Here is a 115,343-nt window from a genome sequence, read left to right as displayed (position 1 = left end):
TTGATCGCCTCGGAATTCCGTCGCCACGTCGCGCCGGGCCGGCCGGTGCCCCCCGCCTCGGTCGGCCCGGTGCGGGGCGGCGGCACGTCGAAAGCTGAGGGAGATGACGACGATGCACGATCTCGTGGGCGCGGTCTGGCGGACCAGCAGCCGCTCCAACGACCAGGGCCTCTGCGTGGAGGTGGCCGACAATCTGGCCCGTGTCCACGGCGTGGTGGGCGTACGCGACTCGAAGGACCAGGGCGGGCCGGTGCTGGAGATCAGCCCGCCGGGCTGGACCGCCTTCGTCGACGCGATCCGGGCGGGACACTTCGCGAACTGACGCCCGCAGGGGTCTCCGGCGGAGGATTCTCCGTCCGGGGGCCCCGAGCCGGGTAACGCCGCGTACCGTCGGTGCCACGGGAGGTGGCATGTCGACGGTGGCGGTCAACGGGTTGGTCGAGGCGCCTGCGGCCGACCTGTGGCGGGTGCTCACCGAACACCCCCGGCGCACGCCCGGTGGCGGTCCGGTCGAGATGCTCACCACGGGGGCGTTCGGGCCGGGCACGTCGTGGCGCGAGATCCGGGTCCGGCCGGACGGCGGCACGGTGGTCGAGGAGTTCGTCGTGCTGGTGGCCGAGCCGCCCCGGCGGCTGGTGCTCGGCTCGCCCGGTGACCGGGTCGACTACCGGATCACCTGGACGCTGCGTGACGTGCGCCGACGCCGACGCAGGTACACCGAGGTCCGGGTCACGGTGCAGGCGCAGCCCGCCGCGACCTCCGGACGTGCCGTCGCGCTGCTGCTCGGTGGCCTGGCCGTGCGGGCCGCGGAGAAGGCGTTGCGGCAGGACATCGCCGCGCTGGCCGCCGCCGCCGGCCGGCGGACCGAGGCGGCCTGACTCCGGGCCCGGTACCGGCCGCTGGGTAGGGTGCCGTGCGGAGGTGCGGCATGGGGCGGGTGACGGGTCAGCGGCGAATCGTGGCGGCGGTGACAGCGGTGGGTGTCGCCGCGGCGGTCGCGGTCGTCGCGTACCGCGTCCTGGCGCCGGCCGAGGTCAGCACCACCGCGCGGGGCGGCTACCCGGCGCTCGGCGCGCCGGAGGCCGGGGTGATTGGCCGCCTGCCGGTCGCCCCGTTGATCGTCGACGGCCGGCTCCGGGTGTACGCGGCATCGCGCCAGGTCTACGCCGACCAGCCGGTCGACGGCCGCCACCGTGGCACCCCGCACTGGTCCTACCGGCGGTGGCCGGCGACCCTGGACGCGGTGGTGGCGAGCGGGACGACGGTGGTGAGCCGGTGGTCCGACGGGCGTCTGGTGGCGCTCGACGCGCGGACCGGGCGGGTCGCCTGGCGAGCCGACGGACCGGAGCCGGAGCGGGAGCGCGCAACGCGGCGCACCGGCACGGCCACCGTCTGGCAGCCGAGCGGGCTCTCGGTGAGCAGGACGGTCGACGGCCGCGAGGCGGTGGTCACCTCCGGTGCCGGTGAGGTCCGGGCGGTCGACCTGGCCGACGGCGGGCAGCTGTGGCGGTCCCCGGTGGGCGCCGGCTGCCGCGAGCCGGTCGGCACGAGTACGGCTGGCCAGCTGCTCACGGTGGACCGCTGCGACGGGCCGGCGGTGGTGGAGTTCCGTGATGCGGCGACCGGTGCGGTGGGCCGCCAATGGCGACCACCGGGTGCCGGTGACGAGTTGACGGCGACGCCGATCGGCTGTGGGCCGGGCGGTGCCGGCTGCGCCGCGCTGCGGACCGCCGGGTCGGGGGACGTGGTCGCCCGGGCCTGGCTGCTCGGCTCCGGTGATCCGACCCCGGTGCGGCCCCTGGACGGCCCGGGTGCCGAGCTGGTCGACCAGACGGTGGTCAGCATGGTCGACGGGGTGCTCCTCGGCCGTGCCGTCTCCGGCGGCGTGCCACGCTGGCGGGCCGACGTCGGTCCCGGCCGGGTGATCGCCGTCCAGCCCGGCCGGGTCCACGTCCTGACGCAGGAGAACGAACTCGTCACGTTCGACCCGGCCACCGGCGCGCAGCTGTCCCGGTTCGTCCTCGACGTCGGGTCCGACGGCACCGGGTGGGCACCGGGCGCCGCGTACGCGGCCGACGGGTACGTGGTGGTGGAACGGCTGCGCCAACCGGTCGACCCCGACGGGGACGACCAGCGGTACTACTTCACCTCGGAACCGCTGATCGTCGCCGCGACGTGACCCGTCGGCCCAAACGCCGTCAGCCCAAACGCACGTCAGCCCAGCCCCGTCAGCCCAGCGCCGCCTCGGCCGCGGCCAGGAAGGCGTCGTTCTCGTCCGGCGTGCCGATGGTGACCCGAACCCCGTCCCCGGGGAACGGGCGGACGATCACGCCGCGCGACTCGCACGCCCGGCCGAACTCCACCGCCCGGTCGGCCAGCGGCAGCCAGACGAAGTTCGCCTGGCTCGCCGGCACGCCCGGGACGAGCTTGCTCAATGCCTCGCTGACCCGCTCGCGTTCGGCCACCACCAGCGCGCACCGCCGGCGCACCTCGTCCGCCTGGGCCAGCGCGGCCAGTGCCCCCGACTGGGCGGCCGCGTTGCTGGAGAACGGCGTGACGACCTTGCGTACCGCCGCTGCCACCGTGGGCTGCGCGATCAGGAAGCCGATCCGCAGGCCGGCGAGGCCCCACGCCTTGGACAGGGTGCGCAGCACCGCCACGTTCGGCCGGTCGGCGTAGCTCAGCCCGTCCGGCACCTCGGGATCGGTGACGAACTCCCGGTACGCCTCGTCGATCACCACCAGCACGTCGTCCGGCACGGCGTCGAGGAAGCGGTCCAACTCGGCCCGGCGTACGGCGGTGCCGGTCGGGTTGTTCGGGTTGCAGACCAGGACCATGCGCGTGCGGTCGGTCACCGCCGCCGCCATCGCCGTCAGGTCGTGCCCGTGCCCGGCGTCGTTGGGCACCTGCACGCTGGTCGCGCCGCTGGTCGCCGCGATGATGGGGTACGCCTCGAACGAGCGCCACGGGTAGACCAGCTCGTCCCCGGGCAGGCAGGTGGCCCGCACCAGGTGCTCGGCCAGCGCCACCGAGCCGCAGCCGGTCGCCACCCGGTCGGGGTCCACCCCGTACCGTTCGCCGATCGCCTGGCGGAGCGCGACGACGCCCATGTCCGGGTAGCGGTGCACCCCGGCGGCGGCCTCGGCGACGGCCTCCACGACGCCCGGCAGCGGGCCGTACGGCACCTCGTTGCTGGCCAGCTTGATGGCCTCGGGCAGGCCCAGTTCCCGGGCCAGGTCGGCCGGGCTGCGGCCGGGTACGTAGTTGGGCAGCGCGTCCAGGTCGGCGCGGGTCAGCCGCACTGACGGCTGGTCTCGTCGATCGGTCATGAGGTCTCTCCCGGGGGGTTGGCGCGGTCGTCGGGGGTGCGGGGAAGCTGGACCACCACGGTCTGCGCCCGCTTGTCGTGCAGCGCCTGCCGCAGCGGGTGGTCGAAGAGCGGGGAAAGCGCGTCGATGAGCTGGAGCAGCAGGCCGAGGCCGCAGCAGTACCAGAGCAGGGTGGGCAGGCCGAGGGTGTTCCACCGGCGCAGCGCCCGGCCGAAGCCCAGCGGTGCGTCCGCCTCGACCGGCACCGCCTTGACGCGCAGCACCCGCTTGCCGAAGGTCTGGCCGCTGGCGGCCATGGACGGCACCTCGTACGCCAGCCAGAGCGAGGTGGCGATCAGCAGGATCACCACGATCAGCGCGCCGGCCTGGTCGCCGGCGGCGGGCAGCGGATCGGTGGTGCGGTCCTGGGCCTGCACCCGGCGCCAGAACTCGTTCAGGGGCGGGGTGAGCTCCTGGACGTAGCGCCAGACGAACCAGCCGTTCACCAGCGCGTTGAGCGCGAAGACGACGACGAGGTCGATCAGCCGGGCGCTCAGCCGGGCACCGAACGAGGCCAGCGGCAGCCCGTGCGGCCGGGGCTCCGGCGGGCGCCCGGGCCAGGTCGGGTACGGCCAGCCCGGGGGCGGACCCTGCGCTGCGCCGGCCGGCCAGCCGGCTGGCGGACCCTGCTGCCAGGCGGCCTGCGGGGTGCCGCCGGTGGGGAGGTCGGTGGCGGGTGGCGCGGCGGCGGACGACGTGGCGGACCCGGCGGCCGGGGACGTGGGCGCGGCCTCAGGCGCCGGCTCGGGTTCGGGTGGCGGCGGTCCCTCGGGCGGTGTGGCGTCGACCGGGATGGGCGCGCCGATCCACCCTTCGCCGTCCCAGTACCTGCGGGTCTGCGGGTCGGCGGGATCGACGTACCAACCGGGTGCCACGCTCACGACGCGGCCTCGCTGCGCTCATTCACCTCGACACCTTAACGACGGCTGACGCTCGTCCGCGGCTGCCCGCCCTGCCCCCGCGTCGACGGGATGGGCCCGGCGGCGCAGCCGAGCGGGCGGCGCAACGCCGCCGGCCGTGGCACGGAGTCCCGCCGGCCGGCGGCGTCGGAGCTGCGGAGGGCGGGGTCACGCCCGACAGTGTTACAGGTTGCCGCGCCGCTCCTGCTCCCGCTCGATCGCCTCGAAGAGGGCCTTGAAGTTGCCCTTGCCGAACCCGAGCGAGCCGTGCCGTTCGATCAGCTCGAAGAAGACGGTCGGGCGGTCCTGCACCGGCTTGGTGAAGATCTGCAGCAGGTAGCCGTCCTCGTCCCGGTCGACCAGGATCTTGCGGGCCTTCAGCTCCTCGATGGGCACGCGTACCTGGCCGATGCGGGCGCGCAGTTCCGGGTCGTCGTAGTACGAGTCCGGGGTGTCCAGGAAGTCGACGCCGGCGGCCCGCATCGCGTCCACGCTGGCCAGGATGTCGTTGGTGGCCACCGCGATGTGCTGGGCGCCCGGCCCCTGGTAGAACTCCAGGTACTCGTCGATCTGCGACTTCTTCTTGGCGATGGCCGGCTCGTTCAGCGGGAACTTCACCTTGCGGGTGCCGTTCGCGACGACCTTGCTCATCAGGGCCGAGTAGTCGGTGGCGATGTCGTCGCCGATGAACTCCGCCATGTTGGTGAAGCCCATGACCCGGCGGTAGAACTCGACCCACTCGTCCATCCGGCCCAGCTCCACGTTGCCGACGATGTGGTCGACCGCCTGGAAGAAGCGCTTCGGCTGGACCCCGGCGTCGATCATCGGCTGCCGATCCACGATCGGGCCGCGGGTAGCGAAGCCGGGCAGGAACGGCCCCTGGTAGCGGGACCGGTCCACCAGGGTGTGCCGGGTGTCGCCGTAGGTGGCGATGGCGGCCAGGCGTACGGTGCCGTGCTCGTCGGTGACGTCGTGCGGCTCGACCAGACCGGTCGCGCCCTGCGCGGTGGCGTACGCGTACGCGGCGTCGACGTCCGGCACCTCCAGGGCGATGTCGGCGACCCCGTCGCTGTGCCGGGTGACGTGCTCGGCGCCGGCGGCGTCGGGCCGGACCGCGCCGGTGAGCACGAACCGCGCCGAACCGCTGGTCAGCACGTACTCGGCGTGGTCCCGGTAGCCCTGCTCCGGGCCCCGGTACGCGACGCAGGTCATGCCGAACGCGGTGGAGTAGTAGTGGGCGGCCTGCTTGGCGTTGCCCACCAGGAAACGCACGTGGTCGAGGCCCCGGACCGGGAACGGGTCACCGCTGGTGTCGTGGTCGACGGCGCCGACGAGGGCGTCGACGTCGACCTCCTCGGTCGGCTGGGGTCGGTCGATCGCCTGGGTCATGGTGCCCTCCCTCGCGTACCGGCCGGGCCTCGTGGGCCGACCGGATCGTGTGCTGCTGTGGCGAGCATCGCGGTGGCGGGCGCACTGGGCAAGGCTCTCCGCGTACGCTGGTCAGGTTGCACAAACGGTATGGTGTTCACGCATGAACACTGGTCAGATTGTCCAGCTCGACGAGCTGGATGCGAGACTCATCGAGCTGCTCGCGGAGGAACCCCGGATCGGGGTGCTGGAGTGTTCGCGTCGGCTCCAGGTGGCCCGGGGCACCGTCCAGGCGCGGCTCGACAAGCTGGTCGGCCGGGGCGTGATCGCCGGCTTCGGGCCGGATCTCGGCCCCGCCGCGCTCGGCTTCACGGTGACCAGCTTCGTCACCCTGGAGATCAGCCAGCGGCTCGGGCACGATCCGGTCACCCGCCACCTGGCGGCGATCCCCGAGGTGCTGGAGGCGCACACCATCACCGGCTCGGGTGATCTGCTCTGCCGGATCGTGGCCCGCTCGAACACCGATCTCCAGCGGGTGATCGACCAGATCGTGGCGTACGAGGGGATCACCCGCGCCTCCACGATCATCGCGCTCGCCGAACAGATTCCGTACCGCGTGCTCCCGCTGCTCCGCTCCGCCGTGACCGAAAGAAAGGCCTCCGGTTGACACCAAGGCGTCAACCCTCGGCGAGGGTGTCGCCGAGGGGTGTGCGCCGGTAGCGGACGGCCCGGCCGGATCGGACGCGGGTGACCAGACCCGCCTCGCGCAGCACGGTCAGGTGGTCGCCGACACCGCCCAGGCTCAGCCCGAGTTGGGCGACGAGCTGGCTGGTGGTGGCGGGCAGGGCGAGGGCGCGCAGCACCGCCGCCCGGGAGCGCCCGACCAGCCGGTCCAGCGCGTCGTCCGGGCGGGCGGGATCGGGCGGGCCGAGCAACTCGGCCACCCCGGAGGCCCGGTAGACGATCGCGTACGGCCAGGGCTGCTCGACGTACGTGATCAGCGTGCCGAAGACGGTGGGGACGAAGAGCAGCCCTCGGCCGGCCAGCGAGTGGGTCGCCGGGTCGCGGTCGGTGACCTCGATGGCGCCGACGTCGCCGCCCGGAACCCAGCGCAGCCGCGGGTCCAGGCCCGCTACCGCGGCACCCCAGCCGTAGGCGAGCAGCCGGCCGGCCCGGTGCAGCAGATCCCGTTCCAGCACCGCTCGCAGCCGGGGCCAGTCCGGTTCGACCAGCGTCGTCCAGGCTGCCTCGATCGCCTCCGCGATCAGGTCGACCACGTTCGCCGACCGGAAGATCCGGCGGGCGTACGCCGGTGGCGTGACCCGGGGCCCGGTGAGGTTGCGGGCCAGTTCGGCGCGGGCCTGGGCGAGCGGGGTGGCGCGTACCACGGCCAGTTCGCCCGCGAAGTCCCGGGCCGTGCCGTCCGGCGGCGGCTGGATGAAGTCGGCGTTGTAGCCGCCCCGGCGCAGCAGTGCCATCAGCGCGCCGATCGCCGGCAACTCCCGGCGCAGCCGCTCGTACGCCGGCCGGGTCCGGGCCACCCAGGGTGCGAGCCCGGGTACGGCGTGCTGGCCCGCGCAGAGTCGCAGCGCCCACACCGCCTCGCCCAGCGGCGAGATCGCGTACCTGCTGGCCGCCACGTCGGCCGGGGTGACCTCGATCCGCATCGCCCAACCTTTCGCCCTGGAGCGAAAGGATAGAGCGAATGCAGGTCTGGCCACCAGGCTGGCCGGCGTGAACAGCACCAGCATGCCCGCGTCGCCGGTGCTGGCCGATCGGCCAGCCACCTTCCGGGACGTCTTCGCCGTCGCCGAGTTCCGGGTCCTCTTCGCCAGCTTCGGGATCTTCATGATCGGCGAGACGGTGAAGATGCTCGCCCTGTCCGTGCTGGTCTACGAGCGCACCGGTTCCGGCCTGCTGGCCGCGCTGGCGTACGTCACCGGCTTCCTGCCCCATGCCCTGGGCGGGGTGTTCCTGCTGGCACTGGCCGACCGGTGGCCGCCCCGCGCGCTGATCGTCGGCTACGACCTGGTGCGGCTCGCCATGGTGGCGGTGCTCGCCACCGGCGTGCTGTCCCCGACGGCGATGCTCGGCCTGGTCGCCGTCGTGGCCCTCTTCGGTCCGGTCAGCAGCGCCTCGCGCACCGCCCTGCTGCCGGAGGTGCTGCACGGCGACGCGTACGTCCTGGGGCGCTCGCTGCTCACCGTCGCCGCCGGGGGAACCCAGGTGGCCGGGTTCGCCCTCGGTGGCCTCCTGCTCGGGCTGGTAGGCCCGTACGGCGCGCTCTGGCTGACCGCGACCACCTGCGGCCTCGCCGCGCTGATGGTGCGCCTCGGCCTCACCCGCCGCCCCGCCCGCTCGCAGAAACCGATCCCCGCTGGGCAGCCGGGTGCCGGTGCGGCACGGGCGGGGCGGGCCCGGCCGGGAGCGGTCCGGGAGACCCTGCGGGTCAACCGTGCCCTGCTCGCCGACCGGCGGATCCGGGGACTGCTGCTCGCCCAGTGGCTGCCCGGCTCGCTGCTGGTCGGTGCCGAGGGCGTGGCCGTGCCGTACGCGGCCGAACTGGGGCCGGGCGCCAGCGCGGGCGTGCTGCTGATGGCCGGCGCGGGGGGCATGCTCGTCGGCGACCTGCTGGTGGGGCGATTCGTGGCACCGGGCCGCCGGGAACGCCTGACCCCGTGGCTGGCGCTGCTGCTCGGCGTACCCATGCTGGCGTTCCTGGCCCGGCCGGCGCTGCTGCCTGCCGCGGCCCTGTTCGCGGTGGCCACCGCGGGTTTCGCCTACCAGCTCGGGTTGGCCCGGCGGTTCCTCGACGCGGTTCCCGAGGCGCGTCGGGGACAGGCGTTCGGGCTGGTCAGTACCGGCATGATGGCGGGGCAGGGGCTGGCCGCGGCCGGCGCCGGCGCGTTGAGCGAGGTGCTCGCGCCGGGGGTCGTGATGGCGGTCGCCGGCGCCGCGTCGGTCGTGGCGACGCTGGCCCTCTGGCCGATCCTGACCCCCCGCCGGAGGGGTTGATGACAGGCCCTTCCTTGCGCGACACGCGGCGCGGTGCGGGCGGGGAAGGGCGCGGGTGGCTACCGTGTCCCGGTGGCGAAGGGGAGCGGCCTCGGCGTACGTGGCTGGTTGCTGCTCGGCCTGACCACCGTGGTGGTGCTCGCCGCGACCGGAGTCTGGAACCCGTTCCCCACCATGTGGGACTGGGTCAACCGGCGCCAGTCGATGTCCCAGCCGGACCTGGTCTGGCAGCAGCGCATCGGCGGCACCCCGCGCAGCGTCACGATCGCCGGGGAGACCGTGGTGGTCGAGCAGCGCACCCGGGTCGAGGCCCGCAGCCTGGCCGCCGGCACCCAGCTCTGGGAGCGCAAGGCGGACTGGAGTGCGGTGGCCGGCGTCGGGCAGGAGGCCGTGGTCGTCGTGGGTCGGCTGCTCGTCAAGGGTTACGAGGTGCTCGACCCGGTCACCGGTGTGACCCGCCGCCGGGACGGCGACGCAGTCGCCGTCTGGACGTATCGCAACCTGCTGCTCGACGCGCGCTGCGTGGACGCCACCGACTGCACCCTGAGCGCCTGGGATCCGCGCGGTACCGCCCCGCTGTGGACCGCCTTCCTGCCCGGGGTCAGCAGCGGCCTGCTCGCCGACAACCCGAACCTGCTGGACACCCGCCGGCTCACCACCGCCCGGATCGACGGTGAGGTGGCCGGCCCGGAGGCGGTGACGCCGCTGCTCGGCTTCCCGGTCGACGGGCGGGTGCACGTGGTGGACACCGCGACCGGCCGGGTGCTCCAGAACGTCGAACCCGGCCGGGACGAGCGGCTCGCCGTGATCGGTGGTCGCCTGCTGCGCATCACGGCCCGCTCGCAGGACGGCAACTGCTACTTCGCGATCTCCGGCCGGGACTCGATCACCGGCCAGGAGGCGTGGCAGCAGTCGGGGATCAACCTGCGGACCGCCGACAGCGCCGGCTGCGTACAGCGGGAAGACCCGTACGGCGCCCGCAACGTGCTGGTCGGCGTCGCGCCCGACGGCCGGGAGGCCGTCATCGACGGGTACGACGGGCGGCTGCTGCTGGTTACCGCGAACGGGGAACGGGTGCTGGCCGTCGACGACCGGTACGCCGTGGTCCGGGCCGCCGACGGTGGCACGGTCTCGGCCCGCGAACTCGGCTCCGGCCGGGTCCGCTGGAACCGGCCGGCCGGGCAGAAGACGGGCGCCGCGCTCACCCCATACGCGGTGATCGTCACCGACGAGAAGCCCAACCGGCTGGCCGCGCTCGACCCGCGTACCGGACGGGAGCTGGCCGCGCTGCGGACCTCGGCGAACGCGCTCGCGGTCGGCCCCGCCGGGATGGTGATCGGGGAGGGGCGGGAGATCGGGTACGTCCGCTTCGGCGGGGCGGCCGGCGAACCACCGCGTGACGGCAACGGCCCGGTACCTGGGTCCACCGGCACCGGTGGCATCCCACAGCCGCAGGACAGCTGCGGCCCGAAGAACGAGCTGTGCGCCGCTCCCGACCTCGGCAAGTGACCGCCCACGGGGGCGGATGGGGGTGCGGGGCGGGCACCCCACCCGGCGGGTGGGACTGATCGACCCTTCTGCCCTAGGCTTTGCCGTCATGAGCGAGCGCCAGCGAGCGAATCATCAACGCAGTGCGGCGGTGCCTCATGGCGGCACGCAGCGAAGCGGAGTGCCGTCATGAGCGAGCGCGGCGAGCGAATCATCAGGCTCAGCGCATTGGTGCCTCATGGCGGCACGCAGCGAAGCGGAGTGCCGTCATGAGCGGCGCCGACTTCTCGTACGCCCCCCTGCTGCCGACCGGTCCCGACCAGACCGAGTATCGCCTGGTCACCGATGAGGGCGTCGACGTGGTCCACGGCCCGGGTGGTCGCCGTTTCCTCACCGTGGAGCCGGCCGCCCTGACCGCCCTGACCGCCGAGGCGATGCACGACATCGCGCACTTCCTGCGCCCCGCCCACCTGGCCCAGCTGCGGTCGATCATCGACGATCCGGCGGCCTCGCCGAACGACCGGTTCGTCGCGCTGGACCTGCTGCGCAACGCCAACATCGCCGCCGGTGGGGTGCTGCCGATGTGCCAGGACACCGGCACCGCGATCGTGATGGGCAAGCGTGGCCGGCACGTCCTCACCGACGGCGGCGACGCCGAGGCGATCTCGCGCGGAGTGTGGCAGGCGTACACCCGGCTGAACCTGCGCTACTCGCAGCTCGCGCCGCTGACGATGTGGGAGGAGCGCAACACGGGCAGCAACCTGCCCGCCCAGGTCGAGCTGTACGCGGAGGATCCGGACGGCCACCCGGACGCGTACAAGTTCCTCTTCATGGCCAAGGGGGGCGGCTCGGCCAACAAGTCGTACCTCTACCAGGAGACCAAGGCGCTGCTGAACCCGACGCGGATGATGCAGTTCCTGGAGGAGAAGCTGCGGCTGATCGGCACCTCGGCCTGCCCGCCGTACCACCTGGCCGTCGTGATCGGCGGCACCAGCGCCGAGTACGCCCTCAAGACCGCCAAGTACGCCAGCGCGAAGTATCTTGACGCGCTGCCCACCTCCGGTTCGATGACCGCGCACGGCTTCCGCGACCTGGAGCTTGAGGCCGAGGTGCTGGAGCTGACCCGCAACTTCGGCATCGGCGCGCAGTTCGGCGGGCGCTACTTCTGCCATGACGTACGGGTGGTGCGGCTGCCCCGACACGGCGCCTCCTGCCCGGTGGCGATCGCCGTCTCCTGCTCGGCGGACCGGCAGGCCGTCGCCAAGATCACCCCGTCGGGTGTGTGGCTGGAGCGCCTCGAAACCGACCCGGCCCGCTTCCTGCCCGAGGTCACCGAGGCGCACCTGGACGCGACCGAGGTGGTACGCGTCGACCTCAACCGGCCGATGGCCGAGATCCGCGCCGAGCTGTCGAAGTATCCGGTGAAGACCCGGCTGTCGCTCAGCGGTCCGCTGGTGGTGGCCCGGGACATCGCCCACGCCAAGATCGCGGAGCGGCTGGACGCGGGCGAGCCGATGCCGCAGTACCTGCGCGACCACGCCGTCTACTACGCCGGCCCGGCAAAGACCCCGGAGGGCTACGCCTCGGGCTCGTTCGGCCCGACGACCGCCGGCCGGATGGACGCCTACGTGGCGACGTTCCAGGCCGCCGGTGGGTCACTGGTGATGCTCGCCAAGGGCAACCGGTCGGCGCAGGTGACCCGCTCCTGCGAGCAGCACGGCGGTTTCTACCTGGGCTCGATCGGCGGCCCGGCGGCCCGGCTGGCCCAGGACTGCATCAAGCACGTGGAGGTCCTGGAATACCCGGAGCTGGGCATGGAGGCGGTCTGGAAGATCGAGGTGGAGGACTTCCCGGCCTTCATCGTCGTCGACGACAAGGGCGACGACTTCTTCGCCGAGGTGACCAAGCCCGTCCTCACCATCGGCCACCGCTGAGCGTTTGGAGTTTCTGGAGTTTTAGGAGTTTCTGAAGTTCGACGCCTTCTCGCTTGAGTGGTATGCTCTCCGTCGAGCGAGAGGAAAGTTGATGCCGTCCATCGACGATATTGATGATGACACCGACCAGTACCTCGCCTTCGCGGCAGAGGTTGCCGGGCTGACCAAAGGCCAGGTCGTCGCAAGGCTCGTGGTGGACGCGCGGAGGCGCGCGGGGGCGGGCAGGGAGGAACTCCGCCCCCGCGAGATTGAAGAGCCGCACGCCGTTCGGGTCTATGCCGACTACGCAGGACACCGCACCTATGCGTCCTTCGTGCCGGGTCCCGGGCGGATCGAGATCACCTCTGGGCCGCTCGCCGGGCAGATCCTCAGGACGCCGAGCCAGGCTGCTCGGAGGATCGTGGAGCACTACAAGCCTGGCGTGTCGTCGTCGAGAAATGGCTGGGCCTTCTTCGTCGTCGAGGAAAGCGGCTTACCCCTCCAAAGCCTGCGGCATCGCTGAGGCCCGGCATGCGTGTGCACACCTTCGTTGACGAGACCAAGGAGCGCGGCCTGATTATGGCCGCCGCGACGCTCGGCCCCGACTCCCTGTCCAGAGCGCGCCAGGCGATAGCCAGGCTGACGCTGCCGAACCAGCGCAGCATCCACTTTTGCAAAGAGCGCAACGACAGGCGCAGGTTGATAATCGCTGCTCTGCGCGTCTTGGATCCGATCATCGTGCTCTATGACGCGACCGGTCATCGTGATCTCCGGATCGGTCGGGAACTGTGCCTGCGGGCTCTGGTTGCAGACGCGGCAAAGATCGAGACCGAGCGACTTGTGTTGGAGCTCGACGACTCCCGTCGTGCCGCTGATGCTGCCGTGCTCAACCGGGAGATTCGGCTCGCGGGCATGATCGGGCAGATCCGTTATGACCATCTTCGTGCTTACGACGACCATCTGCTGGTGCTGCCCGACGCGATCGCATGGTCATGGGCCAGAGGCGGTGAGTGGCGCGCGATGGTGCGGCCCATGATCAGGGAAGTGCGCAATGTGTGAGAGGCCGGAGACGCGAAACCCGGCCCACCCACCGTCCGGAAGGCTGCCGGGTCCACTTCCAGGAGCTATTGCTCCTGACGATTGAAGCATAACCCCTCTCGCGGACAGCTTCAACGGAACAGCAGGCAGCTCACAGTGCAGAGCAGGAACGCCAGGCGGGCGGGCCGGGCTGGTGGGGTGGGATCCTACTGCGGCGATCATCTGCACGTCGCCGCCGGGCGCGGCAGGATGGTACGCGTGACGACTCCAGAGGCGACGGGCTACCGGATCGAACGCGACTCGATGGGCGAGGTGGAGGTGCCCGCCGAGGCGCTGTGGCGGGCGCAGACTCAGCGGGCGGTGCAGAACTTCCCGATCTCGGGCCGGGGGATCGAGCCGGCGCAGATCCGGGCACTGGCCCAGATCAAGGGCGCGGCGGCCGAGGTCAACGGTGACCTGGGCGTGATCGACGCGAACGTGGCCGCGGCGATCGCAGCCGCCGCCGCGCACGTGGCCGACGGCGGGTACGATGACCAGTTCCCGGTGGATGTGTTCCAGACCGGCTCCGGCACGTCGTCCAACATGAACACCAACGAGGTGATCGCCACGCTGGCCGGCCGGGAGCTGGGCCGGGACGTGCACCCGAACGACGACGTCAACGCCTCGCAGTCCAGCAACGACGTCTTCCCGTCCTCGATCCACCTCGCCGCCACCGAGGCCGTCGCGCGGGATCTGCTCCCGGCGCTGGCCCACCTGGCCGGTGCGCTGGAGGCCAAGGCCGAGGAGTTCGACACCGTCGTCAAGGCCGGGCGTACGCACCTGATGGATGCCACCCCGGTGACCCTCGGGCAGGAGTTCGGCGGGTACGCCGCCCAGGTCCGGTACGGCATCGAACGGCTGGCGGGGGCGCTGCCCCGACTGGCCGAGCTGCCGTTGGGCGGGACGGCGGTCGGCACCGGCATCAACACTCCGCTCGGTTTCGCCGCCCGGGTGATCGAGAAGCTGCGCGACTCGACCGGGCTGCCGCTGACCGAGGCGCGCAACCACTTCGAGGCGCAGGGCGCCCGGGACGCGCTGGTGGAGACCTCGGGGCAGCTGCGTACCGTGGCGGTCGGCCTCTACAAGATCGCGAATGACATCCGGTGGATGGGCTCGGGCCCCCGGGCCGGCCTGCGCGAGCTGCGCATACCTGATCTCCAACCGGGATCGTCGATCATGCCGGGCAAGGTCAACCCGGTGGTCTGCGAGGCCGTGCGGCAGGTCTGCGCGCAGGTGGTCGGCAACGACGCGACCGTGGCCTTCGCCGGTTCGCAGGGGGACTTCGAGCTGAACGTGATGCTGCCGGTGATGGGCCGCAACATCCTGGAGTCGATCCGGCTGGTCGCCGCGTCGAGCCGCCTGCTCGCCGACCGCTGCGTGGTCGGCCTGGTCGCGGACGCCGAGGTCTGCCTGTCGTACGCCGAGGGCTCGCCGTCGATCGTCACCCCGCTCAACCGCCACCTCGGCTACGACGAGGCCGCCTCGATCGCCAAGGAGGCGCTGGAGAAGCAGACCTCCATCAAGGAGGTGGTGATCTCCCGGGGCCATCTCGACTCCGGCAAGCTCACCGAGACCCAACTGGAGGAGGCGCTCGACCTGCTCCGGATGACCCACCCCTGAGCGGTCGATCGCCGGGGGCTGATCGACACGACATGCGGCATGTCGGGGCATCCGACCCCTCGGATAACCCCGACATGCCGCATCCAGTGTCGATCAAGGCCCGCCCATCGGCCGACGCCGAGGCACCCAGGCGAGGAAGCGGGCGAAGAGCGCCGTCGGTTCCGGACCGTCGTCCGGATGGAGCCGGTACAGGTCGGCGGTGGCCTCGTGCAGTACCGCGCAGAGATAGATACTCAGCGCGATCCGGTCGTCGGCGTACTCGGCGACGAGGGTGAGTCGCGCGGTGGCGCAGGGCCAGGGCGCGGCGCAGACCCGGCAGAGCCAGAGCGGGCGCAGCGGCAGATGCGGTCGGGCCGGCGCGGCCGGACCGGTCACCACCGGCCGCCATTGGCCCGCCAGGACTGCGCGACGGTGAGCCGCCCGACCCTGCCGAACTGCGGGTTCGCCATGGTCGCCGAGGCCCAGCGCGGCCGGTTCGGTGGCGGCGCGGGTGCGACCGGTGTGGTCGGCTCGGTCGGCACGGCCGCGTACCGATCCGGGCAGGTGCGCCAGCGCAGGCCACAGGAGCAGTACCGGCGCAGACCGCGCCAGACCCGGCGGTGCCGGGGTGCGAGGGGTACCGGGCGCTGGTTGCGGGCCAGCCGAGGGGTACGGGGGAACCAGGTCAGCCAGGCGGATCGGGACATGGCGCAGCCTTTCCTTCGAGCCGAATCGTGTGCGTCATCGCCCCGGCAGTGGGACCGCCCGGCCGGGGGAGCGGGCGGTCCCACCTGGACGCCGCGCTCGGGGGATGAGCGGCGAACGTCGCACTTCACAGTCTGCTGATGACACCGCTACGGTCGGAAGGGTTCGTCCACGCTGTCCGAGGTCCACTGCGGCGAAGCCGGGTTGCCGGTGGCGTGGCGCTGGAGTCGATCAACCGGTTCCTGGAGGGCGGCTGGAGATGGCGGGTGGGCAGACGACCGCGGCGGCGTTCCTGGTCGCGGAGCTACGCCGGGCGCGGATTCGGCGGGGCTGGAGTCAGGAGGAACTGGCCAGGGCGGTCAACTACTCACCGTCGATGGTCAGCGCGGTGGAACTCGGCCAGCAGCCGCCCACGCCGAAGTACCTGGAACTGTTCGACGGCGCCCTCGACACCGGCGGCCTCTACACCCGCATGCTCACCAACCTGGTACCCCTCGACCGTGCTCAGTCGTGGCGACGAGGGGCGAAGGCGCTTGTCGAGCAGGCGGCGAAACTGCGGTGGTATGAGCCGCTGTATGTGCCAGGTCTCCTGCAGACGCAGGACTATGCGCGAGCTGTCTTCGAGTCCGGTGGCCTGCTGGACCACACCGAAGTGGAGTGCCGCCTGGCGGAGCGGATCGATAATCAAGCGATCTTGTCCGGCGACCCGTCACCGTACCTGATGGCGATTATTGACGAGGCCGCGATTCGCCGATGTGTCGGAGGTCGGAAGGTAATCGCTGACCAGGTGTCACACCTCGTGCGCGTCGCCACCGAACATCCACGTGTCCGGCTACACGTGGTTCCTCAGACGGCGGCGGAATACCCCGGCCTGGGCGGTCCGTTCCTACTCGCCACCTCAAGGGAGGGCAACGATGTGGCCTTCCTGGCTAGCCACATCGGCGGGCAGGAACTGGACCGGCCAGCCGATCTCGATCTTCTGCGGCAGGTGTGGGAGGTTAGCCTCGGCGAGGCATACACGCCCACCCAGTCGATCGAGCTAATGAGGGAAGTGGCCGAGTCATGGAGCTGAGCGGCGCCCGGTGGCGTAAGAGCAGCCGGAGCGCACAGTCCAACGACTGTGTCGAGGTGGCGACGAATCTTCCTGGGGTGGTCGGGGTGCGGGACAGTAAGGATCCGACGGGGCCGGTGCTGACCTTCGAGCCGTACGCCTGGCGGGTTTTCGTGGCTGCCCAGCCGCGCTGACGTGATCAGCGCGGGGGTCCTGGCCCGGCTGGAGGGGGAGCGGGTCGGCTGGCTCTGCACGCTGCGGCCGGACGGCTCACCGCACCTGACACCGGTCTGGTTGCTCTATCTCGGCGGGGAGTGGTGACTGACTAGCCGGCCGCGCCCGCTAACCCGCCGAACCAACGTCGGCGGTGCGTTGCCCGAGGCTTGTGGGTGCACTTGTAGTTGCCATAACGACAACAGATGCACCCAAAGCCAATCGCCGCCTTCCCGCGAGGTGGTCGGCGCCAGGTCACGCGGGGAACGTCGCGTTCGGCGTCGGGTTCACGAGCGGGCGGCGGCCTTGCGGGCGCGGTAGGCGCTGACCGCGGCCCGGTTGCCGCAGCCGGCGTCGCAGAACCGGCGGGAACGGTTCTTCGAGAGGTCGACCAGCACGTTGTCGCAGTCGGGGTACTCGCAGATGCGCAGCCGCCGCAACTCGCCGCCGCGCACCACGTCCGCGATCGCCATCGCCGCCTCGACCGCGATCCGGGTGGCCAGCGGGGCGTCCCGGGGGACGGCGTGCAGATGGTACGGCTCGGTGTCGTGCGTGATGAGCTGGGGCAACGCGCGGTGCTCGCGGAGCAGCCCGTTGACGATCGAGACGATCTCGTCGATGTGGGCGTACCAGAGCCGGCGCAGCCGGGGACGCAATGCGCGTACCGCCCGAAGTTCGGCTTCGGTGTGTTCGTGGCGTCCGCTGTAGGCGTGGGTGGTGTAGAAGGCGTCCAGGGCGGCGACGTCGGCCAGTTCCTCGCCGTCCCGGCCGTCGGTGTTGACCAGCGCGGCGGCGGCGGTCAACGAGCATTCAGTGTCATGGGCGAACAGCAACTTGACTCCTGTCACGACCCCGGCTTAGCGTCATCGGCGTAACCTATTTTGCCCATGGTGGGCGGCCGTGCCAAGGAGAGTCCATGCGCCAACCGTCCGTCGCCGGTCCCGGTCTCGCCCTGGCGCTGCTCTCCGCGGTCACCTTCGCCACCTCGGGCACCTTCGCCCGCTCGCTGATCAATGACGGCTGGTCGGCCGAGGCGGTCGTCATCGTCCGGGTCGGCATCGCCGCCCTGGTGCTGGCGGCGCCTGCGGTGATCGTGCTGCGGGGCCGGTGGCCGGTGCTGCGCCGCAACCTCGCGTCGATCGGCATCTTCGGGTTGCTCGGGGTCGCGGTCGCCCAGGCGTGCTTCTTCAACGCCGTGCGCTACCTGCCGGTCGGCGTCGCGCTGCTGCTGGAGTACCTCGGCGTCATCCTCGTCGTCGGATGGACCTGGCTGATGCAGGGACAGCGTCCCCGGCGGCTGACCGTGGCCGGCTCGGTGACGGCTCTCGCCGGCCTGGTGTTCGTGCTCGACCTGGCCGGGGCCGGTCGGCTCGACCCGGTCGGCGTGCTCTGGGGGTTGGGCGCGGCGGTCGGGCTGGCCGGCTACTTCGTGCTGGCTGGCCGGGCCGACCCCGCGCTGCCGTCGGTGGTCATGGCCAGTGGCGGAATGGCCGCCGGTGCCGGCGCGCTGCTGCTGCTCGGCCTGGTCGGCGCGCTGCCGCTGCGGGCCACCTTCGACACCGTGGAGTTCGCCGGGCGACACACCAGTTGGCTGGTACCGATCGCCGGCCTCGCGCTGGTCGCGGCGGTGGTCGCGTACCTGGCCGGCATCGCTGCGGCGCGTGCCCTGGGCGCCCGACTGGCCTCCTTCGTCGGGCTGAGCGAGGTGCTGTTCGCGGTGCTGATCGCCTGGCTGGTGCTGGGTGAGCTACCGACGGTCGTGCAGCTGCTCGGCGGGCTGCTGATCGTCGCGGGCGTGGCGCTGGTCCGCCTCGACGAGCTGCGGATCCCCGCCGAACCGGCGCAACCCGAGGCGACGGAACCGGAGGCGACGGAACCCGCCCTCACGTGACACGCTGGGCGGCATGCTGACCACGGTGGTCTTCGATGCCGACGAGACCCTGATCGACCTCCGTCCGGCCGTCACCGGTGGGCTGACGGCCGTACTGGAGGAGATGCGGCGGCGGACTCCGGCGGCGGCCGGCGTCTGCCTGGCGGACCTGGAGTCGGACTGGGACGCGGTCTTCGGTGACCTGGCCGCGGCGCCGGTGGCCGAGATCCGGCGGGCCGCGCTGGCCCGCTCGCTGGGTCGGGCCGGTCTCGGCGCCCATCTGGACGAGTTGGCAGCGCTCTTCTTCGCCCGGCGGTTCGCGCTCACCCGGCCGTTCGCCGACGCGCTGCCCGCGCTGGCCGTCCTGCGTCAACGGTGGACGCTGGGCTTCGCCACCAACGGCAACAGCCGCGCCGAACGCTGCGGCCTCGCCAATGAGTTCGCCTTCGAGGTGTACGCGCACCACAACGGCCTTCCCAAGAAGCCGGCCCCGGAGTTCTACGCCGCGGTGTGCGAGGCGGCCGGTGTGCCGCCCGGGCAGGTGGTGCACGTCGGCGACAACCCGGCGTACGACGTTGTCGGGGCGCAGCGGGCCGGTCTGCGGGCCGTCTGGCTCGACCGGCGCGGCGAGCGGTTGCCGGCCGGTGTGGTGCCGGACGCCACCGTCTCCACGTTGGCCGAGTTGCCCGCCGCGCTGGCCGAGCTGGCCGGCGACGGTGACCCGTCGTCGCCGATCCGGCCCCGCGCCGGCCAAACACCACCCGCGGTCGTCTGACCACGCGGCCGTTGACGGTGCCCGTCGTGGCCGTCTCGTGCTCATCCGCGCCACCCCCGCTTGGCCAGGACGGACTTGATCTCGCGGACGATCCCCGGGAAGTCTCCGTACAGGCGGCGACTGGTCACGTGCAGGACCAGCCAGCCCGCCCCGACAAGTCGGTTGAGCCGCCGCCGGTCCCGGTGCAACTGCTCGCGATCCGAGTGCCAGTGCCCGTCGTACTCCACCGCGACCTTGAAGTCCGGCCAGGCGAGGTCGGGATGCAGGACCGGACCGCCGGGCGCCCGTACCGGGTGCTGCACGACCGGGCGGGGCAACCCGGCCAGCACCAGCCGGATCCGTAGATGCGACTCGGACGGTGACTGGGCCGCCGGTTCCGCGAGGTCAAACAACCAACGTGCCCGGCGTACGCCGGGGCGGGCGTCGTTCGCGGCGGCGATCTCGGCGAGCGCCGCCCGCGTGGTGAGACCTCGGCCGAGCAGGGTGTCGACGATGCCGATCGCGCGGATCGGCTCCAGCCAGGCGGCGCTCTCCCAGGCGGCCCGGGTCGGGTCGGTGCGTGGCAGCGTGCCCGGGCGGGCGAGCCCGGCCAACTCCGCCCCGGCGATCGTGTGCACCTGCAGGCTCCGTTGGCTGCGCAGCCCGGACTGCGCCGGCACCAGAACGTGGACGGCGTCGGCAAAGCCGGCGGCATGCTCGATCCCGTGCAGGTACGCCGCCGACGGGCCGGCGATGACCGCCCCGGCCGGCAACTGGAGCGCCACGGCACGGCAGGCCAACTCGTGGTCACGATCGAGCCGGGCATCGGCGTAGATGTCCCGCCGCAGTCGAACCCAGGCGGAGTTACGCAGCTGGTTGCCAGTGAGCAGGCCACCACGGACGGCGTCCGAGCCGCGGAAGACCTGCCAGGCCAGGGCGTCCGGTCGGTGTGCTTGAGCAGGCATGACCGAAGCCTGCTCGCCGTGCGGCCGTGCCGGCAGCCCCTGTGGATAACCTCGGACCTCCCCGTAGCCGTCGCCTGTGGATAGTGCCCACACCCACCGCTTCATGTGCTATGTGGCGCACCTCGATCCCGCTGGGCCGGGCCGGTCACGACGTGCGCCGAGCGCCGGTCGGAGGCGGGCCAGGGGTGGGGGATCAGGCGAGGGCGGCGGCGATGGCGGTGGCGGCGGCCAGCACCTGCGCGCCGACTGCCTCGGCGTCGAGTGGCGCCAGCGCGACCACCCCGACGCTCGCCTCCAGGCCGGGCACCCCGAGCACCGGCGCGGCCACTCCGTACGCGCCGGGTTGCAGCTCACCGGCGGTGCTCACCGGGCCGGCGGCGCCCGACCGGCCGGCGAGGATGGCCCGCCCGGCCGCTCCGCGCTCCAGCGGGTGCCGGGCCCCGGTCCGGTACGCCACGTGGAACGACGTCCAGCTCGGCTCGACCACCGCCAGCGCGACCCCCTCGCCGCCCTCGACCACGGTCAGGTGGGCGGTGGCCCCGGCCTGCTCGGCGAGCCGCCGCAGCGCGGGCAGCGCTCCCTCGGCGAGCAGCGGCTGGGCGCGCCGGGCCAGGTGCAGCACGCCCGCGCCGAGGCGCAGCCGGCCAGCGGCGTCGCGGCGTAGCATTCCGTGCGCGGTCAGGGGGCCGACCAGCCGGTAGACGGCGGCCCGACCGATGCCCAGCCGGTTCGCCGCCTCGGTGACGGTCAGCCCGCCCGGGGCGTCCGCGACCAGGTGCAGCAGTCGCAGCCCCCGGTCCAGGGTCTGCGACGCCTCGCCACCGGCCACGGCGGGTGGCGGATCGATGCCGGGCGTCGCTGAGGTGCTCACGATCAGCAGCGTACGACCCGGCTCCGGGGGACCGGGAAAACGACGGACCGTTACCCTTGTACGGTGACGCTACGCCTGTATGACACCGCCACCCGATCGGTGCGGGACTTCGTCCCGCGGGAAGCCGGCAAGGTGGGGGTCTACCTGTGTGGTCTCACCCTCCAGGCACCGCCACACATCGGCCATCTTCGCTCCGGCGTCAACTACGACGTGCTGCGCCGCTGGCTGCTGGCGGCCGGTTTCCAGGTCACCTTCATCCGCAACGTGACCGACATCGACGACAAGATCCTGGTCAAGGCGCAGGAGCAAAGGCGCCCATTCTGGTCGATCGCGTACGCCAACGAGCTGAAGCTCGCCGAGGCGTACCGGGCGTTGAACGTGTTGCCGCCCAGCTACGAGCCCCGGGCCACCGGGCACATCCCCGAGATGCACGAACTGATCGCGCAGTTGATCGACCGGGGGCACGCCTACCCGGCCACCGACGGCACTGGCGACGTGTACTTCGACGTGTGCTCGTGGCCGTCGTACGGTGCGTTGTCGAACCAGTCGCCGGACGACATGCAGTCCGCCGGTGACGCACCGGATCGCGGCAAGCGCGACCCACGGGACTTCGCCCTCTGGAAGGGCGCCAAACCGGACGAGCCGGCGGACGCCTACTGGCCGTCGCCGTGGGGGCGGGGGCGGCCCGGCTGGCACATCGAGTGCTCGGCGATGTGCTGGCGATACCTGGGCCCGGAGTTCGACATCCACGGCGGCGGGCTCGACCTGACCTTCCCGCACCACGAGAACGAGCTGGCCCAGTCCCAGGCCGCCGGCCTGCCCTTCGCCCGGTACTGGGTGCACCACGGCCTGCTCGGCATCGGCGGGGCGAAGATGGGCAAGTCGCTGGGCAACGCCCTCGACCTGGACTACGTCGCCGCGCTCGGGGTGCGCCCGGTGGAGCTGCGCTACTACTACGTCGCCGCGCACTACCGCTCCCGGATCGACTACTCCGAGGAGGCGCTGCGCGAGGCGGCCGTCGCGTACCGGCGGATCGAGGGTTTCGTGCAGCGGGCCGTCGAGCGGGTGGGTGCCGGCGGCCTCGGCGAGCTGCCCGCCGCGTTCGCCGCGGCGATGGACGACGACCTGAACACCTCGGCCGCCCTGGCCGCCCTGCACGAGGTGCTGCGCGACGGCAACAACGCGCTGGCCGGCGGGGACGATGTGACCGTCCGCACGACGCTGGCCGATGTCCGCGGGATGCTGGATATCCTCGGGGTCGACCCCCTCGATCCGGCGTGGACCGGTGGGGCCCGGGCGAGCGACCTCCGTGGTGTGGTGGACTCCCTGGTCGCCCTGGCCCTCGAACAGCGCGCGCAGGCCCGGGTCCGGAAGGACTGGGCGGCCGCCGACGCGCTGCGGGATCAACTCAAGCGGGCCGGAGTGGTTGTCGAGGACACCCCCCAGGGCCCGCGGTGGACTATTGGAGAGCATGACTGATGGCCGGCAATTCGCAGCGCCGTGGCCGGCGGGTGGCGTCGAAGACGAGCGCACCCAAGGGCTCCGGCGGCAAGAACAAGGACTCCCTCGCCGGCCGAGGGCGCACCCTGCCCGCCGACGAGCGGCCATGGCACAAGGCGTACTCCGGCACGGAGAAGTTGCCCCAGCGCACCGCCTGGAAGCAGGAGAAGGAGCGCCGGGCGGCGGCTGAGGAGGGGCGGGCGCCGAAGATCGGCAAGCCCGGCAGCAAGGACACCACCTGGGGCAAGGGCGGCGGCCGGGGCGCGGCCACCGCCCAGCCGGCCCGGGGCAGCAGGCAGCCCGCCGGGCGTGGTGGCCCCCGGGTCGCGCCGGGGCGCAAGTCCAACCCCGCGAAGGACGCGCCGGAGCTGCTGGTCGGCCGCAACCCGGTGCTGGAGGCGCTGCGTGCCCAGGTGCCGGCCACCGCGCTCTACACCGCGCAGGGCATCGACGTCGACGACCGGGTGAAGGAGATCATCCGTACCGCCGCCGACCGGGGCATCGCGATCCTGGAGGTCAGCCGCGCCGAGCTGGACCGGATGACCGGGGGAGTGCTGCACCAGGGGGTCGGCCTCCAGGTGCCGCCGTTCGCGTACGAGCCGTTCGAGGATCTGGTCGCGGCCGCGCTGGAGCAGCCGGCACCGCTGCTGGTGGCGCTGGACGGGGTCACCGATCCGCGCAACCTCGGCGCGGTGATCCGTTCGGCCGCCGCGTTCGGCGCGCAGGGTGTCTTCGTACCGGAGCGGCGGGCGGCCGGGATCACCGCGACCGCCTGGCGGACCAGTGCCGGCGCGGCGGCCCGGGTTCCGGTGGCCCAGGTCACCAACCTGACCCGGTCGTTGAAGGCCTGCCGGGACGCCGGCTTCGTGGTGGTCGGCCTGGACGCCGACGGCGAGACGGGTCTCTACGACCTGGAGGCCGCGGTCGGTCCGCTGGTCGTGGTGGTCGGCTCGGAGGGGCGCGGGCTGTCCCGGCTGGTCGGGCAGACCTGCGACCTCACCGTCAGCATTCCGATGATCTCCGAGGTGGAGTCGCTGAACGCGAGCGTCGCCGCCGCGGTCACCCTGGCCGAGGTGGCGCGCCGCCGGGCCGTCGAGGACTGAGAGCCCTCAGGAGAGTACGCGGAAGGGGCGGCCCGCCACCGGCGGGCCGCCCCTTCGTGGTCGCTACGTCAGATGCGCTGCCCGGTGGCGGCGTGGAAGACGTGGCTCTGGCCGGTACGCGGCTTCACGAAGATCGTGTCACCCATGTTCGGCATGGTCCGCCGGTCGGTACGCACCACGAACCGCTCGGAGGCGCCGTCCAGCGCGGCGTGCCCGTAGACGTTGGCGTCGGAGCCGAGGTCCTCGACCAGCTCGACCACGACCGGCATGCCGCCCTCGGTCGGGCTGACGATGTCGCAGTCCTCCGGGCGGAAGCCGACGGTCACCTTGCCGTTGCCGCCCTCGGCGTTGGCGGCCTCGGTCTGCTCCCGGCTCAGCGGCACGAACATCTCGGCGAACGCCGCGCCCTGCTCGGCGAGCTGGACGGTCTTGATGTTCATGGCGGGGGAGCCGATGAAGCCGGCAACGAAGACGTTGGCCGGGGTGTCGTAGAGCGCCCGCGGGGTGTCGACCTGCTGGAGCACGCCGTCGAGCATGACCGCCACCCGGTGACCCATGGTCATGGCCTCGACCTGGTCGTGGGTGACGTAGACGGTGGTGATGCCGAGGTTGGCCTGCAGCGAGGCGATCTGGGTACGGGTCTGGACCCGGAGCTTGGCGTCGAGGTTCGACAGCGGCTCGTCCATCAGGAAGACCTGCGGCTCCCGGACGATGGCCCGACCCATCGCGACCCGCTGGCGCTGACCACCGGAGAGCGCCTTGGGCTTGCGGTTGAGGTACTCCTCCAGCTGGAGCAGCGCCGCCGCCTCCTTGACCCGCCGGTCGATCTCCGACTTCGAGGTCTTGCGCAGCTTGAGCGCGAACGCCATGTTCTCGTACACCGACATGTGCGGGTAGAGGGCGTAGTTCTGGAAGACCATCGCGATGTCGCGGGCCTTCGGCGGCAGGTGCGTGACGTCCCGATCGTCGATGTAGATCGCGCCGTCGTCGACGTCCTCCAGGCCGGCGAGCATGCGCAGGCTGGTGGACTTACCGCAACCGGAGGGACCGACGAGGACGAGGAACTCGCCGTCGCCGATCTGAAGGTCGAGCTGGTTGACCGCGGGGCGTTCGGTGCCCGGGTAGATCCGGGACGCCTTCGCGTAGGTGACCGTAGCCATGAGGGGACGCTTCCTTTCACCGGCAGGAACGTGCCGGACGATCCGAGTGAAGGAGCGACCGGCACGGATGCCCGTACCGGCGCCACGACCGGCGCGGGGCGAGCCCGTGTCGTTCGTGTCACTGCACGGTAAACGGCTTTCGCCGTGATGCCAAGGTTCGCCGGTCTTTGATCGGTTCCGCAGCATTCGCATTCCGGTCACTCGGGCATGGTCGGACACGAATCGACGCCCACGCGTCGGGATGTTGACGTTTCCCATGCTCGGGAGGCCTGCCGAGCAGGAAAACCGGACGCCGGTCGCTATGCTGGCGACGACACAGCGCCCCTGTAGCTCAGCTGGCCAGAGCACCCGCCTTGTAAGCGGGATGTCGCCGGTTCGATCCCGGCCGGGGGCTCCATTCGCATCACACCCGGCGCACCGGGTCGACATCTTCGCGTGGCCGGGTGTTCAGGCGGGCCCGTTAGGCTCCGCCTCCACCCGTCACCACGACCAGGGACGCCCGCCACCGTGCACCACGCCAACCACTACTACGGGCACTCCCACGTGCTGGCCCGCTACTGCGGGCTCGACGACCGGGATCCACCGCGCATCCACGGCTACCTCCAGCACGGCTGGAACATCGGCGACGGCATGGCACCCGACCACGAGTTCGTGCCGGGGGTACCGCTGCTCCTCTGGTCCGAGCGGACCCGGCGGCGGGCCTGGTCGCTCGGGCACCGGCAGACGTACGTGGTCGGCTCCCCGTGGGCGTACCTGCTGGCCCTGGAGCCGGCGGGCCCGCAGCGGCGGGAGGGCACCATCTGGTACCCGTTCCACGGCTGGGAGGGTCAGCGGGTGGTCGGCGACCACGGCCGGCTGATGGACGAGATCCGGGCCGTGGAGTCGGGACCGGTGACGGTCTGCCTCTACTGGCAGGAGTACCGGTCGACGCGGGTACGGCGGCACTACGAACGGGCCGGCTTCCGGGTCGTCTGCCACGGCTACCGGGGTGGCCGGTGGAGCGACCTCGACCCGGGGTTCCTGCATCGGCAGCTGGCCGAGCTGCGCGGTCACCGGCGGGTCGCCTCGAACCGGCTCTGCAGCGCGGTCTTCTACGGCATCCTGGCCGGCTGCGAACCGGCCGTGTACGGAGATCCGATGCAGCTGGCCGGGGAGGCCCCGATCTGGGGTGGTCAGCCGCGGATCCGTCGGGAGTGGGCGCACCTGCACGGCCCGCGGGTCGACCCGGCCGTGGCCCGCGACGCCGCCGTGTCCGAGCTGGGCGCCGACCGGCTGCTCCCACCGGCCGAGTTGCGCCGGTTGTTCCGCTGGCCCGAGCCGGCCGTCGGCTCGTTCCGCCGGTCCGAGCCGCTCGTCAGCGCTGACCGGCACGGCACGGAGGTGGGCAGGTGAGGGACGCGGTGCCGGTGCAACTGCTCGGTGGGGAGATGCTGGCCTGGTCGGATCTTGACGGCGCGCACGGCCCAGGACCGGTACGTGGGCCGGGACTGGCGGCGCTGCTGTCCGCCGCGTCCGGCCGCATCCTGGTGGTGGGGCCGCACGATCCCGAACTGCTCGACGCGCTGCCCCCGGCAGACCTGACCGTGCTGGTCCGGGGACTGCCGGATGCCGAGGCGCTGGCCGCGCGGTACGCCGACCGGCCGGGGGTACGGGTGTGCTGCGGCGGCCCGGAGAAGCTCGCCACCACCCCGCCGTACGACACCGTGGTCGCCCTGGACGGGCTGGCCCGGCTCAGTTCGGTCGAGGGCACGCAGCTGTCCTGGGGTGCGGCGTTCGATCTGCTCGTCTCGGTGTTGCGGCCGGGCGGGCGGCTGCTGCTCGGCGTCGAGAACCACCTCGGGCTGCACCGGCTGTCCGCGTTGCCACCACCGATCGCCGATGGCGACTGGGCGGCGCTCGGCGAGTACGACGACACCCGCCCGGCCGGCCCGGCCCGCCTGCGGGACCGGCTCGCGGCGGCCGGGCTGCGGATCGACGGCACCTGGGCGGCCTTCCCGTCGCCCCTCGCGCCCGCCGCCCTGCTCGGCACGGAGCTGCTGGCCGACCCGGACCTGACCGGCTTCCTCCAGGCCACGCTGTCGGCCGCCGAGGCGGCCGCCGCCCAATCGTCCACGGCACCCGCCCCGCCGACCCTGACCGATCCGACTCGCTTGGCTGACCCGGCTGACCCGGCTGATCCGACCGGCCCGGCTGATCCGGCTTGCCTGGCCGATCCGGCTCGCCTGGCGGGGGCGGCGATCCGGAACGGGGCCGGCCTGGAGCTGGCTCCCGGCTGGGTCCTGCTGGCCGCACTCCCGCCGATGTCTCCCGCCGAGAGCGGCGACCACACCGCCCAGGGCGCCGGCACCGCCGCGGGAGTGCTCGTCGAGGGCGGCCGGATCCGGGAGGTTCGCCGTGACCCGGTTGAGGGCTGGCGGTTCGCCGACGGCGGGGCGGTTCCGTCGGGGCGTACCGTCGAGGATCTGGTGGTGGCCGCGTCGCTGGGGCGGGACCTGCCCGCGGTGCGCGCGCTGCTCACCGCCTGGCAGTCCGGCGCGGCGGCGGGCGTCCCGGCGGATCAGGTGGTCCTCACCCGGGCCGGCGCCTGGCCCGGTTCCGCCGACGCGACGGAGCCGGCGGTGGCGCTGCGGCGGCTGGCGTCCCGGCTGGTCGATGCCGGGCTGGCCCACCTCTGGCCGGCCGGTGAGCTGGCCGCCACCCTGGCCACGATGGCCGGTCAGCAGCCGGCGGGGTTTGCCGACGACGTCGGCGGCGCCGGTGCCGGGGGGTGGCGGGAGCTGCTGGTGGACCGGGACCGGCTGGCCCGCGAGCTGGCCGAGGCGCGCGCACTGCACCGGTGGTACGAGCGGACGCTGACCGAACGCGACGCCGAGCTGAAGCGCCTGCGCCAGATCGTCTCGCTGCTACGCGGCACCCCCACCGCCCGCGCCGCCCGCCTCCTGCTCGCCGGCGCCCGCACCGCTCGCACCGCCCTTCACCGCCTCCGCCCCCCTGACTAACCCACCCGCCCCCACCACCCCTGCCCATGTCGATCATGCAGTTGTGGCACCTCACGAACAGCATCAAAGGGCGCCTATCGGACGCCATAGCTGCATGATCGGTGTGTGCTGGGTCAGCGGGAGGTGCACAGGGCGGTGTAGAGGGATTCCAGGTGGCGGGTTTGGTGGCGGAGGTCGAAGTCGGTTTCGGCGCGCTGGCGGCCGGCCCGGCCGAGGCGGTCGCGCAGCGGGGCGTCGGTGAGCAGGCGGCGCAGGTTGGCGGCCAGCGCCGCGCGGTCCCCCTCCGCGCCGAGCAGGCCGTTCGCCTCGTGGGTGACCGCCTCGGGGATGCCGCTGTGGTACGTCGAGACGACCGGCACGCCGAGGCTGAACGCCTCCAGGATCGTGGTGGGCAGCCCTTCGGTGTCGCCGTCCGGCGCCGTCCGCGAGGGCGCCGCGAGGATCCGCGCCTCGGCGATGTGTCCCATCACCTCGGCCGGTGGCAGCGCGCCGGGGAAGGTGGCGTCCAGGCCGAGCCGTGCGGCGCGGGCGCGTACCCGCTCGCGTAGCGGCCCGGTGCCGACGAGCAGGACCCGTGGGCGCAGATCCGGCAGCGTCCCGAGCGCCTCGACGAGATCCTCGACCCCCTTCTTCTCGACGAAGCGGCCGACGAAGACGACATCCCAGCGCTTCGGCCCGACCGCCGGCTCCGGCGGCACCGGCACCCCGGTGTGGTGTACGCGGACCTTCGCCGGATCCGCCCCCAGCTCCACCGCCCGGTCCCGGATCGCCCCGGAGACGGCCAGGATCAGCGCGGCCCGGTCGAACATGGTGCGCAGGTTCCGCCGGTGCCGGGCGCCGCGCGGCCCGGGTGCCGCCGCCTGCTGAGTGACATCGAGGCCATGCAGGGTGACGACCAGCGGGATGCCGAGTTGCGTCGCGGTGCGGCTGACCAGCCAGCCGTCCCCGCCGAAATGGGCGTGCACCACCTCGGGGCGCAGCCGGGCCAGCAGGCGGCGCAGCCGGGGGGTGCCGCCGGTCAGCCGTAGTCGCAGCCACTCGCGGCGGCCACGGGGCGTGTCCGGGCACACCACGACGTCACTGTCCCGGGACAGCGACGAGGGAACCCGGATGGCGCCGAGGTAGACCGGACGCCAGGTGGAGAGGGCGTCGCCCTGGTTGCGGATGAACGTCTCCGATCCGGGCAGCAGGCAGCTACGCCAGATCACGGCGACCCTATCGCCGGACATCGGCCCCGATCTCCGCCGCCCCGGCCCGCCCCTCGGCGACGCCCTCGCCGGTCCCGGCCCGACCACGACCACGACCGAGGATCCGGTCCCGTACGCGGTGACGCAGGTGCGCAGGGAGCACCCAGATCTGCAGGAACGTCAGGTAGTCGACGGCACCGGGCCGGCCGTGCCGGCGCGCCTCGGTGAGCAGCAGGCGGAAGACCCGGAAGCTGCGGGTCGGCGCGGCCATCGAGCTGATGATGCTCATCGTGATCGCCGCGTACGCCCGGGGGGTGATCAGTGGCCGGATGCCGCGCAGCCACTCCAGCTGCGCCTCCCACGGCGAGCTGAGGCTGATCCGTGGCCGGTCCTCGTCCTGGTGCCACAGCACGAGCGGCTCGGCCGCGATGAGCAGCTCGACGTCGGGCTGGCTGGTCGCGCGTACGGTCCAGTCGAGTTCCTGCTGCCGACGCAGGCCGACGGTGAACGGCACCCGGCGCAGCAACTCGGTCGGCGCCATGATGGTCGAGGTCTGGATGAAACCGTCGCCGTGGAAGAGCCCGCGCCGCAGGGTGAGGTACTCGCAGACCGGCTCGCCCGGCTCCGGCAGCCGGCGGGGCATCACGAACTCCGCCCGGGGCGTCTTGTTGATCAGCCGGCTGGCGATGATCGGGCTGTCCACCGAGGCGTGGCCGGCCAGTTCCAGCTGGACGGCCAGCTTGGTCGGCAGCCACTCGTCGTCGTCATCGAGCAGGGCGGTCCACGTGGCAGCCGCCTCGCGTACGCCCACGTTGCGGGCGTTGGGCGCGCCACCCTGGTCGGCCAGCTCCACCACCCGTAGCCGGGGGTCGCCGATCTCGGCGAGGGCCTTGCCGGTCGCCTCGTCCGGGCCGTCGACCACGACGATGACCTCGATGTCGGTCACGGTCTGCGCGAGGGCGCTGCGGACCGCACGGGTCACCAACTCCGGCCGGGCGAAGGTGGGAACGACCACGCTGACCTCGGGTGTGGATGGCATGACCACCTGCTCACTGCTGCCGGTTACGACGTGCGCGCAGGGTGACGCTAGGGGTCGTGGGCGGCCCGCCGGTGAATGCCGGGCGGCGAGCAGGCGTACAGCGGCGGTCGTCGGGTGGGGCGGGCCGGGCCGGCGCCGGGCTGGGCTAGCCTCTGGATCATGTCGGATCTGCCGAAGGTCGAGTTCGCCTTTCCCGGGCCCCTGCGGGACCAGATCGTCGCCGCGATCCTCTCCGGGGCGAAGACCTCGACCACGGGTCTGCTGCACGAGCACGAGCACGAGCGCGAGGGTGAGCCGCTGCCGGTGGTCGGAGACCGGTCGGTCGTGGTGGACTCCGACGACCGGCCGGCGGCGGTGATCGAGCTGACCGAGGTGCGGGTGGTCCGGCTCGGTGACGTCGACCTGGCCCATGCCCGGGACGAGGGCGAGGGGTTCGAGACGGTCGCCGGCTGGCGCGCCGGGCACGAGGAGTTCTGGCACGGCCCGGAGTACCGGGCCTACCTGGACGAGCCCGACTTCACCGTGGACGACGACACGCTCGCCGTCCTCCAGCGCTTCCGCGTGGTGCGGGACGGCTGAACCGGCACGGCCCGGCGTGGCGAGCGCGACGCATGCACCGCGCTCGCGCGGTCGGCGCTGTGCTCGCGCGGTCAGTGCCGGGCGAGCAGGCCACGGGGCCGGACCGAGTGGACCGGCTCGGCCGTAGCGCCCTCGGCCCGCAGGATGTGGTTCGCCGCGAGGATCCCGGTGGCCGCCGCACGCTCCATCAACGCGCTGGGGAAGTCGGTGCGGATACCGTCGCCGGCCAGGTACAACCCGTCGGCGTCGGTGCGTACCCCCGGTCGCCCGGCATGGCTGCCCGGCGCGAAGGCCGGCGCCTTCGCCTCCACCCGGGCCCGCAGCTCCCGCACCCGCAGCCGGTCCGCCTCCGGCCAGAGCACGCCCAGCTCGGCGCGCATCCGTCCGGCCAGCTCCGTGGCCGGCACGTCCGGTTCGCAGGCGTACGCGTGCAGCTCGATCACAGATCCGCCGGTGCGCTCGGCCCAGCGGCGGGACTCGTGCTCCAGCCGGTGGTACAGCGTCACCGAGTCCAGCGTGGACTGCCGGGACACCCCGCTGAAGATCGCCCGCCCGGGGTCGACGTCACCGTCGCACCAGTAGCGGGCGACCGCGTACGGCGGGCCGGGGCGACCGTACGCGGGCATCGCCGCCACCAGCGCCGGGGCCTGCTCGGCCAGCGACGGGGAGCCCGCGACCAGCGCGGCGAGGGCCGGCGGGTCGACGGCGAGCACGACGTGCCCGGCCCGGAAGGTCCGCTCGGGAGTCCGCACCCGCCAGCCGTCGGGGTCGCGGTGCAGCGATGCCACCGGAGCACCGGTGTGGATCCGGCCGCCGTGCCGCTCGACGTGCCGGGCCAGGGGCGCCCAGATCGCCGTGGCGTAGTCCTCGTCGGGGCAGTCGAAGGCCAGCCCTTCCGGGTTGCCGAGCAGGTAGAAGTGGAACTGGGCGATCATCTCGGCGGCCGACATCTCCGCCTCGTGGTTGAAGAACGAATGGGAGAAGACCTCGAAGAGCATCGCCCGGGCCCGGTCCGGCAGCCGCAACGAGGTGAGCAGCTCGTCGGCGGTGGTGTCGTCGAACTCGGCGTAGGTGCGCACCGGGTCGTACGCCAGCAGCGGCAGCGCGGCGTCCCGGTCCATCCCGCGCAGGTCGCGTAGCCGCAGGCTGGGGCTGCGGGCCAGCAGCGTGAGCAGGTTCGCCGGCGGCGCGGGCGGCAGCCGCCCGAACTCCTCGGTCGGCCACCGCGCGCTCAGCACCGGGTAGCCCGGTACGGCCCGCAGGAAGCGCAGCGCCGGGTCGATCCGGCGCAGGACGTTCCGCCAGTTGTAGTACTGCCGGAAGAAGGCGTGGAAGCCGTGCTCGTTGACCTGGCGGCTGCCGTCGGCGAGAGTCTCCGGCCAGGCGGCGAGCCGGCCGCCCAGGGTCGGCGCGGCCTCCAGCACCGTCACCTCGACGCCGCGCTCCGCGAGCACCACCGCCGCGGACATGCCGGCGATGCCGCCGCCGACGACCACCGCGGCGACCGGGTGCGGCACCCGGGGGGCGCCACCGCCGCGCGGGTCCACCTCGTGCCGGCGTACGCCGAGGAGCCGACCAACCACCTGCGACAGCGCCACCCGCACCTCCCGGACCTCCGCTCAGTCTGCCCGAGTTGCGCGGCAGGTCCCGTCCGTTCGTCACAGGCAGCGCCACGTCACAGGCAGCGCCTCGTCACAGGCAGCGCCTCGTCACAGGCAGCGGCGAGGGCGGTCGGAGGCGGGCCAGACGTACTCCAGGTCGTCGGGGACGTCGTCGCCGAAGATGGGGCGGTAGTGCGCCGGATCCTTGCGCAGCAGCGACGAGCGGTGGCTCAGGTGCAGATCCGTCCGGCCGAGCCACGGTGGCAGTTCCCCGGCGGTGGCGAGTTCCCGCTGGGTGCGGACCCGCTCGGTGCCGCAGGCCGCGGCGAGGTCGGCGGCGAGGGTCGCCGCACAGGTGTCGGCCCGGCCGGCCGCGCACCACACCGCGCAGACGTCCAGCCCGTACCGGGTCAGGGCCTCCTCGTACCCGGCCCACATCCGCACCGCCGGGTGGTTGCGCCAGCCGTACGTGGGCCAGGTGAGCCCGCGTAGCACCTGGATGGCCTCCACCCGCTGCTTGCCCAGCCGGCGTTGGTCCAGTGCCCCGGCGCTGGCCAGGAAGTCCGGGTACGGCAGGAAGGTCTGCATGCCGCTGCCCTACCCGCCATCGGTCGGGACATGCCGGGGCGGCGCCGCGGCCAGGATCATGACGGGCTGCGCGGGTGGCGACCAGCTGACTAGCATGCGGGTCATGGCGGAGCCGTTGCTCGATCGGGCCCGGCGGGCCAGCCGCCGGTTGCGGGTCAACGGGGAAACCCGGGCGCACTACGTGATCTGCGGGCAGGATCCGCTCGCCTACTGGGTGGTGCGGACGATGCTGGTCGGCCAGCCGCAGGCCGGCCGGGTGCGGATCACCCTGATCGTGCCCGACCGCCAGCGCTCTCCCGGGCCGGACGGTCGTGACCTGCCCAGCGTCGAGGTGATCCGGGCCGAACGGCTGGACGAGGCCGCCTTCCACCGGGCCGGGCTGGCCGGCGCCGCCGGGCTGGCCCTGCTGCATCAGGACGACGTGGGCAACATGCACGCCGCGCTCTGCGCGCAGGAGGTCGAGCCCCGGCTGCGCCTGGTGGTGCGGATGTTCAACACCGGCCTGGCCAACGGCGTACGGCAGATCTTCCCCGACTCGGCGGTGCTGTCGGACGCCTCGATGGCCGCCCCGGCCTTCGTGGCCGCCGCGCTCGGTGAGGTCGCGCCGACGCACTTCCGGCACGGCGGGCGCACCCTCTACGTGGCCCGGCGGGAGGACGTACGCCCGAGTGAGATCGTCTGCGGGGTGGCCGACACCAGCGACTCGCAGCAGGATCTGGTGCTCCCCGCCAACGACCGGGACGCCGACGTGGTGCTCGCCGAGGCCGTGGGCCGGCCGGCCGGCACCGAGCTGGCCGCGCGCCGGCTGGTCCGCGCCCGGCGACGCCGCCGCCCGGTGGCGATGGTGCTGCGCGCGATCCGCAGCTTCGCCACCCGCAAGATCGGGCTCGCGGTGATGGTGCTGCTCGCCATGGTGGGGGCGCTGGGCGCCCTGTACGCCGCCACCGCGGACATCGGCTGGGCCGACGCGCTCTACCTGACGCTGGTCACCACCCTCACCGGGCAGGACCCGGACACCGCCAAGTCGGCCGCCGAGCAGGTCATGCAGGTGGCGCTCAACCTCGCCGGGCTGGCGTTGATCCCGCTGATCACGGCGGTGGTCGTCGACGGTGTGGTCCGGGCCCGGCTGGCCCTGCACACCGGGCGGATCCTGCCCGAGCGCTCCGGGCACGTGGTGGTGGTCGGGCTGGGCAACATCGGCACCCGGGTGATGGCCCAGCTCAACGACTTCGGCGTCGAGGTGGTGGCGATCGACAAGAATGCGGACGCGCGCGGCGCGGGGCTGGCCCGGCGGCTCGGCGTACCGCTGGTGGTGGGTGATGCGGCGCAGGAGGAGACGCTGCGGGCCGCCTCGGTCGCGACCTGTCAGGCGCTGGTGGTGGTCTCCACCGACGACGGGGCCAACCTGCGGGCGGCGCTGAACGCCCGTACCCTCGACGACCAGCTCCGGGTGGTGCTGCGGCTCTTCGACGGCGACTTCGCCGAGCGCGTGCAGCGGGCCTTCGGCATCGGCACCTCGCGCAGCGTCTCCTACCTGGCGGCACCGTCGTTCGCCGCCGCGCTGCTGGACCGGGCGGTGATCGCCACCATCCCGGTGGGCCGGCACGCGCTGCTGGTCACCGAGGTCCCGGTGGCCGCCGGCTCGGCCCTGGAGGGTCGTACGCTCGCCAGCGTCGGACGGCCCGGCAGCGTGCGCCTGCTCGCCCACGCCCGGGCCGGGCAACACCTCGACTGGTCGCCGGACCGGCGGATGGTGATCGTCGCGGGTGACCGGCTGACCGTGGTGGCCCGGCGCGCCGGCCTGAACGCCCTGCTCCGCGAAGCCGCCCCGGCCGAGCCGACGCCGCCGCCCCCGGTCGGCGCGCCGACGCCCCGCGAGGCGGAGAAGTAGCTCCCCGGCGACACCCGGACCGGATGTGTGCCAGATCACACTTAGATGTACGTGGACGCAGTTCACATAACTTTCTGTAGTCCAGCCATGCCCGGCACCTCGGCATATTCGACAAAGTCGATGCGTTCACGTGGCGCTGTTCCGCCATTCCGGCCACGGGACAACCGGGACGAGGGGTGCGCCCTACCGTCTCTGCCACTGCGTTGCTTTCTTCACGGGGGTGTCGGTGGTGGGCGTTCGGTGGCGGCGTGGGTTGTCCGCTGGGGTGGCGGCTCTGTTGGCTGTCGGCGTGGTCGGCGTTCCGGCGCCGGGGCGGGTAGTCGCCGGAGCCCCACAGTGCGCCGACGTGGCCGACTCGGAGGTCGAGGCGAAGGCGTTGGCGACCTCCTGCGATCAACCGGTGGTCGTGGACGCGTCGCGGACGGAGTTCGCCGAGGTGACCGCGTTGCCGGATGGGCGGCTGCAGTTCGCATCGGCGGTGGTGCCGCAGCGTACGCGCAAGGCCGGTCGGTGGGCCGACATCGACTTGGACCTGGCTCGGGGTGGCGACGGGCTGTGGCGGCCGGGGGCCTCCGTCGCGGATGTGGCGTTCTCCGGTGGTGGGGACGGCCCGATGGTGGCGCTGACGCGGGGCGGGCGGACAGTCACGCTGTCGTGGCCGCGCACGCTGCCGGCGCCGGCGGTGTCCGGGGACTCGTTGACGTACCCGAACGTACTCGCCGATGTGGATCTGGTGGTGCGGGCGACGCGGACGGGCTTCACGCACGTTCTGGTGGTCAAGACGCGGGCGGCGGCGACGCATCCCGACGTGCGCGCGCCACGGTTCCGCATCGGTGGTGACGCCAAGGTCGTGCCGGGCCCGGATGGCGGCCTGCGGGCGATGGCAGGTACGGCTGTCGTCGCCTCGGCCGAGCCGGCGGTGATGTGGGATTCCCGGGTGGGGACGACCGCCGGCGTCACGGCGCAGGGGTTGTCGGCCGAGAGCCCGCCGTCGACGTCGACGGCAGCCGGGGACGCGGCGCGGGTGGGAAACGTGGGCGTCGAGGTGTCCGGCGGTGACCTGGTGTTGCGTCCGGATGTGACGCTGCTGGACGACCCGGATGTGGTGTTCCCGCTGTTCGTGGACCCGGCATGGTCGGTGCTCAAGAGCAAGTGGGCGTACGGGACGAACAACGGGTCGTCGAACTCGGACACCAGTCGCGCGCGGGTGGGATTGAACCCGGACACCGGCGCCCTGTACCGGTCGTACTTCGAGTTCTCGACGACGGCCAACGGCGTGTCGCTCAAGGGCAAGCACATCGAGTCGGCGTACGTGCAGATGAAGTTGGACCACTCGTGGTCGTGCGGGCCGACGGTGACGGCGATGTATCTGACCGCGGCGATCAACGCGACGCCGAAGGCGACCTGGTCGACGATGACGATGAGATCATTCCTGAATTCGGCGACCGGGAACGCGAACGAGTCCGGTGGGTGCTCGTCGATCCAGCCTGACATGATCATGAACTTCCGGGGGTCGAACACCACCAACCAGGTACAGGCCGCGGCGACCGGGAACTGGAACTCGATCAGCGTGGCGTTCACCGCGCGGGCGGCCGACGGGTCGGGCGAATCGACGCAGGATCGATGGAAGAAGTTCTTCCCCAACGACGCGAAGCTGATCGTCGACTACGACACCAAGCCCGGCGCTCCACACACCCTGCAGGTCGCTGGTGTGGCCTGCGGTTCCGGGGTGCTGACGATCGGCACGCTGACTCCGACGTTCTCCGCGGTCTTCCCGGACGGCGACAGCAGCGACTCGCTGACCGGCACCTTCGAATGGATCGAGGTGCCGGCCGGGGGTATGGGTACGGTGACCAACACCTCCCCGGCCCGTAAGAGTCCGCCGCCGGCGAGGACCGGAATCACCCCGAACAGCCGGGCGACGAGTTCCGCGGTGACGATCGCGAAGGGGCCTACCTACGCGTTCCGGGCCAAGGGCACCGACAAGGCTCCGTACTCGATCACCGGCCCTTGGTCGTCGTGGTGTCAGTTCGCCCCGGACACCACCGTTCCGCCAGTGCCCACGATCACCCCGGGTACGGCGGGTGGCCCGGGTAGGACCATGACCTTCACGTTCAGCACCACCACCACGGACGTGACCAAGTTCCGCTATGGCTGGTCCAACCCGCCGACGACCGAGATCACCGCCAGCGGCACCAATCCGAAGACGGCCACGGTGACCGTCACCGTGCCCAGCTTCGGCCAGAACACCTTTTGGGTCCGTGGCATCGACGCCACCGGCAACCTGGGCAACATCGGCTCCGCCACCGTCACCACGCCTCGCTCGTCACCGGCCGTCGCCAAGTGGGGCCTGGAGCAGTACCCCGGTGTCGATCAGACCGCAGCGCTCGCCGACCAGCAGCCCACGCTCGGCGACAGCGACGGTGCCGGCCCCCTGGTGGCCGACACGCCCTTGACCGCCAACGGCATCACGTGGTCCAACGATGTGCGGCTCATCGGCGGCCGGACTGCGGCGCTCAACGGAGCGGGTTATCTGACCACGTCCGGACCGGTGGTGGACACCAGCAAGAGTTTCTCGGTCGCAGCATGGGCACGCCTCGACGATGCGAACTCGGATCAGGTGGTGGTGTCCCTGCTGGGATCGGTGCGTGCTCGCTTCATGCTCTACTACTCGGCCGCTGACGGCGGTTGGCGTGTCTTCATGTACGACACGGATACGCAGGCGGCGTCGGGCGACGGAAAGACCGGCAGCGCGCCGGTCGTCGGACGATGGACGCATCTCGCGGGTGTGTACGACGCCACGCACAAGAGTCTCAGCCTGTACGTGGATGGCACGCTCGCCGGCACCGTGAGCCAACTCGGAAGTTGGACGGCCACCGGGCCCTTGAACGTGGGCCGCGCCGTGCACGGCGGCGGCGCCGTTGCCCCGCTTCGCGGGCAGGTCGCCGACGTGCAGGTGTTCGACCGGGTGCTCGTGCCGCACGACTTCACCGGCAAGCTGGCGCAGGACCCGACGTCCAGCGGGTTCCATGAGCCGGGCATCCTGACGCCGGTGCAGGTGGGCAACTGGAACTTCGAGTTCGCAGTTCCCTGCTACCTGGCTGACCTGCGGGACACCTGCCAGGCGCGCGACACGGTGACGGCCTGGGATCGGTGGCTGGCACTGACGCGGGGTTCCGCCGTCGGCACCGGCTATTCCACCGATGGCTCCGGGCTGTGGCTTGACTACGAGTACTTCCCGGAGGAGGGCTACACCGAGGGCACTGCGGAGTATGGGCGGAGTGCGGTGAAGACGGGGACCACGCCGCCGGACGCCGACGGTCTGGAGTTCACCCAGTGGCAGGACAAGCCGGTCCTGCGTACCGATCAGTCGTTCACGATGTCGGCCTGGGTGATGCTCGACCGGCTGGACGGTATGCGGACGGCGGTGTCCCAGCGGGGGGTGCATGAGAGCGCAGGCTGGCTCAAGTTCAACGCCACCCTGGGCAAGTGGCAGTTCGTTGTCAGCGACGAAGATGTCATCACCACCTCCACCGCCAGCGTCACCTCGACGTCGACGGCCGAGGAGGGCGTGTGGACCCACCTTGCTGGCGTGTACGACGCCGGGCGGAACCAGCTTCGTCTCTACGTCAACGGTGAGCTCGAAGGGGTCACGCAGAACATCCCGTTCACCCCGATGGCGTCGACCGGTCCGCTGCTGGTGGGCCGAACGCTGTGGCGAGACCAATTGATGGACCAGTGGACCGGGGGCATCGACGACGTCGCCGTTTTCCAGGGTGCGCTGACGGACACGGCGGTGTCCATGCTGTACGACTCGTAGCTCCGGCCGGACCGAGCGGTCCAACCTCCAGATGTACGCGCTGATGAGACATACCCACACCCTCTGCTCGATGCGGCTGTCCTTACCGGGGAGAAAGCACGATGTCTGCACGCTCTGTTCACGACTCGCGACAGTCACGACGGAACAATCGTCGAGCGGGCCGCCTGCGCCGGTGGATCGCCGGGCTGACGGTCGTTCCGGTGGCGGCGTCGCTGCTGGTAGGTGTGCCGGCTGAGGCCGTTGCGCCGAGGGCGGAGCCGGTACGGCCGCCGGTGGAGAAGCTCGACTCGCATGGTGGCCCGGTGTCGGGGCGGGCGTGGGCGCAGCAGCTGGTGCAGGACGCACCGGTTCCGAAGCCGGTGTGGCCGGCGGCGAGCACCGCTCGGGTGACACTTCATTCGTCGAGCGCGACTGGTCGGGGCACCCGGGCGGGTGCGCTGCCGGTATGGGTGGCTCGCGGTGGTGGTACGGGCGGTGTGCCGGCCACCAGCGTGGATGTGCAGGTGGTGGACCGGGAGTCACTGCCGGCCAACTGGCGTGACGGTCTGGTGCTCAAGGTGACGACGCCGGCCGGGGCTGCGGCCGGCACGGCGAAGGTGTCGGTGGACTACAACTCGTTCCGGCACGCGGTGGGTGGGTCATGGGCATCCCGGCTGCGGCTGTGGCAGGTTCCGGCCTGTGCGTTGTCGACACCCGACGCACCAGGTTGCCGGTCGGTGCCGCTCCCCACGACGAACGACCTCGGCGCGGGAGTGGCGACCGCGGAGGTGACCGCCACCCCCACCCCGGGGGCACCGAGGGAGCTGGCGCGGCTGTCGGGGGAGATGACGAACCAGGCGAGTGGCTCCTTCCTCGCGCTGGCGGCGGCGGGGTCGGGCGCGGACGGCGACTTCACCGCCACCAGCCTGGCACCGTCGTCGACCTGGTCGGCGGGCGGTTCCTCCGGGGACTTCTCGTGGAGCTATCCGCTGCGTACGCCGCCGGCAGCCGGCCCGGAGCCGTCGGTGGGCTTGGCGTACTCGTCGGCCTCCGTCGATGGTCGTTCGGAGGTGACGAACAACCAGCCGTCGTGGATCGGCGAGGGCTTCGACTTCTCGCCGGGGTTCATCGAGCGGCGATATGTGCCCTGTGCGGAGGACAGGAAGAAGGCCGGCGCGAACAACACCAAGGACACCGGCGACCTGTGCTGGCGGTCGGACAACGCGACGATGAGCCTGAACGGCAGCGGCACCGAGCTGGTGTTCGAGACCGGCAAGGGCTGGCACGCCCGCTCAGAGGACGGCTCGAAGATCGAGAAGTTGACCGGTGCGACGGGAAACGGTGACGACAACGGTGAGCACTGGAAGGTGACCACCGCCGACGGTACGCAGTACTTCTTCGGCCTGCACTCGCTGCCGGGGCACACGTCGAAGACCAATTCGACGCTGGCGGTGCCGGTGTTCGGCAACCACTCGGGTGAGCCGTGCCACGCCGCAGCGTTCGCCAACTCCGACTGCCAGCAGGCGTGGCGGTGGAATCTGGACTACGTCGTTGACGTGCGCGGCAACACGATGTCGCTGTGGTACGGCAAGGACACCAACAAGTACGCCCGAAACGACACCGACTCCGACGACGTGTCCTACGACCGGGACGGCTATCTGACCCGAATCGACTACGGCACCTACGACCGCGCGTCGGCCACACACGGCGTGACCGAGCGCAGCGTCACCCCGTACGCGCAGGTGCTGTTCGAGACGGACATGCGGTGCTTCTCGAACTGTGGCACCGAGTCGAATCCGGTCAAGGCGTCGTGGAAGGACACCCCCTGGGACCAGGAGTGCAGCGCGACATCGTGTCCGCAGCAGTACTCACCAACGTTCTGGACGACGAAGCGGCTGAAGAAGATCACCACGAGGGTGTGGGACACCACGAAGACCACCCCGGCGTGGCAGGACGTGGAGTCGTGGACCCTGTCGCACACGTTCGCCGCGACGGCGGACTCCACGCACACCGGGCTGTGGCTGAACAGGATCGATCACGCGGGGCATGTAGGCGGCACCGTCAGCCTGCCGCCGGTGACGTTCGAGGCGGTGTCGTTGCCGAACCGGGTGTTGACCGCGCACGGCACGACTCACAACTGGCTACGGATTTCCAGCATCGTGACGGAGACCGGTGCCCGGATCAAGGTGGACTACGCGCAGCCGGAGTGCACCGAGGCGATGGTGACGGGGTTGAACCCGCACACGAACACCAGGCGGTGCTACCCCGTGCGGGTGCCGGACCCGGCCGACTCGACCGGTGAGCGGCTGATCACCGAGTGGTGGCACAAGCACCGGGTCGAGCATGTGGTCGAGGACGACGTGCAACTGGCCAACGGGCACCAGGCGCCGTCACGGCACACGTGGTACGAGTACGTGGGAGCGCCGGCGTGGCACTACGCCGACGACGACGGTCTGACCAGGCCGGAACGCAAGACATGGTCACAGTGGCGTGGCTACGCGCAGGTCAAGACCCGTGTCGGTGACGATTCGGCGACCCAGACGCTCGCGGTGACGACCTTCATGCGGGGCATGCACGGCGACAAGGCCAGCCCGAGCGGGGGCACCCGCAGCGTGACGGTTCCGGCCTCGCTCGGCACGGAGACGGTCTACGACGAGGATCAGTTCGCGGGGCAGGTGCGGGAGCAGGTCCTCTACAACGGGGTAGAGACCAAGCCGGTGACGAAGACGGTGAACGTGCCGTGGCGGTCCAACCCGACCGCGAGCCGGACGATCAACGGTGACACCGTTGAGGCCAGGTTCGTCGACACCCAGACGAGCTACACCGCGACCGCCCTCGGCATCGATGGCAGCCGGGGCTGGCGCACCTCGCGGGGCACCAAGAGCCTGGATCACACGTACGGCACGGTGAACTGGTCACAGGACGACGGCGACATAGCTGTCACCGGTGACGAGAAGTGCATCACCTACCGCTACAACCGCAACACCGGCAAGAATCTCACCACCACGGTGAAGCAGACCACCACCACCGCGCTGGCCTGCGGCACGAACCCGTCCACCGTCGACGACCTGATCTCCGACGCGCGGAGCTACTACGACGGCGCCAGCAGCGTCGACACCGCGCCGACATTCGGGCTGGTGACGAAGACCGAGCAGCTCAAGGACTGGGCGGCCGGCACCGGCACGGTCTGGCAGGTGGTGTCGCAGGGCAGCTACGACTCCAGCGGCCGGCCGGTGAGCGCGACCGACATCAAGGGCAACATCACCACGACCGCGTACACGCCGGCCGTGGGGGGCCCGGTCACCAAGGTGACCACGACGGGCCCGGCGCCGTTCAACTGGACCTCGTCCGTGGACACCAACCCCTACTGGGGCTCCACCGTCAAGGCCACCGATCCGAACAACAGGGTGATCTCGGACATCGAGTACGACGCGCTCGGGCGGGTCAGCAAGGTGTGGGGACTGGGCTGGACCAAGAGCGCCAACCCGACCACCCCATCCGCGCAGTACACGTACACCTTCGCGTCGGGCCGCAACGCCTATCCGTTCGTCAGGGCGCAGACGTTGAACCCCGACGGAAACTACGTCACCTCGTACGAGATCCTCGACGGGTTGCTGCGCTCCCGACAGACCCAGAGCCCGGCGGTGGACGGGACCGGGAACCGCGTGGTCGCCGACACGCTCTACGACAGCCTCGGCCGCGCCGCAATCTCCTACGGAGCACACGCTGAACCGGGGGCACCCTCCGGCACTCTGTGGTGGGAGCCGGAATGGTCCCTCCCCGCCGTGTCAAAGACCGTATTCGACCGGGCGTCGCGCCCCACGAACACCATCTTCCTGGCCGGGGACGGAGAGACGAACCTGGTCGAGAAGTGGCGCACGGTCATCGCCCATGAGGGCGACCTCACCAAGGTGACACCGCCCCAGGGCGGAACCCCGACCACGACGGTGACCGACGTCGAGGGCCGTGTCGTCAAGCTGCGCCAGCACACCACCACGGCGGGCGTCGGCGGGGCCTACCAGGAGACCGAGTACGTCTACAACCGCAAGGGTCAGCAGGTCAGGACCGTCGACCCGGCGGGAAACCGGTGGGTCAACGAGTACGACGCCCAGGGCCGCCTGTGGCGTGCGACCGATCCCGACAAGGGCGTGACGACCAGTACCTTCAACGACGCCAACGAGCTGGTCAAGACCACCGACGCCCGCGGTGAGGTGCTCTGGTACGTCTATGACGCGTTGGGCCGGAAGAAGGAGCTGCGGGACGACTCCGCCACCGGGGCGCTGCGCGCCGAATGGAGGTACGACACCCTCTACACCGGGCAGAGCGGCTTCAGGGGCCAACTCACCCAGGCGGTCCGCTACGAACCGGCCGGCAGCAGCAACGCCTACCGCTGGCAGGTGGTCAGCTTCGACGACCGTTACCAGCCCAAGGGCGTCAACTACGTCATCCCCGGCAACGAGACCGGCCTGAGCGGCACCTACAACTACGCCTACGGCTACTCGGCGGCGACCGGCACCCCGACCTCCATTTCCTACCCGGCCGGTGGTGGGCTGGTCACCGAGCAGGTCACCACCGACTACGACGCCACCACCGGAATGCCCGTGCGGCTGGACACCAGCCTCACTGGCTTCGCCGGCACGATGGCCACCGCCACCTACACCGCCTACGGCGAACGCAGCGGCTCCATCTACAAGATGCCCGGTGGCGTCTGGACCCAGGACACCGTCTACCGCGACGAAGCCACCCGCCGCATCGACCGCACCACCGTGCAGCGTGAAACCATCGCCGGCACCGTCTCCGACCGCAACTACACCTACGACCACAGCGGCAACATCACCTCGATCGAGGAGAGGCCGCAGATCGGCCAGGCCGACACCCAGTGCTTCCGGCAGGACCTGCTGGGCCGGCTCACCAGCGCCTGGACCCCGAAGGCCGGAGTGACCTGTCAGAGCGCCCCGACCGTCGCTGACCTCGGTGGCCCGGCACCCTACTGGCACGACTGGACCTTCAACACCACCGGCTCCCGGCTGACCGAGACCAGCCACACCGCCAGCGGCGACACCACCCGCACCTACACGGTGCCGACCGGCGGCCAGGGCGTCGTACGCCCACACGCCGTCACCGCGATGACCACCCAGGCGCCCGGTCAGAGCGATGTCGTCAGCAACTACGGCTACGACGCGGCCGGGAACACCACCTGCCGGCCGACCGGCACCGCCGCGAACAACTGCGGCACCGGCACCAACAGTCAGAGCCTGGGCTGGGACGCGGAGGGCAAGCTCGCCACGGTCGCGGCCGGTGGCCAGACCATCGAAACCAACGTCTACGACGCCGACGGTGTCAGGATCATCCGCCGGGACAGCGGTGGGACCACTCTCTACCTCCCGGGGCAGGAGATCCGTCGCGAGGGCAGTGTCAACACCGGTACCCGCTACTACAGTTTCGCCGGCACCGTCTGCGCGTCCCGCAAGGGTGGTTCGGCGACCACCGACCTGACCTGGCTCTTCGACGACCATCAGGGCACGCAACAGATCGCCGTGAACGCGGGCACCCAGGCTGTCTCCATCCGCCGTCAGACCCCGTACGGGGCGCCGCGCGGTGCGAACCCGGTCTGGGCGAACAACAAGGGCTTCGTCGGTGGGGACATCGACCCCACTGGGCTGATCAACGTCGGTGCCCGGCAGTACGACCAGACGCTGGGCCGGTTCATCTCCGTGGACCCGGTCCTCGTCGCCGACGACCCGGCCCAGTACAACGCCTACCAGTACGGCGGAAACAACCCGATCGACAACGCTGACCCCACCGGTCTGTACTTCACGGAGAACAGCGAGGACACCGGTGACCGCGCCCACGTCATCACCACTCCCTCCGGCAAGACCGAAACCAAGATCGTCAAGAAGTACGTCCCGCCCGCCTGTAAGTCCAGCTGCCAGCAACAACGCGAGACGTTCCGGAAGGCGAGCAACGAGCGGGCAGACGTAGAACGCAAGCAGCGGGAGTGTCAGGCCAGCTTCTGGTGTCGCAATGCGGGTGCGGTGGGTGCGGTGGGTGCGGTCGCTGGTGTGGCGGCTGGCGTGATCGTGGGCGGAGCGTGCACGGCGGCGAGTATTGGTGTGGGTGCCGTCGGGTGCGCGGCGATCGGCGGGTTCGTCGGCGGAGCTGTCGCGTCGTTGGTCACCAACGGCCTCGACGCCGACGACGAGAGCGGCTGGCAACTCGCCGGCGAAGCCTTGGTCGGCGGAGCCATCGGCGGTGTGCTGGGCGCAGGCGGCGCAATTCTCCTGCCCGCCCTCGGATCCGGAGCCCTCGCATTAGCGGGAGGTGCCGGGCTGCGGGCGGCCCTTCGATCGTCGGCAGCTCAGGCGGCAGCCCCGCTCAAGCAACTGGCCAGCGCAACCACCAAACCGACCGGTGGCTACACGAGTGTGCTCTCCCGCGAGAATGCCAAGCACATCATCGCTGGAGACTCGCCCACCTCTGGGGGGCACGCGTGGCCAGGGAACCCGGGAAAGAGCACGTTTCCGTGGCATTGGTCGGACTCCAAGATTTTGCACTCGGTGTCTGATATATTGACCGATCCGGCGACCGTGTGGAAAAATCAGACAGGGCCGTCCGGATCCATCTTAACGAACGCCGGGGATCCGGCCAAGTGGGTCACTGAATCGGTGAGATTCGGTAAGAATATCCGCGTAATCTATCAACCTGCCAGCGGCAACGTGCCGACGGCATTCCCGCCTAGGTGAGGCCGGCATGCATTATAATGAAATACGGCGTGAGGCGGATTTGATAGTGCAGGAGCTTCAGCGAGTCTTGGCGGGCTTTGTTCGCACTTCCGATGTCGCACCCGTGGACCCGGAAGATTTTCGGGAAATGGTCTGGGCGGGTGAGTCGAGGTTGGGCACCGAGACCCTATGTGAGCAGTTGGTGGAGAACGGAGTTCTCTTGCCCGTGTCTCTTGCGCAACGTTTGCGGAGATTTGGCGAATCCGTTGGTGTTGCGAAAAGCTACATCGACCGCATCGGTGTCACTCCTGGCGAATGATTGCCTCCGGCCGGGCGGGCTGTCATGGCCCGTCCGGCCGGAGTTCTAATAGGCGTGTGTGCCTGGCCAGTTGTAAGTGGATAACTTGCAGGTCCGTGTTCCGCTTAAGTGAGGCGATATGAGGATCATGGTCGAGGGCGCTGCGAGATGAACAACTCGATAAGGCAGTCTCGGCCGTATCGCGGGTTATCGACGAACTTGGCCGCGAGTCCTTGACGGTGACTAGCTTAAACGAAATCACTATTGCTTTGGGCCAACATCCGGCCGTGATCATCGTCCCCGACCCTTAACCGTTGTTGTCAGGACAAAGCGTAGCTGGTGGCTGGCAGCCCGCTTCGTGTATTCACCTGCACGCCGCTGCGTCTGCCGCACTGCCGGGTTCTGCCGCAACCACTGCCATGTCATGTATGTTCGCCTCCCTTAGGTGGCGCTAGGCAAGGAATGTGACCAATATGAGTGATGCCAACATTTTGATCAGTCGCCGAGCGAACCTCTGGCGCGGAGTCGAGTCGGTCGGTGGCCGACTGACCCTGACCGACCAGTACCTCTCCTTCCGGGCGCACGCCCTCAACGTGCAGACCGCACCCCTCAACATCCCACTCCAGGACATCGTCGCTACCCGCAAATACCGGAACCTGGGGCTCGTGCCCAACGGATTAGCAGTGGCGACGAAATCGGGAGTCGAGTACCGTTTTGCAGTGGGAAAGCGAGCCCATTTTATCGACAAAATTGCGGAACTGACCCCGCGATAGTCGCCAGGTCGGAAATCCACTACTGCCGGAGCAAAGTCTTGGATGCCCTGGGCAGGAGATCCGTCGCGAGGGCAACATCAACACCCGAACCCTTACTGCATATACATACATGGCGATGGAAAGCGGAGCTGTCTCCAGCAGTAGTGCGGCTGGCGACCTAGGCGGAGCAATTCTGCTCACATTGACGGGGATTTCCAGGTGCTATCCGGCAAGTCGATCCGGGGGCCAGGGTGGCGGCAGCCCGCTTCTTCAGGGGCAGGGCACGCTTTCGGCTTCGGTGAGAGTTTGGTTGTCTGCATTCAGTCCTCGGATCAGAGATTTACCCGTACGACATCTGATGGACATTGACCTCGGGGTTTGAGGCCCTTGTCGAGGGCTGTATCCTGCGGCGGCGCACGGAATTCTTGCCCGGTGCGGCCCACTGGCAGTTTCTGGAAGAGGACTTCAGGTGGAATCTGTGGATGCGTACATGGATGTCGTCCGGCAGCGGATGGCCGCCGACGGGTGTGCGGTGACTGATGAGAGCATCGGCTCGATGCCGGTGGTGGTGGGGTACCGGTCGCGGATGCGGGCGCTGACGAGGATTCATATCTTTGCCGTCGCGGCGAAGATGGATCAGGTCGACGAGGAGAGCCTCCGAACGTACGTCGACAGCGTGGTGAACCTGGGTCTGGGTCGCAAGGGTCAGTGGCGCGGTATGCAGTCGGGTGTCATCGTGCTGCCCATCCTGGTGACCGAGTCGGTGGACTCCGCGGCCGCTGCACTGACCCAGAAGGCGTACCGCCTCAATGTGAACGGTTTCGCGGCGATGGCCCAACCCGCCGTCGTGGACGTGCAGGCCGGCCAGGTGTGGACCTTCCGGGGAACCAGGTTGTGGGGTTACGCCTTCAACTCACTCATCAAGCAGCTGTACACGGCCTACCTGCCGGAGCCGGTGGCCAGGTGAGTTGATGGCGGGCGGCTCGCTTGGTCGGCAACGGCGGGGCTGCACGGATGGCGTGCATACGTAGCGGACCATGCCCGTCACGGCGAGCGACTGCACCGGCAGCTCACGCTTCGGCTCCCGGCCATGGGGCAGGGTCCTGCGGAGGTCGACGAGAGGCTCAGCAGGATCACCCGGCGTTCGGCGCGGTGCGGCGTCCAGTGGACGAGCGTACGGTGGCCAGCGCGCCGGGCACGTCGTTGCGGCGGGCCGTCGCCAGCGTGCTGGGGGCCGCCAGGGAGCAGTACGCCGCTCAACGCGACCGTAGCGTCGGCCCGGACTACCCGGGCAGCGCGACGGCGTCCATCACCTCGGCCAGCGGCACCGCCCGGATGTCCACGGGTGCCGCTGATTGCCCGGCGCGCTCGGGGACTCCCTGCTCTCCAGCGCACGGACACCTGGTTCCGGTGCGATCGGGGTGGCCCGGGTCGGGTTCATGCCCTGCTCCATGCCCTCCTGGAGCGGCGCCCGTCCCTGCTTCCCGGCAGCCCATACCCTCTCCGGTTGGTATCCGCTCATGCCGAGATAGCGGGGGTCGTGGAGAGGTGGCGAAGTTCGTGGAGGACGATCTGGCTCGCTGTGGTGAGAGTTGAGCGGCTGCGAACGGCCGCGTAGACGTGGCGGGTCAGCGGTCGGTGTAGCGGGCGGGTGGCGACGTGGTAGCGACGGTCCACGGCCAGCTCGGGCAGGAGCGACACGGACAGGCCGGCTTCGATATGCGCCAGGAGCAGCTCGTAGCTGGCGAAGCGGCCAGCCACGACCGGCTCGAAGCCGGCCTGTCGGCAGGTGCTCGTCACCAGGTTGGACAGGTATGTGCCGGGCATGTCGATGGACCAGGCCGCCTGGGCGAAGTCGGCCAGGTCCGCCGGTGCGTCGGACGCAGCCTGCGACCGCGGCAGCACGAGCACGATGGCGTCGGTGAGCAGGGGAATGGTGTGCACGTCAGGATGCAGTGGCATGGACCCGTCGATGAAGTCCGCAGCCACGATGATGTCGTAGTCGCCGCGGTGCAGGGCCGGATGGCTGGCCTGCGGGTCCAGTTCGGCGACCTCAAGCCCGATCCTGGGATGCGCCTCCCGGAGCCGCGCGGCGAGCGGAATGACGACGGTCCGGATGGCGCTGGAGAAAGCCGCGAGGCGTACCGGCCCTGTCGGTTGTCCGGAGAGGCCCCGGAGGTCCGCCTCAGCAGCCTTGACCTGGTCAAGGATGATGCGGGCGTGCCGGGCGAGCGTACGCCCGGCAGGTGTGAGCTGTACGCGTCGGCCGGTACGCCGCAGAAGTTCGGTCTGGGTCTCCGCCTCCAGGACCGCCAGCTGTGCTGACACTGCCGACGGACTCATGTGCAGGGTCGCGGCGACGGCCCGCATGGTGCCGAGGCCGTCCAGCAGGCTGAGCATCTCCAGGCGTGCTGTGTTGAGCCGCATCGGAAACTCCCTGTGCGCGAAGTCCGCACAGCATAGTCAAGAAGATTAGCTTTTCGTGCATAACGAACGCTCCTATCGTGAGGCCCATGACGCTGACTACCGAGCGGAGTGCCGCCGAACAGTTCTGGTCCGACGCTGCCCGCCATCTGGTGCGTTACGGCGGCTCGTTCACGCCCGAGATCATCGAACGCGCGGCCGGTAGCTTCGTGTACACCGCTGACGGCCGGCGGATCCTGGACTTCACCTCGGGCCAGATGAGCGCCATTCTCGGGCACTGCCATCCCGCGATCGTCGAAACGGTGCAGCGGGAAATCGCGAGGCTGGACCATCTGTTCAGCGGCATGCTGTCCCGCCCGGTCGTCGACCTCGCGCGCCGGCTCGCCGAGTCCCTCCCCGCGCCGTTGCAGAAGGCGCTGCTGCTGACGACCGGCGCCGAGTCGAACGAGGCGGCCATCCGGATGGCCAAGCTCGTCACGGGCAAACACGAGATCGTCGCCTTCGCCAAGTCGTGGCATGGCATGACGCACGCCGCGGCCGCCGCAACGTACAGTGCCGGCCGCCGGGGATACGGGCCCACGCCGGGGAACTTCGCGATTCCCACGCCCAACCCGTACCGCCCCGACTTCACCACCCCTGACGGCGAGTTGGACTGGCAGCGCCAGCTCGACTACGGTTTCGCCCTCGTCGATGCCCAGTCATCGGGAAGTCTCGCGGCGTGCATCGTCGAGCCGATCCTCAGCTCTGGCGGCATCATCGAGCCACCGCCGGGCTACTTCGTCGCACTGGCACGCAAGTGCCGTGAGCGCGGCATGCTGCTGATCGTTGACGAGGCGCAGACCGGTCTGTGCCGCACCGGCACGTGGTACGCCTTCCAACGTGACGGCATAGTGCCCGACATCCTCACGCTGTCCAAGACGCTGGGCGCCGGCCTACCGCTCGCCGCGATGATGACGACAGAAGAGATCGAACAACGGGCACACGAGCTGGGTTACCTCTTCTACACCACACACGTATCCGACCCCCTCGTCGCCGCCGTCGGCAACACCGTGCTCGACGTCCTCCAACAGGAGCAGATGGACGTACGGGCCCGAGAACTTGGCGAGTTCCTGCGCGCCGGCCTGCTCGACATCAGAGACCGACACGACGTGGTGGGCGACGTACGCGGGCGCGGCCTGATGCAGGGGGTCGAACTCGTCCTCGACCGGGAGACGCGAGAGGGCTCGGACGTCCTCGGCGCCCACGTCACCCGCCGCTGCCTCGAACTCGGCCTCCATATGAATGTCGTGCAACTGCCCGGCATGGGAAGCACCTTCCGGATCGCACCACCCCTCACCACGACGCGGGAGGAACTGGCCCTCGGCCTGGAAATCCTGGACCAGGCGATCGGCGAAGCGGCGCCAGCCTGACCGGCACCCCACCGCCGACCGATGCCCGCGTACGAGATCAGGAGGTCCGGCGGAACGTGGCGTCGGCGCGGCCCGTGTCGTTGCTGATCGGGTCGATCCGCAGCACGTAGTTGCTGTGCCTGACGTACCGGTCGGGGAAGTTGTAGGACTGGAATGACGACCACGACGAGTTCGCCAGTCCGGCTACCTGACGGAAGGTGGCGTCCTCCCGGAACGCGGTCGAGCCGTTGTTCGGTTCCAGTCGCAGGACGTAGTTGTTGTGCCGCAGGTAGTACCCGGGGAAGTTCTCCGACTCGAACGACACGTACCCGGAGCCGTTGTTGGCCAGGCCGGAAACCACCCGGAACCGCCCGTCCAGCGCCGGGTTGACGTTCGGGTCGATCCGGACGGCGTAGTTCTGGTGCCGCACGTAGCGGTCCTGGAAGTTGAATGACTGCAGTCGTTGGACGGGCACTGCGCCCGCGTTGTTCAGCTCGCCGGACGGGCCGGCCAGCACGGTCGAGGTGGAGACGGGGACGCCGAGGTGGGGGGTGCCGTCCGGGTTCCAGGAGATTCGCTGCGCCCGGCTGGTGCGGGTGGTGCCACAGCCCTGGGAGGACGAGGAGTTGGCGTGGTAGACGATCCAGTCCTCCGTGCCGTCGGGCGACGTGAAGAAGGAGTGGTGGGCGGGACCGTACACCCCGTTGGCGTCGTTGCGCTGGAAGAGCGGGTTGGCGAGCTTGGTCCACGAGCTGCGGCTCAGCGGGTTGGCGCCGGTCAGCTCAAGCGCCCCGACCTTGTAGTCGGGTGTGCCGCAGTAGCTGGCCGAGTAGGTGAGGAAGGTGCGGCCGCCGCGTTGCAGCACGTAGGGGCCCTCGTTGACGGGGTTGCCCTGGCGCTCCCAGGAGAGGGTGGGCTCGGAGATGAGCGTCCCCAACGCCGCGGGTGTCCATGGGTTGGTCAGGCGGGTGATGTACAGGCTCTGTAGGCCGCCGTTGTCGAATCCGGAGTTGTTGTTGAACGCGGAGAACACGAAGTAGTTCACTCCGCTGACCGTCATGACGCTGCCGTCGATTGACCAGCCGTTGTTCGGCATCAGGTTGAGCTGACCGCGATAGGTGTAGGGGCCCATCGGATCGGTTCCCGCGCTTTCCAGCACATGCTGGCGCTGCCCGCTGCAGCACGCGCTCGGCCCGGCCGAGTAGTACAGGTACCAGCGCTGCCCGTTCGGTCCGTTGAGCAGGTGCATACTGGGCGCCCACATGTTCGATGTCGCGTTCGGCTGCGACATGGTGAACACGCGGGTCTCCGGCGCGGTCCGCAGGCCGCCAAGAGTCGACGCCCTGCGGATGAAGATGTTCCCGGTCCAGGTGGTTGCCGTGTAGTAGTAGTTGCCGTTGTGGTAACCGAGCCACGGGTCGGCGCTGTTGGGCGTACCGACGATGGGGTTCTGGAACGACGCTCCCGGAGCGGCGCTGCTCGGGGTGGAAACGGCCAACGCGCCGACGCTGGCAGCGACAACGGTGACCAACACGGTGGCCAAGAATCGTACACGTAAGCGCATGATGCGGATTCCTTTCGACGGTCGATGACGGGGTCGGTATGGACGAAGGACAACATGTGATCGCTCACACCGATTCGCCCGCAGCCAGGAGTTCGGCGGGAAAGGGTTCACGAGCGTGCGTGATGGCGGTGCATTGGGGTTAAACCGCAGGAGTTGCCGGCGGTCTATGTTACGTCCGAGTGTTAGCGATAACACGATTGCTGTCAAGAGTTCACCTACGGCACTACAGTGCCCGTCGAGTGGCTCTCTGCAACCAGGATGTTCGCTTGTGAACGTTCACGACCAATTGACTCGTGTCTCTTGCATTCAGGTGTGGAACCAGCTACACGCGTGGACTCGAACGGTCAGCTGCGGGTGGGGCGGACGGCGTACCAGGCGGCGCCGAGGGCGAGCACGCCGAAGCCGGCGAGCACGTTGGCCAGCGGCAGGTTGACCGCGAGCAGTACGCAGCCGGCCAGCCCGGCCACCGCGAGCACCCGCACCGGCAGCTTCCGCTCCGGTTCCCGGCCGAGGGTCAGCGCCGCCGCGTTGGTGATCGCGTAGTAGACCAGCACCGTGCAGGCGGAGAAGCCGATGGCGCCCCGCACGTCACCGAGCACGACCACCAGGATCACCACGGCGGCCACCGCCAGTTCGGCCCGGTGCGGCACCCGGTGCACGGGGTGCACGGCGGCCAGCGCGGCGGGCAGGTCACGGCGGCGGGCCATCGCCAGGGTGGTGCGGCCGACCCCGGCGACCAGGGAGAGCAGCACCCCGGTCACCGCGACGGCCGCCCCGGCGCGGACCACCCACTCCAGGCCGGGCAGTCCGGCCGCGCCCACCACGTCGGCCAGCGGGGCGGCCGACGTGGCAAGCCGAGCCGGCCCGAGCACCCCGAGCGTGATCACGGCCAGCACCAGGTAGATCGCCAGCACCAGGCCGAGCGCCAGCGGCACCGCCCGGGGGATGGTCCGTTCCGGCTCGCGTACCTCCTCGCCCAGGGTGGCGATCCGCGCGTACCCGGCGAAGGCGAAGAAGAGCAGCCCGGCGGCGGTGAGCACGCCCCGGGCGGAGCCGCCGGGCTGGTCGATCCGGCCGACGGAGACGCCGGTCGCGCCGGCCACCGCGACCAGGGCCAGCACCGCCAGCACGACCAGCACCAGGACCCGGGTGGCGGTCGCGGTCTTCGTCACGCCACGCAGGTTCACCCCGGTCACCGCGATGACGGCGGCCACGGCGACGAGCCGGGCCTGCCCCGGCCAGAGGTACGCCCCGATGGTCAGCGCCATCGCCGCGCAACTCGCCGTCTTGCCGACCACGAAGCCCCAGCCGGCGAGGAAGCCGGCGAACGGGTTGAGCCGCTCCCGGCCGTAGACGTACGTGCCGCCGGACTCGGGGTAGCGGGCCGCCAGCCGGGCCGAACTGGTCGCGTTGCAGAACGCGATGAACCCGGCCAGGGCCAGCGCGATCAGCAGGCCGGTGCCGCCGGCCGCCGCCGCAGCGGGAGCGAAGACCACGAAGACGCCCGCGCCGAGCATCGACCCCAGGCCGATGACGACCGCGTCCGGTACGCTCAACCGGCGCGCGAGTTGATCCACGGCCGGCAGGCTAGCGGTGCCGGGTGAACGGAGCGTCCCACTGCCGTAGCCGGCCGGGTAGCGGCAGGTCGTCCCAGGGCACCCGGTGCAGCAGCCGGTCCAGCAGCAGCCCGAGCAGCAACCCGGCCACCGAGTCGGTCAGCCAGTGCCACCCCAGGTACGTGGTGGTGCACAGCACCACGGCCGGTGGCACGATCCGCACCACGAGCACCAGCCGGCGGGGCATGATGCGGCCGAGGCTGGCCAGCAGCGGGGCGAGCAGCAGCGCGAGCACGCCGTACCAGACGATCGCGTTGGCGACGTGCCCGGACGGGTAGGACTGGGCGAACCGCACCGGCAGGTCGTCCTGGAAGAGCGGAAGCGTCTGCGCCGGCGGTAGGAACGGCTCCTTGACGCTGGCAGTGGGCGCGGGCCGGGCCGTCCAGACCTTCAGCGGGCCGATGGTCAGGAAGGTGAGTGCGAAGGCCGCCACCGGGACGAACAGGGGGCGCACGGAGCGCAGCCGGACCGCGAGCAGCACCGCCAGCCCGGCCGCGATCAGCGTCAGCGGGGTGCCCTGGCCGAGGTAGTTGAGGACGACCGCGACCCACCGGGCGGCGGTGGGCCGGTGCGCGTCGGCCCAGTCCGCCACCGCCCGGTCGATCCCGAAGAACCAGTGGGCGGCGAGCGCGGCGGTCAGCCCGGCGAGGGCGGCAAGCAGCAGGACGTCGCACCACCAGCCGGCCGGGCGTACCGGCGCCAGGCGCGTCCCCCGGCGTACCGGCGTCGTCTCCCGCACCCCGCCACGCTACCGGGCCGTGCGGTGGCCGGGCTGTGCGGTGGCCGGGCCGTGCGCGGCGACTGTGTGCCCAGCCACGTGGGGAAGCGTTCCGGCGGGGAAGGCGTCAAACTTGACGCCGTGCGGATCACCTCGGCCCTCGTCGACCCGGCGTTGCTCGACCTTCCCTGGTCGACGCCGCTGGAGCAGTGGCCGGCCGAGCACCTGGTCGCGCTGCCGCAGGGCATCTCCCGGCACGTGGTCCGCTTCGTACAGTTGGGCGGCCACGTCTACGCGGTCAAGGAGACCGGGGAGCGGGTCGCCGAGCGGGAGTACGACCTGCTGCGCGCCCTGGAACGGATCGACTTCCCGTCGGTGAAGGCGGTGGCGATCGTCGCCGACCGGGAGACCGACGACGGTGCGCCGCTGGATCCCGTACTGATCACCCGTCACCTGCAGTTCTCCCTGCCGTACCGGGCGCTGTTCTCGCACACGCTGCGGCCGGAGACGATGGGCCGGCTGCTCGACGCGCTCGCCGCGCTGCTGGTCCGGATGCATCTCACCGGCTTCTTCTGGGGCGACTGCTCGCTGTCGAACACGCTCTTCCGGCGGGACGCCGGCGCCTTCGCCGCGTACCTGGTCGACGCGGAGACCGGTGCGCTGCGCAGCCGGCTCTCCAACGGCCAGCGCGGCGAGGACCTGGAGATAGCCCGGGTCAACATCTTCGGCGAGGCGCTGGATCTCCAGGCCGCCGGCCTGCTGCACGACTCGATCGACCCGGAGGTGGTCTGCGAGGAGGTGGTGCAGCGCTACGAGCGGCTCTGGCACGAGATCACCTACGAGCAGCAGGTCGAGCGGGAGGCCCGGCACGACATCGAGGGGCGCATCCGCCGGCTCAACGAGATGGGCTTCGACGTGGCCGAGGTGGCCATGTCGACCATCGAGAACGGCCGTTACCTCATCCGCCCGAAGGTGGTCGACGCCGGCTACCACCATCGGCGGCTGCTCCGCCTCACCGGCCTCGACGCCGAGGAGAACCAGGCCCGCAAGCTGCTGAACGACCTCGACGCGTACCGGGCGGAGAGCGATCTGACCGATGAGCAGCAGGCCGCGCACCGCTGGCTGACCGAGGTGTTCGAGCCGGTGGTCCGGGCGGTGCCCGCCCACCTGCGCCGCAAGCTGGAGCCGCAGGAGCTGTTCGCGCAGATCATCGAGCACAAGTGGCTGCTCTCCGAGCAGGCCGGTCGGGACGTCGGCATGCGCCACGCCGTGCAGTCGTTCCTCTCCGACGTGCTGGTGCACCGCCCCGACGAGCAGGCCGTCCTCGGCGTGGAGATTCCCTCGCCGCGCTGACCGGACGACTCACTCCACCCAGGCGCCGCCCCGCATCACCTGGACGATCCGCAGGTCGTCGTCGAGCACGACCAGGTCGGCGCGGAGCCCGACCTGCAGGGCGCCGACCTGGTCGCCGAGGCCGACGGCCAGGGCCGGGGTGGTGGACGCCATCCGGACCGCGTCGGGGACCGGCACGCCGGCGGCCACCGCGCTGCGCAGCGCCGCGTCCATGGTGAGCGTGCTGCCGGCGATCGCCCCGTCGCGGGAGAGCCGGGCCACCCCGTCGGCCACGGTCACGTCCTGACCGCCCAGCTCGTACTCGCCGTCGGGCATGCCGGCGGCGGCCATGGAGTCGGTGACCAACGCGCAGCGCTCCGGGCCGGCGGTGGCGGTGGCGAAGGTGAGCGTGCCCTCGTGCAGGTGCACGCCGTCGGCGACCAGCTCGCAGATGACGTTCGGCGTGGAGAGCAGCGCCACCACCGGGCCGGGCTCCCGGTGGTGCACCGGACGCATCCCGTTGAACAGGTGGGTGCCGACGCTCGCGCCCGCCGACACGGCGGCGCGGGTCTGCTCGTACGTCCCGTCGGTGTGACCGACCGCGGCGACCACCCCGTGCCGGGTGAGCAGCTCGACAGCCTCCAGCGCGCCCGGGCGCTCCGGGGCGAGGGTGACCATCCGCACCGTCCCGTCACCGAGCTTGATCAGCTCGGTCAGCTCGTCGGTGGACGGATCCCGGAGGAACTCCGGGTTCTGCGCACCACAGCGGGCGGCCGACAGGTACGGCCCCTCGAAGTGGATGCCGGCCAGCACGCCGTCGCGGACCAGCGGCGCGAAGGCGGTGGTGGCCGAGCGCATCAGCTCGAACGGCGCGCTGACCAGGCTGGCGAGCAGGCTGGTAGTGCCGTGACCCAGGTGGAACGCGGCGGCGGCACGCGCCTGGCCGGCGTCGCCGGTGGTGAAGGTGTGCCCACCTCCGCCGTGCGTGTGGATGTCCACGAAGCCGGGCACGATCCAGTGACCGTCGCGCACCGACGGGTACTCGGCGACCGCGGTGATCCGGTCACCCCTGACCTCGACGCAGCCCTGCCGGATCACCCCGCTGGGGGTTACCACCTTGCCGTTCACCCGTATGGTCACCGCGTCTCCAGTTGGTCGAGGGCGAGCAGGGCGGCACCGAGGCAGCCCGCCTCGTCGCCGAGGGCGGCCGGGACCAGTCGTGGCTCCCGGTGAAAGGTCAGCCGGTCCCGCAGCGCGGCGCGCAGCGGGTCGAACAGCCCGGCGCCGGCCTGGGCGAGACCGCCGCCGAGGACGACGGTCTCCACGTCGAAGAGGGCCTGACCGGTGGCGAGGCCGTCGGCCAGCGCCTCGACGGCGTCCCGCCAGACCCGGGTCGCCAGTCGCTCGCCGGCCGCCGCCCGGGCGGCCACCTCGGCGGCGGTCACCATCGTCGGGCTCACGCCGATCCCGGCGCCGGACGTACCGTCCGATCCGGTGTCGGTGGCGGCGAGTTCGGCGTAGCGGCGGGCCACCGCCGAGGCGGAGGCGATCGCCTCCAGGCAGCCCCGGCCCCCGCAGCCGCAGGCCGGCCCACCCGGCCGGACCAGGATGTGGCCGAGTTCCCCGGCGGCGCCGTGTGCGCCGGTGGCGGCCGACCCCGCGACCACGTGCGCGGCGGCGATGCCGGTGCCGATGGCGACGAAGAGCACGTGCCCGGCGTCGCCGCCGGCGCCGATCCGCGCCTCGGCGAGGCCGCCGGCGCGCACGTCGTGCCCGAGCGCCGTTGGCAGACCGAGCCGCCGGGATGCCAGCTCGCGCAGCGGTACGTCCCGGAAGCCGACGTTGGCCGACCAGACCGCGACGCCGCGCGCCTCGTCCACCACCCCCGGCACCACGATGCCGAGCGCGGTCGGAGTGAGCCCGTCCCCGCGCGCCTTGCCGGCCAGCCCTTCGGTCACCGTCAGGATCGTCTCGACCACCGCGTCGGGACCGCGCCCGGCGTCGGTGGGATGCCGTTCGGCGTGCCGCACGACACCGTCCGCGCCCACCAGCGCGCACTTCATCCCGGTGCCACCCACGTCCAGCGCGAGGGCAACCTCCCGGCCACTCACCCCCACCGCGTCACCTGACGCCCCGACGCGAGCGGTTCGTGGCGCGGGAGCGCCCCCGCTGCGGACAGTTTCGTACCACGATCTCGTGGCGAGGAGTTCACGTGAGCACCACGGAACGGCTCAGGTGCCGGGGCGCGTCGGGGTCGAGCCCGCGACTGGTGGCGAGGGCGACGGCGAAGCGCTGGGCCAGGATCAGATCGGCCATCGGGTCGACCGGGGTACGCCCGGCGGCCCACCGGCTCAGCACCGTGCGGCAGCCGTGGGTGCGGCTGTGCGCGAAGGCCGCGCCGGTGGCGGCGACATCCTCGGGCAGCCCGTCGGGCAGCTCGCCGAAGGCCCAGACCAGCCGGCCGGGGGCGGCCACCGAGATGGGGCCGTGCCGGTAGTCCATGGCGGGGTACGCCTCGGCCCAGAAGGTGGCCGCCTCGCGGCACTTCAGCGCGGCCTCCTGGGCCAGCCCGATGGTCCAGCCGCGACCGAGGAAGGTGACCTGCTCGATCAGGCCCGGGTCGATCGGCAGCGGGGCGCGGACGGCGACCTCCGCGTCGGCGACCAGGGCCGTCATGTTGTCGCCGAGGTGGGCGCGGAGCAACGCCAGCGAGGTGGTCGCGAAACGGGTCTGCACGACCGAGCGCTCGTCGGCGAACGGCATGGTGACGGCGGCGTCCGCGGTCGCCACCGCCGGGGAGTCGGGGTCGCCGACCAGGACCGTGGTCGGCGTCCGCCCGCGTAGCGCGGTGAGCAGGTCCAGCACCTCGGTGGTGGTGCCGGAGCGGGTGATCGCCAGCAGCCGGTCGTAGCGGCGGCCGGCGGGGAACTCGCTGGCCTGGAACGCGTCCGTCTCGCCCTGGCCGGCGGCCTCGCGGCGGCCCGCGTACGCCATGGCCATGAACCACGATGTGCCGCAGCCGACGACGGCGACCCGCTCGCCGGGGCGTGGGAGGTGGTCGACCACCGTGGGGGCCAGCTCGGCCGCCTGGCGCCAGCAGTCCGGCTGGCTAGCGATCTCCGCGTGGACGTACGCCATGAGAACTCCTCGCAGGGCGGACCGTTGCGCATTACGGCTCGTTAATCCCGTCTTTCGCGCGTCATTCTGCGTGAAACCTGATGGTAATCGCAACCGCAGCGACGATCGAGCAGCCCGAGCTTTTGCCTCATCGTAGTTTCGAGCACTAGTGTGCACGCAACCAAGCACCGATCGTGCAGGGACGGGAGGCTCCGGGGTGGACCGCTACGCGAGATGGAACGCCCTGCTCGAGATGCTGACCGACTCGGGTCGGGTCACCGTCGAGGAGGCCGCCGGGCGGCTGGACGTCTCCCAGGCCACCATCCGCCGGGACTTCGACCAGCTCGCCCAGCAGCAGATGATCACGCGTACGCGGGGTGGGGCGGTCGCCAACGGGGTCTCGTACGACCTGCCGCTGCGCTACAAGACGGCCAAGCACTCGGCCGAGAAGCAGCGCATCGGCGCCGCCGCGGCGGCACTCGTCTCGCCGGGCACCGTGGTCGGTCTCAACGGCGGCACCACCAGCACCGAGGTGGCCCGGGCGCTGGCCGTCCGGCCGGATCTGAACACCAACGCCGAGGGCGCTCAGCTGACCGTGGTCACCAACGCGTTGAACATCGCCAACGAGTTGCTGGTCCGCTCCCGGATGAAGGTCGTGGTGGCCGGTGGGGTGGTGCGGCCGAAGTCCTTCGAACTGGTCGGCCCGCTGGGCGGGGCGCTGCTGCGCGAGGTCACCCTGGACGTGGCGCTGCTCGGCGTCGACGCGATCGATCCGCAGCTCGGCGCCGCCGCCCATCACGAGGGCGAGGCGGCGATGAACAACCTGATGGTGGCCCGGGCCAAGCGAGTGGTGATCATCGCTGACTCGTCCAAGCTGGGCGGTCACGCGTTCGCCCGGATCTGCCCGGTCGACCGGGTCGAGACGCTGGTCACCGACTCCGGCGCGGCGCCCGACGTGGTCGAGGCCTTCCACGCCGCCGGCGTGCACGTCGTCTGCGCCTAGAGCCCCGAAAGGTCCCCGTTCGACAGTTCGTCGGCGTGGCGATGCATACCGGGTATTGCCTTCGTCTGCATACCGCGTATGGTGTCCGTCGTCACCCACATCAACGGGGGAGGTGCAGCTTGCCAGCTGTCCTGGAAATCGAAGGTCTACGAAAGACGTACCGAAGTCGACGCCGAGGCACCCGCAACGCCCTGGACGGCTTCGACATGCGGGTCGAGGTGGGGCAGGTGCACGGCTTCCTCGGCCCCAACGGCTCGGGCAAGACCACCACACTGCGTACGCTGCTCGGCCTGATCCGGCCGGACGGCGGCCGGATGGCGATCCTCGGGCACGAGGTGCCCGCGACGCTGGACCAGGTCGCCTGGCAGGTCGGCGCGATCGTGGAGAGCCCGCAGTTCTTCCCGCACTTCAGCGCGCGGGACACACTGTCGTTGCTGGCCAGCGCCGTCGACCTGCCGGCGCGGCGGGTCGACGAGGTGCTGGAACTGGTCGGTTTGCGTGACCGGGCCGACGAGCGGGTCAAGACGTACTCGCTCGGCATGAAGCAGCGACTCGCCGTTGCCTCCGCCCTGCTGAAGAACCCGCGGCTGCTGATCCTGGACGAGCCGGCCAACGGCCTCGACCCGGGCGGCATCAGGGAGATGCGCACGCTGATGCGCAACCTCGCCGAGTCCGGTATGACGGTGGTGCTCTCCAGCCACATCCTCGGCGAGATCCAACTGATCTGCGACTCGGTCACCATCATCTCGCTGGGCCGGCGGGTCGCCTTCGGCCCGGTCGAGGAGGTGCTGCGGCAGCACTCGTCCGGCGCGGTCCGGGTGCGGCTGGAGGCCGTCGCCGACCTGCCGGTCGCCGCCACCGCGCTGACCAGCGCCGGGGTACGCGTCACCACGAACCCGGATCACCTGTTGCTCGCCGGAGTCGACAAGCCGGCCACGGTCACCCGGCTCCTCGCCGAGCACGGCCTCTACGTGAGCGAACTCGCGCCGATCGCGGTCGACCTGGAGAGCGTCTTCCTCGAACTGACCGCCACCGCGCCGGTACCCGGCCAGCACCGGCAGGTCGACCAGTCCGTACGAGTCGACGGGGCGGAGCCGTCCGCGCCCGCCGGGGGAGGTTGGGGCGCGTGAGTCTCTTCCGTACCGAACTGCGCCGGTTGGCCAAGCGGCGCTTCGCCCGCTGGATGACCGCCGGTGGCCTGCTGGTGTTGGTCCTGGTGGTGGTGGGCCTGTTCCTGACCAACCAGAAGATCGGCCCTGAACAGCACGCGGAAGCGCGGCGAGCCGCCGACGCACAGCACCAGGAGCAGGTCCGCTTTTCCGAGCAGGAGCGCGCGAACTGCGAGCGGGCCAAGGCGGCGGGCGAGAACGTCGACTACTACCCGGCCGACTGCGCCGAGATCATCCCGCCGCCCCGGGAGTCGTACGAGGAGCGCTGGTTCCTCCCTTCGACCTTCAACTTCCGGGAGAGCTTCGGCGAGATGCTGATCCCGCTCGCCGGGATCCTCGGGCTGATCGGCTTCGTGGTGGGCGCGTCGTTCGTCGGCGCCGAGTGGAACACCGGCGGGATGATGAACCTGCTGCTGTGGCGCCCGAGACGGTTGACCGTCCTGCTGACCAAGCTGGGCGCACTGCTCACCGGACTGCTCGGGTTGGCCCTGCCGGCCACGGCTGCCTGGTTCGGCAGCCTGTGGCTGGTCGCCAACTGGCGCGGCACCACCGAGGGAATGACCGCCGGCGCCTGGCAGTCGTTCCTCATCACCGGGCTGCGCGGCATCGTACTGGCACTGGTCGCGGCAACGGTGGGCTTCGCGCTGGCCTCGCTCGGCCGGCACACGGCGATGGCGCTCGGCGGGGCGATCGCGGTCCTGGTGGTCGGCCAGATCGGGCTCGGCATCCTGCTGTCCATGGCGCAGGTCCGCTTCGCCGAGGCGTGGCTGCTGCCCACCTACGCCTACGCCTGGATGGCCAAGTCGGTCACCCTTCAGGACTGGCAGGCGTGCCAGGCCACCTACACCGGTGAGTGCAAGCCGGCCACCCTGGACATCACCTGGCAGCACTCGTCGGTGCTGTTCACCGTCGGGATCGTGCTCTTCCTCGGCGCGGCACTCTGGGCGATGCGCCGGCGGGACATCACCTGAGCCGGTCGTGGGCGCGGCCGGGTGTGGCCGCGCCCACGACGCGCCGGAGTGCGCTGCCTGGTGGCCGTGGCTAGGCTGGGAGACTCGGTTGGCGTCGCCCGTGCCGGCCGCCCCTCGTGAGGAGCCCCATGCAGCCCGCCGACGCCAGCCCGGCAGCGCAGACCGGCCCGGACGCGGTCACGGTGCCGCCGCCGAGGTCCGCGCCCGAGCTGGAGTCGGCCCCGGATGAGGTCACACCCGAGACAGCCCCCGCCCCCGCCGCGCCCCCCACCACCGCCGACCCCGGCGCTGCCGGGTCCAGGTCCGGGGGTGTCGAGGTCGAGTCCGGCAGTGCCGGGGCAGTTGGCGGCGCCGGGTCCGTGGTCAGCGCTGCCGGGGCAGCGGTCAGTGGGGAACCGGCGGCGGGCGGTCTCGGTGAGCGCGAGCGGGAGATCCTCGCCTTCGAGCGGCAGTGGTGGCGGCACGCCGGCGCCAAGGAGCAGGCCATCCGGGACCGTTTCGGGCTCTCCGCCACCCGCTACTACCAGCTGTTGAACGCGCTGCTGGACGATCCGGCCGCGCTCGCCGCCGACCCGGTGCTCGTCGGCCGGCTGATCCGGCTACGCGCCTCCCGCGCCCGCAACCGCCGCCGCTAACCAGCGCGCCCCAGGAACCCCACCCTCACCCTCCCACCGCGGCGATCTTGCAGTTGTGGTCACCTGAATGCCGGTATTGAGATGTTATGCCGCGACCACAACTGCAAGATCGCCGGGGCTGGGGCTGGGGCCGGGGCCGGGGCCGGGGCCGGGGCCGGGGTGGGGGTGGGGGTGGGGGCATGGTGGGCGGGGGGACGGGTAGCCTCCGGGCGGGGGTGGCGGCGATGGGTGGAGGCGGGGCACGACCGGGGCGGATGGGGCAGCCGGGGCAGCTGGCCGGCGGGGCCGGGCCGCCCGAGGCGGCGCCCGGCGAGCGTCGCCGGGGCGCGGTGGTGGGGACGCCACCCACTCTGCGGGTACGCTCCGCGTCCGCCCCGCCGCCGGGCCGGGCGGTCAACGAGGATCTGGTGTTCCACTTCGGCCCGCTGGTCGGGGTGCTGGACGGCGCCACCGTGCCGGAGGGCTTCGACACCGGCTGCGTACACGGGCCGCAGTGGTATGTCCGGCATCTCGCTGCCCGGCTGGGCCTGGCGGAGGCCGCCCGCCCGGCCGCGACGCTGGTGAGCAACCTGGCCGCGGCGATCCTCGCGGTCCGCGCCGACCACGGCGGGCAGTGCGACCTCGATCATCCCGGCACCCCGTCGAGCACCGTGTGCCTGCTGCGCGACGGCGGCGACCAGGTCGACTATCTCGTGCTCTGCGACAGCCCGTTGGTGCTGGACACCGGCGGTCGGGTCGACGTGGTCGCCGATGACCGGCTGGCGGCCTCGGCGGCGAGCCTGCGCGACACCGCCGCCGCCCTGCCCGAGTCGACCGACTGGACCACCCGGTTCCGGCACGCCGTCACCGTGCAGCGGGAGCGGATGAACCGTACGCACGGCTACTGGGTCGCCGCCGCCGACCCCGACGCGGCCTACCAGGCGGTGGTCGGGACGCTGCCGCTGCGGGGGCCGGACGCGCTGCGGCGGGCGGTGCTGCTCACCGACGGCGCGTCCGCCGCCGTGGAGGAGTTCGCGCTGTTCGACTGGGCCGGCCTGCTCGACGTGGTGGCCGCCGAGGGGCCGGGCGCGCTGATCGAGCGGGTACGGGACGCCGAGCGGGACCATCCCGACCGGCTGCGTCGGCACAAGCCGGCCGACGACGCGTCGGCCGTGTACTGCGAGTTCACCCGGCTGGGCGACAACCCAGCGTGAGGTGTGACGGGATTTCGGCCCGACCGGCCGGTCCCGCCCGCCAGAGGGTCCGGTCGCCGCCAACCGGGTGGACTTGCGGCGCCGGGCGCGGGAGACTGCGGCACGTGACGGGTGCGGTCCGGTTGGAGCCGGTGGCCGAGCAGAACCTCGAACCGTTGCTCTCCGTAGCGGTCGCCGAGGCGGAGCCGGCCGACGTGATGCCGCCCGTGGCGGCACCGACCGGGTGGTCGCACGCCCGGCGGGAGGCGTTCCGGGAGTTCCATCGGGCCAACTTCGGCGGGCTCGACGGGCACACCCGCACCGCGATGTACGCGATCGTGGCCGGCGGCGAGGTGGTCGGGATGATCCGGATGGGCCGGCGCGACGAGCCGGACGCCGTCGAGGTCGGCATGTGGCTCGGCCGTTCGGCCCGGGGGCAGGGCATCGGCCCGGCGGCGCTGCGCGAGCTGTTGCACCTGGCGGCGGCGGCCGGCATGCGGACCGTGGTGGCGGACACCACCCGGGAGAACCGGGGCGCCCTGTCGGTGCTGGAGAAGTGTGGCGCGAAACTGCGCGAGGACGGCGACCGGGTGTACGCCGAGATCTCGCTGGAGGGATAGCCGGCGGTCAGCCGCGCTGTTCGGCGTACGCGGCGAGCCAGGCGACCTGGGCCGGGTCGAGTGAGGGGCGTACCCGGGACCGGGCCGCCGTGACGTGCTCGGCGGTGACCGTGGTGGCGGTCAGCGACTCGCGCATCGCGGCCAGCGCCGCCTCCCGGATCAGGGCCGCGCAGTCGGCCGCCGAGAAGCCGTCCAACTCCTCGCCCAGCCCGGCGAGGTCGACGTCCTCGGCGAGCGGCACGGTGCGCGCGGCGGCCCGCAGGATCTCCGTCCGGGCCTCGGCATCCGGTGGCGGCACGTAGACCAGCCGCTCCAGCCGTCCGGGGCGCAGCAGCGCCGGGTCGATCAGGTCGGGGCGGTTCGTCGCGCCGACCACCACGACGTTGCGCAGCGCCTCCACCCCGTCCAGCTCGGTCAGCAGCGCAGCGACCACCCGGTCGGTGGTGCCGCCGTCGGTGGCCTGGCCGCGTACCGGAGCCAGGGCGTCCACCTCGTCGAGGAAGACCAGCGTCGGCGCGGCCTCGCGGGCACGGCGGAACAGTTCGCGTACCGCGCGCTCGCTCTCGCCGACCCACTTCGACAGCAGCTCCGCGCCCTTGACCGACAGCACGTTGGCCCGGCCGGTGCCGGCCAGCGCGGTGACCAGGTAGGTCTTGCCGCAGCCCGGTGGGCCGTAGAGCAGCACCCCGCGCGGCGGTTGCACGCCGAGCCGGGCGAACGTGTCCGGGTAGGTCAGCGGCCACAGCACCGACTCGGTGAGCGCCTGCTTGACCTCGACCAGGTCGCCGACGTCGTCGAGGGTCACCCGGGCCAGTTCGAGGGTGGCGGCGGCCATGGTGGTCGGCCGGACCACCTCCAGGGCGGCGGTGAAGTCCGCCATCAGCACCGTCGGCGTCTGCGCCGACTTCTGTCGCCGGGCCGCGCGCACCCCGGCCTCGCGGACCAGGGCGGCCAGATCGGCGGCGACGAACCCGGGGGTACGCGCGGCGACCTCGTCGAGCCGTACGTCGTCGGCGAGCGGTACCGGGCGGGTCAGCACGGTCAGCTGCTCCCGGCGCAGCGCGGCGTCCGGCAGCGGCACGTCGATTCGCAGCGAGAGCAGGTCCGGGGCGCGGAGCGCCGGGTCGAGGGCCTCCGGCCGGCTGGTCGTGCAGACCACCGCCGTCCCGGCCCGGACGACCTGTGCCACGCACTGCCGGAACACGGTGGCCACCGGCCCCGGTGCGTCCGCCGGGGCGAGCGCCTCCACGTCGGTGACCAGCAGCACGGCCGGCCCGCCGGCCAGCACCTCGGCCGTCACCGACCGCAGCGTGGCGGCGGCGGAGGAGTTGCTCAACGCCGCGATCTCCGGCGCCCAGAGGCGGTGCACCCGGGCCCCGACCTGGGCGGCCACCGCCCGGACCAGCGCCGACTTACCCGAGCCGGCCGGGCCGCTGACCACTGCCCCGAGCGCCACGGTGGTGCCCAGCCGGCGGAGCACCTCCCGGTGGTGGAAGCCGAGGTCGAGCAGCTCGGTCAGCTCCTCGGCCTGGGCGCGCAGGCCGGGCAGCTCGTCCACCGACGGCACGTCCCGCGCGTCCACCTCGCCGGCCCGGATGTCGGTCGGTCCGACGTCGGTGCGGGCGGCGTCCCCGCCCCGCACGGCGGTCCAGGCGCGGCTGCCGCCGCCCGCGCCCGCCGCCGGGGAACGATCGGTTGCGCCGCTCGCCGGCAGGGTTCCGGTGTCACCGGCCAGCGGCCGGGCACCCGATCCGGTGCCGGCGTCGCCGTGGGTGGCCGGGCCGTGTTCCCAGCCGACGAGGGTGTCCATGGTGACCAGTGCGCCCGGGTCGGGCTCGGCGGCGACGACCCGCAGCAGGGTGCTGGTCCACGCGTAGCCGACCCGGGTGGAGAGGCTGCGCCGGGCGGCGTCGACCAGGGTGCGGGTCGAGGCGTCCGGCAGCACGTCCTGGGGCAGCAGCGAGACATCGTCGCCGGTGGTGACCACCTTGCCGAGCAGCGCCAGCCGCAGCATCTCCGGGGAGACCACCGCGACGATCTCCGGCGGCCCGGCGAGCAGCACCCGCTGCGCGGCGGTGACCGGGGCGGGGCTGAGCCGCACCTGCCCGCCGTCGCGTACGCCGAGGTTGCCCAGCATGAGATCGTCGGCGTGCAGCAGGGCGGCGCTGGCCGTCTGCTCGGCCGGCGCGACGATGCCGGCGGTCACCCGGCGGCCGGCCAGCCGGACCGGATCACCCGGCCGCAGCGCGAGCGCGGTGAGCGCCTCCGGGTGCACCCGGACGATGCCCCGCCGGGCGTCCAGTGCGGCCGGCCGCAGGCTCGCGATCAGGGTCAGCTCGGGTTCGCCCACCGCCCGACCCTAAACGGCCCGGTCATCTCCCGTCCGGTCGGCCCGGCGGCTCCTCCCCGGTGAGCAGCGACGGGTCGCGGCGGATCAGCTCGGCCAGCCGGGCCGCCGGGTCCTCGCTCGGCCCCTCCTGAAGAGCGGACCAGCCGGGGACGGTCTTCACCGACATCGGCCAGGCCGGTGGTCGCGCGGCGGGCTGCCCGCTGACCGTGACCTGCTGGTCGACCCATTCGACCCGCAGGTCGTACGCCTGCCCGCCGTGCTCGACCTGCGCGGTGACGGACGCCCCCGGGTGTGCCGCGACGACCGCGCGCAGCGCCTCGGCGGCATCCTCCACCGGGTGCCGGGGTGGTGCCTCGTGGGCCGGTTCGCGGGCGCTGGCCCACCCGGGCCCCGCGTTGCGGCTGTCGACCCGGCTCACCCGCGAGCCGGGCGCGTGGTCTGGGTACGCCTCCGGCTCCGGACCGAGCTGGTCGTCGGCCGGCCCGGTCGGGTCCGTGGCCCGTCGGCGCAGCGCCTCTTCGCGCCGGCGCATCCGGGCCAGGGTCTCGTCCAGTCCGCCTCTCATCCGCCTCACCCCCTCCACGAGGGGCCGCGAGCCGTTCGGCTCAGGCCCGTTTCTCCCGGGTCGCCCGGTCCAACGCCCGGTCCAGGACGACCAGTAGAGCGTCCCGCACCGAGAGTCGGTCCCGGGCGTCGAACTGCACCAGAGGTACATGTTCGCCGATCGCCAGGGCCCACCTGATCGCACCGAGGTCGTGCGCCAGTCGTCCGTCGAAGGCGTTCACCCCGACCACGAAGGGCAGCCCGGCCCGTTCGAAGAAGTCGATCGCCGGGTAGCAGTCGTCCAGCCGGGCGCTGTCGACCACCACCAGCGCGCCGAGCGCACCCCGGGCCAGGTCGTCCCACATGAAGCCGAACCGGGTCTGGCCGGGCGTACCGAACAGGTAGAGCTTCAGGCTGCGATCGATGGTGACACAGCCGAAGTCCATCGCCACCGTGGTGGTGGTCTTCCCGGAGCGTTGTCCCGGATCGTCGACGCCGATCCCGGCGGTGGTCATCTCCGCCTCGGTGGTCAGCGGAGCGATCTCCGAGATCGAGCCCACGGTGGTCGTCTTGCCGACCCCGAAGCCGCCGGCCACCAGGATCTTGACCGGGATCGGCGGCGTCGCGCGCGGTGCACCGGTCGGGGCGGGCGTCGCGGCCGGCGGCCGGTAGGGCGGCGGTGCCGTCGGGGCCGCCGGGGGAGGGGCCGGTGGGGTGGCCCGTCCGATCGACGGCGGGTGCGGTGCGGGGCCGCCATAGCGGGCCGCGGCGCTGTTGGCGGAGAGCGCGCCCGGTGGGGCGACCGGCCAGTCAGGAGATTGCACGGAGTCCATCAATCACTCGCAGGATGACGTCGGGGTCGAGGGCGTCGTCGGCGTCGGTGACGTGTACGTCCAGATGGCCGGCGGCGCGCAGGTCGCCCACCAGCACCCGGGTGACGCCGAAGTGCAACCGGGCCTTGGCGGAGATCTCGGCTACCGAGATCGGTTCACCGCAGAGCGCCACGATCGCCTGGAGTTCCGGGGTCAGCCGGGTGGCCGTGACGCTCCACGGTTCGGTGGTCGGCCGGGCGGTCACCTGGGTCTCCAGGCCGATCGTAGGGTCGGCACCGGCCACCCGGCCGGCGGTGAGCACGAAGGGGCGCGGTCCGGTCGGTCCGGCCGCCTCGGGCTCCGATCCGACCGCCGCCGGTGCGCCCGCCGGGCCGGCGGAGCCGGCCGGGGAGGACTCACGCAGGTAGGGCCGGATGCGGACCACCGGCTCCTGCTCCGCACCGGCGGCGTCGGGATTCATTGCTGTACGGAGTTCTTGAGTTCGGCGATCAGACGCGGGGTGAGCGCACCACCGGCCCGACCGGCGAAGAGGGTCATCTCGTAGGCGACGGTGCCCAGGTTCGCCGACCGGTCGGCGACCACGCCGAGCACCGAGCCGCTGCTGATCGCGCTGATCAGCAGGTAGCCCTCGGCCATGTCCACCACCACCCGGTTCAACCCGCCCAGTGCGTACCAACTGGCGGCGCCGCCGGCCAGGCTGGTCATGCCGGAGACGACCGCGGCGAGGCGTTCCGCGTTGGACCTGTCCTTGATCGCGGACATCGCCATCAGCAGGCCGTCCGACGACACGGCGATCGCCTCCAACACGCCCGCTGTCCCCGAGGTGAAGGAGTCCAGGAGCCAGTTGAAGGTGCGGGCCTCGGGGCTGAGGTCGCCGGCCTGATGGCTCTGGTGGTCGAGGTTCTCGTGTACGTGCGGGCTGGTCACCGTGGCGTTCCCTCTTCGTCGCTGCGGTCGTTACGGACATCGTGCAGAGCCCGGGCGACGCCGGTCTCGAACGCGTTGATGCGATCGCGGACCTCGGCCGGATCGCCCGGGTCCTGGGCGAGCGGTTGCTGCGGTAGCTGGGCGATCAGGTTGGCACCCGGAACCCGCCGGGACAGCTGCGCCAGCCCGGCAGGGACCGGCGGCTCCACCGGCTGCGGCAGGGCGCCCGCCTGGCTCTGCTCGGCCCGGCGTACCCCCGACTCGAACTCCTCCACCGCGGCGCGGGCGGCAATCGGATCGGCGCCGGTGGCGTCCACCGGCCCCACCTTCGGTGCTGTTGCCGGCAGGCTGGCGCCGGGCACCCGCTGCCGGATCCCCGGCATCGGGGCGGGTGGGCCCGCCGAGGTCGGCGGGATCGGCGGCGCCGCCACGGTCGTCGCGTCGACCCCGGTCGCGACGGCCGGCTCCGCGCCGGTCGCGGGCGCGGCGTCCGGGCTGGTGGCGAAGGCGTCCCAGGACTCGGACAACTCCATGCTCTCGGTGGCCCGGGTCAGCAGCTTCGGGTCGAACCCGGGCCGGGCCGCCGGATCCGTCGCCGGCCGGGCCGGGCCGACCACCGCCAGCGCCTCCTCGGGCGAGGTCGCCTCCCCGGGCGAGGCCGCCTCCCCGGACTGCGGCCGGGTCGGCAGCGCGGCCATCGGGACGACGGCCCGGCCGACCGGGGCGAGCGGAAGGCCGGCCTGTTCGGGGGCCCCGATGATCAGCGACACGCGGGGTAGCTGCACGGTGGCGGTGACGCCGCCGCCGGGGGTCGCGGAGAGGCCGACCGCCCAGCCGTGCCGGCGGGCCAACCGGCCCACCACGAACAGCCCCAACACCTCGGTCGGGGCGAGGTCCAGCCGCTCCCGGCGGGTGAGCCGGGCGTTCTCGTCGGCCAGCCGCGCCTCGGTCATGCCGATCCCGTGGTCGATCACCGTCAGGCGTACGCCGGTCTCGATGAGTTCGCCGCTGACCAGCACCCGGGTGTGGGGTGGGGAGAAGACGGTGGCGTTCTCCATCAGCTCGGCGAGCGCCAGCACCAGATCGCCGATGATGGCCGGCGCCGCCGCGACCTCGGTCGGCACCTGGACGTCCACCCGCGTGTAGTCCTCGATCTCACCGAGGGCCAGGCGGACCACGTCGGCCAGCGGAACCGGCGCGACGTGTGCGACGTCGCCCGTGGCGCCGGAGAGCACCACGAGGTTGCCCGCGTTGCGCCGCAGCCGGCTGGAGATGTGGTCGAGCCGGTACAGGTTCTCCAACCGTCCCGGCTCGGTCTCCTGCTGCTCCAGCCGGTCGATCAGGGCGATCTGCCGACCGACCAGGTTCTGGGTACGCCGGCCGACGTGGCCGAACATCTGGGCGACGTTGCGGCGGCTCGCCGCCTGCCGCTCCACCAGCCGGGCGGCCGTGCTCTGCACCCGTTCGAACGCCCGGGCCAGGTCGCCGATCTCGTCCCGGGCGCGCACGTTGATTGGATCGAGGCGGACCGGTTGCGCGTTGTCCGTCTCGTCGTCGGCGACCCGGACCAGTTCGGACTCGGCGACCCGGGCGACCCGGTCGGCGGAGCGGGTGAGCCGGGTCAGCGGCCCGGTCACCGTACGACCGATGGCCAGGGCGAGCAGCACGACGACGATCAGGGTCAGCGTGACCAGGCCCGCCACCCAGTACGCACCGGCGAGCGCCGCCTGGCGCTGTGCGCGTACCTCGGCGGTCACGTCGGCGACCAGCTTCTTCTCCACGAACTGACCCAGCGTGATCAGCGAGGAGATGGTCGGGAAGAGGGCCTCGACGGGGGTATCGGCCACCGCGCCCACCGGGTCCAGGGCGCTCTGCTGGAGGAACTCCGGGCTGGTGCGGGCGTCGATCGCGGTCTGCTCGATGCCCACCAGCGCCTGCTGCTCGGGGGTGAGCAGACCGAGCATCTGGTTGCTCTCCGACTGGAGGGTGGCCATGTTGGCCACGAACGCGGTGGCGAGCTGCGGATCCGGTGCCACGGCGACCAGCACGATCATGGCGCCACCGTTGCTGAGCCCCTCGCTCTTGCGCAGGATGCCGTCCAGCGCCAGCACCTGCCGGCCGGCCGGGGAACGGGTGTCCACGTCGTACGGCAGCCGCAACGAGTCGATCAGGGCGAGGTGGATCGGCCCGTACGCGCCGATGACCTGTTCGGGGGCGGCCCGTCCGGCCAGCACCGCCGTCCGGACGTCGGCCAGTTGCTTGATGCCGTCGAGGGCACCGCGCACCTCGGTCGGCAGGTCGCCGCCGAACTCGACGCGCAGGTCGACGATCCGGTCGTCCACCTCTGCGATCTCCTGCACCAGCTGGCTGCGCTCGACCTGCCCCAGCAGGAGCCCGATGGCGAGCATGCGTTCGCGCTGGAGGTGTTGGAGCAGGGTGCCGACGCGGCTGGCGACCTGGACGGTGCTCTCGATGTCGCCGGCCCGCTGGGCCACGCCGACCCGTTCCCAGACGACCGGGAGCGTCAGCCCCAGCACGCCGAGCAGCGGAATGATCACCAGCAGGGTGAGCTTGCCCCGGATCCGGAGCCTACCGAGCAGCATCGAAGGGCCTCCACCGGTCCGGCTCGTGGACCTGGCCCACCGGCAGGAGCGTTGGTGGCTGCTCGCCGGCCGGGCCCAGCCCCATGGGCTCCCACCGGGCACCGGCGGCCGGGGTCGGGGTCGGTTCGACGCTTGCGCTGCCGGGTGATCCGGGCCTGGCGGAGGTGTCCCGTGGGCGGGACACCCAGCCGTGCACCGCGAGGGCGATCAGCAGCAGGCCGGCGAGGCCGCCCGCGCCGAAGACCAGCAGGCGGTCGCGGTTCAACCGGTCGAGCCGATCCACCAGCAGCCGGTCGATCTCGTCGAGGAGGACAGGCTGGAGCTGCTTCGCGGCCTGCTGCGCCTCGTTCCGGGCGGCGACGAGCCGGGTCGCGTCGATCGTGCCCGCGCGGTCGATCGGCTGAGAGAACAGGGCCATTGCCTCGACCGCGCGCTGGTAGGCGTCGAACGGGGTGAGCACGCTCGCGCCCAGGTCCGCGCTCTCCGACCTGTCCACCACGGCCCGAAGGTTGTTGGCGAGGTCAGTGGCGGGTTGCAGGGCGGCGCCGCGGAGGGTGGCCAGCTGACTGAGGGAGCGGATCTGGTCGGTGGCGGGCCGCCGGCCGATCAGCACGACCAGGTCGGCGAGCCGGCCCGCGGCCACCATCGCCTCCGGCATCTCCTCGCCGACGCCGTCCTGGAGGAAGTACAGGTCGGCACCGGAGTCCCGGATCAGGCCGGAGGTCTCCCGGACCTTGCCGTGCAGGGCCAGTAGCAGGTCGGTGACCTCGCCGTACACGGTGAAGGCGGCCTCGGGGTCGGTGAGTGAGCGTTCGGGCAGCGCCTCCAGTTTCGCGCGGAGCCCGGCCCACCGTTCGCTGGTGCTCAACTCGCCACCGATCCGGGCGTCGACCGTCGCGGCCTGCTCCACCGCCTGGTCGAGGGTGCCCCGGGGCAACGGTCGGCCGTTCACGGCGGCGGTCTGCGCGTCGACCAGCGCCTCGGTGACGGGGCCGAGGGCGCGAAGGTACTCGACGCCGAGCCGTTCCCGCTCGGCGATGTCGTGGTCGGCGTCGATGAGCCGGTGGGCCTGTATGACGAGGAACGCCACCGGCAGCAGCAGCGCGATGGCGAGTAGCAGCGGCAACAGCCGGCCCGGTGCCCGGGGCCGGCGACGGACCCGCGGAGCGGGAACGGTCATGGTTGTCTCCTCCGGCGGTGGCGCAGGTTCTCGGACGGCGCCGACGAGCCGGTCCCGTGCGCCGGACCGGAAAACTAATCGACGCGGGATGGCCTGTATCCGGTCTGCGAGGGTCAGCTTTTCGTCACTTCGAGCGATGTCACTTACGGCGATCGATCCGATCACGGTGCGTGCCGCTGGCCCGGGGGATAGGCGTGCTTGGGTACGGATTCCGATGAAAAGCAGGAATTACCATGATGCGAAGCCGTCCCAAGGTTTGCCACTGGACGTTGGGCGGATGACCTTCTCCGGATGACGATCGGCCCACCAGGACGGACGTACGGCGGATCTCAGCTACCACTCAGGTTTCGGGCCGTACCGTGTGCCGCATGAGATCGCCGTTCCCGGCCGCACGGATCCGACGTGCCCTGCCCACCGGCCGCCGGGCGTTCGCCGCCGCGGTGGCCGTCGCCCTGCTGGCGGCGGCCGTGGTCTGGGCGGTCTGGCCGGACCGGCCGGGCTTCCGCACCGAGTCCGCGATGCTCACCGTCCGGTCTGGACCGGGCGGTGACGAGCCGGTCGATCTGGACACCACCCTGTACCTCCCGCGTGACACCGCCGCCGGCCGGAAGGTGCCGGCGGTGCTGCTCGCCCATGGCTTCGGCGGCACCAAGAACTCGGTCCGCACCGATGCCGAGGAACTGGCCGACCGGGGATACGCCGTGCTGACCTGGACCGCTCGGGGCTTCGGCCGCAGCGGCGGCCAGATCCACCTGGACAGCCCCGACCACGAGGTACGCGACGCCCAGCGGCTGCTCGACTGGCTGGCCGAGCGCCCGGAGATCCGCACCGACGCCGCCGGTGATCCCCGGGTGGGGGTGGTCGGCGGCTCCTACGGCGGTGCCCTGGCGCTCCTGCTCGCCGCCCAGGACCAACGGGTGGACGCGATCGTCCCCATGATCACTTGGAACGACCTGTCCCGCGCCTTCCTACCGGAGAGCGCCGGAGGCGAGCCGACCGAGGGAGTGTTCAAGTCGGGCTGGGCCGGCATCTTCTTCGGCGGGGGAGGCAGCGTCGGCTCCGGCCCGGCCGGAATCTCCGGCAGCACGGACGAGGCATTCGAGGGCGCGCCCGCCCCCGGCCCGCCCAGCCCGGCACCGGGGCAGGGGCCGGGAACCGCACCGGGCGCGCCGACCGGCGGCGCGGGCGCCGATCCCGCCTGCGGCCGGTTCGCCGCCGAGGTCTGCCTGGCCTACCTGCGCATCGCCGCCACCGGCCGGGCCGACCAGGCCGCCGTGGATCTGCTGCGCCGCTCCAGCCCGGCCGGAGTGCTGGACCGGATCACGGCACCCACCCTGCTGGTGCAGGGCGCGGCGGACACCCTCTTCCCGCTCGGCGAGGCCGACGCCAACGCCCGGGGCATCGCCGCGGGTGGCACCCCCGTGCGGGTCGCCTGGTTCACCGGCGGGCACGACGGCGGCGCGGGGCCGCGTACCGACTCCGACCGGGTGAAGTTCCTGACCGCGCAGTGGCTCGACCACTACGTCGCGGGCACCGGGGACGCGCCCGGCGGCACCTTCACCTTCTCCCGGATCGCCGGCTTCGACGCGATGGACCGCGGGCTGGTGGCCACCGGCTACCGCACGGCGGACTATCCCGGCCTGGGCGGGCAGTCCCGGCACGAGGTGAGGCTGGAAGGGCCGGCGCAGCGGGTGGCGAACCCGCCGGCCGGGACCCCCGCCGCCATCTCGTCGGTGCCGTTCGCCGGCTCGTTGAGTTCGCTGCTCAGCGGCGTGGCCGGGGACATCCCCGGGCAGCACGCCCGGTTCGAGTCCGAGCCGCTGGCCGAGGCCGTCGACATCGTCGGGTCGCCGACGGTCCAGATCCGCGCCGCCTCGGCCGCCGGCGAGGCGGTCCTCTTCGCCAAGCTCTACGTCGTCGACCCGGAGGGCGCCGCGACCCTCCCCAGCGGACTGATCGCCCCGATCCGGCTGACCGACCTGCCGGCGACGATCGACGCCGCCCAGCCGGTCACCGTCACCCTGCCGGCGATCGTGCACCGGGTGGAGGCGGGGCACCGGCTCCAGTTGGTCGTCGCCACCTCGGACCAGGCGTACACCACCCCGATCGCGCCGAACGTGCACACGGTGGCGGTCGGTGATGCGCCGGTGAGCCTGCCGACGGTCGACGGCGACCCCATCCCGACCGAGGCGGTGCTCTGGCGCTGGGCGCTGGCCGGGCTGCTCGCCGCGATCGTGGTCGGGCTCGTCGTGCTCGTCGCCGTCCTACGCCTGCGGCACCGCCGCCAGGACACCTCCGTGCATCCGGCGTACGCGGACACCCCGTTGGCCGTGCGGCAGCTGCGCAAGGAGTACGCCGACGGCTTCGTGGCGGTCTCCGAGGTCGACTTCGAGGTGCACCCCGGCCAGGTGGTCGGCCTGCTCGGGCCCAACGGTGCCGGCAAGACCACCACGCTGCGGGTGCTGATGGGGCTGACCCAGCCGACGGCCGGGGAGATCTACGTCTTCGGGCACCGCCTGGTGCCGGGCTCACCGGTGCTGTCGCGGATCGGCTCGCTGGTCGAGGGCCCCGGATTCCTGCCGCACCTGTCCGGCCTGGAGAACCTGCGGGCGTACTGGCGGGCGACGGGCCGGCCGGAGGCCGACGCCCACTTCGACGAGGCGCTGGAGATCGCCGGGCTGGGCTCGTCGGTGCACCGGCGGGTCCGCAAGTACAGCCACGGCATGAAACAGCGGCTCGCCATCGCCCAGGCGATGCTCGGCCTGCCGGAGCTGCTGGTGCTCGACGAGCCGACCGACGGGCTGGACCCGCCGCAGATCGCCGAGATGCGCCGTGTCCTCCAGCGCTACGCCACCGACGGCCGGGCGGTGCTGGTCTCCAGCCACCTGCTCGCCGAGGTGGAGCAGACCTGCACCCACGCCGTGGTGGTGAACAAGGGCCGGATCGTGGCCGCCGGGCCGGTCGAGGAGATCGTCGGCGACTCACCCAGCGTGCTGTTCGAGGTGAGCGACCCGACGGCGGCCCGGGGCGTGCTGGACGGCCTCGACGGCGTACGGGTGCTCGACGACGCCGACGGGCAGCTCGTGGTCGACACCGACGGCACCGCCCGCAGCGAGGTGGTGGCCGAGTTGGTGCGGGCCGGGATCGGAGTGGATCGGGTGGTGCCCCGGCGCCGCCTGGAGGACGCCTTCCTCGCCCTGGTGGGCGAGAACTCTCGGGGAAGCGGGGACCGGTGATGGCGGGATCGACTGTCGAACCGACGCGGGACGCGGCCGGCGTGGCAGCCTCGGGGGCCGCCGCCGGCTACCGGCCCGCGCGGACGCTGCCGTTCGGCGCGGAGTTCCGGCGGCAGGCGTCACGACGGCGTACCCAGCTGGCGCTCGGCTTCATGGTGCTGCTGCCGCTGATCATCCTGATCGCCTTCCAGTTCGACTCCGGCGACGACGACAACGGGCGGGGCGAGTTCGGCAGCCTCGTGTCGTTCGCCACCTCCGGCGGGCTGAACTTCACCCTCTTCACCATCTTCGTCTCGGCCTCGTTCCTGCTGGTCGTGGTGGTGGCGCTCTTCTGCGGCGACACGGTGGCCAGCGAGGCGAGCTGGGGCAGCCTGCGCTACCTGCTGGCGATCCCGGTGCCCCGGGCCCGGCTGCTCACGGTGAAACTGCTGGTGGCGCTCGCGTACTCGGGACTGGCCCTGGTGTTGCTCGCCGGCACGGCCCTGGCCATCGGCACCCTCCGCTACGGGTGGTCGCCGCTGCGCAGCACGGTCGCCGCGCAGCTGGAGCCGGGCGAGGGGCTGCTGCGCCTGCTCGCGGTGCTCGGCTACCTGGCGGTCGTCCTGCTGGTGGTCGCCGGGCTGGCGTTCCTGCTCTCGGTGATCACGGACGCCGCCCTCGGCGCGGTGGGCGGTGCGGTGCTGCTGTGGATCCTCTCCAGCATCCTGGACCAGATCACCGCCCTCGGCGCGATCCGGTCGTTCCTGCCGACCCACTACAGCACCGCCTGGCTGGGGCTGCTCTCCACGCCGGTGCAGACCGACGACATCGTCCGGGGCGCGGTCTCCGCGATCTGCTACGCGACCGGATTCTGGGGGCTGGCCTTCTGGCGCTTCACCCGCAAGGACATCACCAGCTGAGAGCATCGCCCCCGGTCAGAGCAGGGGGACCGGTGTGGTGGGCGGCGGGGTCGGCGCTGCGGGGGTCGGCGTGGGCGTGCTCGGCTCGCGCTTCTGCCAGGCGCTGACCCCGAGCCGGTCGGTGTTGCCCAGGTCGATCCCGCCCTCCATGGCCACCTCCTGTACGGGTTGGCCCGGCAGCGGGGCGACCGCCAGGTGCTCGGCGTTGGTCGCCACGACGGTCGGGTCGGTGACCAGGTTGCGCCAGAGCAGGGCGGCGCCGGCCGCCTCGCCGGGAGCCAGGAGCAGCGGCCGGGGCGGATCGTCGAAGCCGGAGGTGATGCCCTTCGCCCCGTGGATCACCCGGACCCCGATGACGTTCCCGCCGGCGTCCCGCAGCTGCGGCGCCGGATACCCGTTCAGCCGGTAGGGCCGGTCGCCGCAGTTGACCAGTTCCAGACCCATCGCCCGCAGCCCCATGGCGGCGCTGACGCCGGGGGAGCTGATCCGTACGCCGGAATCGGGGCAGGCGGACGTCGGACCGTTGCCGGCGGACGGGCCGTCATCGCCCGGCGGTCTGGCGGCGGGTGTGCCGGGCGGGGCGCTCGCCACGTCGCCAACCGGCGCGCAGCCGCCGAGCAGGGCGAGTGTCGCGGCGAGCAGGACCGGTGCCGCGGCAGACCGTCGGCCACCAGTGGTGCGGCTGCGGGCCGTTGTCGCTGGCATCGGGTCATCGTCGCACCGCCGGGGCCCGGCGACCGCCCCGGGCCTGTTCCCGGCTCGCGGCCGCCGTGAGCCGCCGCTTGGACTCCGCGCCGCCCGCCATCCCAACCCATTCCGAATACCGATACCTACCGTCAACCCCTGGTGAGATCACGTCACTGCGCCGATTTGTTCGATCGGCGGCGCCGGGGCCGGCCGAATCGACCGACGCCCGTGACACGGTTGTGAGGGCTTCAGCGGGCGGGCGCCGTCCACCGAATGGTCTAAGCCGACGTGCCGCCGAGGGTCGGGTATTCGCGCACAGAATGGTGACGCGGTCGCCCCGGCCGTGACGTCGACTGGCCGGTGAACACCCATCCGGAGCCGCTTCGCCGCGTGCTGACTCGCCACCATCCTGACCATGTAGATCTGGAATAGCTCTATTAGCCGAGAATGGAAGCGATCCAGATTTGTGGGCGTTCGCCGATCGCGACTATTCGGACACTGTCGGAGGCATCGGGCGCATTTGTCGCCCCAATGGCGGGTGTAAGTCGGCGGCCTGGCTGAACCTGGCCCGTCCTCGGAAGTTCCAGTCGGTACGATGGGATGGGAGCGTTCCCACGAAGAGAGAAACCATCGACAAACATCGATGCGTTTCCGCATTCTGATGCCACCACCCCACTTACAGGAGGTATCGGAATGCTCACTGACCGGTTAGGCGGGCCGGCCCTGTCCCTGTTCCGCATGGTGATCGGGCTGTTGTTCCTCATCCACGGCATGTCGTCGCTGTTCGGCGTCTTCGGCGGCAACCGCGGCACCGGCGAGGCCGTGCCACTCGGCCAGTGGCCGGGCTGGTACGCCGCGGCGATCCAGCTGGTGTGCGGCGCCCTGGTGCTCGTCGGTCTCTTCACCCGGCCGGCCGCGCTGCTGGCATCGGGCTCGATGGCCTACGCGTACTTCGTGGTCCACCAGCCCGAGGCGCTGCTGCCGCTGCTCAACCGCGGCGAGCTGTCCGTGCTGTTCTGCTGGTCGTTTCTCCTGGTCGCGGTCCTCGGCCCGGGGACCTGGGCGCTGGACACCCTGCTGCGGCGGCGCGGCGAGGAGGCGGTGCCACTCGACGCGCCCGCACCCCGGTCGGTGCCGGCCTGACGGCAGCGCCCCTGGACGTAGCGATCCGAGGGACTCGATGCCACACAGACAGCGTCGTCTGTGTGGCATCGCCGCGTGGCGGAGTCGCGCGTGACACCTGAGGAATCGCTCACAGGCTGAGATCGACGGGAGACGGGCGCGGCCGGATTGCCTAGACTCGGCGACACAACTGCATACCTCATCCAGAGGGGCTGAGGGATACGGCCCGACGACGCCCCGGCAACCACCCCGCACGCTCATCGTTGAGCGTCCGGCGGGGCAGGTGCCAATTCCGTCCCCGCCGCAGGGTGCGATGCGGGGAAAGATGAGAGGACCCTCGACATGACGTCGACGCTCGCCCCGTCCGGCATCGACACCACCACCAGCCCCGCCCGCGCCCTGGTCTGTCGCGCCTGTTCGGCCCGCTACCCGCTCGCCGCGCAGCATGCCTGTTACGAGTGTTTCGGTCCGCTGGAGGTCGACTACGACCCGGCCGCGCTCGCCCGGGTCACCCGCGAGCAGATCGAGGCCGGCCCGGACAACCTCTGGCGGTACGCGGCCCTGCTGCCCGCCGGCCAGGACCCGGCGAGCCGGGTCACCCTGGATCCCGGCCGCACCCCGTTGGTGACCGCCGGCCGGCTCGCCGCCGAGTTGGGCATCACCGGTCCGCTGTGGGTCAAGGACGACAGCGCCAACCCCACCCACTCGTTCAAGGACCGGGTGGTGTCGGTGGCGCTGACCGCGGCCCGGGCGCTGGGCTTCTCCCGATTCGCCTGCGCCTCCACCGGAAACCTGGCCAACTCGGTCGCCGCGCACGCGGCCCGGGTGGGTGTGCCGTCGGTGGTCTTCATCCCGAGCGACCTGGAGCAGGGCAAGGTCGTCACCACCGCCGTCTACGGCGGCGATCTGGTCGCCATCGACGGCTCGTACGACGACGTGAACCGGCTCTGCGGTGAGCTGGTGGAGACCGACGAGTTCGAGGACACGGCGTTCGTCAACGTCAACGTCCGGCCGTACTACGCGGAGGGCTCGAAGACGCTCGGCTACGAGGTCGCCGAGCAGCTCGGCTGGCGGATTCCCGCCCAGGTGGTCATCCCGATGGCCTCCGGCGAGCTGCTCACCAAGATTGACAAGGCGTTCAGCGAGCTGGTCGAGGTCGGCCTGGTCGAGGCGCCGGCCGCCGGCTGGAAGGTCTTCGGTGCGCAGTCGGCCGGCTGCAACCCGATCGCCACCGCCCTGCACGCCGGCAGCGACACCATCAACCCGGTCAAGCCGACCGGCATCGCGAAGTCGCTCAACATCGGCGACCCGGCGGCCGGCCTGTACGCCCTGGAAGCGGTGCGTCGCACCGGCGGCTGGATGGAGTACGCCGACGACGACGAGATCCGCGCCGGGGTGCGGCTGCTGGCGCGTACGACCGGGGTCTTCGCGGAGACGGCCGGCGGGGTGACCGTGGCGGTGCTGCGCAAGCTGGTCGAGTCCGGCAAGCTCGACCCGACCGCCGAGACGGTGGTCTTCAACACCGGCGAGGGGCTCAAGACGCTCGACGCGGTCGCCGGCGAGGTGGGGCCCACCCACCGGATCAAGCCGTCGCTGCGGGCCGCCCGGGACGCCGGCCTGCTGAGCTGACCGCGACGGCGGGCAGAGTGAGCGGCTTTTCGCGGGGAGTGAGCAAAACACGCCGCCAGGGACTTGACGGCCGGAACCGGACGGCGCAAGATGCTCCGTGCGGGAGGGCGTTTCGCCGTAGACTTTGAGTCTTTACGACCCAGCGCCGGAGGCGTTGTGCGATCGTCCCTCCCGACCAACGTCCGAGCGGGCCAGCGGAAAATCGCTGGCCCGCTCGTCTGTCTCTCCCGCACGCTGCCGTCATGAGCATCACCATCACCATCACCCCGTTCGGGGCGGCCGACCAGCCGGCCATCGAGCAGGCGTACCAGGTCGGCGCGGACTACGTGGCCGCCGACCTGCCCGACCAGCCGCCGTTCTGCCGGCAGCGGTTCATGGCGATCTTCCACCAGCCGATGCCGGGCGCCGAGTCGGTCGCCCTGCTGGCCCGGATCGACGGAGCACCCGCCGGCTACCTACTGCTCGACCTGCCGCAGCTGGACAACACCGAGAACGCCTCCGCCGAGCTGATCGTGCATCCGGCGTACCGCCGCCGGGGTGTGGGCCGGGCGCTGTTCGCACACGGGCTGGGCGTGCTGCGCGGGCAGGGCCGCAAGCGGGTGAGCGCGATGAGCGCGGCGCACCTGCCCGGCGAACCCGACCGCCCGTCGCCGGCCACCGCCTTCGCCGCCACCGTCGGCGCGGTCGACGCCCTGGTCGACGTGCGGCGGCGACTGCACACCGCCGACCTCGACCAGACGGAGCTGGACGCGCTGCTGGCCGGGGCGCGGGATCGGGCGGTCGGGTACGAGGTGGTGTTCTGGCGCGGGAGCACGCCGGAGGAGTTCGTCGCCGACGTGGCGTACCTCGACGGGCGGCTGCTGGCCGACGCGCCAATGGGCGACCTGGCCTGGGAGCCGGAGCAGGTCGACGCGGAGCGGGTGCGCGGCACCGAACGGGCGCTGGAGGCGCGCGGCAAGCGGCGCTACCACGTCGGGGTACGCCACGAGGCGTCCGGCCGGCTGGTCGCCTGGACGCTGCTGGACGTCGGTGCGGCCGCGGACTGGCACGCCTTCCAGCAGATCACCATCGTCGACCCCGAGCATCGGGGGCACCGGCTCGGCCTGCTTGCCAAGATCGAGAACCTGCGCCATCTGCTCGCCCACGAGCCCGCCATCAGGGTGATCGACACCTTCAACGCCGACAGCAACGATCACATGATCGCCATCAACGAGCAGCTCGGCTTCCGGGTGATCGACCGCTGGAGCAACTGGCAGCTGACCATCTGAGTTGTGACACGCCCCTACTGATCGGGGTGCCCTCTGTTGCATGATGGCGGGCATGACGGAGACCCCGCACCCCCTCTTCGACAGGCACGTCGAGACCCTCAACCGCGCGCTGACCGCGATCACGGAGCGGGGATACTGGTCCGCCTACCCGGAATCACCCAGCCCCAGGGTGTACGGCGAGACCGCCGCCGCCGACGGCAAGGCCGCCTTCGAGGCGTACCTGGGCGGTGACTTCCCGCTCGACCAGCCAGGCGGCGGCGACCGGGTGGCCACCGAGACGAGCCCGTTCGGTGTCGCGCTGGACGTCCGCTACCCGCACGCCGGCGCCGACCAGTTGGTCGCCGCCGCGTCCGCCGCCCTGCCCGCCTGGCGCGACGCCGGACCGCAGGCCCGGGTCGGCGTCTGCCTGGAGATCCTCGACCGGCTGCACAAGCATGTCTTCGAGCTGGCCAACGCGGTGCAGTTCACCAGCGGTCAGGCGTTCGTGATGGCCTTCCAGGCCGGGGGCGCGCACGCGCTCGACCGCGCCCTGGAGGCGCTCGCCTACGCGTACGCCGAGATGACCCGGCACCCGGGCACCGCCGGCTGGGAGAAGGCCGCCGGCAAGGGCGACCCGCTGCGGATGACCAAGACGTTCCACGTGGTGCCCCGAGGGGTTGCCCTGGTCATCGGCTGCAACACGTTCCCGACCTGGAACTCGTACCCCGGGCTGTTCGCCTCGCTCGTCACCGGCAACCCGGTGGTGGTCAAGCCGCACCCGCGCGCCGTGCTCCCGCTGGCCGTCACCGTGCGCTACGCCCGCGAGGTGCTCGCCGAGGCCGGCTTCGACCCGAACCTGGTGCTGCTCGCCCCCGAGGCCCCCGGCGAGCAGCTGGCCTCGACCCTCGCCCTGCACCCGGCTGTGCGGATCGTCGACTTCACCGGCTCCACCGAGTACGGCGACTGGCTGGAGGCCAACGCCCGGCAGGCGGCCGTCTACACCGAGAAGGCCGGCCTCAACACGGTGCTGGTCGACTCCACCGACGACTTCGCCGGGATGTGCCGCAACCTGGGCTTCACGCTGACCCTCTACAGCGGCCAGATGTGCACCACCTCGCAGAACATCCTCATCCCCCGCGACGGTATCGACACCGACCAGGGGCACAAGAGCTTCGACGAGGTGGCCGCCGGCATCGCCGGGGCGGTCGGCAAGCTCACCGCCGACCCGGCCCGGGGCGTCGAGTTGACCGGCGCGATCGTCAACGACGGCGTGCTGGAGCGGCTGGACGAGGTCACCAAGGTCGGCCAGCCGGTGCTGGAGTCGCGTACCGTCGAGCACCCGTCGTTCCCGGACGCCGTCGTGCGTACGCCGACGATCGTCAAGCTGGACGCCGGCGACACCGCGACCTACTCGCGGGAGTGGTTCGGGCCGATCTCCTTCGCCATCGCCACCGACTCCACCGCGCACAGCCTGGAGATCCTGCGCTCGACGGTCGCGGAGAAGGGCGCGCTGACGGCGGCGGTCTACTCCACCGACGAGGCGGTGCTGGACGCCACCGAGGCCGCCGCGATCGAGGTCGGGGTGCACCTGTCCGGCAACCTCACCGGCGGCGTCTTCGTGAACCAGTCGGCGGCCTTCTCCGACTTCCACGGCAGCGGGGCGAACGCGGCGGCCAACGCGGCGTTGACCGATGGCGCGTATGTCGCCAACCGGTTCCGGATTGTGCAGAGTCGGCGGCACGTCTGAGGGGTTGGGTTCCGGGGTTCTGTGGTTGCGGTGGGGGGTTCCGGGGCAGCCCGACCCGCTCCGGGCGGTCAGGCTTGATCCCTGCGCGGGTCGGGCTGCCCCGGAACCCTGACGGGGTCGCCGTGCCGTCCGTGAGTTCGGCGCCGCCTAAGGGGTTCTGATCTTCCTGGTGCTGCCTTGGGGTGGGTTATCGGTCGACGGGGTGTTGGCGGCGTGGGCGCGGTCGGGCGTGGCCGCCTTGCTCAGGCTGGGCGGCGCATGTGGAGTTCTTGGAGGGCGGGGATGGTGGGGTGGGGGGCGCGGACGCCGGTGTCGACGAAGCCCAGGCGCTGGTAGGCCCGGTAGGCGCGATCGTTGCCCACCACCACTTCGAGCATCAGTTCGTCCCGCCCGCAGGCGCGTGACCAGGCGGCGACCCCGGCAACCAGATCCGCGAGCAGGCCGGTGCCGCGCCAGGCGGGGGTGATGTAGACCGCGTAGAGCACGGTCACCTTCGGCTCGGTCGGGTGCACGGTCCCGCCGGCGTGCCCGACCAGGCGGCCGCCCGGGTCCGCCACGAACTGCGCCGTGTCGGCGCCGGCCGAGACCAGGGCGATCCGGGCCGCGTACTCGGCGTGCGGGCGGGCCGCCGCCTCGGCGATCGTCTCCAGGAACGCCAGCGGTGCGTCGGCGAGCATCTCCAGCCGCAGCGCGCGCATCCGGGCGGCGTCGGCCGGCTCGACCCTGCGGATGGCGGCCTGCCGCACGCCGGTCCCGCCGGTGGCACTCGTCATGACCGCATGCCTATCACAATGACGTACGACGATGCCGGTAACCGTAATACGCCCGATTTGTGGTCGTGCGCCGCCGTCACACCTCGTGTACCGTGCGATTTCGGTCACCCGTTTCAGTGGTCGTCGCCGATCGCCGAATCCGGTGGTTTCCGGGCCGTCGGCGCGCCCTCGGTCCGAGTAGTGGAACGCCGCGCAGAGTGAGGACAACACCGTGGCACAGGGCACCGTGAAGTGGTTCAACGCCGAAAAGGGCTACGGCTTCATCGCCGTCGACGGCGGGCAGGACGTCTTCGTCCACTTCTCCGCGATCGAGATGGACGGCTACAAGGCGCTGGACGACGGCCAGCGAGTGGAGTTCGAGATCGCCCAGGGCCAGAAGGGCCCGCAGGCCGAGCGGGTACGCGTCATCGCCTGAGCGCGGAGCACCCACCACCCCCACCGCGATCGTTGTCGGGTGGCCTGATCATGGCCGGAGGGGGGCTGCGGCGCGGGCGCCGCACAGGGGAGGATCGTGGGCTGATCCAGCCGTTGCTGAGGAGAGCCCATGTCCGACCAGCCGCCCCACGCCGGCATGCCGCCGTATCCCGGCCAGCAGGGCCCGCCCGGCCCGGGCTATCCGGCCCAGCCGGGCTATCCGGGTTATCCGGCGCAGCCGGGTTATCCCGTCTACGGCTGGTACCAGCCGGCCGGGTACGGTCTCGACCCCGCCGATCCGTTGGTTACTCCGCCGGGGGCGGGGCTGGGTGGCTGGTTCGCGCGCTGCGTCGGTGCGGCCCGCCGGGGTTGGCGGCTGCTGCTGCCGATCCTCGTGCTCACGCAGGTGCTGCCGGCGGCGGTGCTGTCGGTGCTGTCGCTGGCCGTGGACCCGTCGGCGCGCTGGGATGCCGCGATGGCCAGCGATTCGGCCGCCCTGCCGGCGACCTTCTGGGTCGACCTCTCCGCGTGGCTGGTCGTGCTGGTCGGGGGGAGCCTGATCTTCGGGCTGGTGCAGTGTGTCGGCTGGGCCGCCGGCACCTGGGTGGTCGCCCGGCAGGCGGCCGGTGAGCCGGTCGATCTCGGCTCGGCCCTGCGCTACGGCCTACGCCGGGCGTTGGGCCTCTGGGGCTGGACGTTGATCTCCACCTTGATCATCACCGTCGGGTTCTGCCTCTGCTTCCTGCCCGGCGTGTACGCGGCGTTCGCGCTCGCCATGGTCGGCCCGGTGTACCTGTTCGAGCGGCGAGACCCGATCGGCCGCTCGCACCGGATGCTGCGCGACCGGCTGGGACTGCTGCTCGGCCGGGTGGCGCTGGTCATCGGGGTCGTGATCGGTGGGTCACTGGTGGCAGGGCTGGCGGAGTCGGTGGCGATCCTGCCGTTCGGCACCACACCGCTGGACTCGCCCGGCTCGACGGTGGGTGTGGTCCTGACGATCGCGGTGGTGGCGGTGCTGGCGCTGCCGGCGTACCTCGCCCAACTGGTCGGACTGGTCGTCACGTACGCCGAGCAGCGTGCCCACGAGGGCCCGGTGAACGGCGCGCAACTGGCCGCCGAACTCGGCTGAGCCCGGCCATCGTGCTTGCACTCGGCAGGGCAGAGTGCTAAACAAGTCATTGGCACTCGCATGGCGTGAGTGCCAGCTGGTCGGGACGGTGGGGCTGCGGCCACACCCGTGGCATAACCACGGGCGGGGCACGTGGCCGGTCGTCGCGGGCTATCCGGCCCGGCCGAGGAGACGTCGCCGTCGCCAGGTGGCGACGTCCCAAGGTGCGTACACCAGACGGCCCATCCGGGGCACACACTCGGGTGGCCCGTGAGTGTCCAGGAGGACAACGCCGTATGGCCAAGATGATCGCGTTCGACGAAGAGGCGCGCCGCGGCCTCGAGCGGGGCATGAACCAGCTCGCCGATGCCGTAAAGGTGACCCTCGGCCCCAAGGGCCGCAACGTCGTGCTCGAGAAGAAGTGGGGTGCCCCCACCATCACCAACGATGGTGTGAGCATCGCCAAGGAGATCGAGCTCGAGGACCCCTACGAAAAGATCGGCGCCGAGCTGGTCAAGGAGGTCGCCAAGAAGACCGACGACGTCGCCGGTGACGGCACGACGACGGCGACCGTCCTGGCCCAGGCTCTCGTTCGCGAGGGTCTGCGCAACGTGGCTGCCGGTGCCAACCCGATGGCCCTGAAGCGGGGCATCGAGGCTGCGGTCGCGAACGTCTCGGAGGAGCTGCTGAAGCTCGCCAAGGACGTCGAGACCAAGGAGCAGATCGCCTCCACCGCGTCCATCTCCGCTGGTGACACCAGCGTCGGTGAGATCATCGCCGAGGCGATGGACAAGGTCGGCAAGGAAGGCGTCATCACCGTCGAGGAGAGCAACACCTTCGGGCTGGAGCTGGAGCTCACCGAGGGTATGCGCTTCGACAAGGGCTACATCTCGGCCTACTTCATGACCGACCCGGAGCGTATGGAGGCCGTCTTCGACGACCCGTACATCCTGATCGCGAACAGCAAGATCTCGTCGGTCAAGGACCTGCTCCCGATCCTGGAGAAGGTCATGCAGGGCGGCAAGCCGCTGCTGATCATCGCCGAGGACCTGGAGGGCGAGGCCCTGGCCACCCTGGTGGTCAACAAGGTCCGTGGCACCTTCAAGTCGGTCGCCGTCAAGGCGCCGGGCTTCGGTGACCGCCGCAAGGCCATGCTGACCGACATCGCCATCCTCACCGGTGGTCAGGTCATCAGCGAGGAGGTCGGCCTCAAGCTGGACGCCGCCGGCCTCGACATGCTGGGCCGCGCCCGCAAGGTCGTGGTGACCAAGGACGAGACCACCATCGTCGACGGTGCCGGCGACGCCGAGCAGATCCAGGGCCGGGTCAACCAGATCCGGGCCGAGATCGACAAGAGCGACTCCGACTACGACCGGGAGAAGCTGCAGGAGCGCCTGGCCAAGCTGGCCGGCGGTGTTGCGGTGATCAAGGTCGGCGCGGCCACCGAGGTCGAGCTGAAGGAGCGCAAGCACCGTATCGAGGACGCGGTCCGGAACGCCAAGGCCGCCGTCGAGGAGGGCATCGTCCCGGGTGGTGGCGTCGCGCTGGTGCAGGCCGGCAAGACCGCCTTCGACAAGCTCGACCTGGCCGGTGACGAGGCGACCGGCGCGCAGATCGTCAAGATCGCGCTGGACGCCCCGCTGCGGCAGATCGCCGTCAACGCCGGCCTCGAGGGTGGCGTCGTGGTCGAGCGGGTCCGCAACCTGGACGCCGGTCACGGCCTCAACGCCGCGAGCGGTGAGTACGTCGACCTGCTGGCCGCGGGCATCATCGACCCGGCCAAGGTGACCCGTTCGGCGCTGCAGAACGCCGCGTCGATCGCCGCGCTGTTCCTCACCACCGAGGCCGTCGTGGCAGACAAGCCGGAGAAGACCCCGGCCGCCCCGGCTGGCCCGGGTGGCGGGGACATGGACTTCTGAGTCCAGCTCCAACGCCGAGAGGGGGCGGGCCGCGTCAGCGGTCCGCCCCCTCTCCGTTACGTCGGCAGGGGTCGCTGGTTTCGTCGCTTCTGCGCCCGGTCGAACGGCGGGCGGTGCGGAACCGGCTCGTCCACCAGGATGAGCGGCTCCTCGGGCGGTTCGGCCGCGCCGCTCATCTCCGCCAACTGCTCGGCGTCGCCGTAGTCGAGCCGGTCGATCGGCAGTTGGCCCGGGAGTTCGTGGACCGGGGCCCAGGTGACCGGCGGGGCGTCCTGGGTCTGATCGTCGTCCGTGGTCATCGCTGCCTCCTCTACCGGAAACGGTAAGCGGCGTCGATGAGCCGGGCGGGCGAATGGCATTATCGGGATCTATTTACCATTTGCCGTTTATGCGGGCGTCGAGCGTTCTGCGGTACAGAAAGAAGACCTGTTCGATCCGGGCGCCCGCGCTGCCCGAATAGAAGGGGACCGGCCCGACCCAGCCGATCTGGGCGGCGGTGACGCCCGCCGCCCGCTGGTCGCTCAGGCAGCGCCGCAGGAGCACACCGCCGATGCCGGAACCCTGGGCGGCGGGTGCGGTGCCCATCGGCCCGAACCAGCTCGGCCGCGACGACCCGTACGCGGCGAAACCGAGCAGTTCGCCGTCGCGTTCGGCCAGGTGGCAGCCCGCGCCCGGGCGGCCGAGCGAGCCGGCCAACTCGGCATCCCAGGAGCCGCCGAACGTCGCGCGGGCGAACGCGGTGAGCGCCGGCAGGTCGGCCGGCTCCGCCCGGCGTACGGTCACACCCTGCCCCGCCAGCCGGGACTCGGCGGTCTCCGTCGACCGCAGCGCCGGTGATCCGTCGTACGACAGGTCGGCGGTCATGTTCCAGGCCGTGCCGTCCGGCCGGTAGCCGAGGGCGAGCGCGAGGCAGATCGCCGGGGTGTAGCGCACGTCGATGCCGGGCCAGGCGTAGTAGGGCGGGTTGCCGGCGAGCAGCACCTCGGTCGCGCCGAGCTGAGCGAATGCCCGTTCGGCGTGCCCGAGCAGGGCCCGGCCGATGCCGCGGCGTCGCAGCATGGGCGCGACGGCCAGCAGGTCCACGTGCCCGACCCGCCCGTCACCGGCGGAGAGCGAGCCGATCAGTACGCCGACCAACTCCTGCTCCCGGTACGCGCCGAGGACCCGTACGATCCGGTCGGCGGCGGCCCGTGGCCAGAGCGTCTCCACGAGCGGCCCGGCCTCGGCCGCGTCCTCCGGCAGGTCGAGCGCCCGGTGGCAGAGTTCCACCACGTCAGGCAGCCGCTCGACGGTCAACTCGGCAATGCTGATCCCGGCGTCCATGGCTGCGTACCCTAGATCACATCGGATCCCGTCGTCAGTCCACGGGCTCGCCGTTCCCGGCGGCGGTCAGGGCGGTCCGGTGATGCCGCCCCGGTGGCTGAACGGATCGTCGATCGCGGACCTGGTCACCACGTGGATGACTCCACAGCACAGAGCCACCACGAGGGCCGGCACGCCCAACAGGATCAGCAGAGCCATGCCCCGCCACCGCGCGGCCGACGGCGGCGGGAGGGGAGCCGCCGCCCCTGGCGAATGACCGTGCATGAGGCCGGAAGGTAGCAGTTGACGGTCGGTCGGGTTACCTTGGGGCACCTCCTGCTGACGATAGGTGAGATCAACTGAGGGCCGCTGACACGGCCGCGTACGCGTCGACAAGCCCGGCACCGACGACGTTCGCCGCACCGCCGCAGTCGTCGGCCTGATCCCGGGACCGCTGGCTGGCCTCCACCGGGCTGGCCGTCTCGCGCAGGATCCGCCGGGTCCGATCCAGGTCGCCGACGAGGTCCGGGTTGGCCGACCACATCAACGCCACCACGCCCGCCACCTGCGGAGTGGCCATCGAGGTGCCGTCGAGCGCCGCGTATCCGCCGCCGGGCATGGCGGAGAGGACGTCCGCCCCGGGTGCCATCAGATCGGGCTTGGTCAACCCGCCGACCGGTCCCCGGGACGAGAAGGCGGTGGCCCGGCGCCGGTCGTCCACCGCGCCGACGGTCAGCACGTCCGCGTACGGTGCGGGTGGGTCCTGCACCGAGCCGCAGAAGGGGCCGGTGTTGCCGGCCGCCGCGACGACGAGGATCCCGGCGGCCGCCAACGCCTCCGTGGCCGGCCGCAGCGTCCCCGGGTCGCAGCCCTCGATCGGCGGGCAGCCCCACGAGTTGGTCAGGATCTCCGGCGCCCGGGCCGGCCGCCCCTGGGTGAACGGGTCACCGCCGGGCGGGAAGGGCGCCAACATGAACTGGAGGCAGTCGAGATAGGCCGCCGGGTTACCGAGGTTGCGGTCGAGGTTGACGCAGCCGACCCACTGCGCCCCGGGAGCCACGCCGATGCCATCCCGCCCGATCGCGCTGCCCGCCGTGTGGGTGCCGTGCCCGCTGCGGTCGGTCGGCGTCCGGGTGCCGTTCCACGGGTCGAACCACGAATCGTCGCCGCCCCGGAAGCCCGGGGCCAGGGTGGGGTGCCGCCCGTCCACCCCGGAGTCGGAGCTGCCCACGGTGATCCCGGTTCCGGTGACCCCGAGGTCGGACCAGACCCGATCCGCACCGATCATGGTGATGTTCCACGGCGGGCCGGTCGGAGCCGGCGCGGTGCCACCGGTGCCGCCGGCGGGCTCCGGCAACGGGCGCAGCCGCTGGCTCACCAGCACCCGGGCCACCTCGGACCGGTTGGACAACCAGGCCCGTACCGCCGGACCGCCGTCCACCTCGATCGCGTTGACCAGGTAGTAGGCGGTGTGGTCCAGCCGCAGTCGGCGCAGCTCCCGCCGCAGGTCGGCCTGGGTCCGCTCGGCGGTGACGACCAGCCGCTGGTAGACCTCGGTGGCGCGGGCGTCCCGGCCCGCCTTCCCGGGCCCGGCGGTCAGGCCGGTCAGGTCCGCCTGTTCCCGCAGCACCACGAAGAGCCGCTCCCCGTGCAGGCCCGGCTGGCCGGCGGCGGCGCCGACCAGCCCCACCGTGACCAGCAGGGTCAGGGCGGTCGCCCCGGCCACCGCCCGGCGGGGCGGGCGCGCCGAGGGCCGGGCCAGCAGCAGACCGTACGCGACCGCCAGCACCGCCCCGACGGCGAGCCCGGCGCCGGCGGCGACCGCCACCCAGAACGGCACATCCCGGGAGCCGACCAGCAGCAGACTGACCTCCTCCGGGTCGGTGAACGCCAGCGGACCGAACACGGCGAGCCCGACCAGCCAGGCGGTCGGCGACCCGCCGGCCGCCCCGAGCACACGGTGGCCCAGCGCGGGTGCCACAGCCGTACGGTCGGTCGGGGTGGGGTCGGTCAACGCGGGCGCCGCGGCGGTGCGGTGGGTCAGCGCGTGTAGTGCGGCCAGCGCGAAGCCGGCCGGCGGCAGCGTCACCAGCAGCGGCAGTTGGGCACCGGAGTGCCCGACGCCGGCACCCACCAGCAGCAGCACCACCCCGGCGACGAGGCCGCCCACCAGCACCAGCCGGGCCGGTCGGGGTGGCTCACCGTCGGCGAAGTGGCCCCAGAACCGGGCACCCAACAGCGCGGCGGCCAGCGTGCCGACGGCCGCCGCGGCAAGTCCGGCGAGCACGGTCTCCAGCAGTCCGCCGAGCGCGCCCAGCCAGACCCACGGCAGCAGCAGCGCGAGCCCCGCCGCCACGGCGAGCAGCGTCACCACCGACGGACGCGCAACGGACCGCCGGCCAGCCCCGGGCCCTTTCCACCCGGCCCCTTCCGGTCCGGCCCCTTCCCGCCCGGGCCCCGGTTCCGGCGCTTCCGGCCCGGCGTCGCGCTGCTGACCGGCGCCGAGCACGCGGTCCCGGAGCCGGAGCGCGAGCAGTGCCAGCAGCCCGGCCAGGACGGCCAGCGCGGCGAGGTACGCCTCGTGGTGCACGGGCGGGATCGTGCGCAGCAGCCCGAGTGCGCCCAGCGCGAGCGCGCCGGCCAGCCACGCCCGGCCGGCGACGCGGACCGCCGCCGAGCGGGGAACCATGGCCAGCGGCAGGGCGGCGGCGGTCACCAGCAGCAGCGTGAACACGCAGAGCACCGCCCAGAGCGGGGCGAACCGGTCCAGTCCGCCGATCAGCAGCACCTGGTCGACTACCCAGCCGGTCGCCTGCGACAACACGGTGACCGCGACCGCCCAGCAGCCCACCAGCACCGCTGCGACTATCGCCCAAGGGCTGCCAACACTGCCGGATGTGGAGTAGTCCGCCCGCATCCGCACACAGTACGACGCAGGTCGCTGTGCGGTCGGGTGCCGCCGAGCTGTCGGAGCCCCGCCGCTGGCTCGACTGAGCTGTCCGCAGCCGGGCGGAAACACAACGACCTCCACACCACGACGCGTCAACTTGCAATTTAGGCACCACCTAAATTGCAAGTAGTCGGTGTATCGTGGGCGGATGTCGTCATTCAGCCCTGGGTCGGACCTGATCGAGGCGCGCGAGCAACTGCACGTCCTGGTGGACGCCGTGCTTGCCAAGCTCCGCGCAGGAGTGCTGCCGACGCGCGCCGAGCGGGAAAAGGTCGATTGCAAGGAGGAGGCCGGCCGGCGGGGACGAGGGGGCAGTCTGCTCGTCGGCGAGCCGCACAACCAGGAGGCTGCCCGCCAGCTGGCCAACGAGGTCACCTGCATGGCGAATACGCCCGGCGGAGGGGCCCTCCTCGTAGGCGTGGAGGACCGCACCGGCCAGCTGCTTGGCGCCGGGCTGGACGCTGAGTGGCTGCGGCACCGAGTCTATGAGCACGTGGAAGTCGCTCCTGCTGTAGAGGAGAGGCGGGTCGAGGGAGTTCGACTGCTTGTGCTCTACGTGGCTGAGGCCCGGGAGCCGGTGGAGGATCTGAACGGGCGTATCCGGTGGCGGACCGGGGGCCACTGCGTGGGGGTCGATCGTGCCGAGTGGTGGCTGCACCGCCAGCTGAGTGCCGGACATGACCCGATGGCCCAGGTGACTCAGCGCACCGAGGCCGACGTGTCCCCGGGGGCGATCGCGGTCGCCCGCCGGTACCTGGCGGCAGCCGACTCGGAGGCCGTGGCAGAGATCGGCCTTACTGCTGGTGATCTGTTGAGATCTCTCGGTGTCCTTCGACCCGACGGTCGGCTCACTGCCGCCGGTGCCTTGACCTTCTGCCCAGCTGACCGAACCCACATCGCGCTGTCTGTCTGGGATGTCGAAGGGGGTGAGCTGTTGAGCGGCCCACGGCAACTGGCGGGTTTCAGTCTGTTGGAGCAGGTCGCTGTGGTGGACGAGCGGTTGGACACGCTGAACCAGGCTGTCCGGGTTGATGGCCGTGCAGGGTTCGCGCAGAACTCTGTCCGCCAGCTGCCGCCTGGCGCGGTCCGTGAGGCGGTCCTGAACGGGGTCGTTCACCGGGACTGGATGCAGTCGGAGCCCGTGACGGTCACCTGGATAGAGGAAGATTCGGCTATCCAGGTCGTCAGTCCAGGCGGTTTCGTCGGGGGCATCACCTCCGATACCGCCCTGACTCAGCGCTACGCGAGGTATCCAGCGCTTGCTGATCTCTTCCGCGCACTGCGCCTGGTGGAAAAACAGGGGTTGGGCGTTGATCGGATGTATCGCGACATGGTGGTACTCGGACACCGGCCGCCCCTGTTGCAGGAAGAGGCCGGCCCTCGGGTCCGCGTACGGCTTGTTGGCGGTCGCCCTGTCGTACCGGTGATGAACCTGATGGGTTCGATCCGACCAGAGATCCGCCAGCGGGACGTGAAGGTGGCCCTGATCGTTCACACCCTTCTGCATGAGCCGTTCACGACAGCAGTTGAACTGACCCGGGTCCTGCAACGAGGGGAAGTCGAGACGGCGGAGGCCCTGGAAACGGCGGCGGACTGCGTCGTCGGCGAGGCAGCCTTGATCACCCGCTACAAGGATGTGTGGGTGCTGACTGACGAAGCGGTGTCATTGCTGGAGAAGAGCGCGGGCACCGAGGTGCTTCGGCGGCGTGGAGTGCTGCCGTACCTTCGGCCGGACCTGGCGGGAGCGGAGTATGTGGCGCGGCGTTGGTTGGTGAGCCATGAGCGGTACTCGTCGGGCGACCATTCGGCCCTCACCGGCCTCACCTACGCTGGGGCGCGTGGCCAGTTGGAGCGGTTGGAACGGGCCGGGCTGCTGATTCGCGGAGAGGGTAGCGGGCGGAGCGCCCACTTCATCGCTGGCCCCGCTCTCGCTGGGCAGATCCACGGCCCGGACAGTGCTGGGAAGGGTGCCCAGGAGAGGCTGGACAGGGAACTGCCGGGCGGTTGACCCTGGTGGCCGGGGCGGCACATGTCGGCGGGAACGCCGGGAGGGCTAACGTGGACGGGTGCGCGATCCACACGTCCTGCGGTCCGTTGCCGGGCAACTCTCGCCCGCCCGCCGCGCCGCCGACCTGCGTCGGCTGCGCTCCGAGCGGTTCGACGTGCTGGTCATCGGTGGTGGTGTGACCGGCGCCGGAGCCGCCGTCGACGCCGCCTCCCGTGGCCTCAAAGTGGCCCTGGTGGAGGCGCGCGACTTCGCGGCCGGCACCTCCAGCCGGTCCAGCAAGTTGATCCACGGCGGGCTGCGCTACCTGGAGCAGTTGGAGTTCCACCTGGTGCACGAGGCGCTCACCGAGCGGGGGCTGCTGGCCACCCGACTGGCGCCGCACCTGGTGCGCCCGGTGCCGTTCCTGGTGCCGCTCCCCGCCGGTCAGGGCGTACGCGACCTGCCCGCCCGGCTGTTCCGCCGCGCCTACTACGGCGCCGGGGTGGCCGCGTACGACGCCTTCGCCGGCCTCTTCGGCGGCGGCCGGGGGATGCCGCTGCACCGCCACCTGAGCCGGGAGGGCGCCCGCCGGGTCTTTCCGAGCCTGCGTTCCGACGGGCTGGCCGGTGCGATCCGCTACCACGACGGGCAGGTCGACGACGCCCGCCTGGTGGTCACCCTGGCCCGCACCGCCGCCAGCCTGGGTGCGACCGTGGTGAGCAGCGCTCGGGCCGTCGGGTTGATCCGGCAGGCCCGCGAGGTCACCGGGGTCCGGGTCCGTGATCTGGAGGCGCCCGCCGGCTCCCCGGAGGCGGAGTTCGAGGTACGCGCCCGCACGGTGATCGCCGCCACCGGGGTCTGGACCGACGACATGTCCCGGATGCTCAACGACGTCGGGCTGCGGCCCGGTATCCGGGTCCGGGCCTCCAAGGGCGTGCACCTGGTGGTGCCCCGCTCGGCGATCACCGGCGAGACCGGACTGATCCTGCGGACGGCCACCAGTGTCCTGTTCGTCATTCCCTGGGGCGGGCACTGGATCATCGGCACCACGGACACGGACTGGCGGCTGGACCGCTCGCACCCGGCGGCCTCCGCCAGCGACATCGACTACCTGCTCCGGCAGGTCAACACCGTGCTGGCCCGGCCGCTGACCACCGCCGACATCGAGGGCGTCTACGCCGGGCTGCGCCCGCTGCTGGCCGGCGAGGCGGACTCCACCTCCAAGCTCTCCCGGGAGCACGCCGTCATCGAGCCGATGCTCGGGCTGCTGCTGGTCGCCGGCGGCAAGTACACGACGTACCGGGTGATGGCCGCCGACGTGGTCGCTCGGGCGGTGCGCCGCCTCGGCGGCCAGCGCCGGTCGCGTACGGCCGACCTGCCGTTGCTCGGCGCGGACGGGTACGCCTCCATGTGGCGGGACCGGGCCGACCTGGCCCGCCGGCACGGGGTCCAGGTGGGTGTGGTGGAGCACCTGCTGGAGCGCTACGGCAGCCTGACCCTCGACCTGCTCGCCCTGATCGACGCCGATCCGCTGCTGGCGTCCCCGCTGGCCGGCGCGCCGGAGTACCTCGCCGCGGAGGTGACGTATGCGGCCCGGGCCGAGGGGGCGTTGCACCTGGAGGACGTGTTGACCCGGCGGACCCGGATCTCGTTCGAGACGACCCACCGGGGGCTGGAGTCGGCCGAGCACACCGCCGAGCTGATGGGCGCGGTGCTGGGTTGGGATGCCGCCCGGCGAACGCGCGAGGTGGCGCACTACCGGGCCCGGGTGGAGGCCGAACGGCAGTCCCAGCTGATGCCGGACGACGCCACCGCCGACGCCGCGCGGCTGGGCGCACCGGACGTGCGGGGCTACCCCGCGGATCGGGGCGCCGACGACGGCGCGGCCGGCCTGGCCCGCTGACGGATCCACTCTGGAGATCGCCGATCGTGGATATCCATCCGGCCGGTTACGTTCGCTACCTACGGTGGGGTAAGTTGCGCGCGTGATGGCGCTTTCCCGGTCACGGCTGGCCTCCCTCTCCGTCGCCACCCTGCTGGCGGCCGCCCTCAGTGGCTGTGCTCCGTTCGGCGACCGGGGTGAACCGCCGGCGGACGCGAGCACCCCGGCCGATGGACGGTCCGGCGGCGGAGCGGCCACGACCACCGGAAACGGTCGGGTCAGCCTGCTGCAGAACGACGGTCCCGACGGCCCGCTGCGGACCCTCAACGTGGAGCCGGACGGCCGCTGGGAGTGCATCGACTGCGCTGGTGACGGGGTGACCTCGACCGGCGCGCTGAGCGGGGAACAGCGCGAACGCCTCCAGCAGCTCCTTGCCGAGCCAGGTCTGGCCAAGGAGACCGACGAGGTACGCGGCTACCGGGTCAGCTGCGTCGGCGCCCTCACCTCCAGCCTGCTGACCGCGGCCGGCCTGATCACCTCGCAGGACTGCCCCGGGGAGGAACGACCGCCGGTGGCCGAGGAGATCCTGCTGCTGCTCACCCAGAACACGCCCGCGGAGATGATCGGCTGAGGCCGCTTCGGGGGTCAGAGCACCTTGCCGGGGTTGAGCAGGCCGGTCGGGTCGAGCGCCGCCTTGATCGCCTGGTGCACCCGTACGCCCACCGGACCGATCTCCCGGGCCAGCCAGTCCCGCTTGAGCAGGCCGACGCCGTGCTCGCCGGTGCACGTGCCGCCGAGTCCCAGCCCCAGCCGCATGATCTCGTCGAAGGCCCGCCGGCCGCGCTCCAGGCTGGCCGGGTCGGCGCGGTCGACCACGATGTTGGGGTGCATGTTGCCGTCACCGGCGTGACCGACCACGCCGATCGGCACCTCGCACTCGGCCGCGATCCGGGCCACCCCGTCGAGCAGGGCGGCGAGTTCGCCCCGGGGCACGGCCAGGTCGTCGATGATCAGGCCGCCGTTGCCGTCCGGGTACGCGTCCGCGGCGTACTTCTCCATGGCCGGATGGGCCAGCCGCCGGGCCTGCAACAACGCGGCGGCCTCCACGGCGTCGGTGGCCGCGTACACCTCCTCGGCGCCGGCCGCCTCGCAGACGGCGGCCAGCCCGGCCAGATCCTCCGCCGCCCGGGGGCCGGTGTCGGCGGCGGCCAGCAGCAGCGCCTCGGCATCGGTGCGCAACCCCATCGGCCGGTACGCCTCGATCGCCAGCAGGTGCGTGCGGTCGAGCAGCTCCAGCAGGCTGGGGGAGAGCCCCTGGGCGGAGATCCGGGCCACTGCCTCGCCCGCCGCCGCGGTGGAGCCGAAGACGGCGACCAGGGTCAGCGACTGTGCCGGGGCGGGTCGCAGCGCCACGGTCACCTCGGTGATCACGCCGAGGGTGCCCTCGGAGCCGACGAAGAGCCGGGTGAGGTCGTACCCGGCCACGCCCTTGGCGGTGCGTCGCCCGGTGCGCAGCACCTCGCCGGAGGCGAGCACCACTTCGAGGCCGAGCACGTACTCGGTGGTGACGCCGTACTTGACGCAGCACATGCCACCCGCGTTGGTGGCGACGTTGCCGCCGATGGTGGACGACTCCCACGAGCCCGGGTCCGGCGGATACCACAGGCCCTGCTCGCCCAGCGTGGCGTTGAGCGTGGCGTTGACCACCCCCGGCTGGACCACGGCGATCCGGCTGATCGGATCGATCTCCAGGATCGTGTCCATCGCCGTGGTGCTGATCACCACCGCGCCGTCGACGGCGTTCGCCGCGCCGGCCAATCCGGTACGCGCACCCTGCGGCACCACCGGTACGCCGTGTCGTCCGGCCGCCCGGACCACCGCGACCACCTCCTCGGTGCTGCGCGGTCGGGTCACCACCAGTGGCGTTCCCGCGGCGCACAGGTCGGCCTCGTCCCGCCGGTGCCCGTGCAGCAGATCCGGATCGGTGAGGACCGCCGCCGGTCCGAGGGCGGTGCGCAGGTCGTCGAGGAGCGGGGAGGCAGCCATGCGGCCGAGGCTACGACCGCCAGCCGGTGATCATCAACCTGAGGGCCGCCACCCGGTACGGTGGCTGCCGTGATCTACGTGGACCGGCCGGCCTGGCCGGCGCGGGGTCGGCTCTGGTCGCACCTGATCAGCGACGTCTCCCTCGCCGAGCTGCACGCCTTCGCCGAGACGCTGGGTGTCCCTCGGCGCGGCTTCGACCGGGACCACTACGACATCCCTGCGGAACGCTTCGCGATGGCCGTCTGGCTCGGCGCGCGGGTCGCCCTCAGTCGCGACCTGGTCCGCCTCCTCCGCGCGTCGGGTCTGCGCCGCCCCAAACACCTCTCCACCCCGCCCCCACCCTCCACCGTTCTCCGCGATCTTGCAGTTTCGGTCCCTGATGTGCGGCATATGCCCGACATGTCGAGGCAGGAAGTGCAAGATCGTGGGGCAGGGATCAGGTCAGGGGTGGAGGGTGGTTAGTTCGCGGGTGAGGTTTGCGCGGGCGAGGGCTTCCCAGGCGGCGGCGAGGGCGGGGACGCGGTACAGGGCGGGGAGGGCGAGCAGCGTGGAGAGCACCCGGGCGCGGCCGGCCCGGTAGTCCGGCTCCGGCACGTGGGCGTACTCCCGGCGGATCGCGCGGGCGTACCGGTCGTACTCGGGCTCGGGCGCGGCCAGGACGGCCAGGTCGGCGTCGCAGAGCAGCGCACCGGCGGAGTCCGCCGGGTCCGCCGCGTGCCCGGCGGTGAGCAGGACCAGCCGGCGCACCTCGGCCACCTCGGCGCCGGGCAGCCCTGCCCGGGTGAGCAGGGCGTCGGCGAGCGCCGCGCTGTCGCGTTCGTTGCGGTCGCCCGGCGCGCGGGGGTCGTACACCGCGTCGTGGCACCACGCGGCGAGTCGGACCAGGTCGGGTCGCGATGCGGTGGAGGCGTACCGATCGACGACGTCGAGAACGGCGGTCAGGTGCGCCACCGTGTGGTAGTGCCGGTGCGGCTCCCGCCACCGCCGGAGCAGCTCGTCGCCGGCGGTGTCCACGGCAACGGCGTCGGTCGCCCCGGCCGCCCGGGCGGCCGTCCGCCACCGTTCGCTCAGTCCGGTCACCACCCGAGTCTGCCCCACCGCGCGTCACGTCCCCGGCGAAGGGGTATGCCGCTTCGGTGAGGAATGTCCGGGCGCGCGGCGGGTAGTCGCGGGCCATGGCGGTGGCCCGGAAAGCCCTCGCTCGGCTGCTGCGGCGGGACGGCATGCCCGAGCGCCTGTCCGACGTGGACACGGCCCGGATCGCCGAGACCGTGGCGCAGCTGCATCACCGTGGCCGCGCCACCCTGCACGACCGCCTGCACCGGGTGCGGATGTCGCTCGGCCTGGCCGCGCAGGCCGGCCTCGCCGCCGGGCTGTCCTGGCTGGCGTCGCACGAGTTGCTGGGCAACGCGCAGCCGGTCTTCGCCCCGATCTCCGCCGTCGGCACCCTCGCCGTCTCGGTGGGGCAACGGTTCCGCCGGACCGTTGAGCTGATCATCGGGGTGGGGGTCGGGGTGGCCGTGGGTGACCTGCTGATCTACTTCCTCGGCACCGGGGCGTGGCAGCTCGGACTGGTCGTCACCGCGGCCATCGTGCTGACCGTCTTCGCCGGGGGCAGCGTCGCCATCGTCATCCAGGCCGCGGCCACGGCGGTGCTGATCGTCACGCTCAGCCCGTCGGTGGAGCACCTGGAGCTACCCCGGTTCATCGACGCGCTCATCGGCGGCAGCATCGCGCTGCTGGTCACCGCGATCCTGCTGCCGCTCAACCCCCTCCGAGTGCTCAACCGGGCGGCCCGGCCGGCCCTGGACCTGCTCTCCGCGCAGCTCGACATCACCGCCAACGGCCTGCGGGAACGTGATCGGGAGAAGATCCAGGAAGCGCTGGACCGGCTGCGGAACAACAAGCAGGAGCTGACCACCTTCATCGAGGCGATCGAGGGCGCCAAGGAGACCGCGCTGCTCTCCCCGGCGCGCTGGCACCGGCGCAGCGAACTCACCCACTACGCGGAGGCGGCCGACCCGATCGACCGGGCGATGCGCAACAGCGGCACGCTGATCCGGCGTTCCGTCACCCTGGTCGAGGACTCCGAGCCGGTCCCGGATCCGCTGCCGGACGCGGTCGGCCATCTCGCCGAGGCGGTACGTCTGTTGAAGAAGGAGTTTGCCCAGGGCGAGGAGCCCGAGCAGGCCCGGGAGCGGTCGCTGCGCGCCGTCAGCGAGGCCGGCCGGGCGTACGCCGAGGGGGTCGGATTCTCCGGCAGCGTGGTGGTCGCCCAGGTGCGCACCACCGCCAGCGACCTGCTGGTGGCCTCGGGGATCAGCCAGGAGGAGGCGAACCGGCTGGTGCGGCAGGCCTTCGGCGAACTGGACCGACCGGGTGCACCGGCCGGGCCGGAGCCGGCCGTCAAGCCGCCGACCGCGCCGCCGGTGGGCTGAGTCGACCGGTGCGCCGTGGCCGCCGGTGTGTCGGGGTCGCCGGTGCGGCCATGCGTCCGCCGGTGCGGCCATGCGTCCGGACCGGTGGGCCGTGGGTGACTACGCTGACCGCATGGCCGACACCCCGTCCGGCGGATCCCTGCCGCCGTCGCCGTCCGTGCCCGCTGCACCAGGCGCGGGTTCCGGCGTGCCCGGAATGCCACGCCGCCGGCTCAGCTGGCGGCGGGCCCTGGTACTGACCGGGGTGATCATGCTGATCGCGGCCTGCGCGATCTTCATGCTCTTCACGCTCGGCACCAGCCTCGGCCCGGAGGCGTTGCTGGTCGGTGCCGCCGCCGCGGTCCTGCCGGTGCCGGTCCTGGTGGCCTGCTTCCTCTGGCTCGACCGCTACGAACCCGAGCCGCTGAAGTACCTGATCTTCTGCTTCGCCTGGGGCGCCTTCGTCTCCACCTCGGCGTCACTGCTGGTCAACGACACAGCAGCCACCTGGTTGGAGCAGCGCGACCTGCCGATCGGGATCACCGCGGTGCTGGTCGCGCCGTTCATCGAGGAATTGACCAAGGCACTCGGGCCGATCCTGCTGCTGATCTTCCGTCGGCGGGAATGGTCGGGCATCACCGACGGCCTGGTCTACTGCGGGCTCTCCGCGATCGGCTTCGCGATGGTGGAGAACATCCTTTACCTGGGCGGATACGGGTACGCCTCGGGCGTCGAGGAGTACGGTCCGGCCACCGGAGCGCAACAGGTCATCGCCATCTTCATCGTGCGGATCCTGCTTTTCGGGTTCGCCCATCCGCTGTTCACCGCGATGACCGGTATCGGCCTCGGCATCTCGGCGCGCTCGGCGGATCGGCGGGTCCGGTTCTTCGCCCCGGTCGCCGGTCTGCTCCTGGCGATGATGCTGCACGGGGCGTGGAACCTGCTGCCGACACTGACCCAGGCCACCGGCGAGGTGCTGATCTCGCTCTTCGGCTTCGTCGGCGTGATGGTGCCGATCTTCTTCGGCATGGTCGGCCTGGCCGTGTGGCTGCGGGCCTGGGAGGGGCGGCTCACCGAGCGGATCCTGCCGGACTACGTCCGGGCCGGCTGGCTCACGCCGCCGGAGGTGGCGGCGCTCAGCAGCCTCGGCCGCCGGCACGCGGCCCGGGTCTGGGCCCGGCGGGTGGCCGGGGACGCCGGCCTACGGGCGATGCGCGGTTACCAGTTCGCGGCCACCCGGTTGGCGCTGCTGCGCGACGGCGCAACGCGGGGCCTGGATCGCCGCCCCGTCGACCGGGAACGGACGGCGCGGGAGGAACAGGAACTGCTGGACTCGATCGCCGCCTACCGGTCGTTCTTCGTGGGCCGGGATCCGCAGTCCCCGGTCGGCGTCTGGGACGGCCACCGCTATCACCTGCGCTTCCCGGACGGTTCGCAGCGGTGGGTGGCGGCACCCGAGGAGCCGGTGGTCCCGATTCCGGTGGTGCTCGCCCCGCCGCCGCCACCGCCGCCCCCCGGCTACGGCCCGCCCGGATGGTACGGTCCCCGCCCTGCCGCGCCCTGGCCGCCCGGTCACCGCTGATCGGCCGGCCCGGGCAGGGCTGTCGGTCGGCCCGGGCGAGGTTCAGGTCATCAGGCTGGTGAGGAAGTCACCGAGCCCCTGGGCCATCACCATCAGGGCCGCCCCGATCGCCTTGAACATCTGCGCCGCCCCCTCCGGCCGGAACGCCATGAAGTAGATCAGGAACGCGAGGCTTCCCCAGGCCAGCACCTTCTTCACGAATACCGGCATCGTCCCTCCCCAGGCCGGTGGTGCGGCTGGCTTCCCGCCGGGGAGCGGGGCAAACGACGCGCGTGCCGGAACCGGCGCGGCCGGGCTCAGAAACGATCTCTGCGCAGAGGTAGAGATTCGCTCAGAGGTAGAGACCGGTCGCGTTCTCCTCGACGCGCTCGGCGGCCACCGCGTGCACGTCGCGCTCGCGCAGCAGCACGTAGCCGCGGCCGTGCAACTCGACCTCGGAGCGGTCGTCGGGGTCGAAGAGCACCCGGTCGCCCGAGACGATGGCGCGCACGTTCGGGCCGACGCCCACCGCGGTGGCCCACGCCAGGCGTTTGCCCACGGCCGCGGTTGCCGGGATCACGATGCCGGCGCTGGAGCGCCGCTCGCCGTCGCTGCCCTCCGTCCGCACCAGCACCCGGTCGTGCAGCAGCCGGATGGGCAGGCCGGAGTCGAGATTCGGGTCGGCTGTCACGCCGCAGACGCTACCGTGTCGTTCCCGACCCGCCGCCGGTGGTCACCGGGGTTAGCGCGCCGGCCGGCGCGGGCAATGTGTGGCGGATCCGTCCCACCGACAGTGGTCGGGCGTATCCTGTCCGACCTGACGCCGTGCGCAGGTCGACTCTGCCGGGAGGTGCGCTTGAGCCGCTTCGAGCGGATACGCGGGCGGCTGCGTCGCGCGTACGAGTCAGGGCGGGAATCTGTCCGCGCCGGCCGCAACACCCCCGCCGATGTCCCCGCACCGGCCCGGGTGGCCTCGCCGTCGAGCCCCGGGCCCGCAGCGCCGGAGGGCGCGACCGTGGTCGGTGACGAGGAGCCGCCCGCCGCCGCGCACAACTCCACCTCCAGCCGCGACGACGCCGACGTGCCGCACGCGCTGCGGATCGCCGCCGCCTGGTCCTGGCGACTGATCGTCATCGGCATCGTCTTCTGGGCGCTGCTGAAACTCGTCGGCACGATCAGCATCGTGATCATTCCGCTGGCGGTGGCGTTGCTGCTGTCGGCGCTGCTGGCACCCGCGGTGGGGTGGCTGCTGCGGGCGCGGCTGCCGAGATCGCTGGCGACCGCCGTGGTGCTGGTCGCCGGGCTGGCCGCGGTGATCGGCACGCTGACCCTGGTGGTCAACGAGTTCATCAAGGGCGTCCCGGAACTGACCGCGAGGTCGACGCAGGGCCTGGAGCAGATCCAGGAGTGGCTCAAGACCGGGCCGCTGCACCTGTCGGACAACGACCTCAGCCGGTATCTCGACGAGATCCAGCAGTGGGTGAACAACAACACCGAGCAGTTCACCAGCGGCGCCCTCTCCACCGCGGCGACCCTGGCCGAGGTGTTGACCGGTGCGGTGCTGGTGCTCTTCGCGACCTTCTTCTTCCTGCGCGACGGCAACATAATCTGGCGCTTCCTGGTCCGGCTGCTGCCGGTCGCCGCGCGCTGGCGGGTCGACGACGCCGGCCGGGCCTCCTGGGCGACCCTGGTCGCCTACGTGCGGGCGACGGTGCTGGTCGCCTTCATCGACGCCGTCGGTATCGGCATCTTCCTGGTCATCTTCGACGTCCCGTTCGCCTTCCCGCTGGCCGCCCTGGTCTTCCTGGGGGCGTTCATCCCGATCGTCGGCGCGACGCTCTCCGGCGGCGTGGCGGTGCTGGTCGCGCTGGTCGACAGCGGGCCGGTGACCGCGTTGATCATCCTTGGTGCGGTGATCGGGGTGCAGCAGGTGGAGGGGCACGTCCTCCAGCCGCTGATCATGGGCAGGGCGGTGGCCATCCACCCGCTCGCGGTGATCATCGGTCTGGCGGCCGGCGTGGTGCTCGCCGGGATCACCGGTGCGCTGGTCGCGGTGCCGGTGATCGCGATCCTCAACACCGCGGTACGCCGCCTCGCCGCCCGCCGCGTCCCCGACACCCCACCCGACGCGGTCGTCGTCGCCTCCCGCGCGCCCTGACCCGCCGCGCCTGCGCGCGTCGATGACGCCGGCTCGCGTCGGCCCGGCCGCGTTGGGCCGGCTCAGGTCGTGGCGAGCCGGGTGAGGGCGCCCCGGACCACCTCCGGGCGGGTCGTGTACCAGAACGGGGGCAACGAGCGGCGCAGGAACGGGCCGTAGCCCCGCGCCGTCTCCAGCCGGGAGTCGAGCACCGCCACCACGCCCCGGTCCCCGGTGGCCCGGATCAGCCGGCCCACGCCCTGCGCCAGGCGTACCGCCGCGATCGGGACACTGACCGCGGCGAAGCCGGAGCCGCCCTGGGCGTCCACCGCCGCCGCCCGGGCCGCGGCGAGCGGTTCGTCGGGCCGAGGGAAGGGCAGCCGGTCGATCACCACCAACTGGCACGAGTCGCCCGGCACGTCCACCCCCTGCCACAGCGACATCACGCCGAACAGGCAGCTCGACCGCTCCTCCCGGAATCGCCGGACCAGCAGCGGCAGCGCCTCCTCGCCCTGGAGCAGCACCGGCAGGTCGGTCCGGGCGCGTACCAGCTCCGCCGCCTGCTGCGCGGCCCGCCGGGAGGAGAAGAGCCCGAGCGTACGACCACCGAGCGCGGTGACCAGGCTGAGCAGTTCCTCCCCGGCGGGGTCGGGTAGCCCGGAGACCCCGGGGCGGGGCAGGTGCGCGGCCACGTAGAGGATTCCCTGCCGGGGGTAGTCGAACGGGGAGCCGACGTCGAGCGAGCGCCACCCCGGGCCGGAGTCGACGTGCCCAGCGGGATCGGCTGCTCGGATCGGGTCGGCCCGCGCCGCCGGGTCGCCCGCGCCGGCCGGCCGCCGGGTCGCGTCGGCGAGGGCGGCGGCGGCCGGCGACGGCGGGGCGGGCGGGGGCGCGTCGAGGCCCAACGCGCGGGCGACCGTGTCGAACCGGCCGCCCAGCGCGAGCGTGGCGGACGTGGCCACCACGGTCCGCTCGTCGTAGAGGTGGGTGGCGAGGGTGCCGGCGACCGAGAGCGGTGCCACCACCAGCGCCCGCCGCACGGTGGCGTCGTTGCGCTCCACCCACGCCACGTCGTGCTCCGCCTCCTCCAGCAGCCGCTGGGCGGTGTTGGACATCTCGTCGAGGATGGCCTTGGCCTGCTGCTTGCGTACCGGGTCGGGGTCGTCGGCCTTGATGTCGCCGATGGTGTCCAGGGCCGCGCGGGTCGCGGCGTCCAGCAGCGTGCAGGCCTCCCGCAGCGGGCCCGGCAGGCCGCTGGTTATCCGCCCCGCCGGCGCCTCGGCCAGCCCGACCGCGAGGGCGTCGCCGGCCGCGGTCAGCGCCTCGGCCGTCTCCGGACGCAGCAGCGGGCGGGCCCGCCGGGCGGACCGGTCGATCAGCTCCGGGGTCAGCTCGGCCTGCGCCGCCGAGGAGACCCGGTCCGCCAACTCGTGGGCCTCGTCGACGACGAGCAGCCGGTGCGGCGGGACGATGTGTCGTCCGGCGAGCATGTCGACGGCGAGCAGGCTGTGGTTGGTGACCACGATGTCGGCCTCGCGTGCCCGCACCCGGGACGCCTCCGCGAAGCACTCGGGGCCGTACGGGCAGCGGGTCGCGCCGACGCACTCCCGGGCGGGCATGGAAACCAGGCGCCACGCCTGGTCGTCGACGCCCGGATCCAGCTCGTCGCGGTCACCGGTGTCGGTGTCCAGGGCCCAGTCCCGCAGGCGCTGGATCTGCTTGCCGAGCCGGCCGGCCTCACCGAGCCAGCGCGCGCCGCCCCCGGGCCGCTCGGCGGGAGCGTCGAAGAGGGTGTCCTCCGGTTCGTCCTGCGCGGAGTTCTCCAGCCGGGCCAGGCAGAGGTAGTGGTGCCGGCCCTTGAGCACGGCGAAGGTCGGGCGCCGCCCGAGCAGCGGCTCGACGGCGTCGGCCAGCCGGGGCAGGTCGTGCTCGACCAGTTGGGACTGCAACGCCAGGGTGGCGGTGGAGACCACCACCGGACCGTCGACGGTCAACGCGGGAGCCAGGTAGGCCAGGGACTTGCCGGTGCCGGTGCCGGCCTGCACCAGGAGGTGCTCGCCGGAGGCCACGCACTCCTCGATCGCCTCGGCCATCTCCTGCTGGCCCGGCCGGGCCGTGCCGCCGGGCACCGCGCCGACCGCGGCGGTCAGCAGCTCGGTTCCACCCGGCCGATCACCGCGGCGGCGTGCCTTGTCACGGGTGGTGCCGGAGCCGGTGGCGGTGCGGGGCGGAGTCACCGTGGCACGGTACCCGCCGGGGCGGACGCGGTTCGTACCGAACGGCCGTGTTGCCGCGTCACGGAACGGAATACCTCCTCGCCGTCCGGTAACTTCCCGACGGCGAGGCCTGGGCGAAATCGGCTAGGGTGCGACTCATGCCGAGCGACGTGGTCCGTGTGATCTACCGCAAGTACGACGGCAGCGCCCACCGCGACTACCCGGCCCGCCGGCTGGCCGAGGACGACCTCGGTGTCTGGCTCGGCGTGCCCGCCGGCACCAGCTCGGTCTACCACGGTCGCCCCTCCGTCGAGCAGATCCCCTTCGTGCTGCTCGTGCCGCATCACGCCTGGTGGACCGGCATGTTCAACCCGCCGCCGCGGACCAGTGAGGTCTACTGCGACATCGCCAGCCCGGCCCGGTGGGAGGGGGAGGACACCGTGCACCTGGTCGACCTCGACCTGGACGTGGTCCGCCGCCGTGAGACCGGGGTGGTCGAGCTGCGCGACGAGGACGAGTTCGCCGAGCACCGGGTCCGCTTCGGCTACCCCGACGAACTGGTGGTGGCGGCCGAGGCGGCGGCGCGGTGGCTGTTCGGCGCGCTCGGCGACGGCACCGAGCCCTTCGCCACCTCGTACCGCAAGTGGTTGGCCCTGGTCGTCTGAGGGACTGTCGCGCGGACCGGCGGCCGGCGGGTGATGATGCTCCGATGGTGGACGACGGTGGACTCGACGTGGTGGCGCCGGCCGGCGGCGCGGTGCGTGACCTGCTCCGGGCGACCCCCGGCGGGCCGGTGGACCTCGGGAAGACCGAGCCTCGCTCGACCCCCGGGCTGCCCGACGTCGAGGTGACCGGGCTGGACCGCAAGGCGTGGGCCCGCCGGCAGGTCGCGCTGGTGGGCCGAGGGTTGGCCCGCCAGCAGGAGATGCTGTTCGCCGGCGCGAAGGCCGATCCCGGTGCCGGGCGGCGGGTGCTGCTGGTGCTCCAGGCGATGGACTGCGGCGGCAAGGACGGCACGATCAAGCGGGTGGTGGGCGCGATGAACCCGCTCGGCGTACACATCCGGGCATTCGGTCCGCCGACCGCCGAGGAGTTGCGGCATCACTTCCTGTGGCGGATCCGCCGGGCGCTGCCCCCAGCGGGCTACCTGGGTGTCTTCAACCGTTCGCACTACGAGGACGTGCTGGTGCCCCGGGTGCAGGAGCGGGCGCCGGAGGACGTCTGGCGGCCGAGGTACGCCGAGATCGACGAGTTCGAGCGGGAGCTGACCGACTCCGGGGTGGTCGTGGTCAAGGTCTTCCTGCACATCTCCCACACCGAGCAGGCCCGGCGGTTGCTGGCCCGCCTGGACGACCCGACGAAGCACTGGAAGTACCACCCCTCCGACGTCGACGCCCGAGCCCGCTGGGACGACTACCAGGCCGCGTACGCCGATCTGCTCGGCCGGTGTGGCACGGACGCCGCGCCGTGGCACGTGGTGCCGGCGGACCGCAAGTGGTATCGGGACTGGGCGGTGGCCCACCTGCTGCGGGAGACGTTCGACACTCTTGATCTGGGGTATCCGCCAGCCGACTTCGACGTCGATGGGGAACGGGAGCGGCTGTTGGGGACCGCGGGGCTGTTGAAGGTGAACGGCAGTTGAACGAGCGGTGAATGACACCTGGCCGGGGGTGGGCCGCCGCATCGCCGATCTGACGATTCCCTAGCATTCCCTCAGCAGGGCGCCGGAGCGGCGGCTGCCACCCCTTCCACCCGACACGACGAGGTCCGTGCTGTGAGGTTTTCCTTCCGCCCCAACGAGGGCGCCTTCTACGAGCTCTTCACCAAGGCCGCGCAGAACCTGGTCCGGGGCACCGAACTGCTCAACGAGCTTTCCCTGCCCGATGTCGAGGTGCAGTCGGTGAGTGATCGACTCACCGAGGTGGAGCACGACAGCGATCAGATCACCCACGAGCTGTTCAAGAAGATCAACTCGACGTTCATCACCCCGTTCGACCGCGAGGACATCTACCGTCTCGGCTCTCTGCTGGACGACGTGATGGACCACCTGGAGGCGGTGGGCAACCTGCTCTACCTCTACGGGCTGACCAAGTTGCCGTCGCTGCCGCGGGAGATGCACGAGCTGGTGCACGTCCTCGACCAGCAGGCGAAGCTGACCGCCGACGCGATGCCCCGGCTGAAGTCGATGAAGGATCTCGAGGACTACTGGATCGAGATCAACCGGCTGGAGAACGACGGCGACCAGGCGTACCGGATGCTGCTGGTCCGCCTCTTCTCGGGTGAGTACGACGCGTTGACCGTGCTGAAGATGAAGGAGGTGGCCGACGAGTTGGAGGCCGCCTGCGACGCCTTCGAGCACGTCGCCAACACCGTCGAGACCATCGCGGTCAAGGAGTCCTGAGCCTGTGAGTCCCGAGCTCATCGCCGTGCTGGCGGTGATCGGGGTAGCCCTGGTGTTCGACTACACCAACGGCTTCCACGATGCCGCCAACGCGATCGCGACCAGCATCTCCACCCGGGCGCTCACACCCCGGGTGGCCCTGGCCATGGCGGCGGTCGGCAACTTCATCGGCGCCCACTTCGGCGCCGAGGTCGCCAAGACGGTCGGTAGCGGCCTCGTCGAGCTGCCGACGGGCGTGTCCAGCCTCGGCATCGTCTTCGCCGGCGTGATCGGCGCGATCACCTGGAACATCATCACCTGGTACTTCGGGCTGCCCTCGTCGTCCTCGCACGCCCTGATCGGTGGCCTGGTCGGTTCGACCGTCGCCGCCTCCGGCACGGTGCTCTGGTCGGGCATCGGCGAGAGCGTGATCGTGCCGATGATCCTGTCGCCGATGGTCGGTTTCCTCCTCGGCTACATCGTGATGATCGCCGTGCAGTGGATCTTCCGGAAGGGGCACCCGGGCAAGCTGAACCGGGGCTTCCGCTGGGCGCAGACCGCCTCGGCGGCGGCCATGTCGGTCGGCCACGGCATGCAGGACGCGGCCAAGACCATCGGCATCGTGGTGCTCGCCCTCTTCGTCGGCGGATACCAGGACGACGCGACCTACATCCCGGAGTGGGCGTTCTGGACCTCGGCGGCCGTGCTGGCGGCCGGCACGTACGCCGGTGGCTGGCGGATCATCCGGACCCTCGGCCGGAAGATCATCGACCTGCGCCCGCCGGAGGGCTTCGCGGCCGAGACCGTGGCCAGCGGCGTGCTGTACTTCAACGCGCTGGTCCTCGGCGCCCCGATCTCGACCACCCACACGATCACCTCGGCGATCATGGGTGTCGGCGCCACCAAGCGGCTCTCCGCCGTGCGCTGGGGCGTGGCCGGCAACATCGTCGGGGCGTGGATCCTGACCTTCCCGGCCGCCGGCTCGATCGGCGCCCTGATGTACTTCGTGGTCCGCCCCATCTTCAGCTGAGGTGTTAGGAGGGGCCCCGGTCAACGCCTGGCGTTGGGTAGGGGCCCTTCCTAACACTCGGGGCGGGGCCCGGCGACCGTCAGATGTAGGAGACGCCGATCTGGGCGCGGATGTCGTCGAGCAGGGCCATGATCTCCAGGGTGGCGGCGTGCGGGACCAGCGGGCTCTCGGTCAGCCCCTCGGCCAGGCAGCGCTGCACCTCGATGGCCTCGTGCTGGTAGCCCGAGCCGACCAGCTCCCCGGCGATCGCCTCGGGCTCCGCGCCGGACCGGTGCAGGACGAACCCGCCGGGCCGGAAGAACGGCTCGGGCAGGTCGATCCGCCCGGTGGTGCCGGTGATCGAGGCGGTGATCCCGGTCACCCCCACCATGCCGCAGCTGAGCGTGGCAACGGCCCCCGAGTCGTACCCGAAGACCAGTCCGGTGTTCTCGTCCACCCCCTCCGGGCTCAGCTTCGCCCACGACCGCACGTGCTGCGGCACGCCCAGCAGCAGGTGGGCCAGGCTGACCGGGTAGACACCGAGATCCAGCAGCGCGCCGCCGCCCAGCGCCCGGGCCCGCATCCGGTGCTCGGGTGGGAACGGCCCGGCGACGCCGAAGTCGGCCCGGACGCTGGTCACCGTGCCGATCGCGCCATCGGCGATCAACTCGCAGATCCGGAGCACGAGCGGGTTGCACCGCATCCACATCGCCTCCATGAGGAAGACCCCGGCGGCGCGGGCGGTGTCGACCACGTCGGTGCTGGTGGCCAGGTCGAGGGTGAACGGCTTCTCCAGCAGCACCGGCCTACCGGCGGCGAGACAGGTCAGCGCCGCCTCGTGGTGAGCGGCGTGCGGGGTGGCGACGTAGATCACGTCCACCTCGGCGTCCGCGGCCAGCTCCGCCCAGGAGGCGTACGCCCTCGGTACGCCGTGCCGCTCCGCGAAGCGCTTCGCGCTCTCCGCGGTCCGTGAGCCGACCGCGACCAGTTCGGCCCCCGGCACCAGCCGGAGGTCCTCGGCGAAGCGGGCGGCGATGTGGCCGGTGGCCAGGATGCCCCAACGAGTCATGGCGTGACGCTACCGAAGATCGGCTCCGGGGCTGTACTGGCATCCACGTAGGCTCGGGCGCATGACGACCGACCGTGGCTTCCCGGCGCCGACCGCGCTGGTGGCGCACGCCCGCCGCTTCCGGGCCTCCGGCGGCACGCCGGCGGTGCCCCGGGTGGCCGCCACCGTGCTGCTGCTCCGCCCGGCCGGTGTGGGCTTCGAGGTCTACCTGATCCGTCGGGTCGCGACGATGGCCTTCGGCGGCATGTACGCCTTCCCCGGTGGCGGGGTCGACCCCTCGGACTCCACCACCCACCTGGACTGGGCCGGTCCGGAACCGGCGGACTGGGGCGTACGCCTCGGACTGGCCCCGGCCGCGGCGCAGGCGGTCGTCTGCGCGGCGGCCCGTGAGGTCTTCGAGGAGGCCGGGGTGCTGCTCGCCGGCCCGGACGCGAGCCGGGTCGTCGGCGATGTCAGCGATGACGGCTGGGAGGCTGCCCGGGGCGACCTGGAGCAGCGGCGCATCGGCTTCGCCGACCTGCTCGCCGGGCGAGGGCTCACCCTCCGGTCGGACCTGCTGCTGCCGTGGAGCCGGTGGGTGACACCGGAGTTCGAGCCGCGCCGGTTCGACACGTACTTCTTCGTGGCGCTGCTGCCCGGCGGCCAGCGGACCCGCGACGTCTCCGGCGAGGCCGACCACACGCTCTGGGTCCGGCCCGCCGACGCGGGTGAGCGCGCCGCGGCCGGTGAGCTGACCATGCTTCCGCCGACCCTGGTCACCCTCGGCGAGGTGGCCGCCTGCGCCGATCTCGCGGCGGTGGCGCGGGCGGCGGCCAGCCGGGACGCGGCCACCCCGATCACCCCGCACCTCGACCTGTCCGACGAGGACGAGCCCCGGTTCTACCTGACCGGCCCGCCGATGTCCTGACTGTCGCGTCAGCCGAGGTGGTAGTTGACGTGGGCCGACCAGCGGGCGAAGCCGAGCCGCTCGTAGAGCGCCACCGCGCCGGTGTTGGACTCGTCGACGTAGAGCATCACCCGGTCCAGCCCGCGCCGCTCCCGCAGGTACGCCAGGCCCGCCGTGGTCAGTGCCCGCCCGAGCCCGCCACCGTGCGCCGACGGCTCCACCCCGAGCACGTACACCTCGCCGATGGGGGCCGAGCCGGGCCGTTCGTGCACCTTGGTCCAGTGGTACCCGAGCAGCCGGTCGGTCGCCGACTCGACGGCGAGCAGGAAGCCGGCCGGGTCGAACCACGGCTCGGCGAGGCGTAACCGTAGGTCCTCGATGCTCCACCGCCCCTGCTCCGGATGCTCGGCGAAGGCCCGCGCGTTCAGCGTCAACCACGCCTCGTCGTCGGCGCCGGGGCGGAACGCGCGCAGCGTCACCCCGTCGGGCAGCCGCGGTTCGGCCAGCGGTGCGGTGAGCGGTCGACGCAACTGCCAGAGCAGGCGTGCGCGGTGGAAGCCGAGGTCCACCGCGAGCGCCGCGGCCGAGGGGTGGTCGCCGTGCGCCCAGGCGCGCAGCGGCCCGGTGGCGCTCGCCAACACTCCCCGGGCCAGCGCCCGGCCGATGCCCCGCCGCCGGTACGCCGGATGCACCACCAGTTCCACCCCGACGCCGCTGACGGGGTCGGTGGTGTCGAGGTGGGCGTACCCGGTGAGCGTGCCGTCGTCGGAGCGGGCGATCAGGTGGGTCGCCGCCGCGTGCGCGTCGCGCAGCCGGAGCAGGACGTGTTCGTCCAGCGGGTCCGCGCCGTCGGTGTCGCCCGCCGTTGCGGCGAGCGCCAGCACCTCGGCGATCTCCGTCGGTCCGAGCCGGTCGGCGCGGCTGACCTGGTTGCTGCTCGCCTCAGTGCTGCTCACGTCCTCACCGTAGCCGGATGGCACGGATGCCACCTGCCGGGCCGGGCGGCCCGGCCCCTCACGTCCCCCGGATCGGCAGCGCCTGGATGTCGAACCGGGCGGTCAACTCGGGCAGGATCCGGTACAACGCGTTCACGGTGCCCTGCCGGTCGCCGCCCGCGTCGTGCAGCAGGACGATCGAACCGGGTTGCACCCCGTTGATCACGGATGTGGCGATGCGGGTCGCGCCGGGCGCGCGCCAGTCGGAGGGATCCAGCGTCCAGTGCAGCGGAGCCATGCCGAGGTCGCGGGAGACGGAGATGACCGAGTAGGTCCAGGCGCCGCCGGGTTGCCGGTACCAGGCGATGGGTGCGTCCGGGACCGCCGCGCGGATCGCCTCGCTGGTCCGCAGCAGATCGGCCCGGATCCACTCGGGTGACCGGGCGCCCAGGGCGACGTCGTGGTCCCAACTGTGGTTGCAGAGCGTGTGACCCTCGGCGACGATCTGCTCGACGAGCCACGGGTACGCCTGGGCGTTCTTGCCGACCACGCAGAACGTGGCCGTGACGTGGTATTCGCGCAGGATCGCGAGAACCTGGGGGGTGTAGTCGGGGTTCGGACCGTCGTCGAAGGTGAGCGCGACGCCGGCACCGCCGGTGCGCACCCGGGTGCCCAGCGGGCCGATGTTCGCCTCCGACGCCTCGCCGTCGGTGCCCTCGGGCCCGTTCGGCCGAGGGCCGGGAGCGCCGTCGGGCTCGCCGGGCGCGCGGGTGGCACCGACGTCAGGTTCGGCGTCGGTGGGTGCGGACTGGTCGGCGTACTCGGCGCCGGTCGCGGTGACCCCGGAGTCGGTGCGCGGTGCGTCGGGCACCAGGCTCCGTCCGAGCAGGTACGTCGAGCCGAGTACCGCCGACACCACGAGCGTGATGATTCCGAGCGCGCGTCCCGCCCCCGCCTGATTGCCACCCACCGCTGCCCCTCCCGCTGGCCAACTCGGCAGTCACCATAAGACTGTCAAGTCGCCCAAAAGGGGCATATGGGTAAATTAGCCCTCGATGGTGAGGGCCCGGACCGGCAGCGGGGCGTGCTCGGCAGCCTCGGACAGCGTCCGCGACGGGGGCACGACGAACTTGTACCCCACCTGGCGGACGGTGCCGATCATCGACTCGTACTCCGAGCCGAGCTTGGCCCGCAGCCGTCGTACGTGCACGTCGACCGTCCGGGTGCCACCGAAGTAGTCGTAGCCCCACACCTCGCGCAGCAGCTGGTCGCGGGTGAAGACCCGACCCGGGTGCTGGGCGAGGAACTTGAGCAGCTCGAACTCCTTGTAGGTGAGGTCGAGCGGGCGGCCCTTGAGCTTGGCGGCGTAGGTGTCCGGGTCGATCATCAACTCGCCGGCCCGGATGGAGCCGCCGGCGCCGGCCGTCGCGTTGCTCAGCCGGCCGACCGCGAGCCGCAGCCGGGCCTCCACCTCGGCCGGACCGGCGGAGGCGAGGATGACGTCGTCGACCCCCCAGTCGGCGTTCAGCGCGATCAGCCCGGCCTCGGTGACCACCGCCACCAGCGGTACGCCGAGCCCGGTGGCGTGCAGCATCCGGCAGGTGGCCCGGGCCTCGCTCAGCTCGGAGCGGGCGTCGACCAGCACGGCGTCCGGGCTCGGGCCGGCAACCAGGGTGCGGACGTCGCGCGGTGCGGTGCGGACCGAGTGCGGCAGCAGGTCCAGTGCGGGTAGCACTGCGGATGGTTCGCCTGCTCGCGCGGTCACCAACAGCAGGATCTCCACGATCACCTCCGTCCCGGCGGCCCGTTGCGGCCGCACGCGACCAGCGGCACTCCGGGCGGGGTGTGGCGCTGGGAACTTCCGTGGGTCCCGGCGTCGCTGACGGGCGGGTTTCGCCGTTGAGCGTAACCGATTGCCCGCTTGGCGCCCCGACGAGGTTTCCTGTTTGCCCTATCTGCCCCTGATCGCGGCCCAGGTTTTAACGTCGCGGAAACGGTGGCAACCGCGATCTGCCGTTGGTCTGGCACGATCGGTGGGTGTTTCCCTCCAACTCGCCCGAGACCGGCCGCGACCCGTGGACCGAGGGCCCGCCCCCGGCGGGCGGCCCGGCGCCGCGTACCGGCCCGGCCGTCGAGACCGACGAGCGGCGTTCCGGTGGTCCGCGACGCCTGCGCCGCGGTGGTGCGGCCCGCCGTGCCGACGACGAGGTGGACGCGGACGACGAGGAGGAGGCGCCACCGGTCGAGGTGCGTCGGCAGCTCTCGCTCGCCATCGGCGGCTTTGCCGCGCTGCTCGGCATCGGCCTCGTCGTCGCCGCACAGACCTCCGGGCCGGGGCACCGGCTGCCCTTCACCGTCGTGGTGCTGACCGTACAACTGCTGTTCGTGCTCGCCTGGACGATGGTCACCCGGCCGCCCGCGCTGGGAGTGGTGGTCGGGGTCGGCGGGGTGACCGCGCTGGCGGCCGACACCGTGGCCGTACGCTCGGCCGAGGCCCGCCTGGGGCCCCTCTTCTACGTCGCGATCGGCGGGGTGCTCGCCGCAGTGCTCGGTCAGCTGGTCCGGCGGGTCGACCGGCTCCGGGTGACCGACTCGCTGCGGACGACCGCCACCATCGTGTTCGGGGTGGCCGCCATCGCCACGCTCATCGTGCTCAACCGGATTCCCGCCGGCACCCAGGCGATCGCCGTCTGCCTCACCGCGGCCGGGGTGGCACTCACCGTCGCCCGGGTGGCCGACGCCATCGCCGCCTGGCCGAGGCTGGCGCCCCAGGTGCCCCGGGGAGCGGCGGGCGTGGTCGGCGGCGCGATGGCGGGCACCCTGGTCAGCGCGCTCCTCGGTGGTTACCTGGTCACCCCGTTCACCCCCACCAGGGCCGCGATCATCGGCCTGGTCGCGGCGGTCGTCGCCGTCCTGGCCGATCTTGCCGTGAGCTATGCCGAGGCGGGCCGGCTGATGGCGGGCGAGCTGCCCACGGTCTGGGCGGCGCGGCACGTGCAGGGGCCGCTCGGCGGCTTCGCGTTGGCGGCGCCGGCCGCGTACCTGATGTGCCGGCTGGTGCTCTGACCGGCCGATCCGGCGGTGCGAGATTGAGAAGTACGGCGCGCGGGTACCAGCGGTTCGCCGCGGGCGGCATCGAGCTACGACGAAGCATCAAGGTACGACGAGGATCAGGAGGCGGCGTGGCGCAGGAGCAGGAGCAGACGTACGAACGGCGCCCGCGGCGACGCGGACGCAAGGTGCTGA

General features: G+C 72.0%; 100 protein-coding genes, 1 tRNA gene and 1 riboswitch (1 of these 102 cut by a window edge). Of the genes, 58 read left to right on the top strand and 43 right to left on the bottom strand.

Annotated features, from left to right (window positions below; genetic code table 11):
- Positions 1-112 precede the first annotated feature (112 nt).
- From O7615_RS10500 to O7615_RS10490, 3 genes are all read left to right on the top strand, one after another.
- On the top strand, positions 113-322 hold the full coding sequence (locus tag O7615_RS10500) for a DUF397 domain-containing protein (protein ID WP_278182052.1): 210 nt from the start codon (positions 113-115) through the stop codon (positions 320-322).
- 88 nt (positions 323-410) lie between these two features.
- A complete protein-coding gene (locus O7615_RS10495) occupies positions 411-878 on the top strand; it encodes an SRPBCC family protein (RefSeq protein WP_278177225.1) in 468 nt (155 codons plus the stop codon).
- Positions 879-928: 50 nt separating this feature from the next.
- Entirely contained in the window at positions 929-2,179 is a 1,251-nt protein-coding gene (locus O7615_RS10490) for a PQQ-binding-like beta-propeller repeat protein (RefSeq protein WP_278177224.1), read from the top strand.
- A gap of 49 nt (positions 2,180-2,228) precedes the next feature.
- Here the strand turns inward: O7615_RS10490 and hisC are convergent, their stop codons facing one another.
- From hisC to hppD, 3 genes are all read right to left on the bottom strand, one after another.
- Positions 2,229-3,329 (bottom strand): histidinol-phosphate transaminase, encoded by a 1,101-nt coding sequence (gene hisC / locus O7615_RS10485; protein ID WP_278177222.1) that lies wholly within the window; start codon positions 3,327-3,329, stop codon positions 2,229-2,231.
- Positions 3,326-4,249 (bottom strand): RDD family protein, encoded by a 924-nt coding sequence (locus tag O7615_RS10480; protein WP_278177221.1) that lies wholly within the window; start codon positions 4,247-4,249, stop codon positions 3,326-3,328. The genes hisC and O7615_RS10480 overlap by 4 nt, the downstream gene beginning before the upstream one ends.
- Positions 4,250-4,450: 201 nt before the next feature.
- Entirely contained in the window at positions 4,451-5,656 is a 1,206-nt protein-coding gene (hppD, locus tag O7615_RS10475) for a 4-hydroxyphenylpyruvate dioxygenase (protein ID WP_278177219.1), read from the bottom strand.
- A gap of 142 nt (positions 5,657-5,798) precedes the next feature.
- On the opposite strand from hppD, the gene O7615_RS10470 reads away from it, so the two are divergent.
- Complete coding sequence (locus tag O7615_RS10470) at positions 5,799-6,302, top strand: Lrp/AsnC family transcriptional regulator (RefSeq protein WP_278177218.1); 504 nt, start codon at positions 5,799-5,801, stop codon at positions 6,300-6,302.
- A 10-nt stretch (positions 6,303-6,312) separates the two neighbouring features.
- Here the strand turns inward: O7615_RS10470 and O7615_RS10465 are convergent, their stop codons facing one another.
- A complete protein-coding gene (locus tag O7615_RS10465) occupies positions 6,313-7,302 on the bottom strand; it encodes a winged helix-turn-helix domain-containing protein (RefSeq protein ID WP_278177217.1) in 990 nt (329 codons plus the stop codon).
- An 82-nt stretch (positions 7,303-7,384) separates the two neighbouring features.
- Here O7615_RS10465 and O7615_RS10460 point away from each other — a divergent pair, with 82 nt between their 5' ends.
- The 6 genes from O7615_RS10460 (at position 7,385) to O7615_RS10435 (ending at position 14,748) form a co-directional block, all read left to right on the top strand.
- Entirely contained in the window at positions 7,385-8,650 is a 1,266-nt protein-coding gene (locus O7615_RS10460; protein WP_278182051.1) for an MFS transporter, read from the top strand.
- Positions 8,651-8,722: 72 nt separating this feature from the next.
- A complete protein-coding gene (locus O7615_RS10455) occupies positions 8,723-10,159 on the top strand; it encodes a PQQ-binding-like beta-propeller repeat protein (protein WP_278177216.1) in 1,437 nt (478 codons plus the stop codon).
- Between the two features lie 248 nt (positions 10,160-10,407).
- Complete coding sequence (locus O7615_RS10450; RefSeq protein ID WP_278177215.1) at positions 10,408-12,072, top strand: fumarate hydratase; 1,665 nt, start codon at positions 10,408-10,410, stop codon at positions 12,070-12,072.
- A gap of 91 nt (positions 12,073-12,163) precedes the next feature.
- Positions 12,164-12,574: a hypothetical protein gene (locus O7615_RS10445; protein ID WP_278177214.1), complete on the top strand. Its 411-nt coding sequence runs from the start codon at positions 12,164-12,166 to the stop codon at positions 12,572-12,574.
- An 8-nt stretch (positions 12,575-12,582) separates the two neighbouring features.
- The gene (locus O7615_RS10440; RefSeq protein ID WP_278177213.1) at positions 12,583-13,110 is read left to right on the top strand and encodes a hypothetical protein; all 528 of its coding nucleotides are present in this window, start codon (positions 12,583-12,585) and stop codon (positions 13,108-13,110) included.
- 228 nt (positions 13,111-13,338) lie between these two features.
- Positions 13,339-14,748, top strand: coding sequence for a class II fumarate hydratase (locus O7615_RS10435; protein WP_278182050.1), 1,410 nt, complete (start codon positions 13,339-13,341; stop codon positions 14,746-14,748).
- 93 nt (positions 14,749-14,841) lie between these two features.
- Here the strand turns inward: O7615_RS10435 and O7615_RS10430 are convergent, their stop codons facing one another.
- Positions 14,842-15,126: a hypothetical protein gene (locus O7615_RS10430; RefSeq protein ID WP_278177211.1), complete on the bottom strand. Its 285-nt coding sequence runs from the start codon at positions 15,124-15,126 to the stop codon at positions 14,842-14,844.
- Positions 15,120-15,434, bottom strand: coding sequence for a hypothetical protein (locus tag O7615_RS10425; protein ID WP_278177210.1), 315 nt, complete (start codon positions 15,432-15,434; stop codon positions 15,120-15,122). Before O7615_RS10425 ends, O7615_RS10430 begins: the two co-directional genes overlap by 7 nt.
- A 257-nt stretch (positions 15,435-15,691) precedes the next feature.
- On the opposite strand from O7615_RS10425, the gene O7615_RS10420 reads away from it, so the two are divergent.
- Genes O7615_RS10420 through O7615_RS10410 form a run of 3 tightly spaced genes read left to right on the top strand, consistent with a single transcriptional unit; the run spans position 15,692 to position 16,804 of the window.
- Positions 15,692-16,504: a helix-turn-helix transcriptional regulator gene (locus tag O7615_RS10420; protein WP_278177208.1), complete on the top strand. Its 813-nt coding sequence runs from the start codon at positions 15,692-15,694 to the stop codon at positions 16,502-16,504.
- Complete coding sequence (locus tag O7615_RS10415) at positions 16,495-16,677, top strand: DUF397 domain-containing protein (protein WP_278177206.1); 183 nt, start codon at positions 16,495-16,497, stop codon at positions 16,675-16,677. The genes O7615_RS10420 and O7615_RS10415 overlap by 10 nt, the downstream gene beginning before the upstream one ends.
- A gap of 1 nt (position 16,678) precedes the next feature.
- On the top strand, positions 16,679-16,804 hold the full coding sequence (locus tag O7615_RS10410) for a pyridoxamine 5'-phosphate oxidase family protein (RefSeq protein WP_278177205.1): 126 nt from the start codon (positions 16,679-16,681) through the stop codon (positions 16,802-16,804).
- A gap of 179 nt (positions 16,805-16,983) precedes the next feature.
- On the opposite strand, the gene O7615_RS10405 is transcribed toward O7615_RS10410, so the two are convergent.
- The gene (locus O7615_RS10405) at positions 16,984-17,529 is read right to left on the bottom strand and encodes a CGNR zinc finger domain-containing protein (protein ID WP_278182049.1); all 546 of its coding nucleotides are present in this window, start codon (positions 17,527-17,529) and stop codon (positions 16,984-16,986) included.
- Between the two features lie 83 nt (positions 17,530-17,612).
- On the opposite strand from O7615_RS10405, the gene O7615_RS10400 reads away from it, so the two are divergent.
- Entirely contained in the window at positions 17,613-18,587 is a 975-nt protein-coding gene (locus O7615_RS10400; RefSeq protein WP_278177202.1) for an EamA family transporter, read from the top strand.
- Positions 18,588-18,600: 13 nt separating this feature from the next.
- A complete protein-coding gene (locus O7615_RS10395) occupies positions 18,601-19,341 on the top strand; it encodes an HAD family hydrolase (protein ID WP_278177201.1) in 741 nt (246 codons plus the stop codon).
- 41 nt (positions 19,342-19,382) lie between these two features.
- Here O7615_RS10395 and O7615_RS10390 read toward each other — a convergent pair whose 3' ends face one another.
- Both O7615_RS10390 and O7615_RS10385 read right to left on the bottom strand, forming a co-directional pair.
- Positions 19,383-20,285, bottom strand: a complete 903-nt coding sequence (locus O7615_RS10390) for a hypothetical protein (RefSeq protein ID WP_278177200.1) — start codon at positions 20,283-20,285, stop codon at positions 19,383-19,385.
- 193 nt (positions 20,286-20,478) lie between these two features.
- On the bottom strand, positions 20,479-21,156 hold the full coding sequence (locus tag O7615_RS10385) for a helix-turn-helix domain-containing protein (protein WP_278177199.1): 678 nt from the start codon (positions 21,154-21,156) through the stop codon (positions 20,479-20,481).
- A 63-nt stretch (positions 21,157-21,219) separates the two neighbouring features.
- Here O7615_RS10385 and cysS point away from each other — a divergent pair, with 63 nt between their 5' ends.
- Together cysS and rlmB are read left to right on the top strand one after the other, a co-directional pair.
- Positions 21,220-22,635, top strand: coding sequence for a cysteine--tRNA ligase (gene cysS / locus O7615_RS10380; RefSeq protein ID WP_278177198.1), 1,416 nt, complete (start codon positions 21,220-21,222; stop codon positions 22,633-22,635).
- Positions 22,635-23,759 carry a 23S rRNA (guanosine(2251)-2'-O)-methyltransferase RlmB gene (gene rlmB / locus O7615_RS10375; protein WP_278177196.1) on the top strand — a complete coding sequence of 375 codons (1,125 nt, stop codon included), beginning with the start codon at positions 22,635-22,637 and terminating at the stop codon, positions 23,757-23,759. The genes cysS and rlmB overlap by 1 nt, the downstream gene beginning before the upstream one ends.
- 68 nt (positions 23,760-23,827) lie before the next feature.
- On the opposite strand, the gene ugpC is transcribed toward rlmB, so the two are convergent.
- Entirely contained in the window at positions 23,828-24,919 is a 1,092-nt protein-coding gene (ugpC, locus tag O7615_RS10370) for a sn-glycerol-3-phosphate ABC transporter ATP-binding protein UgpC (protein WP_278177195.1), read from the bottom strand.
- 320 nt (positions 24,920-25,239) lie between these two features.
- Between ugpC and O7615_RS10365 the strand changes: the two genes are divergently transcribed.
- From O7615_RS10365 to O7615_RS10355, 3 genes are all read left to right on the top strand, one after another.
- Positions 25,240-25,316 (top strand) — tRNA-Thr (locus O7615_RS10365).
- Positions 25,317-25,426: 110 nt separating this feature from the next.
- Entirely contained in the window at positions 25,427-26,311 is an 885-nt protein-coding gene (locus O7615_RS10360; protein WP_278177194.1) for a hypothetical protein, read from the top strand.
- Positions 26,308-27,918, top strand: coding sequence for a hypothetical protein (locus O7615_RS10355; RefSeq protein ID WP_278177193.1), 1,611 nt, complete (start codon positions 26,308-26,310; stop codon positions 27,916-27,918). The genes O7615_RS10360 and O7615_RS10355 overlap by 4 nt, the downstream gene beginning before the upstream one ends.
- A gap of 113 nt (positions 27,919-28,031) precedes the next feature.
- Here the strand turns inward: O7615_RS10355 and O7615_RS10350 are convergent, their stop codons facing one another.
- Positions 28,032-29,147, bottom strand: coding sequence for a glycosyltransferase (locus O7615_RS10350; protein ID WP_278177192.1), 1,116 nt, complete (start codon positions 29,145-29,147; stop codon positions 28,032-28,034).
- On the bottom strand, positions 29,134-30,144 hold the full coding sequence (locus tag O7615_RS10345; protein ID WP_278177191.1) for a glycosyltransferase family 2 protein: 1,011 nt from the start codon (positions 30,142-30,144) through the stop codon (positions 29,134-29,136). Before O7615_RS10345 ends, O7615_RS10350 begins: the two co-directional genes overlap by 14 nt.
- A 156-nt stretch (positions 30,145-30,300) precedes the next feature.
- Between O7615_RS10345 and O7615_RS10340 the strand changes: the two genes are divergently transcribed.
- Entirely contained in the window at positions 30,301-30,723 is a 423-nt protein-coding gene (locus O7615_RS10340) for an ASCH domain-containing protein (protein ID WP_278182048.1), read from the top strand.
- Between the two features lie 71 nt (positions 30,724-30,794).
- Here O7615_RS10340 and O7615_RS10335 read toward each other — a convergent pair whose 3' ends face one another.
- Both O7615_RS10335 and O7615_RS10330 read right to left on the bottom strand, forming a co-directional pair.
- Entirely contained in the window at positions 30,795-32,321 is a 1,527-nt protein-coding gene (locus O7615_RS10335; protein WP_278177190.1) for an FAD-dependent oxidoreductase, read from the bottom strand.
- 111 nt (positions 32,322-32,432) lie between these two features.
- On the bottom strand, positions 32,433-32,912 hold the full coding sequence (locus O7615_RS10330; protein WP_278177189.1) for an MSMEG_6728 family protein: 480 nt from the start codon (positions 32,910-32,912) through the stop codon (positions 32,433-32,435).
- Between the two features lie 94 nt (positions 32,913-33,006).
- Here O7615_RS10330 and O7615_RS10325 point away from each other — a divergent pair, with 94 nt between their 5' ends.
- From O7615_RS10325 to O7615_RS10300, 6 genes are all read left to right on the top strand, one after another.
- Complete coding sequence (locus O7615_RS10325) at positions 33,007-34,803, top strand: NAD-binding protein (RefSeq protein WP_278177188.1); 1,797 nt, start codon at positions 33,007-33,009, stop codon at positions 34,801-34,803.
- 229 nt (positions 34,804-35,032) lie between these two features.
- The gene (locus O7615_RS10320; RefSeq protein ID WP_278177187.1) at positions 35,033-38,623 is read left to right on the top strand and encodes a LamG domain-containing protein; all 3,591 of its coding nucleotides are present in this window, start codon (positions 35,033-35,035) and stop codon (positions 38,621-38,623) included.
- Between the two features lie 164 nt (positions 38,624-38,787).
- Positions 38,788-45,345, top strand: coding sequence for an RHS repeat-associated core domain-containing protein (locus O7615_RS10315; protein ID WP_278182047.1), 6,558 nt, complete (start codon positions 38,788-38,790; stop codon positions 45,343-45,345).
- Positions 45,346-45,352: 7 nt separating this feature from the next.
- A complete protein-coding gene (locus O7615_RS10310) occupies positions 45,353-45,643 on the top strand; it encodes a hypothetical protein (RefSeq protein WP_278177186.1) in 291 nt (96 codons plus the stop codon).
- A 452-nt stretch (positions 45,644-46,095) separates the two neighbouring features.
- A complete protein-coding gene (locus O7615_RS10305; RefSeq protein WP_278177185.1) occupies positions 46,096-46,395 on the top strand; it encodes a GRAM domain-containing protein in 300 nt (99 codons plus the stop codon).
- A gap of 469 nt (positions 46,396-46,864) precedes the next feature.
- On the top strand, positions 46,865-47,341 hold the full coding sequence (locus tag O7615_RS10300; protein WP_278182046.1) for a hypothetical protein: 477 nt from the start codon (positions 46,865-46,867) through the stop codon (positions 47,339-47,341).
- A 551-nt stretch (positions 47,342-47,892) separates the two neighbouring features.
- On the opposite strand, the gene O7615_RS10295 is transcribed toward O7615_RS10300, so the two are convergent.
- Entirely contained in the window at positions 47,893-48,801 is a 909-nt protein-coding gene (locus O7615_RS10295; protein WP_278177184.1) for a LysR family transcriptional regulator, read from the bottom strand.
- Between the two features lie 86 nt (positions 48,802-48,887).
- Here O7615_RS10295 and O7615_RS10290 point away from each other — a divergent pair, with 86 nt between their 5' ends.
- Complete coding sequence (locus O7615_RS10290) at positions 48,888-50,207, top strand: aspartate aminotransferase family protein (RefSeq protein WP_278177183.1); 1,320 nt, start codon at positions 48,888-48,890, stop codon at positions 50,205-50,207.
- Between the two features lie 37 nt (positions 50,208-50,244).
- Here O7615_RS10290 and O7615_RS10285 read toward each other — a convergent pair whose 3' ends face one another.
- The 3 genes from O7615_RS10285 to O7615_RS10275 all read right to left on the bottom strand — a co-directional run bounded on the left by O7615_RS10285 (position 50,245) and on the right by O7615_RS10275 (position 54,105).
- Positions 50,245-51,750 (bottom strand): family 43 glycosylhydrolase, encoded by a 1,506-nt coding sequence (locus tag O7615_RS10285; RefSeq protein ID WP_278177181.1) that lies wholly within the window; start codon positions 51,748-51,750, stop codon positions 50,245-50,247.
- Positions 51,751-52,094: 344 nt separating this feature from the next.
- Positions 52,095-53,327, bottom strand: coding sequence for an APC family permease (locus O7615_RS10280; RefSeq protein WP_278177179.1), 1,233 nt, complete (start codon positions 53,325-53,327; stop codon positions 52,095-52,097).
- Positions 53,328-53,337: 10 nt separating this feature from the next.
- Entirely contained in the window at positions 53,338-54,105 is a 768-nt protein-coding gene (locus tag O7615_RS10275) for a phosphatase PAP2 family protein (protein ID WP_278177178.1), read from the bottom strand.
- A gap of 66 nt (positions 54,106-54,171) precedes the next feature.
- Here O7615_RS10275 and O7615_RS10270 point away from each other — a divergent pair, with 66 nt between their 5' ends.
- Complete coding sequence (locus tag O7615_RS10270) at positions 54,172-55,437, top strand: DUF4032 domain-containing protein (protein ID WP_278182045.1); 1,266 nt, start codon at positions 54,172-54,174, stop codon at positions 55,435-55,437.
- Positions 55,438-55,446: 9 nt separating this feature from the next.
- Here O7615_RS10270 and nagA read toward each other — a convergent pair whose 3' ends face one another.
- From nagA to O7615_RS10255, 3 genes are all read right to left on the bottom strand, one after another.
- Positions 55,447-56,556, bottom strand: coding sequence for an N-acetylglucosamine-6-phosphate deacetylase (gene nagA, locus O7615_RS10265; RefSeq protein WP_278177177.1), 1,110 nt, complete (start codon positions 56,554-56,556; stop codon positions 55,447-55,449).
- Complete coding sequence (locus tag O7615_RS10260) at positions 56,553-57,527, bottom strand: ROK family protein (RefSeq protein WP_278182044.1); 975 nt, start codon at positions 57,525-57,527, stop codon at positions 56,553-56,555. The genes nagA and O7615_RS10260 overlap by 4 nt, the downstream gene beginning before the upstream one ends.
- Positions 57,528-57,624: 97 nt before the next feature.
- Positions 57,625-58,554, bottom strand: a complete 930-nt coding sequence (locus tag O7615_RS10255) for a sugar isomerase (protein WP_278177176.1) — start codon at positions 58,552-58,554, stop codon at positions 57,625-57,627.
- A 196-nt stretch (positions 58,555-58,750) separates the two neighbouring features.
- On the opposite strand from O7615_RS10255, the gene O7615_RS10250 reads away from it, so the two are divergent.
- From O7615_RS10250 to O7615_RS10225, 6 genes are all read left to right on the top strand, one after another.
- Positions 58,751-59,536 carry a DeoR/GlpR family DNA-binding transcription regulator gene (locus tag O7615_RS10250; RefSeq protein ID WP_278177175.1) on the top strand — a complete coding sequence of 262 codons (786 nt, stop codon included), beginning with the start codon at positions 58,751-58,753 and terminating at the stop codon, positions 59,534-59,536.
- Between the two features lie 119 nt (positions 59,537-59,655).
- Positions 59,656-60,666 (top strand): ATP-binding cassette domain-containing protein, encoded by a 1,011-nt coding sequence (locus tag O7615_RS10245; RefSeq protein ID WP_278177174.1) that lies wholly within the window; start codon positions 59,656-59,658, stop codon positions 60,664-60,666.
- A complete protein-coding gene (locus O7615_RS10240) occupies positions 60,663-61,676 on the top strand; it encodes an ABC transporter permease subunit (protein WP_278177173.1) in 1,014 nt (337 codons plus the stop codon). Before O7615_RS10245 ends, O7615_RS10240 begins: the two co-directional genes overlap by 4 nt.
- A gap of 128 nt (positions 61,677-61,804) precedes the next feature.
- Positions 61,805-62,311, top strand: coding sequence for a DUF3263 domain-containing protein (locus tag O7615_RS10235; RefSeq protein ID WP_278177172.1), 507 nt, complete (start codon positions 61,805-61,807; stop codon positions 62,309-62,311).
- Between the two features lie 224 nt (positions 62,312-62,535).
- The gene (locus O7615_RS10230) at positions 62,536-63,504 is read left to right on the top strand and encodes a hypothetical protein (RefSeq protein ID WP_278177171.1); all 969 of its coding nucleotides are present in this window, start codon (positions 62,536-62,538) and stop codon (positions 63,502-63,504) included.
- A gap of 104 nt (positions 63,505-63,608) precedes the next feature.
- On the top strand, positions 63,609-64,103 hold the full coding sequence (locus O7615_RS10225) for a GNAT family N-acetyltransferase (protein ID WP_278177169.1): 495 nt from the start codon (positions 63,609-63,611) through the stop codon (positions 64,101-64,103).
- A gap of 7 nt (positions 64,104-64,110) precedes the next feature.
- Here the strand turns inward: O7615_RS10225 and O7615_RS10220 are convergent, their stop codons facing one another.
- The 7 genes from O7615_RS10220 to O7615_RS10190 are packed head-to-tail and all read right to left on the bottom strand — an operon-like array spanning position 64,111 to position 72,539.
- Positions 64,111-66,453, bottom strand: coding sequence for an AAA family ATPase (locus O7615_RS10220; RefSeq protein WP_278177168.1), 2,343 nt, complete (start codon positions 66,451-66,453; stop codon positions 64,111-64,113).
- Between the two features lie 22 nt (positions 66,454-66,475).
- A complete protein-coding gene (locus O7615_RS10215) occupies positions 66,476-67,018 on the bottom strand; it encodes a hypothetical protein (RefSeq protein ID WP_278177167.1) in 543 nt (180 codons plus the stop codon).
- A 40-nt stretch (positions 67,019-67,058) separates the two neighbouring features.
- Positions 67,059-67,829 (bottom strand): ATP/GTP-binding protein, encoded by a 771-nt coding sequence (locus O7615_RS10210; RefSeq protein ID WP_278177166.1) that lies wholly within the window; start codon positions 67,827-67,829, stop codon positions 67,059-67,061.
- Positions 67,807-68,289 carry a DUF742 domain-containing protein gene (locus O7615_RS10205; protein WP_278177165.1) on the bottom strand — a complete coding sequence of 161 codons (483 nt, stop codon included), beginning with the start codon at positions 68,287-68,289 and terminating at the stop codon, positions 67,807-67,809. The genes O7615_RS10210 and O7615_RS10205 overlap by 23 nt, the downstream gene beginning before the upstream one ends.
- The gene (locus O7615_RS10200; protein WP_278177164.1) at positions 68,286-68,756 is read right to left on the bottom strand and encodes a roadblock/LC7 domain-containing protein; all 471 of its coding nucleotides are present in this window, start codon (positions 68,754-68,756) and stop codon (positions 68,286-68,288) included. Before O7615_RS10200 ends, O7615_RS10205 begins: the two co-directional genes overlap by 4 nt.
- Complete coding sequence (locus O7615_RS10195; RefSeq protein ID WP_278177163.1) at positions 68,753-71,359, bottom strand: nitrate- and nitrite sensing domain-containing protein; 2,607 nt, start codon at positions 71,357-71,359, stop codon at positions 68,753-68,755. The genes O7615_RS10200 and O7615_RS10195 overlap by 4 nt, the downstream gene beginning before the upstream one ends.
- Positions 71,346-72,539, bottom strand: coding sequence for a hypothetical protein (locus O7615_RS10190; protein ID WP_278177162.1), 1,194 nt, complete (start codon positions 72,537-72,539; stop codon positions 71,346-71,348). Before O7615_RS10190 ends, O7615_RS10195 begins: the two co-directional genes overlap by 14 nt.
- 368 nt (positions 72,540-72,907) lie before the next feature.
- Here O7615_RS10190 and O7615_RS10185 point away from each other — a divergent pair, with 368 nt between their 5' ends.
- Both O7615_RS10185 and O7615_RS10180 read left to right on the top strand, forming a co-directional pair.
- Positions 72,908-75,775 (top strand): alpha/beta fold hydrolase, encoded by a 2,868-nt coding sequence (locus O7615_RS10185; RefSeq protein WP_278177161.1) that lies wholly within the window; start codon positions 72,908-72,910, stop codon positions 75,773-75,775.
- Complete coding sequence (locus tag O7615_RS10180) at positions 75,775-76,674, top strand: ABC transporter permease subunit (protein WP_278177160.1); 900 nt, start codon at positions 75,775-75,777, stop codon at positions 76,672-76,674. The genes O7615_RS10185 and O7615_RS10180 overlap by 1 nt, the downstream gene beginning before the upstream one ends.
- A 15-nt stretch (positions 76,675-76,689) precedes the next feature.
- On the opposite strand, the gene O7615_RS10175 is transcribed toward O7615_RS10180, so the two are convergent.
- Positions 76,690-77,379, bottom strand: a complete 690-nt coding sequence (locus O7615_RS10175) for a DUF4232 domain-containing protein (protein WP_278177159.1) — start codon at positions 77,377-77,379, stop codon at positions 76,690-76,692.
- A 675-nt stretch (positions 77,380-78,054) separates the two neighbouring features.
- Here O7615_RS10175 and O7615_RS10170 point away from each other — a divergent pair.
- From O7615_RS10170 to paaN, 4 genes are all read left to right on the top strand, one after another.
- Positions 78,055-78,504, top strand: a complete 450-nt coding sequence (locus tag O7615_RS10170) for a DoxX family protein (RefSeq protein WP_278177158.1) — start codon at positions 78,055-78,057, stop codon at positions 78,502-78,504.
- A 175-nt stretch (positions 78,505-78,679) separates the two neighbouring features.
- A riboswitch (SAM riboswitch) is annotated at positions 78,680-78,815 on the top strand.
- Positions 78,816-78,825: 10 nt separating this feature from the next.
- Complete coding sequence (thrC, locus tag O7615_RS10165; RefSeq protein ID WP_278177157.1) at positions 78,826-80,112, top strand: threonine synthase; 1,287 nt, start codon at positions 78,826-78,828, stop codon at positions 80,110-80,112.
- A gap of 248 nt (positions 80,113-80,360) precedes the next feature.
- A complete protein-coding gene (locus O7615_RS10160; RefSeq protein WP_278182043.1) occupies positions 80,361-81,380 on the top strand; it encodes a GNAT family N-acetyltransferase in 1,020 nt (339 codons plus the stop codon).
- A 52-nt stretch (positions 81,381-81,432) separates the two neighbouring features.
- Positions 81,433-83,106 (top strand): phenylacetic acid degradation protein PaaN, encoded by a 1,674-nt coding sequence (gene paaN / locus O7615_RS10155; RefSeq protein WP_278177156.1) that lies wholly within the window; start codon positions 81,433-81,435, stop codon positions 83,104-83,106.
- Between the two features lie 242 nt (positions 83,107-83,348).
- On the opposite strand, the gene O7615_RS10150 is transcribed toward paaN, so the two are convergent.
- A complete protein-coding gene (locus O7615_RS10150) occupies positions 83,349-83,879 on the bottom strand; it encodes a GNAT family N-acetyltransferase (protein ID WP_278177155.1) in 531 nt (176 codons plus the stop codon).
- A gap of 211 nt (positions 83,880-84,090) precedes the next feature.
- On the opposite strand from O7615_RS10150, the gene O7615_RS10145 reads away from it, so the two are divergent.
- The 3 genes from O7615_RS10145 to groL all read left to right on the top strand — a co-directional run bounded on the left by O7615_RS10145 (position 84,091) and on the right by groL (position 87,320).
- Positions 84,091-84,294 (top strand): cold-shock protein, encoded by a 204-nt coding sequence (locus O7615_RS10145; RefSeq protein ID WP_013288855.1) that lies wholly within the window; start codon positions 84,091-84,093, stop codon positions 84,292-84,294.
- Positions 84,295-84,423: 129 nt separating this feature from the next.
- Complete coding sequence (locus O7615_RS10140) at positions 84,424-85,422, top strand: hypothetical protein (protein ID WP_278177154.1); 999 nt, start codon at positions 84,424-84,426, stop codon at positions 85,420-85,422.
- A 275-nt stretch (positions 85,423-85,697) separates the two neighbouring features.
- On the top strand, positions 85,698-87,320 hold the full coding sequence (gene groL, locus O7615_RS10135) for a chaperonin GroEL (RefSeq protein ID WP_278177153.1): 1,623 nt from the start codon (positions 85,698-85,700) through the stop codon (positions 87,318-87,320).
- Positions 87,321-87,376: 56 nt separating this feature from the next.
- Here the strand turns inward: groL and O7615_RS10130 are convergent, their stop codons facing one another.
- The 4 genes from O7615_RS10130 to O7615_RS10115 all read right to left on the bottom strand — a co-directional run bounded on the left by O7615_RS10130 (position 87,377) and on the right by O7615_RS10115 (position 91,539).
- On the bottom strand, positions 87,377-87,619 hold the full coding sequence (locus O7615_RS10130; protein WP_278177152.1) for a hypothetical protein: 243 nt from the start codon (positions 87,617-87,619) through the stop codon (positions 87,377-87,379).
- A gap of 73 nt (positions 87,620-87,692) precedes the next feature.
- The gene (locus tag O7615_RS10125) at positions 87,693-88,643 is read right to left on the bottom strand and encodes a GNAT family N-acetyltransferase (protein ID WP_278177151.1); all 951 of its coding nucleotides are present in this window, start codon (positions 88,641-88,643) and stop codon (positions 87,693-87,695) included.
- Positions 88,644-88,709: 66 nt separating this feature from the next.
- Complete coding sequence (locus tag O7615_RS10120) at positions 88,710-88,841, bottom strand: hypothetical protein (RefSeq protein WP_278177150.1); 132 nt, start codon at positions 88,839-88,841, stop codon at positions 88,710-88,712.
- Positions 88,842-88,977: 136 nt separating this feature from the next.
- Positions 88,978-91,539, bottom strand: a complete 2,562-nt coding sequence (locus O7615_RS10115; protein ID WP_278177149.1) for a S8 family serine peptidase — start codon at positions 91,537-91,539, stop codon at positions 88,978-88,980.
- 181 nt (positions 91,540-91,720) lie between these two features.
- On the opposite strand from O7615_RS10115, the gene O7615_RS10110 reads away from it, so the two are divergent.
- The 3 genes from O7615_RS10110 (at position 91,721) to O7615_RS10100 (ending at position 96,072) form a co-directional block, all read left to right on the top strand.
- Positions 91,721-93,580 (top strand): DUF5635 domain-containing protein, encoded by a 1,860-nt coding sequence (locus tag O7615_RS10110; protein WP_278177148.1) that lies wholly within the window; start codon positions 91,721-91,723, stop codon positions 93,578-93,580.
- A 58-nt stretch (positions 93,581-93,638) separates the two neighbouring features.
- Positions 93,639-95,462 (top strand): glycerol-3-phosphate dehydrogenase/oxidase, encoded by a 1,824-nt coding sequence (locus O7615_RS10105; protein ID WP_278177147.1) that lies wholly within the window; start codon positions 93,639-93,641, stop codon positions 95,460-95,462.
- Between the two features lie 85 nt (positions 95,463-95,547).
- The gene (locus tag O7615_RS10100; protein WP_278182042.1) at positions 95,548-96,072 is read left to right on the top strand and encodes a hypothetical protein; all 525 of its coding nucleotides are present in this window, start codon (positions 95,548-95,550) and stop codon (positions 96,070-96,072) included.
- A gap of 14 nt (positions 96,073-96,086) precedes the next feature.
- On the opposite strand, the gene O7615_RS10095 is transcribed toward O7615_RS10100, so the two are convergent.
- The gene (locus tag O7615_RS10095; protein WP_278177146.1) at positions 96,087-97,487 is read right to left on the bottom strand and encodes an FAD-linked oxidase C-terminal domain-containing protein; all 1,401 of its coding nucleotides are present in this window, start codon (positions 97,485-97,487) and stop codon (positions 96,087-96,089) included.
- 69 nt (positions 97,488-97,556) lie between these two features.
- Between O7615_RS10095 and O7615_RS10090 the strand changes: the two genes are divergently transcribed.
- Complete coding sequence (locus O7615_RS10090) at positions 97,557-97,949, top strand: DUF4031 domain-containing protein (RefSeq protein WP_278177144.1); 393 nt, start codon at positions 97,557-97,559, stop codon at positions 97,947-97,949.
- Here the strand turns inward: O7615_RS10090 and O7615_RS10085 are convergent.
- Positions 97,929-98,567: a metal-dependent phosphohydrolase gene (locus O7615_RS10085; RefSeq protein ID WP_278177143.1), complete on the bottom strand. Its 639-nt coding sequence runs from the start codon at positions 98,565-98,567 to the stop codon at positions 97,929-97,931. The two genes, O7615_RS10090 and O7615_RS10085, sit on opposite strands and share 21 nt — an antisense overlap.
- A gap of 143 nt (positions 98,568-98,710) precedes the next feature.
- Here O7615_RS10085 and O7615_RS10080 point away from each other — a divergent pair, with 143 nt between their 5' ends.
- Positions 98,711-99,925 (top strand): FUSC family protein, encoded by a 1,215-nt coding sequence (locus tag O7615_RS10080; RefSeq protein WP_278182041.1) that lies wholly within the window; start codon positions 98,711-98,713, stop codon positions 99,923-99,925.
- Between the two features lie 70 nt (positions 99,926-99,995).
- Complete coding sequence (locus tag O7615_RS10075) at positions 99,996-101,486, top strand: PrsW family intramembrane metalloprotease (RefSeq protein ID WP_278177141.1); 1,491 nt, start codon at positions 99,996-99,998, stop codon at positions 101,484-101,486.
- Positions 101,487-101,528: 42 nt separating this feature from the next.
- On the opposite strand, the gene O7615_RS10070 is transcribed toward O7615_RS10075, so the two are convergent.
- Positions 101,529-101,696 (bottom strand): hypothetical protein, encoded by a 168-nt coding sequence (locus tag O7615_RS10070; RefSeq protein WP_278177140.1) that lies wholly within the window; start codon positions 101,694-101,696, stop codon positions 101,529-101,531.
- A 121-nt stretch (positions 101,697-101,817) separates the two neighbouring features.
- Complete coding sequence (locus O7615_RS10065; protein ID WP_278177138.1) at positions 101,818-102,156, bottom strand: co-chaperone GroES; 339 nt, start codon at positions 102,154-102,156, stop codon at positions 101,818-101,820.
- Between the two features lie 75 nt (positions 102,157-102,231).
- Here O7615_RS10065 and O7615_RS10060 point away from each other — a divergent pair, with 75 nt between their 5' ends.
- Positions 102,232-103,623 (top strand): AI-2E family transporter, encoded by a 1,392-nt coding sequence (locus O7615_RS10060; RefSeq protein ID WP_347405082.1) that lies wholly within the window; start codon positions 102,232-102,234, stop codon positions 103,621-103,623.
- Positions 103,624-103,685: 62 nt separating this feature from the next.
- On the opposite strand, the gene O7615_RS10055 is transcribed toward O7615_RS10060, so the two are convergent.
- Positions 103,686-105,839, bottom strand: coding sequence for an ATP-dependent DNA helicase (locus O7615_RS10055; protein WP_278177136.1), 2,154 nt, complete (start codon positions 105,837-105,839; stop codon positions 103,686-103,688).
- A gap of 137 nt (positions 105,840-105,976) precedes the next feature.
- Between O7615_RS10055 and O7615_RS10050 the strand changes: the two genes are divergently transcribed.
- The 4 genes from O7615_RS10050 (at position 105,977) to O7615_RS10035 (ending at position 109,228) form a co-directional block, all read left to right on the top strand.
- Positions 105,977-106,483: a DUF402 domain-containing protein gene (locus tag O7615_RS10050; protein ID WP_278177135.1), complete on the top strand. Its 507-nt coding sequence runs from the start codon at positions 105,977-105,979 to the stop codon at positions 106,481-106,483.
- A 44-nt stretch (positions 106,484-106,527) separates the two neighbouring features.
- Positions 106,528-107,460, top strand: coding sequence for a PPK2 family polyphosphate kinase (locus tag O7615_RS10045; protein ID WP_278177134.1), 933 nt, complete (start codon positions 106,528-106,530; stop codon positions 107,458-107,460).
- 132 nt (positions 107,461-107,592) lie between these two features.
- Positions 107,593-108,219, top strand: coding sequence for a DUF47 family protein (locus O7615_RS10040; protein WP_278177133.1), 627 nt, complete (start codon positions 107,593-107,595; stop codon positions 108,217-108,219).
- A 4-nt stretch (positions 108,220-108,223) separates the two neighbouring features.
- Entirely contained in the window at positions 108,224-109,228 is a 1,005-nt protein-coding gene (locus tag O7615_RS10035) for an inorganic phosphate transporter (RefSeq protein WP_278177132.1), read from the top strand.
- A 79-nt stretch (positions 109,229-109,307) separates the two neighbouring features.
- Here the strand turns inward: O7615_RS10035 and O7615_RS10030 are convergent, their stop codons facing one another.
- Positions 109,308-110,276 (bottom strand): Gfo/Idh/MocA family oxidoreductase, encoded by a 969-nt coding sequence (locus O7615_RS10030; protein WP_278177130.1) that lies wholly within the window; start codon positions 110,274-110,276, stop codon positions 109,308-109,310.
- Positions 110,277-110,337: 61 nt separating this feature from the next.
- Here O7615_RS10030 and O7615_RS10025 point away from each other — a divergent pair, with 61 nt between their 5' ends.
- Complete coding sequence (locus O7615_RS10025; RefSeq protein ID WP_278177129.1) at positions 110,338-111,183, top strand: NUDIX domain-containing protein; 846 nt, start codon at positions 110,338-110,340, stop codon at positions 111,181-111,183.
- An 8-nt stretch (positions 111,184-111,191) separates the two neighbouring features.
- Here O7615_RS10025 and mshD read toward each other — a convergent pair whose 3' ends face one another.
- From mshD to O7615_RS10010, 3 genes are all read right to left on the bottom strand, one after another.
- Positions 111,192-112,118 carry a mycothiol synthase gene (mshD, locus tag O7615_RS10020; RefSeq protein WP_278177128.1) on the bottom strand — a complete coding sequence of 309 codons (927 nt, stop codon included), beginning with the start codon at positions 112,116-112,118 and terminating at the stop codon, positions 111,192-111,194.
- A gap of 58 nt (positions 112,119-112,176) precedes the next feature.
- Positions 112,177-113,067: a polysaccharide deacetylase family protein gene (locus tag O7615_RS10015; protein ID WP_278177127.1), complete on the bottom strand. Its 891-nt coding sequence runs from the start codon at positions 113,065-113,067 to the stop codon at positions 112,177-112,179.
- Positions 113,068-113,142: 75 nt separating this feature from the next.
- Positions 113,143-113,886, bottom strand: coding sequence for a response regulator transcription factor (locus O7615_RS10010; protein WP_278182040.1), 744 nt, complete (start codon positions 113,884-113,886; stop codon positions 113,143-113,145).
- Between the two features lie 248 nt (positions 113,887-114,134).
- On the opposite strand from O7615_RS10010, the gene O7615_RS10005 reads away from it, so the two are divergent.
- Entirely contained in the window at positions 114,135-115,163 is a 1,029-nt protein-coding gene (locus O7615_RS10005) for a hypothetical protein (protein ID WP_278177126.1), read from the top strand.
- 116 nt (positions 115,164-115,279) lie between these two features.
- On the top strand, positions 115,280-115,343 hold the 5' end (the start) of the coding sequence (locus O7615_RS10000; protein ID WP_278177125.1) for a DUF2993 domain-containing protein. Its footprint extends 728 nt past the window's final position; 64 of the gene's 792 nt are visible here — the first part of the coding sequence; it begins with the start codon at positions 115,280-115,282; the stop codon falls past the right edge of the window.

It is taken from the genome of Micromonospora sp. WMMD1082, from assembly GCF_029626175.1.
Classification (GTDB): domain Bacteria; phylum Actinomycetota; class Actinomycetes; order Mycobacteriales; family Micromonosporaceae; genus Micromonospora.
The sequence above is the reverse complement of the archived record's forward strand: the minus strand, read 5'-3'. Positions and strand labels throughout refer to the sequence as shown.

What these genes read in the sequence shown, in the direction of transcription:
- O7615_RS10080 (WP_278182041.1), top strand. Translation starts at nt 98,711, where the DNA reads ATGCCCGAGCGCCTGTCCGACGTGGACACGGCCCGGATCGCCGAGACC.
- O7615_RS10115 (WP_278177149.1), bottom strand. Translation starts at nt 91,539, where the DNA reads ATGCGGGCGGACTACTCCACATCCGGCAGTGTTGGCAGCCCTTGGGCG.
- O7615_RS10025 (WP_278177129.1), top strand. Translation starts at nt 110,338, where the DNA reads ATGACGACCGACCGTGGCTTCCCGGCGCCGACCGCGCTGGTGGCGCAC.
- O7615_RS10050 (WP_278177135.1), top strand. Translation starts at nt 105,977, where the DNA reads ATGCCGAGCGACGTGGTCCGTGTGATCTACCGCAAGTACGACGGCAGC.
- O7615_RS10420 (WP_278177208.1), top strand. Translation starts at nt 15,692, where the DNA reads ATGGCGGGTGGGCAGACGACCGCGGCGGCGTTCCTGGTCGCGGAGCTA.
- O7615_RS10425 (WP_278177210.1), bottom strand. Translation starts at nt 15,434, where the DNA reads ATGTCCCGATCCGCCTGGCTGACCTGGTTCCCCCGTACCCCTCGGCTG.
- O7615_RS10285 (WP_278177181.1), bottom strand. Translation starts at nt 51,750, where the DNA reads ATGCGCTTACGTGTACGATTCTTGGCCACCGTGTTGGTCACCGTTGTC.
- O7615_RS10295 (WP_278177184.1), bottom strand. Translation starts at nt 48,801, where the DNA reads ATGCGGCTCAACACAGCACGCCTGGAGATGCTCAGCCTGCTGGACGGC.
- O7615_RS10030 (WP_278177130.1), bottom strand. Translation starts at nt 110,276, where the DNA reads ATGACTCGTTGGGGCATCCTGGCCACCGGCCACATCGCCGCCCGCTTC.
- O7615_RS10400 (WP_278177202.1), top strand. Translation starts at nt 17,613, where the DNA reads ATGCGCCAACCGTCCGTCGCCGGTCCCGGTCTCGCCCTGGCGCTGCTC.
- O7615_RS10435 (WP_278182050.1), top strand. Translation starts at nt 13,339, where the DNA reads ATGGTACGCGTGACGACTCCAGAGGCGACGGGCTACCGGATCGAACGC.
- O7615_RS10495 (WP_278177225.1), top strand. Translation starts at nt 411, where the DNA reads ATGTCGACGGTGGCGGTCAACGGGTTGGTCGAGGCGCCTGCGGCCGAC.
- O7615_RS10390 (WP_278177200.1), bottom strand. Translation starts at nt 20,285, where the DNA reads ATGCCTGCTCAAGCACACCGACCGGACGCCCTGGCCTGGCAGGTCTTC.
- thrC (WP_278177157.1), top strand. Translation starts at nt 78,826, where the DNA reads ATGACGTCGACGCTCGCCCCGTCCGGCATCGACACCACCACCAGCCCC.
- O7615_RS10290 (WP_278177183.1), top strand. Translation starts at nt 48,888, where the DNA reads ATGACGCTGACTACCGAGCGGAGTGCCGCCGAACAGTTCTGGTCCGAC.
- hppD (WP_278177219.1), bottom strand. Translation starts at nt 5,656, where the DNA reads ATGACCCAGGCGATCGACCGACCCCAGCCGACCGAGGAGGTCGACGTC.
- O7615_RS10235 (WP_278177172.1), top strand. Translation starts at nt 61,805, where the DNA reads ATGCAGCCCGCCGACGCCAGCCCGGCAGCGCAGACCGGCCCGGACGCG.
- groL (WP_278177153.1), top strand. Translation starts at nt 85,698, where the DNA reads ATGGCCAAGATGATCGCGTTCGACGAAGAGGCGCGCCGCGGCCTCGAG.
- O7615_RS10045 (WP_278177134.1), top strand. Translation starts at nt 106,528, where the DNA reads ATGGTGGACGACGGTGGACTCGACGTGGTGGCGCCGGCCGGCGGCGCG.
- O7615_RS10500 (WP_278182052.1), top strand. Translation starts at nt 113, where the DNA reads ATGCACGATCTCGTGGGCGCGGTCTGGCGGACCAGCAGCCGCTCCAAC.
- O7615_RS10215 (WP_278177167.1), bottom strand. Translation starts at nt 67,018, where the DNA reads ATGAGAGGCGGACTGGACGAGACCCTGGCCCGGATGCGCCGGCGCGAA.
- O7615_RS10075 (WP_278177141.1), top strand. Translation starts at nt 99,996, where the DNA reads ATGCGTCCGGACCGGTGGGCCGTGGGTGACTACGCTGACCGCATGGCC.
- O7615_RS10140 (WP_278177154.1), top strand. Translation starts at nt 84,424, where the DNA reads ATGTCCGACCAGCCGCCCCACGCCGGCATGCCGCCGTATCCCGGCCAG.
- ugpC (WP_278177195.1), bottom strand. Translation starts at nt 24,919, where the DNA reads ATGGCTACGGTCACCTACGCGAAGGCGTCCCGGATCTACCCGGGCACC.
- O7615_RS10300 (WP_278182046.1), top strand. Translation starts at nt 46,865, where the DNA reads ATGGATGTCGTCCGGCAGCGGATGGCCGCCGACGGGTGTGCGGTGACT.
- O7615_RS10170 (WP_278177158.1), top strand. Translation starts at nt 78,055, where the DNA reads ATGCTCACTGACCGGTTAGGCGGGCCGGCCCTGTCCCTGTTCCGCATG.
- O7615_RS10460 (WP_278182051.1), top strand. Translation starts at nt 7,385, where the DNA reads ATGCCCGCGTCGCCGGTGCTGGCCGATCGGCCAGCCACCTTCCGGGAC.
- O7615_RS10210 (WP_278177166.1), bottom strand. Translation starts at nt 67,829, where the DNA reads ATGGACTCCGTGCAATCTCCTGACTGGCCGGTCGCCCCACCGGGCGCG.
- O7615_RS10100 (WP_278182042.1), top strand. Translation starts at nt 95,548, where the DNA reads ATGGCGCTTTCCCGGTCACGGCTGGCCTCCCTCTCCGTCGCCACCCTG.
- O7615_RS10205 (WP_278177165.1), bottom strand. Translation starts at nt 68,289, where the DNA reads ATGAATCCCGACGCCGCCGGTGCGGAGCAGGAGCCGGTGGTCCGCATC.
- O7615_RS10330 (WP_278177189.1), bottom strand. Translation starts at nt 32,912, where the DNA reads ATGCAGACCTTCCTGCCGTACCCGGACTTCCTGGCCAGCGCCGGGGCA.
- O7615_RS10175 (WP_278177159.1), bottom strand. Translation starts at nt 77,379, where the DNA reads ATGCCAGCGACAACGGCCCGCAGCCGCACCACTGGTGGCCGACGGTCT.
- O7615_RS10060 (WP_347405082.1), top strand. Translation starts at nt 102,232, where the DNA reads ATGTGTGGCGGATCCGTCCCACCGACAGTGGTCGGGCGTATCCTGTCC.
- O7615_RS10125 (WP_278177151.1), bottom strand. Translation starts at nt 88,643, where the DNA reads ATGGACGCCGGGATCAGCATTGCCGAGTTGACCGTCGAGCGGCTGCCT.
- O7615_RS10490 (WP_278177224.1), top strand. Translation starts at nt 929, where the DNA reads ATGGGGCGGGTGACGGGTCAGCGGCGAATCGTGGCGGCGGTGACAGCG.
- paaN (WP_278177156.1), top strand. Translation starts at nt 81,433, where the DNA reads ATGACGGAGACCCCGCACCCCCTCTTCGACAGGCACGTCGAGACCCTC.
- O7615_RS10195 (WP_278177163.1), bottom strand. Translation starts at nt 71,359, where the DNA reads ATGCTGCTCGGTAGGCTCCGGATCCGGGGCAAGCTCACCCTGCTGGTG.
- O7615_RS10185 (WP_278177161.1), top strand. Translation starts at nt 72,908, where the DNA reads ATGAGATCGCCGTTCCCGGCCGCACGGATCCGACGTGCCCTGCCCACC.
- O7615_RS10180 (WP_278177160.1), top strand. Translation starts at nt 75,775, where the DNA reads ATGGCGGGATCGACTGTCGAACCGACGCGGGACGCGGCCGGCGTGGCA.
- hisC (WP_278177222.1), bottom strand. Translation starts at nt 3,329, where the DNA reads ATGACCGATCGACGAGACCAGCCGTCAGTGCGGCTGACCCGCGCCGAC.
- O7615_RS10095 (WP_278177146.1), bottom strand. Translation starts at nt 97,487, where the DNA reads ATGGCTGCCTCCCCGCTCCTCGACGACCTGCGCACCGCCCTCGGACCG.
- O7615_RS10070 (WP_278177140.1), bottom strand. Translation starts at nt 101,696, where the DNA reads ATGCCGGTATTCGTGAAGAAGGTGCTGGCCTGGGGAAGCCTCGCGTTC.
- O7615_RS10120 (WP_278177150.1), bottom strand. Translation starts at nt 88,841, where the DNA reads ATGGCTCTGCTGATCCTGTTGGGCGTGCCGGCCCTCGTGGTGGCTCTG.
- O7615_RS10465 (WP_278177217.1), bottom strand. Translation starts at nt 7,302, where the DNA reads ATGCGGATCGAGGTCACCCCGGCCGACGTGGCGGCCAGCAGGTACGCG.
- O7615_RS10445 (WP_278177214.1), top strand. Translation starts at nt 12,164, where the DNA reads ATGCCGTCCATCGACGATATTGATGATGACACCGACCAGTACCTCGCC.
- rlmB (WP_278177196.1), top strand. Translation starts at nt 22,635, where the DNA reads ATGGCCGGCAATTCGCAGCGCCGTGGCCGGCGGGTGGCGTCGAAGACG.
- O7615_RS10415 (WP_278177206.1), top strand. Translation starts at nt 16,495, where the DNA reads ATGGAGCTGAGCGGCGCCCGGTGGCGTAAGAGCAGCCGGAGCGCACAG.
- O7615_RS10110 (WP_278177148.1), top strand. Translation starts at nt 91,721, where the DNA reads ATGTCGTCATTCAGCCCTGGGTCGGACCTGATCGAGGCGCGCGAGCAA.
- O7615_RS10440 (WP_278177213.1), top strand. Translation starts at nt 12,583, where the DNA reads ATGCGTGTGCACACCTTCGTTGACGAGACCAAGGAGCGCGGCCTGATT.
- O7615_RS10450 (WP_278177215.1), top strand. Translation starts at nt 10,408, where the DNA reads ATGAGCGGCGCCGACTTCTCGTACGCCCCCCTGCTGCCGACCGGTCCC.
- O7615_RS10470 (WP_278177218.1), top strand. Translation starts at nt 5,799, where the DNA reads ATGAACACTGGTCAGATTGTCCAGCTCGACGAGCTGGATGCGAGACTC.
- O7615_RS10255 (WP_278177176.1), bottom strand. Translation starts at nt 58,554, where the DNA reads ATGGCGTACGTCCACGCGGAGATCGCTAGCCAGCCGGACTGCTGGCGC.
- O7615_RS10190 (WP_278177162.1), bottom strand. Translation starts at nt 72,539, where the DNA reads ATGACCGTTCCCGCTCCGCGGGTCCGTCGCCGGCCCCGGGCACCGGGC.
- O7615_RS10310 (WP_278177186.1), top strand. Translation starts at nt 45,353, where the DNA reads ATGCATTATAATGAAATACGGCGTGAGGCGGATTTGATAGTGCAGGAG.
- O7615_RS10395 (WP_278177201.1), top strand. Translation starts at nt 18,601, where the DNA reads ATGCTGACCACGGTGGTCTTCGATGCCGACGAGACCCTGATCGACCTC.
- O7615_RS10345 (WP_278177191.1), bottom strand. Translation starts at nt 30,144, where the DNA reads ATGCCATCCACACCCGAGGTCAGCGTGGTCGTTCCCACCTTCGCCCGG.
- O7615_RS10150 (WP_278177155.1), bottom strand. Translation starts at nt 83,879, where the DNA reads ATGACGAGTGCCACCGGCGGGACCGGCGTGCGGCAGGCCGCCATCCGC.
- O7615_RS10230 (WP_278177171.1), top strand. Translation starts at nt 62,536, where the DNA reads ATGGGTGGAGGCGGGGCACGACCGGGGCGGATGGGGCAGCCGGGGCAG.
- O7615_RS10130 (WP_278177152.1), bottom strand. Translation starts at nt 87,619, where the DNA reads ATGACCACGGACGACGATCAGACCCAGGACGCCCCGCCGGTCACCTGG.
- O7615_RS10350 (WP_278177192.1), bottom strand. Translation starts at nt 29,147, where the DNA reads ATGTCCGGCGATAGGGTCGCCGTGATCTGGCGTAGCTGCCTGCTGCCC.
- O7615_RS10325 (WP_278177188.1), top strand. Translation starts at nt 33,007, where the DNA reads ATGCGGGTCATGGCGGAGCCGTTGCTCGATCGGGCCCGGCGGGCCAGC.
- O7615_RS10305 (WP_278177185.1), top strand. Translation starts at nt 46,096, where the DNA reads ATGAGTGATGCCAACATTTTGATCAGTCGCCGAGCGAACCTCTGGCGC.